At 70.1% G+C, this 110,207-nt stretch carries 105 protein-coding genes and 4 pseudogenes; 62 read left to right on the top strand and 47 right to left on the bottom strand.

The window, feature by feature from the left end; all coding sequences use genetic code 11:
* The first annotated feature begins 180 nt into the window (after positions 1-180).
* The 3 genes from ABTY98_RS32445 (at position 181) to ABTY98_RS32435 (ending at position 2,299) form a co-directional block, all read left to right on the top strand.
* Positions 181-1,119 carry a PAC2 family protein gene (locus ABTY98_RS32445; protein ID WP_352224629.1) on the top strand — a complete coding sequence of 313 codons (939 nt, stop codon included), beginning with the start codon at positions 181-183 and terminating at the stop codon, positions 1,117-1,119.
* A 109-nt stretch (positions 1,120-1,228) separates the two neighbouring features.
* The gene (gene coaE / locus ABTY98_RS32440) at positions 1,229-1,840 is read left to right on the top strand and encodes a dephospho-CoA kinase (RefSeq protein WP_352224628.1); all 612 of its coding nucleotides are present in this window, start codon (positions 1,229-1,231) and stop codon (positions 1,838-1,840) included.
* Between the two features lie 72 nt (positions 1,841-1,912).
* A complete protein-coding gene (locus ABTY98_RS32435; RefSeq protein ID WP_352224627.1) occupies positions 1,913-2,299 on the top strand; it encodes a tetratricopeptide repeat protein in 387 nt (128 codons plus the stop codon).
* Positions 2,300-2,311: 12 nt separating this feature from the next.
* Here ABTY98_RS32435 and ABTY98_RS32430 read toward each other — a convergent pair whose 3' ends face one another.
* Entirely contained in the window at positions 2,312-2,611 is a 300-nt protein-coding gene (locus tag ABTY98_RS32430; protein WP_352224626.1) for a DUF6343 family protein, read from the bottom strand.
* A gap of 66 nt (positions 2,612-2,677) precedes the next feature.
* Here ABTY98_RS32430 and ABTY98_RS32425 point away from each other — a divergent pair, with 66 nt between their 5' ends.
* The 3 genes from ABTY98_RS32425 (at position 2,678) to ABTY98_RS32415 (ending at position 5,090) form a co-directional block, all read left to right on the top strand.
* Complete coding sequence (locus ABTY98_RS32425) at positions 2,678-3,661, top strand: acyltransferase domain-containing protein (RefSeq protein ID WP_352224625.1); 984 nt, start codon at positions 2,678-2,680, stop codon at positions 3,659-3,661.
* A 163-nt stretch (positions 3,662-3,824) separates the two neighbouring features.
* Complete coding sequence (locus ABTY98_RS32420; protein WP_352224636.1) at positions 3,825-4,505, top strand: class I SAM-dependent methyltransferase; 681 nt, start codon at positions 3,825-3,827, stop codon at positions 4,503-4,505.
* A 111-nt stretch (positions 4,506-4,616) separates the two neighbouring features.
* The gene (locus ABTY98_RS32415; RefSeq protein ID WP_352224624.1) at positions 4,617-5,090 is read left to right on the top strand and encodes a DoxX family protein; all 474 of its coding nucleotides are present in this window, start codon (positions 4,617-4,619) and stop codon (positions 5,088-5,090) included.
* An 82-nt stretch (positions 5,091-5,172) separates the two neighbouring features.
* Here ABTY98_RS32415 and ABTY98_RS32410 read toward each other — a convergent pair whose 3' ends face one another.
* Positions 5,173-5,802, bottom strand: a complete 630-nt coding sequence (locus ABTY98_RS32410; RefSeq protein WP_352224623.1) for an RNA-binding S4 domain-containing protein — start codon at positions 5,800-5,802, stop codon at positions 5,173-5,175.
* Positions 5,803-5,945: 143 nt separating this feature from the next.
* Here ABTY98_RS32410 and ABTY98_RS32405 point away from each other — a divergent pair, with 143 nt between their 5' ends.
* Entirely contained in the window at positions 5,946-6,656 is a 711-nt protein-coding gene (locus ABTY98_RS32405) for a uracil-DNA glycosylase (RefSeq protein WP_352224622.1), read from the top strand.
* 11 nt (positions 6,657-6,667) lie between these two features.
* Here the strand turns inward: ABTY98_RS32405 and ABTY98_RS32400 are convergent, their stop codons facing one another.
* Both ABTY98_RS32400 and ABTY98_RS32395 read right to left on the bottom strand, forming a co-directional pair.
* On the bottom strand, positions 6,668-8,140 hold the full coding sequence (locus tag ABTY98_RS32400; protein WP_352224621.1) for a LamG domain-containing protein: 1,473 nt from the start codon (positions 8,138-8,140) through the stop codon (positions 6,668-6,670).
* Between the two features lie 113 nt (positions 8,141-8,253).
* The gene (locus ABTY98_RS32395; protein ID WP_352224620.1) at positions 8,254-8,928 is read right to left on the bottom strand and encodes a GntR family transcriptional regulator; all 675 of its coding nucleotides are present in this window, start codon (positions 8,926-8,928) and stop codon (positions 8,254-8,256) included.
* 167 nt (positions 8,929-9,095) lie between these two features.
* Between ABTY98_RS32395 and ABTY98_RS32390 the strand changes: the two genes are divergently transcribed.
* On the top strand, positions 9,096-10,553 hold the full coding sequence (locus ABTY98_RS32390) for an NCS1 family nucleobase:cation symporter-1 (protein ID WP_352224619.1): 1,458 nt from the start codon (positions 9,096-9,098) through the stop codon (positions 10,551-10,553).
* A gap of 5 nt (positions 10,554-10,558) precedes the next feature.
* Complete coding sequence (locus ABTY98_RS32385; RefSeq protein ID WP_352224618.1) at positions 10,559-11,281, top strand: aspartate/glutamate racemase family protein; 723 nt, start codon at positions 10,559-10,561, stop codon at positions 11,279-11,281.
* A 168-nt stretch (positions 11,282-11,449) separates the two neighbouring features.
* On the opposite strand, the gene ABTY98_RS32380 is transcribed toward ABTY98_RS32385, so the two are convergent.
* Together ABTY98_RS32380 and ABTY98_RS32375 are read right to left on the bottom strand one after the other, a co-directional pair.
* Complete coding sequence (locus tag ABTY98_RS32380) at positions 11,450-11,908, bottom strand: GNAT family N-acetyltransferase (protein WP_352224617.1); 459 nt, start codon at positions 11,906-11,908, stop codon at positions 11,450-11,452.
* Positions 11,905-12,318 (bottom strand): RidA family protein, encoded by a 414-nt coding sequence (locus ABTY98_RS32375; RefSeq protein WP_352224616.1) that lies wholly within the window; start codon positions 12,316-12,318, stop codon positions 11,905-11,907. The genes ABTY98_RS32380 and ABTY98_RS32375 overlap by 4 nt, the downstream gene beginning before the upstream one ends.
* Before the next feature lie 1,099 nt (positions 12,319-13,417).
* On the opposite strand from ABTY98_RS32375, the gene ABTY98_RS32370 reads away from it, so the two are divergent.
* A complete protein-coding gene (locus tag ABTY98_RS32370; RefSeq protein WP_352224615.1) occupies positions 13,418-15,274 on the top strand; it encodes an FUSC family protein in 1,857 nt (618 codons plus the stop codon).
* A gap of 24 nt (positions 15,275-15,298) precedes the next feature.
* Here the strand turns inward: ABTY98_RS32370 and ABTY98_RS32365 are convergent.
* Positions 15,299-15,640: pseudogene (locus tag ABTY98_RS32365) on the bottom strand (endonuclease/exonuclease/phosphatase family protein); the annotation flags it as partial.
* A gap of 34 nt (positions 15,641-15,674) precedes the next feature.
* Between ABTY98_RS32365 and ABTY98_RS32360 the strand changes: the two are divergent.
* The 3 genes and pseudogenes from ABTY98_RS32360 to ABTY98_RS32350 all read left to right on the top strand — a co-directional run.
* Positions 15,675-15,889 (top strand): annotated as a pseudogene (locus ABTY98_RS32360) (amidohydrolase); the annotation flags it as partial.
* A 167-nt stretch (positions 15,890-16,056) separates the two neighbouring features.
* A complete protein-coding gene (locus ABTY98_RS32355; RefSeq protein ID WP_352224614.1) occupies positions 16,057-16,701 on the top strand; it encodes a DUF899 domain-containing protein in 645 nt (214 codons plus the stop codon).
* A gap of 154 nt (positions 16,702-16,855) precedes the next feature.
* On the top strand, positions 16,856-17,035 hold the full coding sequence (locus ABTY98_RS32350) for a DUF8839 family protein (RefSeq protein ID WP_352224613.1): 180 nt from the start codon (positions 16,856-16,858) through the stop codon (positions 17,033-17,035).
* A gap of 19 nt (positions 17,036-17,054) precedes the next feature.
* Here the strand turns inward: ABTY98_RS32350 and ABTY98_RS32345 are convergent, their stop codons facing one another.
* From ABTY98_RS32345 to ABTY98_RS32335, 3 genes are all read right to left on the bottom strand, one after another.
* On the bottom strand, positions 17,055-18,917 hold the full coding sequence (locus ABTY98_RS32345) for an ABC transporter ATP-binding protein (RefSeq protein WP_352224635.1): 1,863 nt from the start codon (positions 18,915-18,917) through the stop codon (positions 17,055-17,057).
* 885 nt (positions 18,918-19,802) lie between these two features.
* Positions 19,803-20,237: a hypothetical protein gene (locus ABTY98_RS32340; protein WP_352224612.1), complete on the bottom strand. Its 435-nt coding sequence runs from the start codon at positions 20,235-20,237 to the stop codon at positions 19,803-19,805.
* Complete coding sequence (locus ABTY98_RS32335) at positions 20,234-20,959, bottom strand: ATP-binding protein (RefSeq protein ID WP_352224611.1); 726 nt, start codon at positions 20,957-20,959, stop codon at positions 20,234-20,236. The genes ABTY98_RS32340 and ABTY98_RS32335 overlap by 4 nt, the downstream gene beginning before the upstream one ends.
* Positions 20,960-21,299: 340 nt before the next feature.
* On the opposite strand from ABTY98_RS32335, the gene ABTY98_RS32330 reads away from it, so the two are divergent.
* The 3 genes from ABTY98_RS32330 (at position 21,300) to ABTY98_RS32320 (ending at position 23,350) form a co-directional block, all read left to right on the top strand.
* Positions 21,300-22,160, top strand: coding sequence for a Sco1979 family transcriptional regulator (locus ABTY98_RS32330; RefSeq protein ID WP_352224610.1), 861 nt, complete (start codon positions 21,300-21,302; stop codon positions 22,158-22,160).
* Positions 22,161-22,436 carry a DUF397 domain-containing protein gene (locus tag ABTY98_RS32325; RefSeq protein ID WP_089100964.1) on the top strand — a complete coding sequence of 92 codons (276 nt, stop codon included), beginning with the start codon at positions 22,161-22,163 and terminating at the stop codon, positions 22,434-22,436.
* A 110-nt stretch (positions 22,437-22,546) separates the two neighbouring features.
* Positions 22,547-23,350 carry an SAM-dependent methyltransferase gene (locus ABTY98_RS32320; RefSeq protein WP_352224609.1) on the top strand — a complete coding sequence of 268 codons (804 nt, stop codon included), beginning with the start codon at positions 22,547-22,549 and terminating at the stop codon, positions 23,348-23,350.
* A gap of 165 nt (positions 23,351-23,515) precedes the next feature.
* Here ABTY98_RS32320 and ABTY98_RS32315 read toward each other — a convergent pair whose 3' ends face one another.
* From ABTY98_RS32315 to ABTY98_RS32300, 4 genes are all read right to left on the bottom strand, one after another.
* Positions 23,516-25,003, bottom strand: coding sequence for a glutamate synthase subunit beta (locus tag ABTY98_RS32315; protein ID WP_352224608.1), 1,488 nt, complete (start codon positions 25,001-25,003; stop codon positions 23,516-23,518).
* Between the two features lie 190 nt (positions 25,004-25,193).
* Complete coding sequence (locus tag ABTY98_RS32310; protein ID WP_352224634.1) at positions 25,194-25,673, bottom strand: anthrone oxygenase family protein; 480 nt, start codon at positions 25,671-25,673, stop codon at positions 25,194-25,196.
* Positions 25,674-25,866: 193 nt separating this feature from the next.
* Positions 25,867-26,568, bottom strand: coding sequence for a DUF2293 domain-containing protein (locus ABTY98_RS32305; protein ID WP_352224607.1), 702 nt, complete (start codon positions 26,566-26,568; stop codon positions 25,867-25,869).
* 41 nt (positions 26,569-26,609) lie between these two features.
* Positions 26,610-26,741, bottom strand: coding sequence for a hypothetical protein (locus ABTY98_RS32300; protein ID WP_352224606.1), 132 nt, complete (start codon positions 26,739-26,741; stop codon positions 26,610-26,612).
* A gap of 314 nt (positions 26,742-27,055) precedes the next feature.
* Between ABTY98_RS32300 and ABTY98_RS32295 the strand changes: the two genes are divergently transcribed.
* Positions 27,056-27,688 (top strand): nucleoside/nucleotide kinase family protein, encoded by a 633-nt coding sequence (locus tag ABTY98_RS32295; RefSeq protein WP_352224605.1) that lies wholly within the window; start codon positions 27,056-27,058, stop codon positions 27,686-27,688.
* Between the two features lie 87 nt (positions 27,689-27,775).
* Positions 27,776-28,189, top strand: coding sequence for a PPOX class F420-dependent oxidoreductase (locus ABTY98_RS32290; RefSeq protein ID WP_352224604.1), 414 nt, complete (start codon positions 27,776-27,778; stop codon positions 28,187-28,189).
* Positions 28,190-28,231: 42 nt separating this feature from the next.
* On the opposite strand, the gene corA is transcribed toward ABTY98_RS32290, so the two are convergent.
* Positions 28,232-29,359 carry a magnesium/cobalt transporter CorA gene (gene corA / locus ABTY98_RS32285; RefSeq protein ID WP_352224603.1) on the bottom strand — a complete coding sequence of 376 codons (1,128 nt, stop codon included), beginning with the start codon at positions 29,357-29,359 and terminating at the stop codon, positions 28,232-28,234.
* Between the two features lie 175 nt (positions 29,360-29,534).
* Between corA and ABTY98_RS32280 the strand changes: the two genes are divergently transcribed.
* Positions 29,535-30,329 carry a methyltransferase domain-containing protein gene (locus ABTY98_RS32280; protein WP_352224602.1) on the top strand — a complete coding sequence of 265 codons (795 nt, stop codon included), beginning with the start codon at positions 29,535-29,537 and terminating at the stop codon, positions 30,327-30,329.
* A gap of 66 nt (positions 30,330-30,395) precedes the next feature.
* On the opposite strand, the gene ABTY98_RS32275 is transcribed toward ABTY98_RS32280, so the two are convergent.
* Both ABTY98_RS32275 and ABTY98_RS32270 read right to left on the bottom strand, forming a co-directional pair.
* Positions 30,396-31,310 (bottom strand): carbohydrate kinase family protein, encoded by a 915-nt coding sequence (locus ABTY98_RS32275; protein ID WP_352224601.1) that lies wholly within the window; start codon positions 31,308-31,310, stop codon positions 30,396-30,398.
* A complete protein-coding gene (locus ABTY98_RS32270) occupies positions 31,307-32,212 on the bottom strand; it encodes a pseudouridine-5'-phosphate glycosidase (RefSeq protein ID WP_352224633.1) in 906 nt (301 codons plus the stop codon). Before ABTY98_RS32270 ends, ABTY98_RS32275 begins: the two co-directional genes overlap by 4 nt.
* Before the next feature lie 102 nt (positions 32,213-32,314).
* Here ABTY98_RS32270 and ABTY98_RS32265 point away from each other — a divergent pair, with 102 nt between their 5' ends.
* Entirely contained in the window at positions 32,315-32,743 is a 429-nt protein-coding gene (locus tag ABTY98_RS32265) for a VOC family protein (protein WP_352224600.1), read from the top strand.
* Between the two features lie 22 nt (positions 32,744-32,765).
* On the opposite strand, the gene ABTY98_RS32260 is transcribed toward ABTY98_RS32265, so the two are convergent.
* Positions 32,766-33,320: a methylated-DNA--[protein]-cysteine S-methyltransferase gene (locus ABTY98_RS32260; RefSeq protein WP_352224599.1), complete on the bottom strand. Its 555-nt coding sequence runs from the start codon at positions 33,318-33,320 to the stop codon at positions 32,766-32,768.
* A 39-nt stretch (positions 33,321-33,359) separates the two neighbouring features.
* Positions 33,360-34,229 carry a glycerophosphodiester phosphodiesterase gene (locus ABTY98_RS32255; protein ID WP_352224598.1) on the bottom strand — a complete coding sequence of 290 codons (870 nt, stop codon included), beginning with the start codon at positions 34,227-34,229 and terminating at the stop codon, positions 33,360-33,362.
* Between the two features lie 277 nt (positions 34,230-34,506).
* Between ABTY98_RS32255 and ABTY98_RS32250 the strand changes: the two genes are divergently transcribed.
* The 6 genes from ABTY98_RS32250 (at position 34,507) to ABTY98_RS32225 (ending at position 43,228) form a co-directional block, all read left to right on the top strand.
* The gene (locus ABTY98_RS32250; RefSeq protein ID WP_352224597.1) at positions 34,507-35,337 is read left to right on the top strand and encodes an MHYT domain-containing protein; all 831 of its coding nucleotides are present in this window, start codon (positions 34,507-34,509) and stop codon (positions 35,335-35,337) included.
* 76 nt (positions 35,338-35,413) lie between these two features.
* The gene (uvrB, locus tag ABTY98_RS32245) at positions 35,414-37,561 is read left to right on the top strand and encodes an excinuclease ABC subunit UvrB (RefSeq protein WP_352224596.1); all 2,148 of its coding nucleotides are present in this window, start codon (positions 35,414-35,416) and stop codon (positions 37,559-37,561) included.
* A gap of 158 nt (positions 37,562-37,719) precedes the next feature.
* On the top strand, positions 37,720-38,298 hold the full coding sequence (locus ABTY98_RS32240; protein WP_352224595.1) for a TerD family protein: 579 nt from the start codon (positions 37,720-37,722) through the stop codon (positions 38,296-38,298).
* 49 nt (positions 38,299-38,347) lie between these two features.
* Complete coding sequence (locus ABTY98_RS32235) at positions 38,348-40,366, top strand: TerD family protein (protein WP_352224594.1); 2,019 nt, start codon at positions 38,348-38,350, stop codon at positions 40,364-40,366.
* 221 nt (positions 40,367-40,587) lie between these two features.
* Positions 40,588-41,589, top strand: a complete 1,002-nt coding sequence (locus ABTY98_RS32230; RefSeq protein WP_352224593.1) for a TerC family protein — start codon at positions 40,588-40,590, stop codon at positions 41,587-41,589.
* A gap of 538 nt (positions 41,590-42,127) precedes the next feature.
* Positions 42,128-43,228, top strand: a complete 1,101-nt coding sequence (locus ABTY98_RS32225; protein ID WP_352224632.1) for a calcium:cation antiporter — start codon at positions 42,128-42,130, stop codon at positions 43,226-43,228.
* Between the two features lie 7 nt (positions 43,229-43,235).
* On the opposite strand, the gene ABTY98_RS32220 is transcribed toward ABTY98_RS32225, so the two are convergent.
* Complete coding sequence (locus ABTY98_RS32220; RefSeq protein ID WP_352224592.1) at positions 43,236-44,507, bottom strand: MFS transporter; 1,272 nt, start codon at positions 44,505-44,507, stop codon at positions 43,236-43,238.
* Positions 44,508-44,679: 172 nt separating this feature from the next.
* Between ABTY98_RS32220 and aroQ the strand changes: the two genes are divergently transcribed.
* Positions 44,680-45,153, top strand: coding sequence for a type II 3-dehydroquinate dehydratase (gene aroQ, locus ABTY98_RS32215; protein ID WP_352224591.1), 474 nt, complete (start codon positions 44,680-44,682; stop codon positions 45,151-45,153).
* A gap of 4 nt (positions 45,154-45,157) precedes the next feature.
* Here the strand turns inward: aroQ and ABTY98_RS32210 are convergent, their stop codons facing one another.
* The 4 genes and pseudogenes from ABTY98_RS32210 to ABTY98_RS32195 form a co-directional block, all read right to left on the bottom strand.
* Entirely contained in the window at positions 45,158-45,910 is a 753-nt protein-coding gene (locus tag ABTY98_RS32210) for an amino acid ABC transporter ATP-binding protein (RefSeq protein ID WP_352224590.1), read from the bottom strand.
* Positions 45,907-46,827 (bottom strand): amino acid ABC transporter permease, encoded by a 921-nt coding sequence (locus ABTY98_RS32205; RefSeq protein WP_352224589.1) that lies wholly within the window; start codon positions 46,825-46,827, stop codon positions 45,907-45,909. The genes ABTY98_RS32210 and ABTY98_RS32205 overlap by 4 nt, the downstream gene beginning before the upstream one ends.
* On the bottom strand, positions 46,824-47,708 hold the full coding sequence (locus ABTY98_RS32200; RefSeq protein WP_352224588.1) for an ABC transporter substrate-binding protein: 885 nt from the start codon (positions 47,706-47,708) through the stop codon (positions 46,824-46,826). Before ABTY98_RS32200 ends, ABTY98_RS32205 begins: the two co-directional genes overlap by 4 nt.
* Before the next feature lie 425 nt (positions 47,709-48,133).
* A pseudogene (locus ABTY98_RS32195) lies at positions 48,134-48,325 on the bottom strand (MBL fold metallo-hydrolase); the annotation flags it as partial.
* A gap of 16 nt (positions 48,326-48,341) precedes the next feature.
* Between ABTY98_RS32195 and ABTY98_RS32190 the strand changes: the two are divergent.
* Complete coding sequence (locus tag ABTY98_RS32190) at positions 48,342-48,896, top strand: site-specific integrase (RefSeq protein ID WP_352224587.1); 555 nt, start codon at positions 48,342-48,344, stop codon at positions 48,894-48,896.
* A 68-nt stretch (positions 48,897-48,964) separates the two neighbouring features.
* On the opposite strand, the gene ABTY98_RS32185 is transcribed toward ABTY98_RS32190, so the two are convergent.
* From ABTY98_RS32185 to ABTY98_RS32175, 3 genes are all read right to left on the bottom strand, one after another.
* A complete protein-coding gene (locus ABTY98_RS32185; RefSeq protein WP_352224586.1) occupies positions 48,965-50,092 on the bottom strand; it encodes a catalase family protein in 1,128 nt (375 codons plus the stop codon).
* 56 nt (positions 50,093-50,148) lie between these two features.
* Positions 50,149-51,501 carry a Dyp-type peroxidase gene (locus ABTY98_RS32180; RefSeq protein WP_352224585.1) on the bottom strand — a complete coding sequence of 451 codons (1,353 nt, stop codon included), beginning with the start codon at positions 51,499-51,501 and terminating at the stop codon, positions 50,149-50,151.
* A 117-nt stretch (positions 51,502-51,618) separates the two neighbouring features.
* A complete protein-coding gene (locus tag ABTY98_RS32175; RefSeq protein WP_352224584.1) occupies positions 51,619-52,206 on the bottom strand; it encodes a hypothetical protein in 588 nt (195 codons plus the stop codon).
* A gap of 323 nt (positions 52,207-52,529) precedes the next feature.
* On the opposite strand from ABTY98_RS32175, the gene ABTY98_RS32170 reads away from it, so the two are divergent.
* The gene (locus ABTY98_RS32170) at positions 52,530-53,207 is read left to right on the top strand and encodes a GAP family protein (protein ID WP_352224583.1); all 678 of its coding nucleotides are present in this window, start codon (positions 52,530-52,532) and stop codon (positions 53,205-53,207) included.
* Between the two features lie 454 nt (positions 53,208-53,661).
* Here the strand turns inward: ABTY98_RS32170 and ABTY98_RS32165 are convergent, their stop codons facing one another.
* Together ABTY98_RS32165 and ABTY98_RS32160 are read right to left on the bottom strand one after the other, a co-directional pair.
* Positions 53,662-54,315: an MBL fold metallo-hydrolase gene (locus tag ABTY98_RS32165; protein ID WP_352224582.1), complete on the bottom strand. Its 654-nt coding sequence runs from the start codon at positions 54,313-54,315 to the stop codon at positions 53,662-53,664.
* A 44-nt stretch (positions 54,316-54,359) separates the two neighbouring features.
* Entirely contained in the window at positions 54,360-55,046 is a 687-nt protein-coding gene (locus ABTY98_RS32160) for a maleylpyruvate isomerase family mycothiol-dependent enzyme (protein ID WP_352224581.1), read from the bottom strand.
* Positions 55,047-55,270: 224 nt separating this feature from the next.
* On the opposite strand from ABTY98_RS32160, the gene uvrA reads away from it, so the two are divergent.
* Positions 55,271-58,303, top strand: coding sequence for an excinuclease ABC subunit UvrA (gene uvrA, locus ABTY98_RS32155; protein WP_352224580.1), 3,033 nt, complete (start codon positions 55,271-55,273; stop codon positions 58,301-58,303).
* A gap of 205 nt (positions 58,304-58,508) precedes the next feature.
* On the opposite strand, the gene ABTY98_RS32150 is transcribed toward uvrA, so the two are convergent.
* On the bottom strand, positions 58,509-59,420 hold the full coding sequence (locus ABTY98_RS32150) for a carbohydrate kinase family protein (RefSeq protein ID WP_352224579.1): 912 nt from the start codon (positions 59,418-59,420) through the stop codon (positions 58,509-58,511).
* On the bottom strand, positions 59,417-60,610 hold the full coding sequence (locus tag ABTY98_RS32145) for a LacI family DNA-binding transcriptional regulator (RefSeq protein ID WP_352224578.1): 1,194 nt from the start codon (positions 60,608-60,610) through the stop codon (positions 59,417-59,419). Before ABTY98_RS32145 ends, ABTY98_RS32150 begins: the two co-directional genes overlap by 4 nt.
* Positions 60,611-60,930: 320 nt before the next feature.
* Here ABTY98_RS32145 and ABTY98_RS32140 point away from each other — a divergent pair, with 320 nt between their 5' ends.
* Entirely contained in the window at positions 60,931-61,359 is a 429-nt protein-coding gene (locus ABTY98_RS32140) for a Rieske (2Fe-2S) protein (RefSeq protein WP_352224577.1), read from the top strand.
* Positions 61,360-61,384: 25 nt separating this feature from the next.
* Here ABTY98_RS32140 and ABTY98_RS32135 read toward each other — a convergent pair whose 3' ends face one another.
* On the bottom strand, positions 61,385-62,332 hold the full coding sequence (locus ABTY98_RS32135) for a hypothetical protein (protein ID WP_352224576.1): 948 nt from the start codon (positions 62,330-62,332) through the stop codon (positions 61,385-61,387).
* A 1,315-nt stretch (positions 62,333-63,647) separates the two neighbouring features.
* On the opposite strand from ABTY98_RS32135, the gene uvrC reads away from it, so the two are divergent.
* From uvrC to pgi, 12 genes are all read left to right on the top strand, one after another.
* The gene (uvrC, locus tag ABTY98_RS32130; protein WP_352224575.1) at positions 63,648-65,912 is read left to right on the top strand and encodes an excinuclease ABC subunit UvrC; all 2,265 of its coding nucleotides are present in this window, start codon (positions 63,648-63,650) and stop codon (positions 65,910-65,912) included.
* A complete protein-coding gene (gene rapZ / locus ABTY98_RS32125) occupies positions 65,909-66,949 on the top strand; it encodes an RNase adapter RapZ (protein ID WP_352224574.1) in 1,041 nt (346 codons plus the stop codon). Before uvrC ends, rapZ begins: the two co-directional genes overlap by 4 nt.
* Positions 66,946-68,013: a gluconeogenesis factor YvcK family protein gene (locus tag ABTY98_RS32120; protein ID WP_352224573.1), complete on the top strand. Its 1,068-nt coding sequence runs from the start codon at positions 66,946-66,948 to the stop codon at positions 68,011-68,013. Before rapZ ends, ABTY98_RS32120 begins: the two co-directional genes overlap by 4 nt.
* Positions 68,004-68,993 (top strand): DNA-binding protein WhiA, encoded by a 990-nt coding sequence (gene whiA, locus ABTY98_RS32115; RefSeq protein WP_352224572.1) that lies wholly within the window; start codon positions 68,004-68,006, stop codon positions 68,991-68,993. The genes ABTY98_RS32120 and whiA overlap by 10 nt, the downstream gene beginning before the upstream one ends.
* A 169-nt stretch (positions 68,994-69,162) precedes the next feature.
* Complete coding sequence (locus tag ABTY98_RS32110) at positions 69,163-72,117, top strand: M14 family metallopeptidase (RefSeq protein WP_352224571.1); 2,955 nt, start codon at positions 69,163-69,165, stop codon at positions 72,115-72,117.
* A 274-nt stretch (positions 72,118-72,391) separates the two neighbouring features.
* Positions 72,392-73,402: a type I glyceraldehyde-3-phosphate dehydrogenase gene (gene gap / locus ABTY98_RS32105; protein WP_352224570.1), complete on the top strand. Its 1,011-nt coding sequence runs from the start codon at positions 72,392-72,394 to the stop codon at positions 73,400-73,402.
* Between the two features lie 150 nt (positions 73,403-73,552).
* Positions 73,553-74,764, top strand: coding sequence for a phosphoglycerate kinase (locus ABTY98_RS32100; protein WP_352224569.1), 1,212 nt, complete (start codon positions 73,553-73,555; stop codon positions 74,762-74,764).
* Between the two features lie 5 nt (positions 74,765-74,769).
* Positions 74,770-75,546, top strand: coding sequence for a triose-phosphate isomerase (tpiA, locus tag ABTY98_RS32095; protein ID WP_352224568.1), 777 nt, complete (start codon positions 74,770-74,772; stop codon positions 75,544-75,546).
* A 142-nt stretch (positions 75,547-75,688) separates the two neighbouring features.
* A complete protein-coding gene (gene secG / locus ABTY98_RS32090) occupies positions 75,689-75,919 on the top strand; it encodes a preprotein translocase subunit SecG (protein WP_352224631.1) in 231 nt (76 codons plus the stop codon).
* A gap of 206 nt (positions 75,920-76,125) precedes the next feature.
* Complete coding sequence (locus ABTY98_RS32085; RefSeq protein WP_003976875.1) at positions 76,126-76,461, top strand: RNA polymerase-binding protein RbpA; 336 nt, start codon at positions 76,126-76,128, stop codon at positions 76,459-76,461.
* Between the two features lie 118 nt (positions 76,462-76,579).
* A complete protein-coding gene (locus ABTY98_RS32080) occupies positions 76,580-77,839 on the top strand; it encodes an MFS transporter (RefSeq protein WP_352224567.1) in 1,260 nt (419 codons plus the stop codon).
* Positions 77,840-77,911: 72 nt separating this feature from the next.
* A complete protein-coding gene (gene pgi / locus ABTY98_RS32075; protein ID WP_352224566.1) occupies positions 77,912-79,564 on the top strand; it encodes a glucose-6-phosphate isomerase in 1,653 nt (550 codons plus the stop codon).
* 89 nt (positions 79,565-79,653) lie between these two features.
* Here pgi and pgl read toward each other — a convergent pair whose 3' ends face one another.
* Genes pgl through tkt form a run of 5 tightly spaced genes read right to left on the bottom strand, consistent with a single transcriptional unit; the run spans position 79,654 to position 86,294 of the window.
* Positions 79,654-80,436 carry a 6-phosphogluconolactonase gene (pgl, locus tag ABTY98_RS32070; RefSeq protein ID WP_352224565.1) on the bottom strand — a complete coding sequence of 261 codons (783 nt, stop codon included), beginning with the start codon at positions 80,434-80,436 and terminating at the stop codon, positions 79,654-79,656.
* A complete protein-coding gene (gene opcA / locus ABTY98_RS32065; protein WP_352224564.1) occupies positions 80,433-81,533 on the bottom strand; it encodes a glucose-6-phosphate dehydrogenase assembly protein OpcA in 1,101 nt (366 codons plus the stop codon). Before opcA ends, pgl begins: the two co-directional genes overlap by 4 nt.
* Positions 81,530-83,053, bottom strand: coding sequence for a glucose-6-phosphate dehydrogenase (gene zwf, locus ABTY98_RS32060; RefSeq protein ID WP_352224563.1), 1,524 nt, complete (start codon positions 83,051-83,053; stop codon positions 81,530-81,532). Before zwf ends, opcA begins: the two co-directional genes overlap by 4 nt.
* Position 83,054: 1 nt before the next feature.
* The gene (tal, locus tag ABTY98_RS32055; protein WP_352224562.1) at positions 83,055-84,173 is read right to left on the bottom strand and encodes a transaldolase; all 1,119 of its coding nucleotides are present in this window, start codon (positions 84,171-84,173) and stop codon (positions 83,055-83,057) included.
* Between the two features lie 33 nt (positions 84,174-84,206).
* The gene (gene tkt, locus ABTY98_RS32050) at positions 84,207-86,294 is read right to left on the bottom strand and encodes a transketolase (protein ID WP_352224561.1); all 2,088 of its coding nucleotides are present in this window, start codon (positions 86,292-86,294) and stop codon (positions 84,207-84,209) included.
* A gap of 389 nt (positions 86,295-86,683) precedes the next feature.
* Between tkt and ABTY98_RS32045 the strand changes: the two genes are divergently transcribed.
* From ABTY98_RS32045 to ABTY98_RS32030, 4 genes are all read left to right on the top strand, one after another.
* Complete coding sequence (locus ABTY98_RS32045; protein WP_352224630.1) at positions 86,684-87,637, top strand: heme o synthase; 954 nt, start codon at positions 86,684-86,686, stop codon at positions 87,635-87,637.
* 70 nt (positions 87,638-87,707) lie between these two features.
* Positions 87,708-88,028 (top strand): hypothetical protein, encoded by a 321-nt coding sequence (locus ABTY98_RS32040; protein ID WP_352224560.1) that lies wholly within the window; start codon positions 87,708-87,710, stop codon positions 88,026-88,028.
* Positions 88,029-88,176: 148 nt separating this feature from the next.
* Positions 88,177-89,283, top strand: coding sequence for an amidohydrolase family protein (locus tag ABTY98_RS32035; protein WP_352224559.1), 1,107 nt, complete (start codon positions 88,177-88,179; stop codon positions 89,281-89,283).
* An 18-nt stretch (positions 89,284-89,301) separates the two neighbouring features.
* Complete coding sequence (locus ABTY98_RS32030; RefSeq protein WP_352224558.1) at positions 89,302-90,039, top strand: nucleotidyltransferase domain-containing protein; 738 nt, start codon at positions 89,302-89,304, stop codon at positions 90,037-90,039.
* Here the strand turns inward: ABTY98_RS32030 and ABTY98_RS32025 are convergent.
* The 4 genes from ABTY98_RS32025 to ABTY98_RS32010 form a co-directional block, all read right to left on the bottom strand.
* On the bottom strand, positions 89,994-91,016 hold the full coding sequence (locus ABTY98_RS32025; protein WP_352224557.1) for a COX15/CtaA family protein: 1,023 nt from the start codon (positions 91,014-91,016) through the stop codon (positions 89,994-89,996). The genes ABTY98_RS32030 and ABTY98_RS32025 overlap by 46 nt on opposite strands.
* Before the next feature lie 104 nt (positions 91,017-91,120).
* On the bottom strand, positions 91,121-91,894 hold the full coding sequence (locus ABTY98_RS32020; protein ID WP_352224556.1) for an ABC transporter permease: 774 nt from the start codon (positions 91,892-91,894) through the stop codon (positions 91,121-91,123).
* A complete protein-coding gene (locus ABTY98_RS32015) occupies positions 91,891-92,814 on the bottom strand; it encodes an ABC transporter ATP-binding protein (protein WP_352224555.1) in 924 nt (307 codons plus the stop codon). Before ABTY98_RS32015 ends, ABTY98_RS32020 begins: the two co-directional genes overlap by 4 nt.
* A 46-nt stretch (positions 92,815-92,860) precedes the next feature.
* On the bottom strand, positions 92,861-93,664 hold the full coding sequence (locus ABTY98_RS32010) for an AAC(3) family N-acetyltransferase (protein WP_352224554.1): 804 nt from the start codon (positions 93,662-93,664) through the stop codon (positions 92,861-92,863).
* Positions 93,665-93,836: 172 nt separating this feature from the next.
* Here ABTY98_RS32010 and ABTY98_RS32005 point away from each other — a divergent pair, with 172 nt between their 5' ends.
* Genes ABTY98_RS32005 through ABTY98_RS31970 form a run of 8 tightly spaced genes read left to right on the top strand, consistent with a single transcriptional unit; the run spans position 93,837 to position 100,449 of the window.
* On the top strand, positions 93,837-94,571 hold the full coding sequence (locus ABTY98_RS32005) for a helix-turn-helix transcriptional regulator (RefSeq protein ID WP_352224553.1): 735 nt from the start codon (positions 93,837-93,839) through the stop codon (positions 94,569-94,571).
* Positions 94,568-95,989, top strand: coding sequence for a Fe-S cluster assembly protein SufB (gene sufB / locus ABTY98_RS32000; protein WP_352224552.1), 1,422 nt, complete (start codon positions 94,568-94,570; stop codon positions 95,987-95,989). The genes ABTY98_RS32005 and sufB overlap by 4 nt, the downstream gene beginning before the upstream one ends.
* A gap of 58 nt (positions 95,990-96,047) precedes the next feature.
* The gene (gene sufD / locus ABTY98_RS31995; protein ID WP_352224551.1) at positions 96,048-97,268 is read left to right on the top strand and encodes a Fe-S cluster assembly protein SufD; all 1,221 of its coding nucleotides are present in this window, start codon (positions 96,048-96,050) and stop codon (positions 97,266-97,268) included.
* On the top strand, positions 97,265-97,585 hold the full coding sequence (locus ABTY98_RS31990; protein WP_352224550.1) for a bifunctional 3-phenylpropionate/cinnamic acid dioxygenase ferredoxin subunit: 321 nt from the start codon (positions 97,265-97,267) through the stop codon (positions 97,583-97,585). Before sufD ends, ABTY98_RS31990 begins: the two co-directional genes overlap by 4 nt.
* A gap of 7 nt (positions 97,586-97,592) precedes the next feature.
* On the top strand, positions 97,593-98,378 hold the full coding sequence (gene sufC, locus ABTY98_RS31985) for a Fe-S cluster assembly ATPase SufC (RefSeq protein ID WP_352224549.1): 786 nt from the start codon (positions 97,593-97,595) through the stop codon (positions 98,376-98,378).
* On the top strand, positions 98,375-99,631 hold the full coding sequence (locus ABTY98_RS31980; protein ID WP_352224548.1) for a cysteine desulfurase: 1,257 nt from the start codon (positions 98,375-98,377) through the stop codon (positions 99,629-99,631). Before sufC ends, ABTY98_RS31980 begins: the two co-directional genes overlap by 4 nt.
* An 18-nt stretch (positions 99,632-99,649) precedes the next feature.
* The gene (gene sufU, locus ABTY98_RS31975; RefSeq protein WP_352224547.1) at positions 99,650-100,120 is read left to right on the top strand and encodes a Fe-S cluster assembly sulfur transfer protein SufU; all 471 of its coding nucleotides are present in this window, start codon (positions 99,650-99,652) and stop codon (positions 100,118-100,120) included.
* The gene (locus tag ABTY98_RS31970) at positions 100,117-100,449 is read left to right on the top strand and encodes a metal-sulfur cluster assembly factor (protein WP_037668505.1); all 333 of its coding nucleotides are present in this window, start codon (positions 100,117-100,119) and stop codon (positions 100,447-100,449) included. The genes sufU and ABTY98_RS31970 overlap by 4 nt, the downstream gene beginning before the upstream one ends.
* A 55-nt stretch (positions 100,450-100,504) precedes the next feature.
* Here the strand turns inward: ABTY98_RS31970 and ABTY98_RS31965 are convergent, their stop codons facing one another.
* Both ABTY98_RS31965 and ABTY98_RS31960 read right to left on the bottom strand, forming a co-directional pair.
* Entirely contained in the window at positions 100,505-101,371 is an 867-nt protein-coding gene (locus tag ABTY98_RS31965; RefSeq protein ID WP_352224546.1) for an AbfB domain-containing protein, read from the bottom strand.
* Between the two features lie 153 nt (positions 101,372-101,524).
* Positions 101,525-101,821 (bottom strand): hypothetical protein, encoded by a 297-nt coding sequence (locus ABTY98_RS31960; RefSeq protein WP_352224545.1) that lies wholly within the window; start codon positions 101,819-101,821, stop codon positions 101,525-101,527.
* A 101-nt stretch (positions 101,822-101,922) separates the two neighbouring features.
* On the opposite strand from ABTY98_RS31960, the gene ABTY98_RS31955 reads away from it, so the two are divergent.
* The 5 genes from ABTY98_RS31955 to dapD all read left to right on the top strand — a co-directional run bounded on the left by ABTY98_RS31955 (position 101,923) and on the right by dapD (position 105,601).
* Entirely contained in the window at positions 101,923-102,243 is a 321-nt protein-coding gene (locus ABTY98_RS31955; protein WP_352224544.1) for a DMT family transporter, read from the top strand.
* The gene (locus ABTY98_RS31950; protein ID WP_352224543.1) at positions 102,243-102,779 is read left to right on the top strand and encodes a TetR/AcrR family transcriptional regulator; all 537 of its coding nucleotides are present in this window, start codon (positions 102,243-102,245) and stop codon (positions 102,777-102,779) included. Before ABTY98_RS31955 ends, ABTY98_RS31950 begins: the two co-directional genes overlap by 1 nt.
* 118 nt (positions 102,780-102,897) lie before the next feature.
* On the top strand, positions 102,898-103,503 hold the full coding sequence (locus tag ABTY98_RS31945) for an RNA polymerase sigma factor (RefSeq protein ID WP_352224542.1): 606 nt from the start codon (positions 102,898-102,900) through the stop codon (positions 103,501-103,503).
* A gap of 2 nt (positions 103,504-103,505) precedes the next feature.
* The gene (locus ABTY98_RS31940; protein ID WP_352224541.1) at positions 103,506-104,480 is read left to right on the top strand and encodes a CU044_5270 family protein; all 975 of its coding nucleotides are present in this window, start codon (positions 103,506-103,508) and stop codon (positions 104,478-104,480) included.
* Positions 104,481-104,611: 131 nt separating this feature from the next.
* Positions 104,612-105,601, top strand: coding sequence for a 2,3,4,5-tetrahydropyridine-2,6-dicarboxylate N-succinyltransferase (gene dapD / locus ABTY98_RS31935; RefSeq protein WP_352224540.1), 990 nt, complete (start codon positions 104,612-104,614; stop codon positions 105,599-105,601).
* A 231-nt stretch (positions 105,602-105,832) separates the two neighbouring features.
* Here dapD and ABTY98_RS31930 read toward each other — a convergent pair whose 3' ends face one another.
* Positions 105,833-106,588, bottom strand: coding sequence for a GntR family transcriptional regulator (locus ABTY98_RS31930; protein ID WP_352224539.1), 756 nt, complete (start codon positions 106,586-106,588; stop codon positions 105,833-105,835).
* Positions 106,589-106,666: 78 nt separating this feature from the next.
* Between ABTY98_RS31930 and ABTY98_RS31925 the strand changes: the two genes are divergently transcribed.
* Both ABTY98_RS31925 and ABTY98_RS31920 read left to right on the top strand, forming a co-directional pair.
* Positions 106,667-106,945 (top strand): hypothetical protein, encoded by a 279-nt coding sequence (locus ABTY98_RS31925; RefSeq protein WP_352224538.1) that lies wholly within the window; start codon positions 106,667-106,669, stop codon positions 106,943-106,945.
* Positions 106,946-107,538: 593 nt separating this feature from the next.
* The gene (locus ABTY98_RS31920; RefSeq protein WP_352224537.1) at positions 107,539-107,853 is read left to right on the top strand and encodes a hypothetical protein; all 315 of its coding nucleotides are present in this window, start codon (positions 107,539-107,541) and stop codon (positions 107,851-107,853) included.
* Positions 107,854-108,121: 268 nt separating this feature from the next.
* Here the strand turns inward: ABTY98_RS31920 and ABTY98_RS31915 are convergent, their stop codons facing one another.
* The 3 genes and pseudogenes from ABTY98_RS31915 to ABTY98_RS31905 form a co-directional block, all read right to left on the bottom strand.
* A complete protein-coding gene (locus ABTY98_RS31915; protein ID WP_352224536.1) occupies positions 108,122-108,655 on the bottom strand; it encodes a hypothetical protein in 534 nt (177 codons plus the stop codon).
* A gap of 234 nt (positions 108,656-108,889) precedes the next feature.
* A pseudogene (locus ABTY98_RS31910) lies at positions 108,890-109,371 on the bottom strand (IS701 family transposase); the annotation flags it as partial.
* Positions 109,372-109,510: 139 nt separating this feature from the next.
* Positions 109,511-110,011, bottom strand: a complete 501-nt coding sequence (locus tag ABTY98_RS31905) for a GNAT family N-acetyltransferase (protein WP_352224535.1) — start codon at positions 110,009-110,011, stop codon at positions 109,511-109,513.
* Between the last annotated feature and the right edge of the window lie 196 nt (positions 110,012-110,207).

Raw genomic sequence — 110,207 nt, 5'->3', positions numbered from 1 at the left:
AAGGGCGCCTCGCGGGTGATCGGCTCGGCCGGCTCCGACGAGAAGGTCAAGCTGCTGGTCGCGCGCGTGCCCGCACACCGGCATGAGAAGGCGGTGAGTGGCGGTCGATCGGAGCGGTGGCGGGAATGCCCGCGGCCCTTGCCACGTTGTCCCGTACGAACACGAGGAGGAGCGGTCACAGTGCTTGATCCGCAGGGTTTGTACGCATGGGAGCCGAAGGGCCTGGCCGTCGTAGACATGGCGCTGGCCCAGGAGTCGGCCGGCCTTGTCATGCTCTACCACTTCGACGGATACATCGACGCGGGCGAGACCGGCGACCAGATCGTCGACCGGCTCCTCGACTCGCTGCCCCACCAGGTCGTCGCCCGTTTCGACCACGACCGGCTCGTGGACTACCGGGCCCGCCGCCCGCTGCTGACCTTCAAGCGGGACCGCTGGACCGAGTACGAGGAGCCCAGCATCGAGGTCCGGCTGGTGCAGGACGCCACAGGTGCGCCGTTCCTGCTGCTGTCGGGGCCCGAGCCGGACGTCGAGTGGGAGCGCTTCGCCGCGGCCGTACGGCAGGTCGTGGAGCGGCTCGGAGTCCGGCTGTCCGTGAACTTCCACGGCATCCCGATGGGCGTCCCGCACACCCGCCCCGTCGGTCTCACGCCGCACGGCAACCGTACCGACCTCGTCCCGGGGCACAGCAGCCCCTTCGATGAGGCCCAGGTGCCCGGCAGCGCCGAGGCACTGCTCGAATACCGCCTCATGGAGTCGGGTCACGACGTCCTGGGCGTCGCCGCGCACGTCCCGCACTACATCGCCCGCTCCGCCTATCCCGACGCCGCCCTGACCGTCCTGGAGGCCGTCACGGGCGCCACCGGCCTGGTGCTCCCGGGCATCGCGCACGGCCTGCGCACGGACGCGCACCGTACGCAGACGGAGATCGACCGCCAGATCCAGGAGGGCGACGAGGAACTCACCGCCCTGGTTCAGGGCCTTGAGCACCAGTACGACGCCGCCGCGGGGGCCGAGACCCGGGGCAACATGCTCGCCGAACCGGTGGAGATCCCTTCGGCGGACGAGATCGGCCTGGAGTTCGAGCGTTTCCTCGCGGAGCGTGAGGGCGACAACTGAGGCCCGCGCGGGCCCGGAACCCAGCCCTCGGGCCTGCATCAGGGGCTGTCCGGGCCGGAACCGGGGCCTGTCCGGGCCGTTGTCGGTGGCGGGGCCTAAGCTTCGGGGCATGCTGAAAGTGGGCCTCACCGGCGGGATCGGCGCCGGGAAGAGCGAGGTGTCGCGGCTGCTCGTCGGGCACGGCGCGGTACTGATCGACGCCGACCGCATCGCGCGTGAGGTCGTCGAGCCGGGGACCCCCGGCCTGGCGGCCGTCGTCGAGGCCTTCGGGCCGGACGTGCTCGCCGCCGACGGCAGCCTGGACCGGCCGAAGCTGGGCTCGATCGTCTTCGCCGACCCGGAGAAGCTCGCCGTACTGAACTCGATCGTGCACCCCCTGGTCGGGGCCCGCTCCCGCGAGCTGGAGAGCGCGGCCGCCGCCGACGCGGTGGTGGTCAACGACGTCCCGCTCCTCGCGGAGAACGGCCTCGCGCCGTTCTACGACCTCGTGCTCGTCGTGGACGTCGCCCCCGAGACCCAGCTCGACCGGCTGACACGGCTGCGGGGAATGGCCGAGGAGGACGCACGCGCGCGCATGGCCGCGCAGGCGACGCGCGAGAAGCGCCTGGAGATTGCCGACATCGTGATCGACAACGACGTGCCCCTGGACGCGCTGGAACAGCGCGTCGCCGAGGTGTGGGCCGACCTCGTGCGCCGGGCGCGGGCGTCCGGTTCGAGTTAGCGGTCATGCGTCTTCGAAATAGCGGGTACCCGTCCGGGCGTTGAACCGCTTCAGTGAGGGAAGGACTTTGCCGTGCCCGAGACCAGCGGTTCGACCGGACGTACTCCGGAGACGCACGTCATCGACTTCCGTGCCGCCGAGCAACTGCTCAGCGCACGGGACCCGCGGGGTGCGGTGAAACTGCTCGACGGAGTGATCGCCGCGCACCCCGAGAACACCGCCGCCCGGCTGCTACGCGCGCGTGCCTTCTTCGCGGCCGCGCAACTACGCCCCGCCGAGCTGGAGTTCACCATCGTCCTGGAGCGCGAGCCGGACAACGCGTTCGCGCACTTCGCGCTCGCCCGGACCTACCAACGCCAGGGCCGCGCCGACCTAGCGATACGCCACTTCCGGCTGGCGGCCGCCCTGGACCCGAACCCGGAGTACCTGAAGGCGGCCCGCTTCGACGACGGCGCGTGAGCGGACGTCTGCTCACGGGTGACCGTGCTGCGGCGGGTGCCGCAGTCGCCGCGGGCGGTCTTCCGGCGGCCGGTACGGCGGCACATCGGGGCCGGGCTGATAGTGCGGGCCCTGCCTGATGTGCCTGAGGATGATGGCCATGTCGATGGTCGCCACCAGCCACAGCACCCCACAGGCCGCCGCCCAGCCGGGACGGCCGACCAGCGCGAACACCGCCGTGCCGAAGATCGCCCAGGCCACGCCCCACACACTCAGCCACAAGCGCGCCCGCAGCGCACTGCGCGCGGTCGCCGGTTCACTGCCCGTACGCATCACGGATCACCACTCCTCCTTGCAACGTACTCTTCGACCAGGACGTTCACCAAGGGGGACCCCGCCGTGCTGCCGGACGCCGACGACCTGCCCGAACTGCTCCTCGACCTCGCCGTGCCGCACGAGGACATCAACCAGGTGGTGGCCCTGCGGAAGACCGTGACCGCCGATCCCGGAGTTCAGCGGCTGCTCGCCGAGTGCGCCGACGAGGTCACCGGCGCCACGGCCACCAAGGCGGGGGCCGGTGACCCATCCGGGCTCGGTGAGCTCGCCGCCACCGCTCCGGCCGCACTGGACGGGTACTTCCTGGTGTACGTCTTCCTCGCCGCGGTGCCCCACGCCCGTGCGTACCACCACGCGCGGGGTGTCCCCGCCGACGTGTCCCGGCGCACGCTGGCCGACCTGGGGCGCGGTATGACGCTGCACCGCAGGCGCTACGGCAGGGGAGGACTGGCGCCCCTTCAGGCGTCCTGGCTCACCCGCCACTTCCGCGGGGAGCTGTACCAGCTGGGCCGGCTGCAGTACGAGCGGGCGCGGCTGGGCGAACACACGGCGCGAGCGATCACGGCAACGGACACGGACACGGGCACGGGCACGAACACGGACACGGGCACGGACACGGGCACGGGCCACGCCGTGTCCGTGGCTCCGGGGCAGCCCTGCCTGAACCTGCACATCCCCGACTACTGCGGGCCGCTGACCCCCACCGCCTGCGACCGCTCGCTGGCCCTGGCACGGGAGTTCTTTCCTCAGCACTTCCCGGAGGAGCAGTATCCGGTCGCGACCTGCCACTCCTGGCTGCTCGACCCGCAGCTGAGGCGGTACCTGCCGGCGGACTCGAACATCGTCCGCTTCCAGGACCGATTCCGACCCGGGTACGTGGACCCGGAACCGGCCGACACGACGGCCGTCCGGTTCGTCTTCGGCGCCCCGGACCTGCCGGTACGGGACCTGCCCCGGCGTACGTCGGTGGAGCGGGCGGTGGGTGACCATCTGCGGGCGGGCGGCCACTGGTATCTCGGGCACGGGTGGATTCCGTGGGAGCGGTGAGGTCACCGGGGCACGGTGACCTCGCCCGTCCTCTGATGCTCCGTCAACCCCCCCCGCATGGAGGAAAGTTCCCGCCGGACCGTGGGCTACTCGAACGAGTGAACCGTGAGCGTGTGGGAACGGCCGTGCGGCCGTGGGCCGTTGTTCGGGCATGACGGTTGAAATGCGTGAGGGGCACGAGGGAACAGGTCCCGGTGCGATCACCCCCGACGGCTGCGCGGTGGAGCTCTACTCCCGGCTGGCCGTGGGGGACGCGCCGGACATCATCGAGGCGGCGGTCCCGGCCGGCGCCCACATCCTGGAGCTGGGCAGTGGCGTGGGGCGGATGACCCACCCGCTCCTGGACCGCGGGTTCACGGTCACGGCGGTGGACGAGTCGGCGGAGATGCTGGAGCGCGTCCGCGGGGCACGCACGATACGCAGCACCATCGAGGGGCTCGACCTGGGCGAGAAGTTCGACGTGGTGATGCTCGCGTCGTTCCTGGTGAACACCGGTGACGTGGAAGTGCGACGGGGCATGCTGCGCACCTGCGCGGCGCATGTGGCGGACGGCGGCTGTGTGCTCATCCAGCGGGAGGGCGCGGACTACCACTCGGACGTGCCGAGGGAACGGGTCGACCCCAGCGGCTACACGGTGCGGATCGTGTCCGTGGAGCCGGTCGGGGACGGGGTGAACTCGGTGCGCGCGGAGTACGAGTTCCCGGACGCGAGCTGGGCACAGACGTTCCTGGCCCGGCCGCTCACCGAGAAACAGTTCGAGGAGGCGCTCGCGGAAGCAGGACTGGAGGTGACCGAGTATCTGACCGAGGACGGGGTGTGGGTGAGGGCGGTACCGGCGACATAGCGAGAGACGGCGGGTAGCCGGGAAATCCTGGCGGCAGCCGATGAGTTCTCCGTCGGCGCCGGGTCTACCTCTGTGACAGCAACAGAGACCGCAACCCCCAGGAGAACCCCCATGTCCAAGCCCACCGCTTCTGTCGCCCTCGCCGCTTCTGCCACTTCCACCGCGTCCGCGCCGGTCGTCGCCGAGTCCGCCACCGCCCGCGGCCGCCGTGCCCGCCTGGCCCTGCGCGCGGTGCAGGTGCTGCTCGCCCTGTTCTACGGCATCGCGAGCGCGCTGCCCAAGCTGATCGCGCACCCGTCGGCCGTCGAGTCCTTCGACAGGATCGGCTGGGGCAGCGCGGGCATGTACACCATCGGCGCGCTCGAACTGGCCGGGGCGGTCGCCCTGTTGATACCAGTGCTGCAGTCGGTGGCGGCGATGGCGCTGAGTGCGCTCATGGTGGGCGCGTTCATCGTCCAGCTCACCGTCTTCGACGGCCAGTACGCGGCGACCCCGCTGATCCTGATCGTGCCGCTGGCCCTGATCGCCTGGGCCCGGCGCGGACAGAACGCACGGCTGTGGGGACTGATGCAGCCCCGTGCGTGACGCGCCGCTCCCGCCGAGCGCGGGAGGAGTAAGGAGCCGGGCGCGGCCTGGCCGAACTCCGGGGAACCAGGCGGACGGTGGATCACCGTCCGCCGGTGCGCCCACCGTCCGGCCGGCCCATCCCGCCAACCCCGCCCACGCCTCCCGTCCCGCCCATTCCTCCCATCCCACCGAGGCCGCGCAGTCGTTCCAGTTCGCGGCGGTCGCGCTTGGTGGGGCGGCCGGTGCCGCGATCGCGCAGACCGATGGGGACGAAGGCCTCACGGGGCGGGGGCGGCGGGGAGTTGTCGAGGTAGCACTGGGCGGCCACCGGGGCGCCGACCCGCTTGCGGATCAGACGCTTCACGATGACGACCCGCTCCCGCCCCTCGTGGCGCAGCCGCACCTCGTCACCGACGCGCACGGAATGGGCGGGCTTGACCCGCTCGCCGTTCACCTGGACGTGCCCGCCCCGGCAGGCGGTGGCTCCCATGGAGCGGGTCTTGATCAGGCGTACGGCCCAGATCCAGCTGTCGATCCGCACGTTCTCGCCGGGAGCGGGCCCAGCGGCCTCGGCGGCGGCGATGGCCGCTGCCACGGCAGCGGGGTCTGCGTCGGGGGCCTGGGCGGCAGGCGCCGGGGGGCCTTCGGCGGGCTCGGCCGAGGCGGGGGCGGGAGCTTTGGTCCCACCGCTCTCGCGCTCCCTGCTCTCACCCGCGTCCTCAGAAGCCATGCCCCGACCTTAGCCCCCCGAGCCGAGAGAGACGGACCGGATTTCCCGGGCGCTCACGCACCCCACTCGCACCGACGCACCCCACTCGCACCGACCGAATCGATGCGGCACGGCCGGGTCTGCCCGGCTTTACCGTGGACCTTGTGCATCGCGCTCCTCTCACACCCCTCGACCCCCTCGCCCGACTCGACCAGCGCGTCAGCGCCTGCCGTGCCTGCCCGCGCCTGGTCGCCTGGCGGGAGGACGTGGCGCGTACCAAGCGTGCCGCGTTCGCCGACTGGACTTACTGGGGCCGGCCCGTCCCCGGCTTCGGGCCGCCCGACGCCCGGCTGCTGATCATCGGCCTCGCCCCGGCCGCGCACGGCGGTAACCGCACCGGCCGGATGTTCACCGGCGACCGCTCCGGCGATGTGCTGTACCAGGCGCTGTACGACGTCGGGCTCGCCTCGCAGCCGACGTCGGTGCGCGCCGACGACGGTCTGGGGCTGTACGGCGTACGGATCACCGCGCCCGTGCACTGTGCCCCGCCCGCCAACAAGCCGACCCCAGAGGAGCGCGACACCTGCCGCCCCTGGTTGGTGGAGGAGCTGGGGCTGCTGCGGCCGACGCTGCGTGCCGCCGTCGTGCTCGGCGCCTTCGGCTGGCAGGCCGCGCTGCCCGCGTTGGCCGAGGCCGGTTGGAGCGTGCCCCGGCCCCGTCCGGCCTTCGCCCACGGCACCCGGGTCGACCTCGATGGCCTGGACCTCTTCGGCTGCTTCCACGTCAGCCAGCGCAACACCTTCACCGGCCGCCTCACCCCCGAGATGCTCCGCGATGTGCTGCGGACGGCGGCGGAGGCGGCCGGGCTGCGGTGACGACGGCGGGCTCAGACGATATGGGCCGCCGCCAACGGACGGTCGGCGACCGTGTGGGTCCCGGTGGACGCGGACGAGTTGACGCTCCAGCGGTAGCGGGAGAACGCGCCGGTGGCGTTGGAGGCGTAGAACATCATGTGGCCGATGCCGACGCCCTGGAAGCTCTCGCCGTCCACGTTGCTGACCATGCGGGTGTCGGGGTACTGCGGGTAGTTGCTCAGGCCGTACACCCCGTGCGGGTCGGAGGTGCAGTCGATGATCTCGATGGCGTACTGGGTCTCGTTCGGGAAGTCGGCGACCCCGCTGAAGACCCCATTGACCTCGCGGACCATCACGATGTGCCCGGTGTTCTCGGTGTCCTGCCCGTTGTAGTCGACCGCGATCAGGTCGCCCGGCCGTAGGTCGGTGACCTTGCGGACGGGGCGGAAGCGCGGACCTCCAGTGTTCTTCAGGAAGGCCGAGCAGTAGTCGGCGGCCTCCGGGCCCTTCTCCTGGAAGTACTGGAGGAAGTAGGCGTCGGTCGCCCAGCCGTAGGTGTGCTTGAGCAGCGCCGTGACGAAGGACGAGCAGCGGGCCCGGGCCACCCAGCTCGCGAGGTCGTCCGGGCGGCCCCAGGTGACGGTCGCCGTCGTGTTCATCAGATAGACGTTGTTGGCGCGTGCCGTAGCGCCGCTGATCAGGGCGATCTCGGCGGCGGTCAGGGCGCGGCCGTAGGCGCGGACGTCGTCGATCGCGCCCTTGAAGCGGTTGACGTAGCCGCCGTCCCAGCGGGCCCGGCCGATGCTGAAGCCCTGGGTGGCGGCCCAGGACAGGGCGGTGTCGGCGCTGCCTTCCAGTACGCCGTTCACATACAGCTGGACGCGCGTGCCATCCCAGACACCCGTGAGATGGGTCCAGACGCCGGTCTTGGTGACGGGCGTGGTGCCGAGCGCGGAGATCTCGGCGGTCTGGTCCTCGCTGCGCACCTTGAAGGCCCAGGTACCGGCCGTGTCGTCGTACTGGAGCAGGAAGCGGCTGGCGCTGCCACCGTCCTGACTCACGGCCGTGTACATGTTCGTCAGCAAGGCGTCGTCGGCCAGCCGGACCCAGGCCGCGACCGTGAACGGGGCGGTGGTGTCCAGGACGGAGTCGGTGGCCGCGTAGGCCCCGGAGGTGCCGTCGAAGCTCAGCTCACCACCTGCCCGCAGACTGGTCCAGCTCGCTCCGGAGCCCAGGGTGACGGGATGCTCCAGGCCGGACCGGTCGCTGCCGGAGCCGTCCAGCGGCCAGTGCCCGGCCAGTCCCGTCGGCAGAAGGCCGGCCGCCAGCATGCGCTGGTACTGCACCAGTTGCTCGGCCTCGGCCAGATGCGGTGCGGCGACCGGGGTGAACGGTGTGTCCAGCGGGGTGTCGGCCGCGGCGGTCCCCGTGCCCGCCGCCATGCCGACCACCGTGCCCATCCCCATGAGCGCGGCTCCGCCCAGCAGTCCCCGTCTGCTCACCATGGTCGTGCCCTCCCCGCGCGGTCCGATCGGATCCGTTCCGATCTTCACTGATGAGGAGAACTCTAGGAGATTCCTGTGCGAACTGATGTTCCTGTGGACAACTCCGTGCGAGGTCAGAGCCGCCGCTCGGGCTCCTCACCGAAGAGGTGCCGTACCGTCGAGCGGTAGTTGGCCTGGACGTGGGCGAGTGCGCGGGCGCGGGCGCGGTCCGGGTCGCCGGAGGCGATCGCCTCGTACAGCTCGCGGTGTTCGGTGAGGAGCTGCGGCCACTCCTCGTTCCGCCGGGTGAGCCAGCGCAGCCGACCGTCGACCGGTTCCATCACCGAGATGAGCAGGCTGTTGCCGGCCAGAGCCAGGATGCGGTCGTGGAAACGGGTGTTGATGTCCGTGATCGTCTCGGCGTCCCCGGCCCACGTCGCCGTGGCGGCCCGGTCGAGCAGGTCCCGCAGTTCGGCCAGCGCCTGCGGGGTCGCCCGTGCCGCCGCCAGCCCGGCCGCGTACACCTCCAGCGCCTCGCGCAGCTCGAAGAGCTCCTTGACGTCGATGGGGGTCAGTCGGCGTACGACGGTCCGGCGGGCCGACTCGAAGAGGACGAAACCCTCGGCGACCAGGGCCCGGATCGCCTCCCGAACCGGCACCCGGGACACCCCGAACCGCTCGGCCAGCTCACGCTCGACCAGCCGGTCGCCCGGGCCCAGACGCCCCGCGATGATGTCCTGCCGCAGGGTCGCGAGGACGCGCTCGCGCACCGCGCCCAGGGGTTCGATCTTCGCCGTGGGGGATCCCATGGGGCCATCTTCGCCGACCTGAGGGGGCTTTTACGGAGCCGTAACGGGACGGACATCGGTCAGAACGCTTGACGGGAGGACGATGACCGCAGTTTGGTATACCAAACGCGCGCAGTATCCGGCAGTAGTCCTCCGCTCTCCCCGTCCCCGTAGTCCCTGGAGGCCCCGTGTCCCTGGCCGACCGTGCCGAAGCCACCGGCGCACCCGCGTTCGTCCCCGACCCCCGGCTCACCAACGAAGACCTCGCCCCCGCCGCGAAGCGGAACTGGAAGGTCTTCGACCTCTTCGCCATGTGGATGTCCGACGTCCACAACCTCGGCAACTACACCTTCGCCGCCGGCCTGCTGGTCCTCGGCATGAACGTCTGGCAGGTCTTCACCTCCCTTCTCGTCGGCTTTGTGCTCATCTACGTCGGCATGAACCGCATGGGGCGGATCGGGCAGCGCCACGGCGTGCCGTTCCCCGTGGTCAGCCGCATCAGCTTCGGCGTCTGGGGCGCCAACATCCCGGCCCTCATCCGGGCCGTGATCGCCATCATGTGGTACGGCATCCAGACCTATCTGGCGTCCGTCGCCGTCAACGTGATGCTGCTGGCGGCCTGGCCCGGCCTGGAGTCCTGGACGCACCACTCCTTCCTGGGCCTGGACGCGCTCGGCTGGATCTCCTTCGTCGCCCTCTGGCTGGTCCAGGCGGCGATCATCAGCCGGGGCATGGAGACGATCCGCAAGTTCCAGGACTTCTGCGGCCCCGCGATCTGGCTGGTCATGATCGCGCTCGCCGTCTGGATCCTGGCCAAGGCCCACTGGACGATCTCGCTCACCTCCACCCCGCATCCGGTCTCGGCCGGCGAGCAGTGGCGGCAGTGGTTCGGCGCGATCGGCCTGATCCTCGCCACCTACGGCACGCTGATGCTCAACTTCTGCGACTTCTCCCGCTTCGCCCCGGACTACCGCACCGTCCGTCGCGGCAACTTCTGGGGACTGCCCATCAACTCCACGGCCTTCGTGGTCGTCTCCGTGATCGTCACGGCCGGCTCGCTCGAGGTCTTCGGCGAGGCCATCACCGACCCCGCCGAACTGGTCGCCAAGGTCGGCAACACCTGGGTCCTGGTCGTGGCGGCCCTGACCTTCGCGGTCGCCACCATGGGCGTCAACATCGTCGCCAACTTCGTCTCACCGGCGTACGACCTGGCCAACGTCTGGCCGCAGAAGATCAGCTTCAGGGTCGGCGGCATGATCAGCACGGTCGCCGCGCTGGTCGTCACCCCCTGGAACCTCTTCTCCAACCCCACCGTCGTCAACTACTTCCTCGGCGGCCTCGGCGCCTTCCTGGGCCCGCTGTTCGGCGTGATCATGGTCGACTACTACTGGGTCAAGCGTGGTGCGGTGGACGTCGAGAAGCTGTTCGACGCGACGTCGGGATCGCCCTACCACTACCGCAAGGGCGTCAACCCCAAGGCGCTGTGGGCGTTCCTGCCCTCGGCGGCGGTCGCGGCGGTGCTCGCGCTGGTGAAGACGTTCAGCGAGGTGGCGCCGTACTCCTGGTTCATCGGCACGGCGCTGGCCGCCGGACTGTACGGGGCGCTGTGCCGCGCTGACCGCGCCGTCGCGTCCCGGGAGGTCTGACGACCGTGCGGATCGTCGTCACCAACTGCAACACCACGCAGGAGATGACCGAGGAGATCGTACGAGGTGCCCGGGCCGCCGCAGGCCCGGGCACCACCGTGACCGGCCTGACCCCCGACTGGGGCCCCGAGTCGGCGGAGGGCTGGCTCGACAGCTACCTCTCGGCGGCGGCGGTGCTCGACGCGCTGCGGACGTACGACGGTCCGCCGTACGACGCGGTGGTCATGGCCGGTTTCGGTGAGCACGGGCGCGAGGGCGTAAGGGAACTGGTGGATGTACCGGTCGTGGACATCACCGAGGCCGCCGCGCATCTGGCGTGTCTGCTGGGGCGCCGGTACGGCGTCGTCACGACCCTGGAGCGGTCGCGCGGGCAGATCGAGGACAGCCTGGAGACGGCGGGGGTGGCCCGCAACTGCGTGGCGGTGGCCGGCACGGGACTGGGCGTCCTCGACCTCGCCGGTGACCCCGGGCGCACGGAGTCCGCGTTCCTCGCGGCGGCCGAACGGGTCCGGGACGCCGGCGCCGAGGTCCTGGTCCTGGGCTGTGCCGGGATGACGGGACTGCAGCGGGTGGTGGGGGAGAAGCTCGGGCTTCCGGTCGTCGACGGGGTCGGCGCGGGGGTGAAGCTCGCGGAGTCGCTGGTGGCGCTTGGGCTCACGACCAGCCGGGCGGGCAGCTATGCGAAGCCGCTGGCGAAGAGGCGGATGTGGGGTACGGGATCCGCGTAGTGGTGGACGCGCCGGGAGCCTGGGCCCTCTGGGACGCGCGGTGCGGCTGTGTCTTCGGGGGCCTCGAACGGTCTCACGCCCACCACCCGCGCCCGCACCGAGGCCGTCGCGGCGGCCCGTTCGCCGGGGCCGTCGCATGACCAACACCGCGGGCGGCGACACGTAGGGTCAGGGCCGCCAGACGTACCGCACATCAGGCTCCCGCTCCTCGTTCCCGCTCCCGTCCGTGTACTCGACGGGGACGAAGCCGTGCCGCTCGTAGAACCGGTGGGCGGGCTTGTTGACCTGGAACGTCCAGAGCGTGAGTCCCGTGGGGTTGCGCTCCTTCGCCAGAGCGACGAACCGGTCACCGATGCTCCGCCCCCGCCACTCGGGGTCCAGGTACAACTGGGACAACAGATCCCCCGCGAGCACCATCACACCCACGACGCGACCGGCCACCTCCGCGAGCCAGGTCTCCCGCTCCGGCACCACGACCTCCCGGAAGTACGCGCGCACCTCGTCGTCGGAGCGCGCCCGGACGACGCTGGGCAGGGCGGCGGAGTACGACCGCAGCCAGACGTCGGCGACGGCGGCGGCGTCCGGCCCGGCCGCCCGGCGCAGCACGACCCTGTCACCGGCGCTCATGGACGCGCCTCCTCGGGCACGACGGCCGTGGCCGTGATCTCCACCAGCTGCCCGGTGTACCCGAGGCAGGCCACACCGACCAGCGTCGACGAATGCGGCCCGGCACGGAGCCCGGAGGCCTCGACGACCTCCCAGACGGCGGACAGCACGGCCGGATCACTGCTGACGACGTACACGTCGGTGGCCAGGACATGGGCCAGGTCGCTGCCGACCGCACGCAGTTGCTCCGCGAGATTCACCAGCACCTGCCCGGCCTGCCGTACGGGATCGCCCTCACCGACCAACTGTCCGTCGGTGTCGAGCGGGACGGACCCGGCGAGGAACGCGAGTCTCGTACCGGCCTCAATGAGGGAGACGTGCGAGTAGCCGGGCGGAGGGAAGAGGGCGGGGGCGATGACACGGCGGATCACGGCGGCTCCTCGGACAGACGACTGGCGGCGTCCCGATCATCCGGACTGCAGCGCCATGACCGCATCCGAATATCCGTCATGCCCCGCTGCCAGGGCCGCCGCCACGTTCGCAGGACCATTCCGCCTCGGCCCACGCATCCCCTCCGCGTACCGACGACCCTCCCTCCCCGCACGGCGAGATGGAGCGCCAGCGTCGACAGCGCGTACAACCGCACTGCATCGCGCCGTTCGGACAGCCCCTGGTACGCCGCGGGCGAGGTAGTAGCGGACGGAATCCTGCAAATACCGCTCGCACTCGCGTTCAAGATGCGGGTACGCCTCGACGACGGCCTCGTACACCCGTCGCCGCAGCATTCCTCGGCGGCGCCGCGTCCGGTGCTGCCGTGCAGCCCGGCCAGAAGTCCGTCGTACCGAGTCAGCCGATGCAGCAGAGAGCCGACCTTCCAGCGGTCGGGCTCCCCGCGCTGGTAAGCCCGCTCCTCGTCCCACCGGTCGCGGTGTTCGACGGCGAGCGCCGCCAGTCTGTGCGGAGCCAGCCGCGGCACGTCGATCGGCTCCGCCGCGATCCGCGCCAGCACCTCCCGCCGCCTGCGCTGCGCGGCCGCCCTCGCCGCCGCGGACCGCCGCGGACCGCCGCGCCGCAGCCGCTACCACGGCGCTGAACTCCGCACTCCGCTCGGCGGCCTCGACCCGGTCGACGCGAAAGAGCCGGATCTGCGGGCCCACCTCGCGGAAGCGCGGATGAACCCGGAGCGGATCGGGCCTCGGGCGGAGCGAAACTCAATCAGATCATCGCGGTCGAGAAGGGCATCAAGTCCAAGGCTCATCACGCCTGACCCGGGTTCTCAAGCGTGCCGGCGTGTGATGATGGGCGGCACTCCAGGGCCCGGGGGCAGGCTACGCCCTCGGGCCCGCTCACGTTCATCGTGAAATTGCGTTCATAAAGAACACGGCCCTTCGCCCCGCTTGTCACACCTCGGAAATACATACGCACCTTTCCGTACGGGAACACGATCTACGGTGGAGACACCCAGACCGGAAGCCACGGCCGCCGTCGCCCGAAGGCATACCCCGCCCTCGTCCGCCGTACAGGAGCCCCGTGTCCCGTCGTGTCGCCCTGCCGCCCTGGCTCGCCCACGCCCTGCGCGCCCAGCGCGGGCCCGTGCCCTGGAGCGCCGTGACGAGAGGGGCGCTGGCCGCCGGGCCGCTGCTGCTCACCGCGGTCGTGGTCGGCCACACCTCTCTCGGTGTCGTCGCCGCCATCGCCGCGATGCTCGCCGGGGTCAACGACCGGCCGGGCAGCAGGCGGGCCTCCGTACGGCGGCTCGGGGCGCCCGCGGGGGCCGGGGCCGTGGGGCTGCTCGTCGGGACGTACGGCGGTGAGCACCTCACCGCCGTACCCCTGACCCTGCTGCTCACCGGCCTCGGGCTGGTCGGCGGCGGGATGAGTGCCGTCGGGCCCGTCGCCTCCGGGGCCGGGACGCAGTTACTGGTCGCCGCCGCCATCGGCGCCGGGATGCCGGTCGCCGAGGCGGGCTGGCAGCGGGCCCTCGCCTTCCTCGCCGGAGCCGGGTGGCTGCTGGTTCTGCGGCTCGCCCTGCCCACCCCCGCCGCGCTCACCGGCGACTACCGCTTCGACGGCGAACGGGACGCCGTCGCCGCCGTGTACGACGCCATCGCCGACCTGCTCGACGCCGTGGGCAGCGAGGCCGCCCTCGGGCGGCGCAAGGCGCTGAGCACCGCGCTCGACCATGCCCAGGACGCGCTCACCGGGCCCCGGTTGCGGCGGTACGCCAGTTCCGCCGCCGAGCGCCGGCTGCACGCGCAGTACGCCGCCGCGCTGCCCCTCGGCGAGGCGGCGACCGCCCTCGCCTGGGCGGGGGAGCCGATATCCGAGCGGGTGGCCGAGGGGCCCCGGCGGCTCGCCGTCGCCGTCCGGGGGAACGGCGGCACCGGACCGCTGCCCGCGCCGTCCCGGTCGGCGCCCGCCCTGCGCGCCCTGGACGACGCCCTGCTGCACGCCGCCGAGGCCTTCGACCGGGCCGGAGGCGCGGAGCACCGGCCGCCCGCCCGGCGCCGCAGCCCGAAGGAGGTGCTGCGGGCCGCACTCGGCAGCGGCGGGCGGGAGTACGGGCTGCGGGTCGCCCTCTGCTTCGGAGCCAGCGCCGCCATCGCCCAGGCGCTGCACCAGACCCGCTGGTACGGCGAGCACCAGCACTGGTACTGGCTGCCCGCCACCGCAGTCTTCCTCGTCAAACCCGACCTCGGGCCGCTCGCCTCCCGGGTGCTGTGCCGGGCCGCCGGGACCGTGCTCGGCGCCCTCGTCTTCGCGGGCTTCGCCGCCGTACTGCCCCGGCCCGAAGGGCTCATCGCGCTGGTCGCCTTCTGCGGAGCGGTCATCCCCATGTCCACCCGGCACTTCGGCGCCCAGACCGCCGCCGTCACCGTCCTCGTGCTCGCCCTGGTCATGGTCGGCGGCGAACCGCAGGCCTCCCTCAGCCGCATCGGCGAGACCCTGCTGGCCTGCGCGATCGTGCTGATCGTGGGGCATCTGCCGATGGCCGGGAAGCGGGGCGGCGGAGTACGGGCCCGGCTCGCGACGGCCGGGCGGGCCGCACACGCCTATCTCGACCACGTACTGAGCGAGTCCGACGACCGCGGCGAACGCTGGGCCCTGCGCCGCGAGGCCTACCGCACCCTCGCCGAGGCCCGCACCGCCATCGCCCTCGCCGCCGCCGAACTCCCCGCCCTCGCCCGGCACACCGAGGGCACGGACGCGGTGGCCGCCGTACTCGAACGGCTCGTGGACACGACCACCGCGTGCGCCGTGCACCTCGACGAGACAGGCCGGCTCACCGCCCGGCACACCCGGCAACTCGAAGACCTGGCGGCCGAGTTGGAGAACGGCGGACGGCGGCTCGGGCTCGCGGTGCCGCGGATGCCGGTCGCGGCGTAGGGAACCAGGGCGGCGCCGTACGCCTCAGTCGCCGAACCGCGCCCACACCGGTGCGTGGTCCGACCCCGGTACCCCGCGGCGCTCCGCCGGGTCCTCGCCCACCGACGGGAGGGCCGGTGGGGTGGTGGTACCCGGGAGGCCCGCGCCCGCCTCTGTCAGACGGTGGACCAGGTGGTGGCTGAGGAGGATGTGGTCGATCAGTTCGCGGCGGCCGGAGTCGACGCGGGAGTAGCGCTGCTCGACCGGTATCCGTGGGGCTATGTCCCACAGCCGTACGGCGTCGCCCTTGTCGGCGTGGTCGTAGCCGGTGGTGCCGAGCTCGGAACCGGGTGGGCCGAGGAGGATCTGGGTGGTGGCCGCCTGTACCGCCCGCACATCTGGGTGGTGGCCGCCTGTACCGCCGCACACCCAGCCCGTCCACGACCTCGCCGCCACGCTCGTGCACAGCGCTCGCTCCGCCGACGTCCGCACGACGATCGTCGATGGCCGTGTCCTGATGCGCGACCGCGAACTGCTCACCCTCGACGTGCCCGGGGTGGTACGGGAGTTGGGGGAGCGGCTGCCCGCCCTCGTCGAGCGCCGGCAGGGTCGGCGCATCCGGAGTACGACACCTGAGGGGGCGCGTCCGGCGGTGGCGTGTCCGACGGTGGCGCTGCCGGCCGTGGCGTGTCCGACGGAGCCGCATCCGGCGGTGGCGCGGAAAAAAATCTTCGGCCGCGCCGATGAGTTCTCTTCCCTCCGGCGGTCACCACCCGGAACCGACCGTCGTAGAGGAGGGGCCCATGTCGCTTCCGGAGATCGTCTCGCGTGAGCGGTGGCGTGCCGCGCGTGAGGAGTTACTGCTCAAGGAAGAGGCGCTCACACGCGCGCGGGACGTACTCAACGCCGAGCGGCGCCGGCTGCCGATGGTCGAGGTGGACCCCGAGTACGTGTTCGAGGGCGGCGACGGCAAGGTCACCCTGCTCGACCTCTTCGAGGGACGGGCCCAACTGATCGTCTACCACTTCATGTTCGCCCCGGAGTGGGAGGCCGGCTGTCCCAACTGTTCTGCGTTCCTGGACCAGATCGGCCATCTCGCCCATCTGCGCGCGCGCGGCACCGCGTTCGCCGCGGTGTCCCGGGCGCCGTTCACCAGGATCCTGCCGTTCAAGGCGCGGATGGGCTGGACGCTGCCCTGGTACTCGTCGTACCACAGCGACTTCAACCGCGACTTCAGGGCGACCCTCGTGGTCGACGACGAACCGGTCGAACGGCCCGGAATCAGCTGCTTCCTGCGGGAGCACGACCGGGTCTTCCACACCTACTCCGCCCACGACCGCGGCCTCGACGGACTCGGCTCGACCAGCTCCCTGCTCGACCTCACGGCGCTCGGCCGGGTGCCCGCGGGCAGCGACCGGGTGCGCTACCACGACGAGTACGAGGACTGACACAAGCGGACACGAAAGTGACCGAAAGTCGGCGGACTCTCACCCTCCGCGCCGGTGACGTGTCGGCTATGTCTCAGTACCGTCACTGGGCGAGCCATTCGTGTTCTCCAGAGCGTTAACTCCTACAAGTACGACGCACTTCTGGAGGTGCAGGATGGTGAACGGGCGAACGGTGCTCGAGGGCTTTCCCGCAGGCGGACCGCGAGGATCATGGCCGGCGGAGGAGTTCGCGCACGCGCGGCGACTCGAAGGCATGCCCGCCGAGGTCGTGATGGACCTGGCGACCGACACGTTCCTGGTGATCGTGCGCGGCGGCGACGGAGCCGAGGGCTAGCCGAGCGCCGGCCAAAGGGCTACCCCACCTTCCGGACGGGCACCTTGGTCGTGAACTGGTCCGCCTGGAGTGCGTACAGCTCCGCGTAGACCCCGCCGCTCGCCAGGAGTTCGTCGGGGGTCCCGGACTCCACGACCTGGCCCTGGTCCAGGACGTGCACCAGATCGGCGTGGCGGACCGACGCCAGCCGGTGCGTGATCAGTACGACGGTCTGCCCGCTGCCCGCCAGCGCACGGATCTTCTCGAACACCTCCAGCTCGGCCCGGGCGTCCAGGGCGGCCGTCGGCTCGTCCACGATCAGGATGCGCCCGCGCCGGTAGGCGGCCCGCGCGATGCCCAGCCGCTGCCACTGACCGCCGGACAGCTCGTGCCCGCCGCTGAAGTTCCGGGCCAGCAGGGTCTCGAGGCCGCGTGGCAGGTCCTCGACCACCTCCTCTGCGCCGGCCTCCGAGACAGACCTGGTCAGCCGCTCCTCGGTGAGCGGCGCCGACGAGCGGCCGACGGCCACATTGACCTTGGCGGTGAAGGGCCAGCGCTTGAAGTCCTGGGCCAGCATCGCGACGCGCTCGGCGAGCCGGTGCCGGTCGGCCTTCGCCGCGTCGACCCCGTCCCACAGGATGCGGCCCCGGTCCGGCTGGTAGAGCCCGGCCAGCAGCTTGACCAGGGTGGTCTTGCCGGAGCCGTTCTCGCCGACCAGGGCGACGATCCGGCCGAGCGGGAGCGTCAGGGTGACGTCGTCGAGGGCGGGGCGGGTGGAATCACCCGGATAGGTGAACGTGACGTTCTCGAAGCGGATCTCCCGCGGATCCTCCGGGAGCGGGTCGCCGCCGATCGGGATCGCCCGTTCGGCGGCCTCGACGTACAGCCGCTCCAGGTCGCCGACGAACAGTGCCTCCTCGTGCAGCGTGTTGATCTCCAACACGAGCGTGTTGAGGCTCGCCGAGCCGGTGCGGATCGCGATCACCGCAGTACCGGCCACCGACAGGGCCATCGCCCCGCTCAGCAGCAGGGCGCCCAGTGTCGCGTAGGTGGCGACGGTCGCGAGACCGGTCCAGGCCGCCGCGATCAGGCCGGTGCGGGCGGCGAGCCGGGCCAGCCGGGCCTGCTCGGCCTCCGCCGTCTCCGACATCGCCCGGAAGTGCCGCAGCAGGAACGGGCCCACCCCGTGCACCCGGATCTCCGGCGCCGCCTCAGGCTCGGTGAGCAGGGCGCTGATCAGATGGCCGGCGCGGGCGTGCTGCACCCAGGTGTGGAACGACTCGTAGCGGCGCCGGGCGTTGGTCAGGGCTCCCCAGGCGCTGGGAATCGTCATCGTGATCAGCAGTGGCAGCAGGGCCGGGTGCAGCACGGTCAGTACACCGGCCGCGGCGATCAGCGAGATCATCGCGTTCACCACACGTGTGCCGTACATGATCATGCGGCGGGCGGAGGAGGCGCCGTACTGCGCGGTGTCCAGCAGTTTGTGGAAGGCGTGGTCCTCGATCGCGGCGAGTTCGACGGCCGCGGCGCGCTCCAGGTACATCTCGGTCGCCACCCGCTCGACCTTGGGTTCGAGGCGGCCCGTGGCGTAGGTGGAGGCGGCACGCAGCATGGCGGCCACGAACATCACGGTGGCCATGATCACCAGGGCGGGGGCGGCGCCGTGCAGCCGTTCCTCGATGGTGCCGGTGCCGATCAGCCGGCCCAGCACGCTGTTCACGGCCAGCAGGCTCACGGCCTGGGACACGCCGATGGCCACCTGCGCGGCCAGCACCACGCGCGCGGCGCCGGCGTCCGCCTGGCGGGCCAGCCGCAGGCTGGACGTGAGCATGCCGGGCAGACGGGTCAGCATCGCGCGGAGGTCCAGCTCCAGGAAGGCGTCCCGGTGCTGGTTCCAACCCATGTCGTAGCGGAGCGGCCCTCCGAACAGCAGCCGCTCCGACTCCGACACATCGCACGCCTCCGTGTCCCGCCTCTTCGTCACCGCGTTCCTCCCAGGGCCGTCGACGAACGGCCACTATCGCGGGCACGACGGCCCCCGGGCAGGGCGTGCGACGGGGCTCGCGGGGCGCGGGGGAGTGCGCTGGGAGTGCGGGGTGGGAGGGGGTGGAACGGGGGTGGGGTGGGCCGGGGATGGGGTGGATCGAGGGTGGGGTGGATCGAGGGTGGGGTGGAACGAGGGGGGCTGGGCCGGGGGCGGTCTGGGCCGAGGGTGGGCTGAACCAGCCGGGCGAGTTTTTGGGAGTTCGGTGCGGTGGTTGGGCGGGTCTTGGGTGTGGCGGCTGGGCGGGTCTTTGGTGCGGGTGGTTGGGCGGGTCTTGGGCGCGGCGGCTGGGCGGGTCTTCGGTGCCGATGGTCGGGCGAGTCTTCGTTGCGGGCGACCAGGCCGGTCAGCGATTCGCGCAGCCGATCCGGCCGCCGTCGGCTCGCAGCGCCGAACTGGTCCTCGGTCCGAAGGCAGCCGAGCCCGGTCCTCGGTTCGCACAGGCGAGTCGGGCCTCGGCTCGAACAGGCGATCCGGCCCTTGGCTCACGCAGCGAAGCTGATCCCCGGTTCGAAAGCAGACGATCCGGTCCTCGGTCCGGACAGCACCCGATCCGGTCCTCGGTCCGGACAGCACCCGATCCGGTCCTCGGTCCGGACAGCAGCCGAGATGGTCCTCGGTCCGGACGGCAGACGAGATGGTCCTCGGTTCGAACAGCAGCCCTGGCCCTCGGTCAGAACAGCCGAGCCGATCCCCGCCGCCCGGTCTCTCGCGCCGCCCCTGTCGGCTGAAGCCGCGCAGCGGTCACGCGCTCAGTGGGCGGGACCACTCCGGCGTCGTCCCCGTCACCCGGCACAGGGCGAGGTAGAGCGGTATCGGCGGGGTGTACGGCACCGTGCCGTCGGGGCGGTGGATCAGCCGGGCGGCGCCGGGCAGCGGGGCCCCCGGACTGTAGTGAGCCGGTGCGGGCCAGGTCAGGGCGTAGTCGGAGTCCGCCGGGACGATCCACCACCAGCGCGTGCCGTCGGCGTACACACAGCCCACCCGTGGCAGCCGGGGTACCACCAGCGGCCCGAGGCGCGCCGGTACGGCCACGGTGTCGCAGCCCAGTGGTGTTGTCATGCCCTCGGGCACCGGGAGCCGACGCACACCGCCCGCGGCCGCCGGTCGTTGCCCGCGCTGCAGCCGGACCAGGGTGTCGAGACCCAGCGACCGGCCGGAACCGGGGATGCCGTTCACGCCTGCCTCCGCCCGGGCACCGGGCGCAGCGCCGCCTCCGACTGCCCCTCTTCCCCGGAACCGGGCGAGGGACGGTGGACCGGGCTGTGCGCGGGCCCCTGCGACGGGTCGCGCGAGGGCCCGCGGGACGAGCCGCGCGACGGGCCCGGGTCGGGGCGGGCGCCCCACCCCAGGTCGTTGCGGGGTTCGGCGGTGTCCTGGGCGGCGTCGGTCTGGCGCGGCAGCTCCGCCCATACCAGCAGCCCAGGACCGTGTTCCTGAGCCCCCCAGGCCTGGCACAGCGCCTCGACGAGGAGCAACCCCCTCCCGTGCTCCTCCTCCGGACGCTGCGGGGACGGGTGGGGCTCATCCGGTGCACAGCCCTCGTCGTGCACGGCTATGCGCACCGTGTCGTCGTGGTCATGCAGCTCGCACACGACGCGACTGCTCGCGGTGTGCACGATCGCATTGGTGACCAACTCGGATATGACGAGCATGGCGGTGTCACAGGTGTCCGCGCACACCGACCAGCCGGTCAGCCGGGCACGCACCAGGCGTCTGGCCTGTGCGGGAGAACCCGGATGAGCGGCCAGCTCGAACCGGAACCGGCGCTCGGCAGTGCCCCTACCAGGGGCGACCACCGCGGCAGCGCCGAGACCGAAACGGTCTGCGGCGGCGTCTGTTCCTAAGGGCGCGGACGGAATCACGCTTGCCACTATCGCCCCGCCGTGAACACTTGGCAAGAGTCACTCTGAAAAATGCAGAGTGCTGTGTGACGCGGTGAGGGGCCGTGGCACACTGCTCGCAACAGCATGTCGAGCGGCGCCAGTTGGGATCAGTGAGGATTCGGCGGGCCGATCGGGCCAATGCGATTGATGTGACCGAACCGGAAGTTTCCGGTTGTTCCGGTCAATTCGGTCCTCTGCCCTGTCTGGTCATTCCGTCAGATCCTCGAATGAGCCTTCGAATGGCGCCGCTGGGCTGTCAGCATGCCGGTGACAGGTGACACCTGTAGGTGGCGGCCGCCGTGCCGCCGACCAACGCAAGTGGCCGCCCAGCCGGGGAACTTCGTGGAGGTGGAGCGTGAGCGAGCCGCGGTCCGCGCCGACTGTGGGTCAGGTGGTCCTCGGTCGGCGCCTCCTTGACCTGCGCGAACGCGCCGGGCTCAAGCGTGAGGAGGCCGCCCGTGTGCTCCGCGTGGCGCCCGCCACCGTCCGCCGTATGGAGATGGCCGAGGTCGCCCTCAAGATCCCGTACCTCCAACTGCTCCTGAAGGCCTACGGGGTGACCGACGACGAGGCCGACGTCTTCGTCCGGCTCGCCGAGGAGGCCAACCAGCCCGGCTGGTGGCAGCGGTTCCATGACATCCTGCCGAGCTGGTTCTCCATGTACGTCAGCCTGGAGGGCGCGGCGAGCCTGATCCGTTCCTACGAACCGCACTTCGTGCCCGGGCTGCTGCAGACCGAGGACTACGCACGCGGGGTGCTGAAGTCGGGCGCCGTCGGCCAGACCTGGCCGGAGGACATCGAGCGCCATGTCGCCCTGCGCATGCAGCGCCAGGGTCTGCTCACCCGTGATGACGCTCCCCGCTTCTGGGCCGTGATGGACGAGACCGCCCTGCGCCGCCCGGTCGGGGGCCTGGAGGTGATGCGCGCGCAGATCGACCGGCTGCTAGAGGTCACGAAGCTGCCCAATGTGACGCTCCAGGTCGCCCCGTTCGAGAGCGGGCCGCACCCGGGGACGTACGGGCCCTTCGTGCTGTTCCGATTCGCCATGCCCGAACTGCCGGACATGGTCTACAGCGAGTACCTGACCGGCGCCGTCTACCTGGACGCGCGCACCGAGGTGGCGACCCACCTCGAGGTCATGGACCGCATGGCGGCGCAGGCCGCTACGGCACAACGCACGAAGGAGATCCTCCGGGATCTCCGCAAGGAGCTGTGAATGGATCGCATCAAGCCCCAGTCCGGGCCGCGGAACCGCACCGAGCGGATCTACAATGGCATGCCCGCCCGGGAACTGGGCAGCGAGGGCTGGCACAAGCCGTGGAGCGGCGGCAACGGCGGCAACTGCCTGGAGGCGATGAAGCTGGCCGACGGCCGGATCGCCGTCCGCCAGTCGACCGACCCCGACGGACCGGCGCTGATCTACACCACGGACGAGATGACTGCCTTCATCGAGGGCGCCAAGGCGGGGGAGGCCGACTTCCTGCTCTCCTGACCCTGCTCTTCCCCTTGTTCAGCTTCTTCAGCACGCTCAGCTTCGATTCAACTCCCTTTTCCTGGTACTAAATTGATCATTGACCGCGTCGGACGCTTATGGAGTGCCTCATGACCGGGCAGGACCGCACCGTGATCGACACCAGCAAGCCGCATCCCGCGCGGATGTACGACTGGTATCTCGGCGGCAAGGACAACTACCCGGTCGACGAGGAGATGGGCAGGCAGATGCTCGCCCTCGACCCCCGGGTGCCGGTGATGGCGCGGGTCAACCGTGCCTTCATGCACCGCGCCACCCGGTGGCTGGCCGAGCAGGGCGTACGGCAGTTCCTGGACATCGGCACGGGCATCCCCACCGAGCCCAACCTGCACCAGATCGCCCAGGGCGTCGCGCCCGAGGCCCGGGTCGTCTACTGCGACAACGACCCGATCGTGCTGGCTCACGCGGCTGCCCTGCTGCGCAGCACACCCGAGGGTGCGACGGAGTATCTCCAGGCCGATGTGCGTGACCCGGCGGCGATCGTCGCCGGCGCACGCGAGATCCTGGACCTCGACCGTCCGGTCGCGCTGTCGCTCGTCGCCCTGCTCCACTTCGTCCCCGACGAGGACGGGGCGCACGAGCTGGTCGGCCGGCTGCTTGCCGAACTGCCGTCCGGCAGCTACCTGATGATGACCCACGCCACCGCCGACTTCACCCCGGAGGAGTCGGCGGCGGCCACCGCGAAGCTCAAAGCGGCCGGAGTCACCCTGGCGCTGCGCTCCCGGGAGGAGTGCGGCCGCTTCTTCGACGGCCTGGAACTCGTCGACCCCGGCGTCTCGGTGGTCCACCACTGGCATCCGGAGCTGGGTGAGCCGGTGCCGGGGCAGGACGACGGGGTGATTCCGGGGTACGGGGCGGTGGGGCGCAAGCCGTAACCGGGCGCCTCGGTGTTTGCGGGCGGCCGGGACCAGAGTCACGCCCACATGCGCCGGGGCATCCGCGACAACGTCCAGGAACCGCTGGACGAACGCCGACACCTCTGACCCGGCCCCGCCCGCCCTGCTCTTCCCAGCCACCCCGCCCCTCACGCACACGGTCACCTACACGGTCATCGGCCGGTCGTACGGCGATATAGGCGCCGGCAGCTGCGAACTCCCCGTCAGATAGCGGTCGACGGCCGCCGCCACCGCACGCCCCTCCGCGATCGCCCAGACGATGAGCGACTGCCCGCGCGCCGCGTCCCCGGCGGCGAACACACCAGGCACGTTCGTGGTGAACTCCGCGTCCCGGGCGATCGTCCCGCGCGGCTCCGTCACCACCCCCAGCTGGTCGATGAGCCCGTCCTCCCGGTCGGGCCCCGAGAAACCGAGTGCGAGCAGCACCATGTCGGTGGGCAGCGTCCGACCGGTCCCCTGCACCGGGCGCCGCGCCGCGTCCACCTCCGTCAGGTGCAGCGACCTCACATGCCCGTTCTCGTCGCCGGTGAAGCGGAGCGTCGACGCCGCGAACAACCGCGCGTCCGCGTGCGCCGCGGGTGCCGTCTCCAGATCCCGCGCCTCCTCGTGCGCCGCCGACAGCCGGTAGATCTTCGGATACGTCGGCCACGGCTCGACGTCCTCGTCCCGCTCCGCTCCCGGCTGCGCGTAGATGTCCAGCTGGGTCACCGACGCGGCCCGCTCCCGCACCGCCGTCCCCAGACAGTCCGCCCCCGTGTCACCCCCGCCCACGATCACCACATGCTTACCGGCCGCCGACAGCGGCGACCGCGCCAGATCCCCCTCGCACACCCGGTTGGACAGCGGCAGATACTCCATCGCCTGGTGTATTCCATCCAACTCCCGACCCGGCACCGGAAGTTCCCGCCACGCCGTCGCCCCGGTCGCGATCACCACCGCGTCGTACCGCCCCCGCAGCTCCGCCGCCCCGATGTCCCGCCCCACCGCCACCGACGTACGGAACTTCGTTCCCTCGGCACGCATCTGGCCCAGCCGTCGCTCCAGATGGTGTTTCTCCATCTTGAACGAGGGGATGCCGTACCGCATCAGCCCGCCGAGCCGGTCGTCCTTCTCGTACACGGCGACGGTGTGACCGGCCCGGGTCAGCTGCTGCGCCGCCGCGAGCCCGGTCGGACCGGAGCCGATCACCGCCACGGTCCGCCCGGACAGCCGTTCCGGCGGCCGTGGCGAGGCGAACCCCTCCGCCCAGGCCCGGTCGGCTATGGCGCACTCGACGTTCTTGATCGTGACGGCCGGCTGGTTGATCGCGAGCACGCACCCCGCCTCGCACGGTGCCGGACACAACCTCCCCGTGAACTCGGGGAAGTTGTTCGTCGCGTGCAGCCGGTCGCTCGCCGCCAGCCAGTCCTCCCGCGACACCAGGTCGTTCCACTCGGGGATCAGATTGCCCAGCGGACAGGCGTCGTGGCAGAACGGCACCCCGCAGTCCATGCAGCGGTCCGCCTGCTTGCTGATGATGGGCAGCAGCGCCCCGGGGACGTACACCTCGTCCCAGTCCCGGACCCGCTCCTCGACCGGCCGCCGCGGCCACTCCTCCCGCGGCGTGGTCATGAAACCCTTGGGGTCGGCCATGGTCGACTTCCTCGCGTGCGATTGCCCCAGGCCGTGCGTCATCGGGCGGCACTCTTTCGGCCACGATACGTCCGCTCGGTTACGCCCGCAGAGTGGCTGACAGCGCCTTCTGCCGGGGGCTTCCTCAGCCGGGAGCCAGCCGGAGGCCAGCCAGAGGCCAGTCCGGCGTCAGTTTTCTCCCATGCCTCCCTCAGAACAGGGCCAGTACATACAGGACCGCCGCCGTGGCCGCCGCGAGGGTGCGCACCTGGTTCCACTGCGTCCACTCACGCACATACGCCGGCCAGTAGGAGGCGGCCTCCGGCGTGCCCGGCTCCAGCTTGGCCAGCGCCTCGTTTCTGGGCACATTCTTCACCAAGGTCAGCCCGAACGAACCGAACAGATACAGCGCGCTGCCCAGCAGCAGCTCCGTCCTCCCCTCGTCCGGCCACACCACGAACGTCACCACCGCGATCATCGCGCACAGCACCGCCGACCCGGCGAACACCAGCATGAACGCCGGGGTCAGGGCCGCGCGGTTGATCGCGTTCATCGCGGCGACCCCCTGTGCCGACGGCAACGAGGCCAGCCCACGCATCACGAGGGCCGAGAACCCGCAGAACACCCCCGCCACCAGCCCGGTCCCCAGTACCCCCAGCAGGACCAGTACGTAATACGGCCCGTCGATCACGACCACCACACTCACTCTCGCCCCTCGCCTCCGACACCGCCGTCACTCAAGTCAATGCCCACGACTGACCGATTCCCATGGCTGTGAAGCATGTCCACATACACATCCGCCGAAATCCCTCCCGTCCCCGGCCCCGTCCCCGCTGCGCCGCCGTACCGGCATCCCGGCGATGCCTGCGCAGCGCTGCCCGGGGTCAGCCGGTCAAGCGGATCTCCACCCCGGCCTCCCACCCCCGCAGCACCGCCTCCACCGTCCTCGCGATCCGCCGCCGCGCCTCGTACCGTGGCACCCCGCTCATCAGCAGCTGGTCGTACGGCGTGTCCACATGCCGTACCCCCGCCACCACCGCCGAGACCACGGCGCTCTCAGTCAGCGCCCGCCCGGCCGCGGTCCGCCCCACCCGGCCGCTGCCCCGCAGCGACGCGTGCGCCGCGACCGCCAGGGCCCGCTCCACCGGACAGCCCGGGAACAAACGCAGGATCTCCGCCGCGAACGCCTCCGTGAACCGCACATCCTCCGCCGCCCGCCGCTTCGCGTCCCGCGCCCGGCGACGCCGCCGTGCCTCGGCGTCGGCCAGACACCGCGCCTCGGCCCGGGCCAGCGCGGCCTCCTCTACGAGGACGCCCTGCCGCTCGTACCGGCTCTTGCGCCGGTTGTACCGCACCACCACGGCCGACAGCGTGCTCTCCTCCCGCGACCGCCGGGTCAGAGCCGTGTCCCCACGCGGCAGGAACACCAGATGCCCGAGATCGGCACACTCCAGACATCGCGGCGCCCCGTCCTCCAGCACCAGCATCGACAACGGCCCGCGCCGACAGGCCGCACACCGCTTGTGCCGAAGGGGCTGCACAGCCAGAAGTCCGCCGTGGTGCGGGGGAGTTGCGAGGCGCGTCATATGCGGTTCTTTCCCCTGTCCACGGCTGGAACCCACGTCGGCTACGCCCTTTTGGCCTCCTCCCGGAAGTTGAACACCGACACCCGTGTACGGTGGCGCGCCGGTCTCTCGATCTCGTCGACCACGGCCACCGCGAGATCCGCGTACGACAGCCAGGGCTCGCCCTCGGGCACCAGCTCCCGCCGCCCACCCGGTAAAGCCCGGTCCGTTCCCCGCCGTGCTCCGGGAAGCCGGCCGGTGTGAGCATCACCCAGTCGACGGCCTCCTCTCCCCGTTCCCGGAAGCGCGCCAGCCCCGCGGTGTGCGCCAGCGCGAACGGCCGTATCTCCACCGGAAACACCGTCGGGTCGTCCATCACGGGCCGCCCGTCCATCCCGAGGCAATTCGCGCGCCCGTGACACCCACCGCCATCGCTGACGACCGTCGACGGACGCCGAAACCGCCCCGGCCTGCCCGGCGGCCCCGCCCCACACGGCATCATGACCCCGTGCGACTCGAAGCGATCACCTGGGACCGGCTCGCCGAGCGTCTCGCCGATCGGCTCCTCGAACTGAAGCCCGCCGACGGGGGTGCCTGGCCGCGCGTCGCTTTCGACGGCGCCCCGGCCGCCCGCCCCGGGGATCTCGCGGAGCGCGTCGCGGAGGCACTGCGCGTACGGGGCAGGCCTTCGCTCGTCGTGGGCACCGAGGGCTTCCTGCGCCCCGCCTCGCTGCGTCTGGAGTACGGCCGCCGTGACGCGGAGTCGTACTACGGCGGCTGGTTCGACACCAACGCCCTGTGGCGGGAGGTCTTCGGCCCCCTCGACCCCGGCGGGACCGGCCGCGTCCTGCCCGACCTGTGGGACCCGGCCACCGACCGAGCCACCCGCACCCCCTATGTCCACCTCCAGCCCGGTGGCTTCCTGCTGCTGCACGGACCGCTCCTGCTGCGGCACTGGTTCCCGTTCGACCTGACCGTTCACCTCCTCCTGTCACCCGGCGCCCTGCGCCGCCGAACGCCCGAGACCGACCAATGGACCCTCCCCGCCTTCGAACGCTACGAGGCCGAGACCGACCCTGCCGGCACGGCCGACGTCCTGGTCCGGGCCGACGACCCACGGCATCCGGCGTGGAGCGGCTGAGCGTTCCGCGGCGGGCCCGGCGATCTGCTCTCGGCGGCCGATTCGGCAAACCGCTTTTATGCGTGTGCATGTAACTGGTCTGGTCGGATGACGATCTCCACGAACACCTCCGTCACCTTCGACGACTCCGTGCGCGTCCTCCTCGACGGCAAGAATTTCGCCGCCGTCGCCACGCTCGGCCCCGACGGTGCCCCGCAGAACTCGGTGGTCCGGATCAAACGCGAGGGCGACACGGTGCTGTTCTCCTCCACCGACGGCCGCCAGAAAGTGCGCAACCTCCGCCGTGACCCCCGCGTCAGTCTCACCGTCTTCGACCTGGCCGACCCCTACCACTCGGCGGAGATCCGCGGCACCGCCGAGATTCTCCCGGACGAGGGCAAGCGGCTCCCGTGCGAGCTCTCCCACAAGTACCTCGGCATCGACCCGCCCGCGGAGAACGACGACGAGGTGCGCGTGATCATCAGGGTCGTCCCGCGCAGGGTCGTCGCCTTCTCGGCCTGAGGCGGCCTCGGGGGCCGTGGTCCTCGGAGCCGGTCGTGGAGCTCAGAGCCAGCCGTTGCGCCGAAAACCCCGGTACAGCACCAGACAGGCCACGGATATGACACCGATGACGAGCGGATAGCCGAACCGCCAGTGCAGCTCCGGCATGTGATCGAAGTTCATGCCGTACACCCCGCACACCATCGTCGGCACGGCGATCACCGCGGCCCAGGCCGTGATCTTCCGCATGTCCTCGTTCTGTGCGACCGTCACCTGCGCCAGATGCGCCTGGAGAATGGAGTTGAGCAGTTCGTCGAAGGACGCGATCTGCTCCTTGGCCCGCATCAGATGGTCGAGCACGTCCCGGAAGTAGGCCTGTATCTCCGGGGCGATCACCCGTATCGGCCGGGTGGTCAGCTCCTCCATCGGCCTGCCGAGCGGTACCACCGCCCGCTTCAGCTCAAGGAGTTCACGCTTCATCTGGTAGATCCGCCCCGGGTCGGCCCGCGCGCCGTTCTCCGCGAACACATCCGCCTCCACCTGGTCGATGTCGGCTTGCACCGCGTCCGTGACGTTCAGATAGTCGTCGACCACATGGTCCGCGATCGCGTGCAGCACCGCCGCAGGACCCTTGGCCAGCTGACCAGGCGTCGCCTCCAGCTCCTCACGCAGCGGCCCCAGCGAGCCGTGCCGGCCGTGCCGCACGGTGATCACGAACTCCTCGCCGACGAACACCATGATCTCGCCGGTGTTCACCACCTCGCTGGTCGCCGTCAGCGTCTCGTGCTCCACGTAGCAGACCGTCTTGAACACCGCGAACAGCGTCTCGCCGTACCGCTCCACCTTCGGGCGCTGATGGGCCTCGACCGCGTCCTCCACGGCCAGCGGGTGCAGGTCGAACAGGTCGGCGATGCCCGCGAACTCACTGTCCGTCGGCTCGTGCAGCCCCAGCCAGACGAACCCCTCGCCCTTCTTACGCACCCGCTCCACGGCGGAGTACAGATCGCTGCACTCCGGGACCCGCACCCCCTCCTCGTATGTGACGCAATTGACCACCGAGGAGCCCAACGGGGACCGTGCGTGATGGTTCAGGTCGACGCGGGGCCGCCGCCGGGCCAGCCGTGCCACCTTGCGCAGGCCGCCGGCCCTGCCAAGCCCTGTGACCTTCCGCAGATTCCCTGCCATCGTCATCCGGATCTCCTTGCATGGATCCCTCGCGCAACGCTTCCGCGCCCTGCCGGGCAAGTCTGCCAGCCCGGCGTGAGGCACGGGTAAGGCTGTGGGAGCAGCGGATTCCGGTTGGTTCCCGCCTGTGGACAACCCGGCTCCCCTCCCGGACAAGCCGGGCAACTGGGATGATCGCTTCATGACACAGGCCGACGGATATCTCCTCGACAACCGCAAGAGCGAGGCCGGACAGCGCTTCGACGCCTTCGCCACCCTCTTCGACCCCACCACCTTCCGGCACCTTGAGGCATTCGGTCTCGGACCGGGCCGGCGCTGCTGGGAGGTCGGGGCCGGCGGCACCTCCGTGGTGTCCTGGCTGGCGAAGAAGGTCGGACCGACCGGGCAGGTCGTCGCCACCGACATCAACACCTCGCTGCTCGCCACGGCCGCCCACCCACCGGTCGAGGTCCGCACCCACGACGTCGGGGCCGAGGAGCCGCCGGGGGAAGGCTTCGACCTGGTGCACGCCCGGCTCGTGCTGGTCCATGTCCCGGACCGGGAACGGGCGTTGCGCTCCATGATCAAGGCCCTGCGCTCCGGCGGACGGCTGCTGATCGAGGACGCCGACCCCGCCCTCCAGCCCCTGACCTGCCCCTACGAGTACGGCCCCGAGCAACAGCTCGCCAACCGCCTGCGCCAGGGCTTCCGCAAGCTCCTCGCCGAACGCGGCGCCGACCTGTCGTACGGCCGCAAACTCCCGCAACTGCTCCGCGAGGCCGGGCTGCACCACGTGGAGGCCGACGCCTACTTCCCTGTCGCCTCGCCCGCCTGCACCGCCCTGGAATCCGCCACGGTCCGGCAGATCCGCGACCAGCTCGTCACCGCGGGTCTGGCCACCGACGAGGAGATCGACCAGCACCTGGCCAACGTGGCGGCGGGCAGCATGGACCTCGCCACAGCCCCGATGATCTCGGCATGGGGCCGCAAGGAGTAGGTCCGCCGGGCAAGGCAGGCCTGCCGGACAAGGCGCCGGCCCGCCGCTTTGGGCCGCGGTGCCGTGTCAGCCGTGGACGGGCGGTCTGGCGCCCACGCGTTCCACCGCCCTCGCGCCCGCCCGGCAGCCCCGCGCCGCCGCTTCCCCGGGATCCGCGCCGGCGATCAGCGCGGCGAGGAACGCCCCGGTGAAGGCGTCACCTGCACCCGTGGTGTCCCTAGGCGTCGCCGGTTCGGCCGGAACCCGCGCGAGGACGTCGCCCGCCTCGGCGACCAGTGCGCCGTCCGCCCCCGCCTTGGCCACCACCAGCGGCACATGGCGGCTCAACTCTGCCGCCGCCTCTGCCGGATCGGGCAGCCCCGTGAGCAGACAGGCCTCGTCCCGGCTCGGCAGCAGGACGTCCACGCCCTTGACGAGCGCCAGGAAGCGGTCCACACCCAGCGCCACGAGGAACCCGGCCGACGCCGGGTCCAGGCTCACCGGCACGCCACGCGCGCGTGCCGACGCCAGTGCCACCGCCACCAGCGCCCGGCTCGGCCCGGAGAACAGCAGATAACCGGACAGATGCAGCCGGGCGACCCCGTCGAGCAGCGCGTCCGACCAGTCGGCGGGTTCCAGCCGCAGCGACGCCCCGCTGTCCGTGAGAAAGGTGCGCTCGGCCGAGGCGCCGTTGTCGACCAGGCAGATGACCGTCCCCGTCGCGGCCTCCGGGTCCACCACCAGCCTTGGCCGCACCCCGGCCGCGACCAGCTCCCGCTCGTGCCACTCGGCCGCGTCCGCGCCGACCCGCCCCAGCAGCCGTACGTCCGCACAGCCCGTACGGGCGGCCCAGCAGGCCACATTGGCACCTGCCCCGCCGGGCACGGTACGGATCACCGCGGCCGTGTCCGTGCCGGTCGCGAGCGGACCCCGGTGCCGCGCGACGACGTCGGTGACGACGTCCCCGACGACCAGCAGCGCGCCCTCTCCGGCTGTCGTCACCCCCTGGCCCACGCCGAGGCGATCCGCGCCGCCAGCCGTACGTTGCCCCGTACGGCCGCCAGGTTGGCCTCCAGCGAGGCGCCGTCCGTGTGCCGGACCAGATAGTCGAGCAGGAACGGCGTGACCGCCTGACCGGTGATCCCCTCCGCGTCGCACGCGTGCAGCGCGTCGGCGAGCACCCGCGCGTGCAGCGCGGGATCGAGCTGCTCCGCCTCCGGGACCGGATGGGCGACGATCAGCGCCGTATCCGCCGCGTCGAGCGCGTCCTGCGCCCGCATGACGTCCGCGACCTGCACCGGGGTCTCCAGCGTCCAGTCGACCGGATACCCGGAGTCGGACAGATAGAAGCCGGGGAAGCGGGCCGTGCCGTAGCCGGCCACCGCCACACCCAGGGTCTCCAGACGCTGCAGGGTCGCCGGCACGTCCAGGATCGACTTCACGCCCGCACACACCACCGTGATCCGGGTGCGCGCCAGCAGTCCCAGGTCGGCGGACTCGTCCTGGGTCACCGTCCACTCCCGGTGGACCCCGCCGAGACCGCCCGTCGCGAACACCCGGATGCCGGCCAGCGAAGCCAGCTGCGCCGTCGCCGACACGGTGGTCGCCCCGCTCGCCCTCGCCGCCACGGCGAGCGGCAGGTCGCGGTGGCCCAGCTTGCGGATCCCGTCCTCGTTGGCGACCCGCTCCAACTGGTCCTTGGCCAGGCCGACATGGGGCCGCCCGTCCAGCACCGCGATGGTCGCGGGCACGGCACCCTCGCGCCGTACCGCCTCTTCCAGCTCCAGCGCCACCTGAAGGTTGCGCGGGCGCGGCAGCCCATGCGCGATGATCGTGGACTCCAGGGCCACCACTGCCCGGCCCGCGCCGAGTGCCTCACGGACCTCTTCCGACACCACCAGCACCACGCGCCTGCCTCCTGTCCGTCGGTCTTCCCTCATCTCTGGCGGGCGGCACGCCCGGCTAAACGCTTGCGGCCCGTGCGGGACGCCACCAGCCTGGGCAGCATGACGAATCACACGGCACGTCTGGACCATGTCGTCCTCTGGGTCGCCGATCCGGTCGCCGCGGCCGGCTTCTACGAGCGGATGCTCGGCCTGGAGCCCCTGCGGGTCGCCGAGTTCACTGCGGGAGAGGTGTCCTTCCCCTCCGTACGCGTCAACGAGGAGACGATCCTCGACCTCGCGCCGCACACCCTCGCCGAGCGCATGCCGGCGCTCCCCGGCTCCGCGGACAGTGCGGGCCACCCGGTGCACCACATCTGTCTGTCCCTGCCGTCCGACGCTTTCGACGCCCTGCGCGCCCGCCTCGCCGAGCACGCCGTCCCCATGACCGAGGTCGGCCACGACTCCTTCGGCGCCCGCGGGAAGGCCCCGCGCAACTTCTACTTCCGCGACCCGGACGGCAACGTCGTCGAGGCGCGGCACTACGGCTGACCGTCGCTCCCGCCGGGGCGCCTCAGAACAGCGGCTCGGGCAGAACGCCCTCCAGGGCGAGCAGCTTCCGCTTGGTCTCCAGACCGCCGCCGAACCCGCCGATGCCGCCGTGGCTCTCCACCACCCGGTGACACGGCACGACGACCGGCAGCGGATTGGCGCCCATCGCCGCCCCCACCGCCTGCGCCCCGCCGGGCTGCCCCACCCGTCCGGCCAGATCGCCGTATCCGACCACGGTGCCGTATGGGACACCGGCGGCCAGCTCGCGCAGCACCTGCCGGTTGAAGCCGGAGATCAGCGACCAGTCCAGCGGCAGGTCGAAGTCCTGGCGCTCGCCCTCGAAGTACGCCCGCAGCTGGCGTATCGCCTCGGCCAGCACCGGAGCCGCGGCGTCCTCGACGGGCTCGGCGCCCAGCCGGGCCGCCAGCCGCTCCAGAGTCCGCTCCCGCACCGTGTCCGTGGCGTGGAACACCACGGTGACCAGGCCCTCGCGGGTCGCCGCCAGCAGCAGTGGACCGATGTCGGTGCCCACGACCGCCCACACCACCCGCTGCTCGTACTGCCCTTCGCTGTCCATGCGACCCACCGTACGACCCGCCACTGACAACGGCCGCGCTCAGCTCGCGCGCAGCGCGGCCCGCACCACGTCCGGCTTGTTGGTGATGATCCCGTCGACGCCGTAGCGGACGGCCTTCCACGTGGTGGCCGCGTCGTTCACCGTCCACGTGAAGACGCGCAGCGGCTTGCCGTGCGGGCCGTCGAACGAGTGCACGAAGGTGACGTAACCGGCGGAGATCGAACCCACGGACGGGTTGATCAGGTCGGTGAAGCCCGCGTACCGGTGCAGGGACGCCACGGGCGGTGTGCCGAGGTAGCCGGTTGTCACGGCGGGCCTGAGACCGTGCACGATGCGCAGGCTGTCCGCGCTGAAGCTCTGCACGACGATCCGGCCGAGGTGCCGGCCGTCCAGCCAGCCCTCGTTGCCCAGCAGCTCGAGGATCTGCCGCTCGATGCCCGGGTACAGCTCCGGGTTCTTGATCTCCAGGAGCAGCTTCTCGTGGTTGTGCTCGACCCTGCGCATGTATTGCGCCAGAGTCGGCACGCGCGTGCCCGTGTACGCGGCGGAGAACCAGCTGCCCGCGTCCAGCCTGGCGATCTCGGCGGCGGTGAAGTCCTTCACCTTCCAGGGTGCCCGGCCGGGGAAGACCTGTTCGACGTTCGTGGTGCGCTCGAGGCTGTCGTCGTGGAGGACGACCAGTCGGCCGTCCTTGGTGCGCTGGACGTCGTTCTCGACCCAGGCGAAGCCCAGCGCCGCCGCCTTGTCGACGGCGGCCAGCGTGTTTTCGGGTGCGTAGGCGGAGGCACCCCGGTGTGCCAGCACCGTGGGCTCGCGTGCGTCGCCCGCCCGGGCGGCGGGCACCGGGCTCAGCAGAGCGGCCGTTCCAAGCAGCGCGGTGGTGGTGGCGGCTACGGCACGCGCGCGCATGCGTACTCCTCACGTGTGGCGAATACGGACAGCACAAGACTGACAGCAAGGAGTCAACAGCGGCCGGGCGCGGGATGGCCACAGATCGAATGGAGTCACCCAAGTCCGCTCACTGATGCCGCACAACTGAGGCAAGGCCGTGTTTCTTTGCCGGAAAATCGTTCGACCGTTCCGGTGCGGGTCATACTCTCTGCGTCAACCTTGACCGTTCGGGCGGTCCTGGGACGGGGGCGCATATCAAATATTCCGGGACGCAAAGCGTGAAGGGCAGCCACGTATGCAGGGCACGGTCGACGGATTCAGCTACGGGGTGGTCACGCCGCTGGTGGGCTATGTGATGGCCTGCCTCGGCGGTGCTCTCGGGCTGCGCTGCACGACCCGGGCGATGCTGGTGGCCCGGTCCTGGCGGCCCGCCTGGCTGGCCCTGGGGGCGGCGGCGATCGGCTCCGGCATATGGACGATGCACTTCGTCGCCATGATGGGCTTCAGCGTCAAGGGGACGCCGATCCACTACGACAAATCGATCACCTTTGCGAGCCTCGGCCTCGCCATCGTCATGGTGGGCGTCGGGATCTTCATAGTCGGCTACCGGGGCGCCACCGGAACGGCGCTCTTCACGGGCGGTACGGTCACCGGCCTGGGCATCGCCTCGATGCACTACCTCGGCATGGCCGGCCTGCGCCTCAACGGGACCCTGGAGTACAACACGGCCACCGTGGTCGCGTCGGTCCTGATAGGGGTCGTGGCCGCCACCTCGGCTCTGTGGGCGGCCGGGCAGATCCGCGGTTTCCTGTGGAGCGTCGGGGCGAGCCTGGTCATGGGACTCGCCGTCAGCGGTATGCACTACACCGGCATGGCCGCCATGAGCGTCCACCTCCACAACACCGGTGGGACGCCCCCGGGCGAATCGCCCGCCGCTCTGCTCGCCCCCATGCTGATCGGCCCGCTGGCCTTCCTCTGCCTCGCCGCCGTCGTCGTGATGTTCGACCCCATGATGATCATCGGTAGGCCCGACCGGCTCCGGGTGGAGCACAAGCCGGGTGTCCCGGCCGACGAGGTCACCCACCACCCGAGCCGCCGCCCGCAGCTCCGCATCGGCCGCCAGTAGAGCCACCACAGCCCGCGCACTCCGCAAAATCGCTGATCAGAGCCGGTTGTCAGTGCGGGGTCGTACGGTGGATGCCATGCGGCCCGTTTCCCACATCGAACGCACGGTGGCGCCCTTCGAGGTCGTCAGCCCGTACCAGCCCAGCGGCGACCAGCCGGCGGCCATCGCCGAGCTGGCCAAGCGCGTCGAGGCCGGTGAGAAGGACGTCGTCCTCCTCGGCGCGACCGGCACCGGCAAGTCCGCCACCACCGCGTGGATGATCGAGAAGCTCCAGCGCCCCACCCTGGTGATGGCGCCGAACAAGACGTTGGCCGCCCAGCTGGCCAACGAGTTTCGCGAGCTCCTCCCGAACAACGCGGTCGAGTACTTCGTCTCGTACTACGACTACTACCAGCCCGAGGCGTACGTCCCGCAGTCGGACACCTACATCGAGAAGGACTCCTCGATCAACGAGGAGGTCGAGCGACTGCGCCACTCCGCGACCAACTCGCTGCTCACCCGCCGCGACGTCATCGTGGTCGCCTCCGTGTCCTGCATCTACGGCCTCGGTACACCGCAGGAGTACGTCGACCGAATGGTCCCGCTGCGGGTCGGCGACGAGATCGACCGCGACGAGCTGCTGCGTCGCTTCGTCGACATCCAGTACACCCGCAACGACATGGCGTTCACCCGCGGCACCTTCCGCGTCCGTGGCGACACCATCGAGATCTTCCCGGTCTACGAGGAGCTCGCCGTCCGCATCGAGATGTTCGGCGACGAGATCGAGGCGCTGTCCACGCTGCACCCGCTCACCGGCGAGATCATCAGCGACGACCAGCAGCTGTACGTCTTCCCGGCCTCTCACTACATCGCGGGTCCCGAGCGCCTGGAGCGCGCCGTCAACGACATAGAGAAGGAGCTGGCGGAGCGCCTCGCGGAGCTGGAGAAGCAGGGCAAGCTCCTGGAGGCCCAGCGGCTGCGCATGCGCACCACGTACGACATCGAGATGCTCCGCCAGATCGGCAGCTGCTCCGGCGTGGAGAACTACTCGATGCACTTCGACGGCCGCTTGCCCGGCTCTCCGCCCAACACCCTGCTCGACTACTTCCCGGACGACTTCCTCCTGGTCATCGACGAGTCGCATGTCACCGTGCCGCAGATCGGTGCCATGTACGAGGGCGACGCCTCCCGCAAGCGCACCCTCGTGGAGCACGGCTTCCGGCTGCCCTCCGCCCTGGACAACCGCCCCCTGAAGTGGGAGGAGTTCCAGGAGCGGATCGGGCAGGCCGTCTATCTGTCGGCGACCCCCGGCACGTACGAGCTGTCCCGCGGGGACGGCTTCGTCGAGCAGATCATCCGCCCCACCGGCCTTGTCGACCCGGAGGTCGTCGTCAAGCCGACCGAGGGCCAGATCGACGACCTGGTGCACGAGATCCGCAAGCGCACGGAGAAGGACGAACGCGTCCTGGTCACCACGCTCACCAAGAAGATGGCCGAGGACCTCACCGACTACTTCCTGGAGCTCGGCATCCAGGTGCGCTATCTGCACAGCGACGTCGACACCCTGCGCCGCGTCGAACTGCTGCGCGAGCTGCGCGCCGGCGAGTACGACGTCCTGGTCGGCATCAACCTGCTGCGTGAGGGCCTCGACCTGCCCGAGGTGTCCCTGGTGGCGATCCTCGACGCCGACAAGGAGGGCTTCCTGCGCTCCGGTACCTCGCTGATCCAGACCATCGGCCGCGCGGCGCGCAATGTCTCCGGCCAGGTCCATATGTACGCCGACAAGATCACCCCGGCGATGGAGCGGGCCATCGACGAGACCAACCGACGCCGGGAGAAGCAGATCGCCTACAACACGGCCAACGGCATCGACCCGCAGCCGCTGCGCAAGAAGATCAACGACATCGTCGCGCAGATCGCCCGCGAAGAGGTGGACACCGAACAGCTGCTCGGCTCCGGCTACCGCAAGCAGAAGGACGGCAAGGGAGCCAAGGCCCCTGTCCCGGCGCTGGGCGACAAGGCGGCCAAGGGTGCGAAGGCCGGCAAGGCGGCCAGGGGCAAGGCGAAGGAAGCGGTGCCGACCGATCGACCGGCGGCCGAACTCGCCGAGCAGATCGAGGAGATGACGGAGCGTATGCGTGCCGCCGCCGCGGATCTGCAGTTCGAGATCGCGGCCCGGCTGCGTGACGAGGTCTCCGAGATGAAGAAGGAACTGCGCCAGATGAGGGAGGCGGGCCTGGCCTGAACCCTGGGCCGCCGCCGGACCCCGGCATGTGCGCGAAGTGTTGCAACACCGACACAAACCGCGGGCCGGGGTTCGGCACTGTCAGCGGCGCTGCATAGGGTTTTGGACAACCGCGCACTTCGCGGCGACCGGGGACATCCGACGAGGGGACAGCAGCCGTGACCGTCAACATGACCAAGGGTCAGGCCATCAGCCTGGAGAAGAAGGACGGCGGCTCCCTGAGCGCGGTCCGCATGGGTCTTGGTTGGAAGGCGGCACCCAGGCGCGGGCTGTTCGGCTCGCGCACCCGTGAGATCGACCTGGACGCCTCGGCGGTGCTGTTCGCCGACAAGCAGCCCGTCGACGTCGTGTTCTTCCGCCATCTGGTGAGCGACGACGGCTCCGTCCGGCACACGGGCGACAACCTCGTCGGCGGCGCGGGGCAGGGCGGCGACGACGAGGCCATCCTCGTCGACCTCGCGCGCGTCCCGGTCCACATCGACCAGATCGTCTTCACCGTCAACTCCTTCACCGGCCAGACCTTCCAGGAAGTACAGAACGCCTTCTGCCGACTGGTCGACGAGACCAACGGCCAGGAACTCGCCCGCTACACGCTCGACGGCGGCGGCGAGTACACCGCCCAGATCATGGCGAAGGTGCACCGGTCCGGCTCGGGCTGGACGCTGACTGCCCTGGGCGTGCCGGCCAAGGGCCGCACCTTCCAGGACCTGGTGCCCACGATCCTGCCGGTCCTCTAGGAGAGGCCCCGCGGCGCACGACGACACGACACACAGGGGGTCATGGGCGATGGCGGCCGAGTTGGGGCGCGGGCAGAACCATCCGCTCTCGTGGAACCGCGTCGAGATCCGGATCTCGGCCGATGTGCCGGTCGTGGCCGGGGCCACCCTCGCCGACGACAGCGGCCGGGTGGGGGGCGCCGACCGGGTGGCCCATCCGGGCGCGCCCACCCTGCCCGGGATCGAGGTCTCCCGGCAGGCGGCCGCCGAACACCGGCTCGCCGTCGACCTCGACGCCCTGCCCGAGGCCGTGCACCGGGTCAGCATCCTGATCGCCCTGCCCGCCACGCCCGGCGCCCCGCTCCGCTTCGGCGCCCTCACCGCGCCGCGCGCCGCGGTCACCGGCCTCGACGGCGCCGAGGTCGTCGGCTACACCCTCGCCGGCCTGGACGCCGAATCGGCGGTCGTGGCCCTGGAGCTCTACCGCCGCCAGGGTGCCTGGAAGATCCGCGCGGTCGGCCAGGGCTACGCGGAGGGCCTCACCGCTCTCCTCGCCGACCAGGGCCTGACCGGGGCCGCCGAACTCGCCTGCGGGATCGAGGAGGCGGTGGCGCGCGGTGTGGCGCGGTCCGTCCCGGTGCGTACGGACACCAGCCGCTCCCGTCGTACGGCCGCCTCCGTCGCCCGCCCCGAGCTGTCCGGCACCGTCGCCGGGTCCCCGTACGATGTTCAGGCACCCGGGGAGGGCAGCGATGGGCCGATTCCTTCCGCCGGCCCCGGTGAACCGGGGCCGGCGTCCAGTGGCGGCCGGTCCCCGGCCTCCGAAGAACCCGCTGCCTTCGAGGAACCTGCTGTTGCCGAGGCCGCGACGCCCGCCGACGGCCCCATCGACTACACACATCCGAAGCGCCGCCAGGCGTCCCCGTCCACGGCCCCGGCGGCATCCGCCGACGGTCCCGCGCCGCCCGTCGCGGGCGATGCGGTCGGCTGGTCCATGGACGAGCGGCTGTACAACCAGGTCTGGGGCATGTTCGAGGACCTGGCCCGCTCCACCGCCGCGTACCGCAGTGCCGTAGATTTCGCCGAGTCGCGCATGGAGGAGGAACTCGACCATGTCCTCGCCGACCCCCGCAGCCGTCTGGGCTCGGCGGGCGACGCCGCACGTGAGGCGGCCCGCACCCGGCAGACCCAGCTGATCGACCAGGCCCAGGCGGTCCTCGACCGTGACCTTGCCCAGCTCGCCGCCGAGTCCGAGGTCGTCGAGCCCGCCCTCCCACCGGCGTACGCACGCTGGGACAACCCCGTCTGGCACGCCTACCGGGTACCGGCAGAGCCGCCGATGGCCGTACGACTGGGCGATCTGCACCTCGCCGAGAGCGAACCGCTGCGGATCCCAATGCTGGTCCGGCTGCCTCTGGAGCGCGGCCTGTGGATGGACAGCGGCCTCACCGCGACTCCTGACGGTGCCTTTCCCGACGCCGGTGAGCTGCGGCACCTCGCTCTGCAGACGGCGGTGGCGCTCGCGGCCCGGCTGCTCGCCGTGCATCCGGCAGGGGAGTTCGGTGTGCAGGTCATCGATCCGGCCGGTTCCGGTGCCTCCGCACTCGCCCCGCTGACGGGAGCCGGCGTACTGGCCGGGCCACCCGCGACAGGCGCGACCGGTGTGGCGGACGTGCTGGGGCGGCTGACCGAGCGCGTCGATCTGGTGCAGATGGCCGTACGCGGCGGCGCGGCCGACGCCCTGCCGCCCGGTCTGGACACCTCGCAGCACCTGCTGATCGTCAACGAATTCCCGCACGGTTTCGACGACCGGGCCGTCACCCAGCTGCGCTATCTCGCGGACGAGGGCCCGGATGTCGGTGTCCATCTCCTGCTGGTCGCCGACCGCGAGGACGCCGCCGCCTACGGACCGTTGCTCGATCCGCTGTGGCGTTCACTGATGCGACTCACACCGGTACCGGACGATCACCTGGCCGACCCGTGGGTGGGCCATGCATGGACGTATGAGCCCTGCCTCGTTCCTGCCGGCAGTCAGGTGCTCCAGCAGGTGCTCGACCAGGTCGCGATCGCTCACACCAAGCATATGTAAACACTCTGACCAGGTGTTTTGGTCTTTCTTTTGCCAATCACTTTACCTTCCTTTGGTGATTGGGGTACTGTTTTCCGTACGGAGGGGAGTACTCCCTGTCTGCTGCGGCGTACCCGTCAATACGGATCCCATCGGATCCCGGGGCGTCGGCCCGTCTCGGGTGGAAGAGACCTCCGGCAGCGACGACGCTGACTCTTTGCCGTTCACGAACCGGAGGCGCAGTGGATGTATCCGTGACCCTATGGGTCCTCACCATCGTGGGTCTGGCCGCCCTGATCGCGGTCGACTTCTTCATCGGCCGCAAGCCGCACGACGTATCCGTCAAGGAAGCCGGAATCTGGACCGTCGTCTGGATCGCCCTGGCCGGACTCTTCGGCCTCGGCCTGCTCGTCTTCTCCGGCGGTCAGCCCGCCGGCGAGTTCTTCGCGGGCTTCATCACCGAGAAGTCGCTGAGCGTCGACAACCTCTTCGTCTTCGTCCTGATCATGGCGAAGTTCGCCGTGCCCTCGCAGTACCAGCAGCGGGTGCTGCTTGTCGGCGTCCTCATAGCCCTGGTCCTGCGAGCCATGTTCATTGCCGCGGGCGCCGCGATCCTCGCCAACTTCTCGTGGGTGTTCTACCTCTTCGGAGCCTTCCTGATCTGGACCGCCTGGAAGCTGATCCAGGAGGCCCGGGCGGACGAGGAGGAAGAGGAGTTCGAGGAGAACAAGCTGCTCAAGGCCGCGGAGCGCAGGTTCGGCGTGGCCGACCGCTACCACGGCACCAAGCTGTGGATCCAGCAGAACGGCAAGCGGGTCATGACCCCGATGCTGGTCGTGATGCTCGCGATCGGTACGACCGACGTCCTGTTCGCGCTGGACTCCATCCCGGCGATCTTCGGCCTGACGCAGGACCCGTACATCGTCTTCACGGCCAACGCCTTCGCGCTGATGGGTCTACGGCAGCTGTACTTCCTCATCGGCGGACTGCTGAAGAAACTGGTCCACCTCTCCTACGGCCTGTCGATCATCCTGGGCTTCATCGGCGTCAAGCTGGTGCTGCACGCTCTGCACGAGTCCGGCGTCCATGTCCCGGAGATCAGCATCCCGGTCTCGCTCGGCGTCATCTGCGCGGTCCTGATCGTCACCACGATCACCAGCCTGCGGGCCACCAGGAAGCAGGCGGCGGCCGAGACGGCGCAGGCCAGGAGCGAAGGAGCTCCGAAGGACAGCATCGACGTCTGACGACGTCGGACGTAGGAACCACCACCCCGTCGAGCCGTGCGAAGCGCATTGCCGACCCACCGCTCCCGGTGCTTCGTTGGGTGGCGGAGCGTCCCCGGTCGGGGGCGCCGCCACCCGGTGGAGGCAACCGTGACATTCGTCCAGATCATCGACTTCGAGACCGACCGCATCGACGAGATGAAGGGCCCTGGCGGACGAGATGGGCAACGAACTCGCCGGCCATGAGGACGGCCCCACCCGCCGCCTGATCCTCAGGGACCGGAGCCGGCCCGGCCACTACCTGGGAGTGATCGAGTTCGACTCCTACGAGGAGGCCATGCGGAACAGCGAGGACTCCGAGACGAGCAAGTTCGCCGAGCAGATGGCCGCCCTGTGCACCCGCCCGCCGTCCTTCACCGACTGTGACGTCGTGGGCAGTAACCCTTCGACCGAGCACCCTCCTAGGACCGGGGGCTGTGCCGTGCCGTGCCGGCTGCAGGCCCCCGGAGTCCGAAAGGATTGGAATGCGAACCTCGTACACCTCTGCCACCATCGCTGCATGATCACTCGGCTCGGGTCGCTCACCACTCAGTGGACGTTCCTCGTGCCGGTGGTCGCGGTCGTCCTGCTCCTGTTCACCTGGGGCCGTGAGCTGCCCGGCGCGGTCGTCGCACTGGCGACCGTGGTCCTCGCCGGATCCGTCCTCGCCGCCGTCCACCACGCCGAGGTCGTCGCCCACCGGGTCGGCGAACCCTTCGGCTCCCTGGTCCTCGCCATCGCCGTGACGATCATCGAGGTCGCCCTGATCGTCACTCTCATGGTCGACGGCGGCGACAAGAGTTCCACCCTGGCCCGGGACACCGTCTTCGCCGCCGTGATGATCACCTGCAACGGCATCGTCGGCATCTGTCTCCTCGTCGCCTCCCTGCGCCACGGCACCGCGGTCTTCAACCCCGAGGGCACCGGCGCCGCCCTCGCGACCGTGGCCACCCTGGCCACGCTCAGCCTGGTCCTGCCGACCTTCACCACCAGCAGACCGGGCCCGGAGTTCTCCGGCGTCCAGCTGACCTTCGCGGCCCTGTCCTCACTGATCCTGTACGGCCTGTTCGTCGCCACCCAGACCGTGCGGCACCGCGACTACTTCCTGCCGATCACCCGGCAGGGCGAGGTGATCGACGGCGACGATCACGCCGAGGCACCCTCCGCGCGCGCCGCCTGGATCAGCGTCGGCCTGCTGGGCCTCGCCCTCGTCGGCGTCGTCGGACTGGCCAAGGGCGTGTCGCCCACGATCGAGTCCGGCGTGGAGGCGGCCGGCCTGCACCCCGCCGTCGTCGGTGTGATCATCGCCCTGCTGGTGCTGCTCCCCGAGACCATCGCCGCCCTGCGCTCCGCTCGCCGCGACCGCGTGCAGACCAGCCTCAACCTGGCGCTCGGCTCGGCCATGGCCAGCATCGGTCTGACCATCCCCGCCGTCGCCCTCGCCTCCATCTGGCTCTCCGGCCCCCTGGTCCTGGGCCTCGGCGCGACCCACATGCTGCTGCTCGCGCTCACCGTGGTGGTCAGCTCCCTCACGGTCGTGCCGGGCCGGGCCACACCGCTCCAGGGCGGCGTCCACCTGGTGCTGTTCGCCGCCTATCTGGAGCTGGCGATCAACCCCTAGGCTCCACTCATCCGGTGACCGGCTCGGCCGCCGCCACCGGCACCGGGCGCGTCTCCGGCAGCAGCGCGAAGCAGCCGAGGCTCAGCAGCGCGATGGCCGTCAGGTACGCCCCCACCGCCCACGGCACGCGCCCGCTGTGCTCCGCCAGGGCCGTCGCCGCGATCGGTGTGAGCGCGCCTCCGAAGACACCGCCGAGGTTGTAGCCGACGGCGGCGCCGGTGCAGCGCACCCGGGGTTCGTACAGCTCGGGCAGATAGGCGGCGATGACCGAGAACATGGTGATGAAGGAGACCAGCGCGCCCGTGAACCCGAGGAACATCAGCAGAGGCTCACCGGTCGCCAGCAGCGCGACCATCGGGAACATCCACAGCGCCGAGGCCGTACACCCCACCAGGCACAGCGACCGCCGTCCGTACCGGTCGCCGAGCAGGGCCATCACCGGAGTGAGCGAGCCCTTCACCACCACGGCGCCCATGATGCAGATCAGCATGACGGTACGGCTCACCCCGAGCCGGTCCGTCCCGTACGCCAGCGACCAGGTGGTCACCGCGTAGAACACCGCGTACCCGACCGCGAGCGCCCCCGCCGTCAGCAGCACCAGCCGCCAGTGATGTCGTACGACCTCGGCGATCGGCACACGCGCGTGGTCGTCGAGCTCCAGGAACCGGGGGCTCTCGGCGAGCGACGAACGCAGCCACAGCCCGCTCAGCGCCAGCGCTCCCGCCGCCCAGAACGGGACCCGCCATCCCCACTGCGCGAACTGCGCTTCCGACAGTGACGCCGACAGGGCCAGCATCACGCCGTTGGCGAGCAGAAAGCCGACGGCCGGGCCGATCTGCGGAAAGCTCGACCACAGGGCGCGCCGCCCGGGGGGCGCGTGCTCCGCGGTCAGCAGCACCGCCCCGCCCCACTCCCCGCCGAGCCCCAGCCCCTGCAGAAAGCGCAGCACGAGCAGCAGTACGGGCGCGGCGACGCCCATCGTGCCGTACGTCGGCAGACAGCCGACCGCGACCGTCGAGATGCCGGTCAGCAGCAGGGACGCGACGAGCACCGGACGTCGGCCACGCCGGTCGCCGATTTGCCCGAACAGCACCGAGCCCAGCGGCCGGGCAGCGAACCCGACGCCGAACGTTCCGAACGCCGCCAGCGTCCCGGCGAGCGGTGAGAACGTCGGGAAGAACAGCGGCCCCAGGACGAGCGCCGCGGCCGTGCTGTAGACGAAGAAGTCGTAGAACTCGATCGCGGTTCCGGCGAGCGAGGCGGCCGCCAGCCGCGGCATCGAGGAAACCTTTACGGTGCGTACATCGTGCATGTCGCGTCAACTACCCACCGTGACCGTCAGTTACGGGGGCGCACGGCGCCCTTCGCGGGCGCCTCGGCGCATCGTGATAAACCGGTCTGAGCCGCGGTCCACCCAGGGCCGCTCATCGTCCGAACGGACCGGAGGAAGCGTGCCCCGCACCCTGGCCAACGCCCCGATCATGATCCTCAACGGGCCCAACCTGAACCTGCTCGGCCAGCGCCAGCCCGAGATCTACGGCTCCGACACACTCGCCGACATCGAGGCTCTGTGCGTCAAGGCGGCGGCCGCGCACGGTGGCACCGTGGACTTCCGGCAGTCCAACCACGAGGGTGAACTGGTCGACTGGATCCACGAGGCACGCCTGAACCACTGCGGGATCGTCATCAACCCGGCCGCCTACTCGCACACCTCGGTCGCCATCCTGGATGCCCTCAACACCTGTGACGGGATGCCCGTGTTGGAGGTCCACATCTCCAACATCCACAAGCGCGAGTCGTTCCGGCACCACTCCTATGTCTCCCTGCGTGCCGACGGCGTGATCGCCGGCTGCGGTGTCCAGGGCTATGTGTTCGGCGTGGAGCGGGTGGCGGCGCTGGCCGGCGCCACGACCGCCGACGCGTGACGTCTCAGAGCCGTCCGGCCTCCACGACCCGCCGCAGGAAGCGCCGGGTGCGTTCCTGCTGCGGGTCTCCGAACACCTGCTCGGCAGTGCCGTGTTCGAGTACGACGCCGCCGTCGAGGAAGCACACCTGGTCGGCGACGTCCCGGGCGAAGCCCATCTCGTGCGTCGCCAGCACCATGGTCATGCCCTGGCCCTTCAGATCCCGGACCACGGTGAGCACCTCGCCGACCAGCTCCGGGTCGAGGGCGGCGGTGATCTCGTCGAGCAGCAGCAGCCGGGGCCGTACCGCGAGGGCGCGCACGATCGCCACCCGCTGCTGCTGACCGCCGCTCAGCCGGTCGGGGTAGGCGCCTGCCTTGCCGGCCAGCCCGAGGCGCTCCAGGAGCTCTCTGGCCCGTTCCTCGGCCTCCGCGCGGGAGACGCCGTGCACTCGCCGCGGCGCCAGGGTGATGTTGTCCAGCACGGTCATGTGCGGGAAGAGGTTGTACGCCTGGAAGACCACGCCGATACGGCGGCGCACCGCGTCCTGGTCCGCGCGCGGGTCGGTGATCTCCTCGCCGTCCAGCCAGATCGCGCCGTCGTCGATCTCCTCAAGGAGGTTGGCGCAGCGCAGCAGCGTCGACTTGCCGGAACCGGACGCGCCGATCAGCGCGGTCACCGTGTGCGGGGCGACCGCCAGGTCCACGTCCCGCAGGACCACCGAAGCGCCGAAGGTCTTGCGGACGGACTCCATGCGCAGAACAGGTGTGTCGCTCATATGGATCCTCCCTGGGCCCGCTGCCGGTCCATCCTGGCCGTCACCCAGTCCGTGAAGCGGGTCATCGGGATGGTCAGCGCCACGAAAACCAGCCCGGCGACGATGTACGGCGTGTAGTTGAGGCTGCGGCCCACGATGATGTCGGCCGCCCGTACGGCGTCGATCGCGCCGCCGATCGACACGAGACCGGTGTCCTTCTGGAGCGACACCAGGTCGTTGAGCAGCGGCGGCACCTGACGCCGTACCGCCTGCGGAAGCACGACATGGCGCAGGGCCTGCCGGTTGGTGAGGCCGAGGGAGCGGGCCGCAGCGCGCTGCGAGGGGTGGACGGACTCGATACCGGCCCGGAACACCTCGGCGACGTAGGCCGAATACGTCAGTGTGAGCGCGGTCCCGCCGAGGAGTACCGGGTCGACCGTCACACCCTGCAGACGCAGCGCCGGGACGCCCAGGACCACGATCATCAGGTTGATGATCAACGGTAGTCCGCGGAAGAAGTCGGTGTACGCCGCCGCGAGCGCCCGCAGCGGAAAGAACACCGGACCGCGCAGTGTGCGGGCGATGGCGATCAGCATGCCGAGGACCAGTACGGCGGCACCGCAGACGACCAGCAGCCGGACGTTCAGCCACAGCCCTTCGAGGACCTTCGGAAACGCCTCGCGCGCGTACTGCCCGTTGAAGAACGTCTCCTTGGTGCGCGGCCAGCCGGGCGCGTTCACGACGACCAGGTAGAGCACGGCCGCCGTGACCAGCGTCGAGAGCGCGGCGATCGCGGTGGCACGGCGGGCCCGGGCACGCTGGTAGCGCTCCCGCTCCAGTCGCCGTCCGGACGGGGCGTAGCCGTCGTCCCCGTGCGCGGGCATGCCACTCGTGCCGTCCGCGCCCTCCCGGCCTGACTCGTCCTTGATGACGGTCACTTGAGCACCGGGGCGTCGACGGCGTCGGAGAGCCACTGCTGCTCGATCTTCGCCAGCGTGCCGTCCTTGCGCAGCGTGTCGACGGCGTTCGTGACGCACGAGGTGAGCGCGCTGCCCTTGTCGAGCACCAGACCGAACTGCTCCGGCGTTCCGCCCTGGTTCTCGAACTGGCCCACGATCTTCGCGTTCGTCACCTCGGCCGAGGTGATGTAGAACGCGGTCGGGAGGTCGGTGACGATCGCGTCCACCTGGCCGTTCTTCAGCGCCGACTTGGCCTGGTCGTTCTTGGCGTACACGGCGGGCTGCTGCGACGGCTTCACCACGTCGGTGATGTAGTCGAGGCTGGTGGTGCCGACCTGGGCGCCCAGCTTCAGCCCCTTCAGACCTGCGATGCTGGTCGCCTTCGCGGCCTTGCTGTCCTTGAGCGCGATGACCGCCTGACGCACGTCGTAGTAGCCCGACGAGAAGTCGACGGCCTTCTTGCGCTCGGCGCTGATGGACACCTGGTTGATGTCGAAGTCGAAGGTCTTGACACCGGGCGCGAACGCCTTGTTAAAAGGCACGCTCTGCCAGACGACCGCGTTCTTGCCGTACCCCAGTTGCTTCGCCACGGCGTACGCGACCGCCGACTCGAAGCCGTCGCCGTTGGCCGGCTTGTCGTCCTTGAACCACGGCTCGTACGCCGGCTCGTCCGTCGCGATCGTCAGCTTGCCGGACGTCTGGGTGGCCAACTTGCCCTTGGCGCAGGTGGTTCCGGTCGACGAGGAGGACCCGCCGGAAGCCTTGTCGTCCGGCTGCGGAGCACAGCCGACAGCGGTGGCGAGCAGGGCTATGGTGGCGGCGGCGACAGCGTGGCGCAGTGCGCTCGGGGCAGGGTGCATGGCGGGAGAGTGACAGCGAACACCGCGTATGTCCAGGTCAAGAGGGTATTTGTCCGCATACTGGGAACCGGTGTTGCGGTCTTGTGAACGTTGCCGGCTGCTGGTTGCGAGGTGGACACGCCGGGGCCGCCGGTCGAGGGCGGGGAATGGTGACCGGCGGCCCGTACCGCTCAGGAGCCGTCATCCTGCGCGGGGCTGCTACCAGTTGACCCTGCGACGACGCACGCGGGGAGCGTGCGCCGTCCCCCGGCGCGTGCGAACTGTTCACACGGGGCGCGCGATCGGTCAGCGCGGGGCGTGCGGGGTTGCATGCGCGGGGCGCGGGCGAAGGGGCGTGCGCCGGGCGCGAGTTGAGAACCGTGCGCCGAGCGCGGTGACACCCGTGCGCCGGGCCTTGTACTCACACGCACGGCGTGCACGCGCGCTCACCACCCGCGCGCGTGCCACTCCGGCAGGTGCGGGCGCTCGGTGCCCAGGGTGGTGTCGTTGCCGTGCCCCGGGTACCCCCAGGTCTCGTCCGGCAGTACGTCGAAGATCTTCGTCTCGACGTCGTGGATCAGGCTGGCGAAGGCCTTCGCGTCCTTGCGCGTGTTGCCGACCCCGCCGGGAAAGGAGATCACCCCGGACAACACCGTGGACACCTACACGAAGTCGTGTCGGGTGTGGGGCAGGTTCTGCGCCTCCACCGGCCTGCCGGAGCTGGAGGGCTCCCGCGGCACCCTGGTGACGTTCGTGACCTGGATGCTGCGTGAGGGGCAGCAGAACGGCACGGGCTACGCCTCCACTTCGGCTTCCACGCATCTGGCGGCCGCCGTCGTTGGGCTGCGCCAGCGCGGCGTGCAGGTCTCCGGCGACGACCAGGGCGAGGCTCGCGCCGCGCTGGAGGGCCTGACGGTCAAACTCTTGCAGAACGGGGAACGGCGCGGCCGTGGACAGGCGGTCGGCGCCGACGGGCTGCGGGTCCTTGCCCGCACCTGCCCCGACACTCTCGCCGGAGCCCGGGACAAGGCGCTCATCCTGACCGGCTTCCACTATGCCTCGCGCGCCCAGGACCCCGCCGGCCTTCAGTCCGGCGATGTCGCCCTGACGCCGCGCGGCATGGTTGTGTCGGTGCTCACCGGCAAGACCAAGCACAGTGCCGTGACGCGAAGATCAACCGCCAGGATGACCCGGAGGTGTGTCCGGTAGAGGCGTGGACGGCGTACCCGGCTCGCCTCGCCGCCGACGTCTTCAAGCTGGCGGAAGCTTACTGAGGCTTATCGGGCGTCAAGCACCTCGTCGGCGCTGCGGGGCTCTTTGCGTGGCTGCTGGTTGAGTTTGTGGCGTTGGATGGAGGATTGTCGGTAGACCTCTTTGCGGGCCCGCATGATGTTGCCAAGTGGGGCGTGTTCGGCGGTGACGCGCCAGGGTGTGAAGGACAGTGAGTCCATCTTCGCCAGGTTCTCCGGACCGGAGATGTCCTGCTGGGGGAGCCGCAGCTTGGCCACGATGACGGACGGCGACAGTTGCTCGGGCCACTCCACGGTGGTGTCCTCCACCGGCATGCGTTCCAGGTCGGTGCAGAGCTGGACCTGGATGTCGAAGGCGTAGGGCCGCTCCTGCAACTCGGCCTGGAGGGCCGGTCGGAAGACCTCCTGCGCGGAGGACGGGTCGATGGTGCGCCGGACCACCGCGGCGGCACAGTCCGGGTCGGGTGTGATGCGCACCTTGGCGATGTAGTCGCCGTGTCTGACCGCGCCCATCGTCCAGTAGCTCGACAGGAGCAGGTTTGCCGGAGGGGTCTTCGACAGGCGGAGGAAGGCCAGGAACTCGTCCCATGCCCAGTTGTCCTGGTCCAGCGTTCCCTTGCCGGTCACGAACTCGGTGAAGAAGCGATGCGCGCCGGGCCGGCCCTGGGAGAAGTAGGCCGCTGCGTTCAGGAACAGTTCCTGGATGAAGAGGTAGTGCTCGACTGTGTTGCAGAAGAAGATCGGTCCGTTGATGTTGGCGTAGTCGAAGGTGCCCGTGTCCGGTTCGTCTTCCAGCAGGGTGGGGCCGGGGATGTCGAAGACCTTCAGCGCCAGTCCGGTGGCGGCACCCAGTCGCGCGTCGGCGCCGGCGTGCGGCGAGCCGTTGGAGAACCGGATGAGCGCATCGTGGGTTCCCGGCGTCGCGTAGATGCCCTGGGCGTACTCGGGGGGCAGCCCGTCCAGGATCTCCACTTCTCCACGGACCAGTCCGTAGCCTTTGGCGTGGGCGTCGCGCAGGGCCTGTCCGGTGCCCCCGGCCTGGACGGACTCGGCAATGTAGCTCTCTGTCTTCTCGATCACCGTCTGCACGTGCTGGTCGAAGTCCGGGTCCTGTACCTCGACGTCAGGCGTGTAGGGGACGAACTGTGCTGCCATGACTTCGACCTCTCCTCCGAGAAGCGAGATCGGGCCTCAGGGGTGGGGGTTTACCTTCAGTCCTCCAGTTCGGCGAGCCAGCGCAGGGCACGCAGCCCCGGTACGAAGCAGTACTCACCGCCGCGGGTGACCACGAAGCTGGGCAGGTTCCGCAGGCGGCGCCGGACCGGCTTGGCGGGGATGGTGACGCTGCTGGTTCCGTCGTGATGCCCGGCCACCGGGTCCTGCTCGCCGGGGTAGCCGATGAAGTTGCCGTCGTTGACCCACTCTGCCTTGATGAACTCGAACTGCCGCTCCAGGTGGGCCCCGATGAAGACGCCGACCAGGCCCCGGTCGGCACCGTCGTCTTCCAGGACGCCCTCGGGCAGCGGCGGGCCGTAGGTGGTGCCGCGGCGGATGATCCGATGCATCCGCGCGTCGCCGATGATGGTGGCGTCGCGGGGGTTGTTCCGGCGGATGTGTGCGCCGGCGGGGCATCGCAAGCCGCGATCGTCGTTGTCCCGGTACAGGAAGTTGTTGACGCGCTGCGGGTCCGCCGCCAGCTCCGGGTCATCGTGCTCCGGCGTCAGCGTCAGCGGCGCGCCACTCGGCCAGCGTCCGACCATTTTCGCCGCAAGGAGTGCTTCCTCCTCGGCGTTGGAGCTGTTGGCGCGCAGGTACCGGCGCCAGGCCGCCACGTTGGTGTGAATCTTGCGAACGGCCACGTAGGTTCCGTTGCGTCCCAGCACCTCGGGGCTGGGCATGGCCGGCAGATTGCCGGTTTCGTCGGGGTAGCCGAGGATGAACTCGCCGGCCTTGATGGGGGCTTCCTGTGGATTGGAGCCGGGCAGTCCGACACCTTCGATGTTCGGATGGCTGATGCCGTCCCGGAAGCCGAAGGTGGTGCGTCCGGTCGGAAGCTGGTGGACGTCCTGTTCCCAGATCACCTGGACACCGGGGGTTTCCTGGTAAGCGACTTGGGCCTGCTCCAGTTCCCGGTCGAGTTGCGCCGCATCTGAGGCCAGGGCGCTCAACGCGATATGGATGTCGCCCGTCCCGAACGGTTTCTCCCACTGAGCCGGGGCGTTCTCGCCCACATCACCGATCAATTCCGCCCGAGCGGCCATGCCCTCACGGAACGCCCGCGGAAAGCTGTCCAGCGATTCCTGGGGCACCCCAAGGGCCCTCAGTCCCTGATAGGTGAACGCCACAGCCACCCAGGCATCCCGGCTCCGGTCCACGCTCGGCAGGCCGCCCGAGGTCAGCGGGAGCAACCGCCGCAACAGGGCACGCCCGGCACGGCGGTCGTCGACGTGCAGGAAAGTGAACTTCCCCTCGTAGGGGACGGGCCGCGGGCGCAGCGCCCCGCTCTGGACGTCCTCGATCTCGACGCGTACACCGGCCCCGCTGCCGCTGTCTGCCGTGCTCATGATCTTTCTGGCCTCCGCATCGGTTCCTGTCCGGACAGCCCCGCAGAGGCTGGTTCGCGCCCACCGACGCGCTCCACCGAAGTCGGCACAGCTCTGCGGGACAGCTGCGCCCGGGTTCTAGGCTGAGGCTTCTTCCAGCAGCTTCTGGAAGGCAGGCGTGTTCACCAGCTCCACGTTGGCCGGGTTCTCAAGCGCCGCGCGGAACTCGGCGGTGTCCAGCACCTCTTCGAACGCCTCCTCCACGCGATGGTCCTTGTAGATCTGCTGAACGGTCAGATCGGGATAGGCGCTGACGAAGACGTTCGCGGGCGCCTGGCGGGCCACGAACCAGTCCTTCACCCCGGGATCCTTGACGCCGGGGAACCCCACGCTGTGGGAGAAGACCTTGTCGAAGCGCTCCCCGACCACCGTCTTGGCGAAGTCGTCGATGTAGGCGTCCCACGAGCCGTCGAAGACGCTGGCGAACATGAACCGGGTGTCGTTGTCGAAGATCACGTGCCGTGCGTCATGCAGGGTGCCGATCTGGCGCACCGCCGCATGAACCCTCTCCGACACGGCCGCGTCGGACATCGCGGCGAGATCCTTCCGCAGCCCGTCAGCATGGCCAGGCTTGATCTCGGTGAACACAGTGAACTCGCTGCAAACCCCATCCGACCTGCCCGGACGTTCGGGTTGAGCCGACTGACTCTGTGCCGTTGCAGTCATCGTGAGACTCCCCTGCCACGGATCGGGGTGAGGGTCACCAAGCGCCCGAACCCAGGGCACCATCGCCCTCACCAGTCCATGCTCACCACGGATGCACAGCCTCGCATCTCGGTCGCCGAGGAACGCGGCCCGAGTCGAAGCTGCCGAGGACAGATCGAGCCGGGGACAGGAAGATGGGACTGGGCCGTGCGTGCTGAGTACGGGGTTGTCACCCTCTCGGTCCGCCGTTTCCACGCGGCCGTGAAGCCGCGGCGCGACCTTTCGCTCAAGAACCCCTCGCGCCGGGCAGGCGGATCGCCCCCTGACCCCAGCTGGAGGCAGCCATGGGCGCAGTTCTCGGTGACGTGCTGGGTTTCGCGGCCGGCGTCGCGGTCAGCCCGCTTCCGATCATCGCCGTCATCCTCATCCTCGCCACGCCCCGAGGACGGCTCAACGGAATCCTCTTCACCGTCGGCTGGATCCTCGGGCTATCGGCCCTGGGCGCCGTGATGCTGGCGATCGCCTCCCCGGCGGGTGCCTCCGCGCACAAGCACCCGGCCACCTGGGTGGGGGCTCTCAAGCTCGCTCTCGGCCTGCTCCTCCTCTTCTTCGGCGCCCGGCAGTGGCGGCGGCGCCCAAAGGATCACTCGCAGGCAAAGCTGCCGAAGTGGATGGGCGCGATCGACCGCCTCACGCCGGTCAAGGTCTTCGGACTCGGAACGGCCCTGGCCGCGCTCAACGCCAAGAACGCCCCGCTGACCATCGCCGCCGGCGCCGCCATCGGCTCAGCCGGACTGCCGGTCGGGCAGCAGATCGCATCACTGGCGATCTTCGTCGTGATCGCCACACTCGGCCTGCTGGTCCCGCTCGGCGTCTTCCTCTTGGGCGGAGTCCGTGCCAAGACCACACTCGGCAACTGGAAAGACTGGGCGGCCCAGCACAACATCGCCGTGATGGCAGTCCTGTTCTTCGTCCTCGGGTTGAAACTGCTCGGAGACGGCATCTCCATCCTCACCTCCTGACAGAGCCACCACACGTTGCGGTGCGGTCCGATCACAGACGTAAACCCGCAGCAGTCCCGGGAGTCAGGCTGGCCAGGTAGGTGTCGAGGTCGGCGTCGGCCGGGTGGGCGATGGCCGGGGACGTGGATGCCGCAGCAACCGACAGGATCGGTAGAGGGATCTACGCCGTTTGCGCAGTACGGCCAGGAAGGCGCCCCGGGTATAGGGGGTCGGGGCGTGCTCATGGCGTGGCGGCTTCATGATGTGTCTAGTGTTGCGGGGAGTCACGGTCAAACCCACGGACTTGCCGTCCGGCCCCTTGGCCGGCCACTTGTGACCTCCTGCGCTGCCCACGGGTTCGCGCGGACAGGGGCGAACTGCACCAGGGCGTGGGTACGCCGCGAAGTCCTTGCCGCCCGGCCACGGCGCTGCGCGTGTGCGGCGTGGCCGTAAAGAACCAGTCGGCGTTGGGCGGTTACCAGCCTCGCGCGCGCCACTCCGCGAGGTGGGGCCGCTCAGTGCCGAGGGTGGTGTCGTTGCCGTGGCCGGGGTAGATCCACGTCTCGTCGGGCAGGACGTCGAATAGCTTGGTCTCCAGGCCGTCCATCAGGGAGTTGAACTCCCCCGGCTGTGTTGTCCGGCCAGGGCCGCCCGGGAAGAGACAGTCCCCCGTGAAGACATGTGGATGGCCGTGCGGGTCGTCGTAGACCAGGGCGATGGAGCCGGGGGTGTGGCCGACCAGGTGGCGGGCGGTCAGCTCGACCTGGCCGACCTGGATGACGTCGCCGTCGTCGACGGCGACGTCGGTGGGGACCGGGATGCCGGAGGCGTCCTCGCGGCCCGCGTACGTCCGGGCGCCCGTGGCGGCGACGACCTCGGCCAGCGCCTGCCAGTGGTCGCCGTGCTGGTGCGTGGTGACGACGGACGCGATGCCGTCGTCACCGATCATGCCCAGGAGCGTCTCCGCGTCGTTGGCCGCGTCGATCAGCAGTTGCTCGTCCGTGGCGCGGCAGCGCAGCAGATAGGCGTTGTTGTCCATCGGCCCGACCGCGATCTTGGTGATCATCAGGTCCTTGAGCTCGTGCACGTCCGCCGGCCCGCCGACCGTCACCTCTCCGCTGTACGTCATGGCGGTCAGCCTATAGCGGGGAGTGGCCGGCGAGGTGCCGTGCGCTACAGCGGAGGAAGCGCGGGCAGGGGCCCGCCGGACACCTCCAGGGCGGCTCCTGGACGGCGCCCGGCGAGCCAGCCGAGCAGGTCGGCAGGACGGCCGGTGACGGTGACCTCCGGCCGGGACGCCTGCCGTCCTGTGCTCCACGCGCGCGTGCCGTCTGTGATCCGAGTCGCCGGGACGTCGGAGTGCGCGAGGAAGCGGTCCGCCAGGAAGTCGATCTCCCGCTCCTTGAACTCCTCCGGAAGATCCTCCAGCTCGTAGCCGATGCCGAGGTCGACATGATGCAGCTCGACCTCGGCCCAGCGCCGGAACGGCACCCGTGCCGCCGCGTCGGTGACCCCGTTGCGCAGCTCCACCGTGCGCGTCCAGTCTGCCGGCTCTGCCGCTCTGGCCCGGAAGCGGGCTTCGCTCTCGCGCAGGTCGGCGAGCTGGGCGTCGAGTGGGCGCGGTGCGTCCCGCTCGATGTCGGCGTCCCGGGCCTCGCCGGAGACGTACATGGGACGTCCGCCGAGGACGTTCGTGAGCGCGTCCGCGTTGCGGGCGAGGTGGGCCAGGACGTGACCGACCGTCCAGCCGGGCAGCCGTGACGGTCGCGCTACGGAGGCGTTGTCCAGTTTGGCGACTGCGGTGAGGAGCCGGTCCGTCGCTTCCTGTACAGACGCCAGGTCATGAGCGTGATCAATCATGGGGCTGACAGTAGCCCTGCCACCCCTTCGGGTGAAGGTTTCGCACGGGCTCCGTTAATCGAATGGGCGTGCTATATCGTCGGTAGCGGCGTCGGGCATGCTGGATGGTCCGGGATTGTTTACGCATCCAGGAATCCGACCGGCGTTGTCAGTGGCTCCCCCTAGTCTGAAGAAGCACGGGGCCCTGCCCCTGTCACTTCTCTCAAGAAAGGTGCGGACCGGCTGTGGCCGACCGTCTCATCGTCCGTGGCGCGCGCGAGCACAATCTGAAGAATGTCTCGCTCGACCTGCCTCGTGACTCGCTCATCGTCTTCACGGGGCTGTCCGGGTCGGGCAAGTCCTCCCTGGCCTTCGACACGATCTTCGCCGAGGGCCAGCGTCGCTATGTGGAGTCGCTCTCCTCGTACGCCCGCCAGTTCCTCGGGCAGATGGACAAGCCGGACGTGGACTTCATCGAGGGCCTGTCCCCGGCGGTGTCCATCGACCAGAAGTCCACCTCGCGCAACCCGCGCTCGACGGTCGGCACCATCACCGAGGTCTACGACTACCTGCGTCTGCTCTTCGCACGCATCGGCAAGCCGCACTGCCCCGAGTGCGGCCGCCCGATCTCCCGCCAGTCGCCGCAGGCCATCGTCGACAAGGTCCTGGAGCTGCCGGAGGGGAGCCGCTTCCAGGTGCTCTCGCCGCTGGTGCGCGAGCGCAAGGGCGAGTTCGTCGACCTCTTCGCCGATCTCCAGACCAAGGGCTACTCCCGCGCGCGTGTCGACGGTGAGACCGTTCAGCTCTCCGAACCGCCGACCCTGAAGAAGCAGGAGAAGCACACCATCGAGGTGGTCGTCGACCGTCTCACGGTGAAGGACACCGCCAAGCGCCGCCTCACGGACTCCGTGGAGACCGCGCTCGGCCTGTCCGGCGGCATGGTCGTGCTCGACTTCGTCGACCTCGCCGAGGACGACCCCGAGCGCGAGCGCATGTACTCGGAGCACCTGTACTGCCCGTACGACGACCTGTCCTTCGAGGAGCTGGAGCCCCGCTCCTTCTCCTTCAACTCGCCCTTCGGTGCCTGCCCCGAGTGCACCGGCATCGGCACGCGCATGGAGGTCGACCCGGAGCTGATCGTCCCGGACGAGGACAAGTCCCTCGACGAGGGCGCCATCCACCCCTGGTCGCACGGGCACACCAAGGACTACTTCGGCCGTCTGATCGGGGCCCTCGCGGACGCGCTGGGATTCCGCACCGACATCCCCTTCGCCGGCCTGCCGCAGCGCGCCCGGAAGGCCCTGCTCTACGGCCACAAGACACAGATCGAGGTCCGTTACCGCAACCGGTACGGCCGCGAACGCGTGTACACCACGCCCTTCGAAGGTGCGGTGCCGTTCGTCAAGCGCCGGCACAGCGAGGCCGAGAGCGACGCCAGCCGTGAGCGCTTCGAGGGCTACATGCGCGAGGTGCCCTGCCCGACCTGTCAGGGCACGCGCCTGAAGCCGATCGTCCTCGCCGTCACGATCATGGACAAGTCGATCGCTGAGGTCTCGGCGATGTCCATCAGCGACTGCGCGGAGTTCCTGGGCGAACTCAAGCTCAACGCCCGCGACAAGAAGATCGCGGAGCGCGTCCTGAAGGAGGTCAACGAGCGGCTGCGGTTCCTGGTCGACGTCGGCCTGGACTACCTCTCGCTGAACCGCGCGGCCGGCACGCTCTCCGGCGGCGAGGCCCAGCGCATCCGCCTGGCCACCCAGATCGGCTCCGGTCTCGTCGGTGTCCTGTACGTCCTGGACGAGCCGTCGATCGGCCTGCACCAGCGCGACAACCACCGGCTGATCGAGACCCTGGTCCGGCTCCGCGACATGGGTAACACGCTCATCGTCGTCGAGCACGACGAGGACACCATCAAGGTCGCCGACTGGGTCGTCGACATCGGCCCCGGCGCCGGCGAGCACGGCGGCAAGGTCGTGCACAGCGGCTCCCTCAAGGAACTGCTCGCCAACGAGGAGTCGCAGACCGGTCAGTACCTGTCCGGCAAGAAGGCGATCCCGCTGCCCGACATCCGCCGCCCGCAGGACCCGTCCCGCCGGCTCACGGTGCACGGCGCCCGCGAGAACAACCTCCAGGACATCGACGTGTCCTTCCCGCTGGGCGTGTTCACGGCCGTCACGGGTGTGTCCGGCTCCGGCAAGTCGACGCTGGTCAACGACATCCTGTACACGCACCTGGCGCGCGAGCTGAACGGTGCGCGGAACGTCCCCGGCAGACACACCCGGGTGGACGGCGACGACCTCGTCGACAAGGTCGTGCACGTGGACCAGTCGCCCATCGGCCGCACCCCGCGATCGAACCCGGCGACGTACACCGGCGTCTTCGACCACGTCCGCAGGCTGTTCGCCGAGACCACCGAGGCGAAGGTCCGCGGCTACCTGCCCGGCCGCTTCTCCTTCAACGTAAAGGGCGGCCGCTGCGAGAACTGTGCGGGCGACGGCACCATCAAGATCGAGATGAACTTCCTCCCGGACGTCTACGTCCCGTGCGAGGTCTGCCACGGAGCCCGGTACAACCGGGAGACGCTGGAGGTCCACTACAAGGGCAAGTCCATCTCCGAGGTCCTGAACATGCCCATCGAAGAAGCGATGCACTTCTTCGAGGCCGTCCCGGCGATCAACCGTCACCTCACTACGCTGAACGACGTCGGTCTCGGCTACGTCCGCCTCGGCCAGTCCGCGACCACCCTGTCCGGCGGTGAGGCGCAGCGGGTGAAGCTCGCCAGCGAGCTGCAGAAGCGCTCCACCGGGCGCACGGTCTACGTCCTGGACGAGCCGACCACCGGTCTGCACTTCGAGGACATCAGCAAGCTGCTGAAGGTCCTCGCCGGCCTCGTGGACAAGGGCAACACGGTCATCGTGATCGAGCACAACCTCGATGTGATCAAGACCGCGGACTGGGTCGTCGACATGGGTCCGGAAGGCGGTGCCGGTGGCGGACTCGTCGTCGCGGAGGGCACCCCCGAGGAGGTTGCCGCCGTCCCGGCCAGCCACACCGGCAAGTTCCTGCGCGAGGTCCTCGGCGCGGATCGCATCAGCGACGCCAGCTCGGTGAAGGCCCCGCGCAAGGCAGCGGCGAAGAAGACGGTCGCGGCCAAGTCGGCGGCGAAGAGGACGACGACCGCCACGACCGCCAACAACACGGCCACGAAGAAGGCGGCCGGGGCCACGAGGAAGACGGCGACCGCGAAGAAGACGACGACGCGGGCCCGCAAGGCCTGAGCCCCCGGGTAACCGGCTCGGACAAATCCAGAAAAGTGCGGCGCCCCCCGGGAACTTCCCGGGGGGCGCCGCACGTTGCACAATCAGCCGCCCGATCTCCGCGGCTACGACGAACCTTGACTCATCAATAGCGGAATCAGCGGCGCCGTGAAACGGGTGAAACCGGTGAAACGGGTGGATCGGCGACGGAGAGGCCGAACATCCCTTACAGCCCCCCGAGTTCCGAGGCGTACGGCGGCTCCGCGCCCGCCCGGGAGCAGGTGATCGCGGCTGCCCGCGCCGCGAATCGCAGCAGCCTTGTCCAGCCGTCGGCGCCCAGTCCCGCGAGCGCCCCGGCGGACAGGGCGTCCTGGGCGGCCAGTCCGTGCAGCAGAGCCGCGTTCACGGTGTCGCCGGCGCCGATCGTGTCCACGACGGCGACCTCCTCCCCGGGGATGGCGTACACGGTGCCGTCGGGGGTGAAGGCGCTGAGACCGTCACCGCCGTGAGTGATCACCACTGCAGAGGGTCCCGACGCCAGCCATTCGCGCGGGGTGCCGCCCAGCCACAGCGCGTCCTCCTCCGAGAGCTTGAGGAGAGTCACCGAGGGCAGCCAGCTCTTGAAGCGCGCCCGGTACGCGTCCGGGTCCGTGATGAGACCTGCCCGGATGTTCGGGTCGAGGGCGGTGAACAGACCCTGCCCGGCCGCACTGCGCATCAGCTCCTCGTAGGCGCTCGCTCCCGGTTCCAGGACGAGCGAGAGTGTGCCGAAGGAGATGGCGCGGGTCGTGGCGGGGAGGCCGGCGGGGGCGGTGAACAGGCGGTCGGCTGTGCCGTCGACGTAGAAGGAGTAGGAGGCGGAGCCCTGCGCGTCGATCGTGGCGGCCGCGAGGGTGGTCGGTTCCGTGCCGCGCTCCACGAGGGAGAGATCGACACCCGCGCGCCGCAGCCCGTCCAGCAGGGCCTCGCCGAAGGCGTCGTAGGAAGTGCGGGAGCAGAACGCGGTGGGGGAGCCGAGGCGACCGAGGGCCACGGCCGTGTTGTACGGACCCCCGCCGAGCGCCGGCTGCAGGGCCGCGAGGGCGCCCGTGCCCTGCGGTACCAGGTCGATCAGTGCTTCACCGGCGACGACGATCACGAGAGGGTTCCTTCCTCGGGGTGCTCGAGGTACTCGGGGTGCCGGGGAGGGCCGGCCTGCCCGGACTGCGGGACTTGCTCGGAGCGTGCAGACAGCTGACTCGACCGCGCCGACTGGGCCGAGCGGCCTGACCAGGCCGACCGTGCCCACGCGATCCTCTCCGTCCCGCCATCCTCCTCCTGGCAGCCGCACGACGTCCGGTGCACGAAGGTGCACGGAAGTCGTACGGTCCTGGCGGGCCGGTCCGGTGCGGCCAGCCGTTCGAGGAGCACCCGGACCGCTTCGGCACCGATCTCTCTGCTGGGCTGGGCGACGGCGGTGAGCCGGGGCGAGAACAGGTCGGCCCAGGCGAAGTCGTCGAAGCAGCACAGGGCGATGTCGTCCGGCACCGCGAGGCCGTGTGTGAGCAGGGCACGCAGGGCACCGATGGTCATCGCGTTGTTGGCGGTGACGAGCGCCGTCGGCGGCATGGCAAGCGATAGCAGAGCGGCGGCGGCCCGCTCGGCTCCGGCGGACTCGGAGTTGCCGGGGACCACCAGGCCTTCGTCACGGGGCAGCCCGGCGGTGGCGAGCCCCTGCCGGTAGCCGGTGATCCGTTCGCTGGTGGTGCTGAGCCCCGGCAGCCCCGCGACCAGGCCGATCCGGCGGTGCCCGAGACCGGCGAGGTGGGCGACGAGCCGGGCCATCGGCTCGGTGTTCTCGGCGCAGACCTGGTCGAAGCGCGGGACGCTGTCCGCGTGCTCGTCGAGCACGCGATCGAGGAGGACGGTCGGTACGGCGTGTCGGCCGAGGTAGGCAAGAAGTTCGCGCGGGTCGGCCGAGGGCGCGACGATCAAGCCGTCGACGCGGCGCTCGTGCAGAAGCTGGACCATTTTGCGTTCGTGCCCGGGGTCGTCGTGCGGATCGGCGATGAGCAGGCTGTAGCCGTGCTTCAGGGCGGCGGCCTCGACGCCCTGAAGGATCTCCGTGAAGTAGGGGTTGCTGATCGCCGACACCGCGAGCCCGATGGAGCGGGTGCGTGAGGTCACCAGGGAGCGGGCGAGGGTGTTGGGTGTGTAGCCCAGTTCCTCGATGGCGTCGAGAACCGCCTGACGGGTGTGGGGGAGCACCGGTCGCGTCTCGTTCAGCACATGGGAGACGGTCGCCACCGATACACCGGCACTACGGGCGACATCGGCCATGGTGGGCATGGGGCTCCCCTCCTTCGCTTCCCGCCCTTGGGTAAGGCCGCCGTTTCCCCCGGGTTGCCGCGCACCTCGGCCGGGAAGCTACCCCATCCGGACCCCTCTCGTAAACGCTTACGTAAGCGTTTACGTCCGATCGGGTGGAAACTCTCACCAGGCATGTTCACGCCTCCCTCAGCGCCCACCAGCGTCCACCTCGGCCCCGGGCGCCATCAGGCCTCGCCCCCATAACCCGACCCACCCCGAAGCGGGGCGATCCGCCCAGGTATCGTCGCTCTGCCTCGCCACGGCCCCGGCCTCGCGCCTCACCCCCTCTGGAGTCCCTCATGCCCGTTCGACCCTCCGCGAGCCGCCGTACCGTCCTGCGCGGGGCGGCGGTCACACCGGTCGTCGGGCTAGGGCTGACCGCCTGCTCGGCTCCCGGTGGCGGAGCCTCGGCGGACGCGACGCCGACCGCCCCGGTCGACCTCGGAGCCGAGAGCGACATCGCCAAGGGCGGCGCGAAGCTCTACCGGGAGCACAACGTCGTCGTCAGCCGGTCCACCGACGGCGCCCTGAAGGCGTACAGCACGATCTGCACGCACGCAGGGTGCCCGATCAACAAGCTTCAGGGCACGACGCTGGTCTGCCCGTGCCACGGCAGTGAGTTCGACGCGGTCACCGGGAAGGTGGTGCGGTCGCCGGCCACCGAGCCGTTGAACGAGCTGCCGGTCAAGGCCGCGAACGGCCGGCTCGTGGCGGGGCCGGGCGCCTGATCCCCGGGGCCGGTTCAACGCCGGTTCATTCCCAGTCCCAGCCGATTCCAAGAAGGCCCGGCCGCGCCCGGGGCTCGACCAGGTGGACGGAGCGGTGCAGCCCGCTCAGCGGCAGCGCCTGCCGGCCGCTGCGCGGGGCCGCCGCGGAGTGCTGGGCAAACCGGTGGCAGCGAATCGGCAGTGCGTCGGCGGCGAAACGCACCTGGAGGGTGTACTGGCCGCCGGGAAAGCCGAAGTCGCGGACGTACTCGCGGGAGACACCGGCCGTGCCGTCCTCCACGGCGTAGCGGAAGAGAAAGGTGTCGCCGGAGCGCAGGCGGGCGCCGAAGAGGAGTTCGGCGACGAGCAGGCCGGTCTCCGGGTCCGAACGGACGCGTCCGATGCGGCAGTTCTCCAGGGCGCGCACGGTCATGTGCTGCGGGGCGCAGCCGGGGTCGCCGTGGTGGACGGCCACGAAGCGGTCGACGCCGTCCCGGTGGGCGCGCACGATGTGCTGCGATTCACGGGCGGCCAGTTCGCGGTGGGCGCCGATCCGTACGCGCTCGTGGTGTCCGAGGGTGTGCAGACCGCCGTCGAGTGACCAGCCGAGCTCGGCCTGCAGCCGGTCCAGGACGTCGGATGCCTCGATCAGGGAGCGGTAGGAGCGGGCGGCGGGGCGGCGTACGGAGGGGCCCTGGTCGGTATCGGCGAGCAGCCGGATCAGGGACTCGTCCGGGAGCTGGAGTATCTCCTCCAGCGCGCGGACGGCCCGCAGCGACTCCGGGCGCTGGGGTCGGCGGGCCCCCTGCTGCCAGTAACTCAGGCTGGTGACGCCTACTTTGACCCCGTAGCGCGACAGATGGTGCTGCACGCGCTGGAGCGGCAGTCCGCGGGCGGCGATCGCGGCGCGCAGGGCCACATGGAAGGGGCCGCCGCGCAGGGCCGAGTCCAGTTCCGCGGTGGCGACGTCCGCGTGCTGTGTGCCGTGCCGCATGCAGAGGGGCCTTTCTCTTGGGGGGTTCACCACGGCTGGTCAGGCCGTTGGCGCGGGTCCGGGGCCACCCCGTCGGCGTCGGGGCGGCCGCACCTGGGTACGCCGCGTCCGCAGGCCGCCGCTCACGGCCCCGAGTTCCCCCGCATTGAAGCGTGTTGACCAATCCCCGACAACACCTTCGGCCGGCCGAGGGCCCCCACCTGGCCGAGGCGTGACCCCGTCGCCGGTAGGACCGTGCGGGGGAGAGGGCGCCATCGTTGTCCGGGAGACCGAGCGCCCTTCGCACACAGGGCGCCGATTTCGGGAGGAAGCCGTGCAAGGTACGTTGCGATCGGCTCGGCGGTTCGGCGCCGGTCACGGACCGGGCAGGCGCGGGCGGGGTGCCGGGACGGCTCGCGATGCCACCGAGGTGGCCGATTCCGAGATCTACTTCGGAGGCGCGAGGCGGCGAGCCGCACCACGAGGGGCCTACGCACGACGGGCCTGCGCTGCCGCGTCAGGGCAGATGCCGCCGCCGGTCCCGCGTCTCCGGGACCCCGGCCGGTGTGCCGCCTCCGGACAGCCCGGAGCCCCTCCTTTCAGCCCACCGTCACCGGATGCTCCGAGGGCTCTCTGCCCCGTCAGCCCGGCGTCCCCGCTCACGCCGGGAGGCCGGCTTCGCCGAGCGCGCCGGAGGCCGCCTCGCCCGGCGTCCCGGTCACGCCGAGCCCGCTTCGCCGAGCGCCCCGGAGCCCACCTCTCCCGGCGACCCCGGACACGCCGGGAGCCCGCTTTGCGAGCGCCCCGGAGCCCGCCTGTTCCGGAGTCCCCGTGACGCCGGGAGCCGCATCGCCCAGTGCCCCCGGCGCCGTCTCGCCCGGCGTCTTCGGATACCGCAGAAGCCCTCCTTGCCCCAGCGTCCCCGACGCCCCAGGCCCCCCCCTGATCCCCGCAGCCCGCCGTTGCCCGAGTCGGCCGTCGCCCGACCCCCTGCGCCCGACCCCCTGCGCCCGAGCCCCCTGCGCCCGAGCCCCCTGCGCCCGAGCCCCCTGCGCCCGAGCCCCCTGCGCCCGAGCCCCCGGCCGCCCGAGCCCCCGCCGCCCGAGCTCCCGCGGCCGAGCCCCCGCCGCCTGAGCCCCCGGCCGCCCGAGCCCCCGCGGCCGAGTCCCCGCCGCCTGAGCCCCCTCCGCCCGGGCCCCCTGCACGCCTGGCGCCCTTTCTGTCCCTCCCGTTCCGCATTCCCGACGTTCGCCGGTCCCGCCGGTCCCCTCCGGCCTCGTCGAGGGTTGTCCACAGGCCCGTCGCGGTGTCGGCGGGCGCCAGTAGGGTGTGAGACATGGCCGACCCCTCCAGCTACCGCCCCAAGCCGGGACAGATCCCGGACACTCCCGGGGTGTACAGGTTCCGTGACGAGCACCGCCGGGTGATCTACGTCGGAAAGGCGAAGAGCCTGCGCCAGCGCCTGGCGAACTACTTCCAGGACCTGGCGAGCCTGCACCCCCGCACCCGGACGATGGTCACCACGGCCGCGTCCGTGGAGTGGACCGTGGTGTCCACAGAGGTCGAGGCGCTCCAGCTGGAGTACTCCTGGATCAAGGAGTACGACCCCCGGTTCAACGTCAAGTACCGCGACGACAAGAGCTACCCGTACCTCGCGGTGACGATGAATGAGGAGTTTCCGCGTGTCCAGGTGATGCGCGGTCACAAGAAGAAGGGCGTCCGCTACTTCGGGCCGTACGGCCACGCATGGGCGATCCGGGACACGGTCGACCTGCTGTTGCGCGTGTTCCCGGTGCGAACCTGCTCCGCCGGGGTGTTCAAGAACGCCACCCGCACCGGCCGCCCCTGTCTGCTCGGCTACATCGGCAAGTGTTCGGCCCCCTGCGTCGACCGGATCTCCCCGGAGGACCACCGCGAACTCGCTGATGAGTTCTGCGACTTCATGGCCGGCCGCACCGGCACCTACCTCCGCCGGCTGGAGAAGCAGATGATGGAGGCGGCCGAGGAGATGGAGTACGAGCGGGCCGCCCGCCTGCGCGACGACATCGAGGCCTTGAAGAAGGCCATGGAGAAGAACGCGGTCGTGCTCGCCGACGCGACCGACGCCGACCTGATCGCCGTCGCGGAGGACGAGCTGGAGGCGGCCGTCCAGATCTTCCATGTGCGCGGCGGTCGAGTGCGCGGTCAGCGCGGCTGGGTGACGGACAAGGTGGAGGACGTCACCACCGGGGCGCTCGTCGAGCACGCCCTCCAGCAGCTCTACGGTGAGGAGACCGGGGACGCCGTCCCCAAGGAGGTGCTGGTTCCGGCCCTGCCCGAGCCGGTCGAGCCGGTCCAGGAATGGCTCGCCGTCCGCCGTGGGTCGAACGTCTCGCTGCGCATCCCGCAGCGCGGCGACAAGAAGGCCCTGATGGAGACCGTGCAGCGCAACGCCCAGCAGGCGCTCGCCCTCCACAAGACCAAGCGCGCCTCCGACCTCACCACCCGCTCCCGGGCCCTGGAGGAGATCGCCGACGCCCTGGACCTGGACAGCGCCCCGCTGCGCATCGAGTGCTACGACATCTCGCACCTCCAGGGTGACGACGTCGTGGCCTCCATGGTCGTCTTCGAGGACGGCCTGCAGCGCAAGAGCGAGTACCGCCGCTTCCAGATCAAGGGCTTCGCCGGCCAGGACGACGTGCGCTCCATGCACGAGGTGATCACCCGCCGCTTCCGCCGCTACCTCGCCGAGAAGGAGAGGACCGGCGAGTGGGTGGAGGACGACACGCCAAGCACCCTCACGGACACCAGTGCACCCGCGGACACCAGTGCGCTCACGGACGCCGGTGAACCCACCAACGCCGGTGCACCCACGGACACGGACACCGCTGCACACATGGGCAACGGCGCGCCCGCAGACAGCGGCGCGCCCGCAGACAACGGCGCGCCCGCAGACGTCGGCGCATCCACAGGCGCCGAGACCGACGGCGACGGCCGCCCGATCAACGGCTTCAAGGACGACGACGGCCGCCCCAGGAAGTTCGCCTACCCACCCCAGCTCGTGGTCGTCGACGGCGGCCGTCCCCAGGTCGCGGCGGCCAAGCGGGCGCTCGACGAGCTGGGCATCGACGACATCGCAGTCTGCGGCCTCGCCAAGCGCCTCGAAGAGGTCTGGCTGCCCGAGGACGACGACCCCGTGGTCCTGCCCCGCACCAGCGAAGGCCTCTACCTGCTCCAGCGCGTCCGCGACGAGGCGCACCGCTTCGCCATCACCTACCAGCGCACCAAGCGGGCCAAGCGCTTCCGCTCCGGCCCGCTGGACGACGTACCGGGTCTCGGCGAGACCCGCAAACAGGCGTTGATCAAGCATTTCGGCTCGGTGAAGAAGCTGCGGTCCGCCACAATCGAGCAGATCCAGGAGGTGCCCGGGATAGGCCGCAAGACGGCCGAGACCATCGCCGCGGCCCTCGCCCAGGCGGCCCCGGCCGCGCCTGCCGTGAACACGGCGACCGGAGAGATCATGGATGACAGGGAAGACGAGGCGCCCGAGACGACGGCGGACGCCTCGGGGGAGCCCGTACCCGCGGGCGCCCCGGACGATCGACGGGGGCAGGAGAGATGACCGAGCACGAGGCACAGCACACAGCCCAGCGAGATCCGGCGTTCAGCGAATCCCAGGGTCCGCCCAAGGAAACGCACAACGAGGTGGGCCAGGATCAGCCGCAGGAAGCGGAAGCGGTCCAGGAAAACGGAGCAGAAGTGAGTACGGATGCCACTCCGGCCGGAGCGCCCGAGGCGGCCATCCCCGAGCTGGTGATCATCTCCGGCATGTCGGGAGCGGGCCGCTCGACGGCGGCGAAGTGCCTGGAGGACCTCGGCTGGTTCGTCGTGGACAACCTCCCGCCGGCCCTCATCCCCACCATGGTGGAGCTGGGCGCCCGCTCCCAGGGCAACGTGGCGCGGATCGCGGTCGTCGTCGACGTTCGCGGCCGGCGCTTCTTCGACAACCTGCGCGAGTCCCTCGCCGACCTCGACAGCCGGAGCGTCACCCGCCGGATCGTCTTCCTGGAGTCCTCGGACGACGCCCTGGTCCGTCGCTTCGAGTCGGTGCGCCGCCCGCACCCGCTGCAGGGCGACGGCCGGATCGTGGACGGCATCGCCGCCGAGCGCGAGCTGCTGCGCGAGCTGCGCGGCGACGCCGACCTGGTGATCGACACCTCCAGCCTCAACGTGCACGAGCTGCGCGCCAAGATGGACGCCCAGTTCGCCGGCGAGGAGGAGCCCGAGCTGCGGGCCACCGTGATGTCGTTCGGCTTCAAGTACGGCCTGCCGGTCGACGCCGACCTGGTCGCCGACATGCGGTTCCTGCCCAACCCGCACTGGGTGCCGGAGCTGCGCCCGTACACCGGCCTCAACGAGGAGGTGTCGGCGTACGTCTTCAACCAGCCGGGCGCCAAGGAGTTCCTCGACCGGTACGCCGAGCTGCTGCGGCTGATCGCGACCGGTTACCGGCGCGAGGGCAAGCGCTATGTGACCATCGCCATCGGCTGCACGGGCGGCAAGCATCGCTCGGTCGCCGTGTCCGAGAAGCTCGCTGCCCGTCTGGCCGCCGAGGGAGTGGAGACCGTAGTCGTGCACAGGGACATGGGGCGCGAGTGACCGGACGTACTCCACGGCTGAGCAGGCTGCGCCGGGTCGTGCCCGAGTCCCGCGCGGGCCGCCCAGTCGAGGCCCGTGGCGCCCGGCCGCGCCGCCGTGGTGCCCAGCCCAAGGTGGTCGCGCTGGGCGGTGGCATGGGCCTGTCCGCCTCGCTCGCCGCGCTGCGCCGGATCACCGGCGACCTCACCGCCGTCGTCACCGTGGCCGACGACGGCGGCTCCAGCGGGCGCCTCCGCGACGAACTCGGTGTGCTTCCTCCGGGTGATCTGCGCAAGGCCCTCGCAGCGCTGTGCGGTGACGACGACTGGGGCCAGACCTGGGCCCGGGTCATCCAGCACCGCTTCCAGTCCAAGGGCGAGCTGCACGAGCACGCGGTCGGCAATCTGCTGATCGTCGCCCTGTGGGAACAGCTCGGCGACCACGTCCAGGCCCTGGACCTGGTCGGCAAGCTGCTCGGCGCGCACGGGCGGGTGCTGCCCATGTCCGCCGTTCCGCTGGAGCTGCAGGCCCTGGTCAAGGGGCACGACCCGGAGCGGCCGGAGGAGGTGGACATCGTCCGGGGGCAGGCCACGGTGGCGCTGACGCCCGGCGAGGTGCAGTCCGTGCACCTGGTGCCGCACGACCCGCCGGCCGTGCCGGAGGCAGTCGAGGCGGTCCTCGACGCGGACTGGGTGGTGCTGGGCCCGGGGTCCTGGTTCTCCTCGGTGATCCCGCACCTGCTCGTCCCCGATCTCCTCGACGCGCTCACCGAGACCAAGGCCCGGAAGGTCCTGTCGTTGAACCTCGCACCGCAGCCGGGTGAAACCGAAGGCTTCTCACCGCAGCGTCATTTGGAGGTTTTGGGCCGACACGCCCCTAAACTCGCCCTGGACGTGGTGCTGGCCGACGAGGCCGCCGTGCCCGACCGCGACTCGCTCACCGAAGCCGCCAAGCGGCTGGGAGCCGCGGTCGAGCTGGGCCCCGTGGCCCGGACCGACGGATCACCCCGGCATGATCCGGAGCTGTTGGCCGCCGCGTACGACCGTATTTTTCGGATGCATGGAAGGATCGGCCCATGGCGATGACGGCAGCGGTGAAGGACGAGATCTCCCGGCTACCCGTCACCCGGACCTGCTGCCGGAAGGCGGAGGTCTCCGCCATTCTGCGGTTCGCGGGCGGCCTCCACCTGGTGAGCGGGCGCATTGTGATCGAGGCGGAGCTGGACACCGCGATGGCGGCCCGGCGCCTCAAGCGGGACATCCTGGAGATTTTCGGACACAGCTCCGAGCTGATCGTGATGGCACCCGGCGGACTGCGCCGGGGCTCGCGCTATGTGGTGCGGGTGGTCGCGGGCGGTGACCAGCTGGCCCGCCAGACCGGGCTCGTGGACGGCCGGGGCCGCCCCATCCGGGGCCTGCCCCCGCAGGTCGTCTCCGGGGCGACCTGCGACGCGGAGGCGGCCTGGCGCGGCGCCTTCCTGGCGCACGGCTCGCTGACCGAGCCCGGCCGCTCGTCCTCCCTTGAGGTGACCTGCCCCGGCCCGGAGGCCGCGCTCGCGCTGGTCGGTGCCGCCCGTCGGCTGTCCATCGCCGCGAAGGCCCGCGAGGTGCGTGGAGTGGACCGGGTGGTCGTCCGGGACGGTGACGCCATCGGCGCCCTGCTGACCCGCCTCGGCGCGCACGAGTCCGTGCTGGCCTGGGAGGAACGCCGGATGCGCCGCGAGGTCCGGGCCACCGCGAACCGCCTCGCCAACTTCGACGACGCCAATCTGCGCCGCTCCGCCCGCGCGGCCGTCGCCGCCGGAGCCAGGGTCCAGCGCGCCCTGGAGATCCTCGGCGACGAGGTCCCCGAGCACCTCGCCGCGGCCGGCCGGCTGCGCATGGAGCACAAGCAGGCATCCCTGGAGGAGCTGGGCGCGCTCGCCGACCCGCCGCTCACCAAGGACGCCGTCGCGGGCCGGATCCGCCGTCTGCTGGCGATGGCCGACAAGCGCGCGTCCGACATGGGCATCCCGGGCACCGAGGCCAACCTCAGCGAGGAACTGGCCGACAACCTCGCAGTCTGAGGCACCGTCAGCGCACCGGTGCCGACGGCCCAAAGCGGTCGCCGGCACCGGGATTTGCATCCCTTTTAGGCCACCGTGAACTGTCTATGAGGTGCCCTTGACTCGATCATGGAGTGTCATGAGCCTGGCAGGGGTCCGTCGCCGTGGCGGACCACTGCTAGGGGGGTTCATGAGACACAGAGCGAGATCGATCCTCGCTGTCGGCGCGCTCCTGATCGGCGGAGCCGCACTCGCGCCCATGGCCCAGGCGCACACCGGGGGTTCGGCGAAGCCCGGCCCCGACGAGGTCAAGGTCTACCGCGCCGACGTCACCAAGAAGCAGATTCCCCTGCTGCTCAAGGCCGGCCAGGACGGCCATGAACTCGGCGACCAGGTCACCGCATCCGGCAAGACGGAAGTCGAGCTCTATCTCACCGACGGGCAGGCCCGGACCCTGGAGAAGCAGGGCGTCGACCTCACCGAGCACACGCTGTCGGCCAAGGCGGAGACACGTGTCGCGAACGCCTCCCAGGGCGTGTTCCGCCCGTACAGCGGCAGCGGCGGGCTCGAGGAGGAGATCCTGCGGACCGCGCAGGCCAACCCCGGCCTCACCAAGGTCGAGTCCATCGGCAGGACGGTCGACGGCCAGGACATCCTCGCGCTGAAACTGACCAAGGGTGCGAAGAGCTCGAAGGACGGCTCCAAGCCGTCCGTGCTGTATGTGTCCAACCAGCACGCGCGCGAGTGGATCACGCCGGAGATGACCCGCCGGCTGATGCACTACTACCTGGACAACTACACGGCCGACAAACGCATCAAGAAGATCCTCGACTCGACCGAGCTGTGGTTCGTGCTGTCCGCCAACCCCGACGGCTACGACTACACCTTCCAGGACTCCGGCACCCGCCTGTGGCGCAAGAACCTGCGGGACGTCAACGGTGACGGCGTCATCAGCGCAGGGGACGGCGTCGACCTCAACCGCAACTTCGGCTACAAGTGGGGCTACGACGACGAGGGGTCGTCCCCCAACCCCACCAGCGAGACATACCGCGGCGCGAGTCCCGAGTCCGAGCCCGAGACCAGGGCGCTCGACGACTTCGAGAAGCGTGTCGGGTTCACGTACGGCATCAACTACCACTCCGCCGCCGAGCTGCTCCTCTACGGCGTCGGCTGGCAGGTGGCCACCCCGACCCCGGACGACGTCCTCTACAAGGCGCTCGCCGGCACCCCGGACAACCCGGCCGTCCCCGGCTACCGCTCGCAGGTCTCCTCGGAGCTGTACACCACCAACGGCGAGGCGGACGGCCACGCGTCGAACGTCAACGGCATGGCGATGTTCACCCCCGAGATGTCGACCTGCCAGACGGCCTCGAACATCGACCCGAACGACGCCTGGAACGCCGCCGACTGCCAGTCGGTCTTCAACTTCCCGGACGACGAGAAGCTGATCCAGGACGAGTTCGCGAAGAACGTCCCGTTCGCGCTCTCCGTCGCCGAGACCGCCGCCCACCCCGACCAGCCGGTCTCCTCGGTCGGCCTGAGCGCCGCCGACTTCACCCCGGCCACGTTCTCCACGTCGTACTCGCGCGGCGCCGACCAGGAGGTCTCCGCCGTCGTCCGCAAGGCGATCCGCGACAAGGAGCTGAAGTACCGCGTCAACGGCGGCCGTACGCTGGACATGGCGCTCAAGCCCTGGCAGGGCGGTGAGACCTACGGCGGTGAGGACAACCTCTACTTCGACGAGTACCGGGCCAAGGTGAAGGACGGCGTACCGGGCGACAAGGTCGAGGTGTGGTTCACCGGGGAGACGAAGAGCGGCAGGAAGGTCTCCAGCGCACACTTCACGTACACCGTCGCCGCGCGCCCCAAGGCGGACACCCTGGTGGTCGCCGAGGAAGGCGCCAAAGCCACCCAGGCGCAGACCTATGTCGACGCGCTGAAGGCGGCCGGGCACAAGGCGGCCGTCTGGGACGTCGCCACCCAGGGCACGCCCGACGCGCTCGGCGTGCTGAAGCACTTCAGGACCGTCGTGCACTACTCGGGCACGACCGGCCCCGGCAACGACACCCAGCTCCAGCTGCGCGCCTATCTCAACGAGGGCGGCAAGCTGATCGAGGCGGGCGAACTGGCCGGCGGCAGCGTCGACCTCGGCGACGGCACCCCGTCCAACGACTTCAGCCAGTACTACCTGGGCGCCTACTCCCGCACCTCGACCCCCGGGGCCACCGGCTTCACCGGCTCCGGCGCGCTGACCGGCTTCAGCGGAGCCCTGAGCGGTACCTCCGCCAACCCGCTCGACAAGGCCGGGACCTACGCCGTCACCTCAGACGAACTCTCCGCCGACACCTACCCCCAGTTCGCCAGCGCGGGCGCGGGCCAGTTCGCGGGGACCGCCAACCCGTACGGGCCGTACTCGGGGTCGTACATGGCGGCGGCCGTCCACACCGACGACGCCTACAAGCGCCTCACCCGCACCATCGACCTCACCGGCGTCAGCGCGGCCGACCAGCCGGCTCTGAGCGCCAAGCTGCTCTGGGACACCGAGCCCGGTTACGACCACGCGGTGGTCGAGGCGCACATCGTGGGCGCCGACGACTGGACGACCCTGCCCGAGGCGGGCGGCGCCACCAGCGACGCCGTGCCGAGCGAGTGCGGGGCCGGCTTCCTGATCGCCGAGCACCCGTGGCTCAAGCACTACCTGACCATCGCCGACAACCAGTGCGCCCCGAGCGGCACCACCGGCTCCTGGCACAGCCTCACCGGCGGCTCCGCGGGCTGGCAGGCCGTGAAGTTCGACCTGAGCGCCTACGCCGGGAAGACCGTCGAGATCTCCCTCGGCTACATCACCGACCCGAGCAGCGGCGGGCACGGCGTCCTCGTCGACGACGCCTCGCTCGTGATTGGCGGCAGGGCCACCGAGACCGACGGCTTCGAAACCTCGCTGGGCCCCTGGAGCGTCACAGGACCGCCGGCGGGCAGCCCGGCCGTCCTCAAGGACTGGGCGCGCACCGGAGCCCTGTTCAAGACGTACGGGTCCGTCACCACCGGACGCACCGTGCTGCTCGGTTTCGGCCTGGAACAGGTCACTTCGGCCGCCGAGCGTGCCGCTCTGGTGAAGAAGGCGTTGACGGCACTCGGCAGATGACCTGAAAGGCACTCGACAAGTGAGCCGACCCGCTCACGAACGAGTGACATCGCGCCGAAAGACGGTCGGCATTCCGTGACAAAACGGGGTGATACCGCCCCCGATCCGAGGTGGTCCGTACCCCTACTGGCGGGTACGGACCGCCTCGCCGTGTATGGGGCATCTGGATGTCACCTCGGGAGCCTCAGGGAGGTAGGGTCGTGGGTGGTCGGGGACATCCCAAATACAGCTCGCCGGCACCGCATGGCCGGCGTACCAACGAGGAGATCGGTTCGTGACGATCCGCGTAGGCATCAACGGCTTCGGCCGCATTGGTCGCAACTACTTCCGCGCGCTGCTGGAGCAGGGTGCTGACATCGAGATCGTGGCTGTCAACGACCTGGGTGACACCGCGACCACCGCGCACCTGCTGAAGTACGACACGATCCTCGGGCGCCTCAAGGCCGAGGTGTCGCACACCGCCGACACCATCACGGTCGACGGGCACACCATCAAGGTCCTGTCCGAGCGCAACCCCTCCGACATCCCGTGGGGCGAGCTGGGCGTCGACATCGTCATCGAGTCGACCGGCATCTTCACCAAGAAGGAAGACGCCGCCAAGCACATCGCCGGTGGTGCGAAGAAGGTCCTCATCTCGGCTCCGGCCAAGGACGAGGACATCACCATCGTGATGGGCGTCAACCAGGACAAGTACGAGCCGGCGAACCACCACGTCATCTCCAACGCCTCCTGCACCACCAACTGTGTGGCGCCGATGGCGAAGGTCCTCGACGAGAACTTCGGCATCGTCAAGGGCCTGATGACGACGGTGCACGCGTACACGAACGACCAGCGGATCCTGGACTTCCCGCACAAGGACCTGCGTCGCGCGCGCGCCGCCGCCGAGAACATCATCCCGACCACCACCGGTGCCGCGAAGGCCACCGCCCTGGTCCTGCCGCAGCTCAAGGGCAAGCTGGACGGCATCGCGATGCGCGTCCCGGTCCCGACCGGCTCGGCCACCGACCTGGTCGTGACGCTTCAGCGCGAGGTCACCAAGGACGAGGTCAACGCCGCGTTCAAGAAGGCCTCCGAGGACGGCGACCTGAGCGGCTACCTGGCGTACACCGAGGACCAGATCGTCTCCTCGGACATCGTCGGCGACCCGGCCTCCTGCACCTTCGACTCCTCCCTGACCATGGTCCAGGACGGCAACACGGTGAAGATCCTCGGCTGGTACGACAACGAGTGGGGCTACTCCAACCGCCTCGTCGACCTCACGGTCTTCGTCGGCAACCAGCTCTGATCGGCCAAGCAGGCACCTCGATGCGGTAGCAGGGCTCGGGCAGCGCACGGTCGCGCCGCCCGAGCCCTGACGCACGTAAGGATCGACCCTGCGTCTACGGTTCGATCAGCCCTCGTACGACCAAGAGCCCTCCTGTAGGAGTCCCCAACCATGAAGACGATCGACGAACTCCTCGCCGAAGGGGTCGACGGCAAGCGGGTCTTCGTCCGCGCCGACCTCAACGTGCCGATGTCCGACGGCCTCATCACCGACGACGGCCGCATCCGTGCCGTCCTACCCACCGTCAAGGCCCTCGCCGACGCAGGCGCCAAGGTGGTCGTCGCCTCCCACCTGGGCCGCCCCAAGGGTGCCCCGGACCCGAAGTTCTCCCTGCTCCAGGCCGCCGAGCGGCTCGCCGAACTCCTCGGCGCCCCGGTCGCCTTCGCCCAGGACACCGTCGGCCCCGCCGCCCACGACGCCGTGAACGGGCTGCAGCCCGGCCAGGTCGCCGTCATCGAGAACCTGCGCTTCAACGCCGGCGAGACCTCGAAGGACGACACCGAGCGCGGCGAGTTCGCCGACCAGCTGGCCGCCCTCGCGGACGTCTACGTCGGCGACGGCTTCGGCGCCGTGCACCGCAAGCACGCCTCCGTCTACGACCTCCCGGCCCGGCTGCCGCACTACGCCGGCTACCTGATCGCCACCGAGGTCGGCGTCCTGAAGAAGCTCACCGAGGACGTCGAGCGCCCCTACGTCGTCGCGCTCGGCGGCTCCAAGGTCTCCGACAAGCTCGCCGTCATCGACCAGCTGCTCGGCAAGGCCGACCGCCTTCTCATCGGCGGCGGCATGGCCTTCACCTTTCTCAAGGCCAAGGGCTACGAGGTCGGCGCCTCCCTGCTCCAGGAGGACCAGATCCCGGCCGTCACCGAGTACATGGAGCGCGCCGAGAAGCAGGGCGTCGAGCTGGTGCTCCCCATCGACGTCGTGGTCGCCCCCGGATTCCCGGACCTGAAGGCCAAGACGCCCACCGAGCACACCGTGGTCGACGCGGACCGGATGCCCGAGGGGCAGCTGGGCCTGGACATCGGCCCGAAGACCGGTGCCCTCTACGCAGCCAAGCTCGCCGACGCCGCGACCGTGTTCTGGAACGGCCCGATGGGAGTCTTCGAGCACCCCGACTACGCCGAGGGCACCCGGGCGGTCGCCCAGGCTCTCGTCGAGTCCAAGGGCTTCACCGTCGTCGGCGGCGGAGACTCCGCAGCCGCCGTGCGCATCCTCGGCTTCGACGAGAACGCGTTCGGACACATCTCGACCGGTGGCGGCGCCTCCCTCGAATACCTCGAGGGCAAGACGCTCCCCGGCCTCGCCGCACTGGAGGACTGACCTACATGAGCACGCGCACGCCGATCATGGCGGGCAACTGGAAGATGAACCTCAACCACCTCGAGGCCATCGCGCACGTCCAGAAGCTCGCCTTCGCCCTGGCCGACAAGGACTACGAGGCCGTCGAGGTCGCCGTCCTGCCGCCCTACACCGACCTGCGTTCCGTGCAGACCCTGGTCGACGGCGACAAGCTCAAGATCAAGTACGGCGCCCAGGACGTGTCGGCGCACGACTCCGGCGCCTACACCGGCGAGATCTCCGGTCCGATGCTGGCCAAACTGAAGTGCACATACGTGGTCATCGGCCACTCCGAGCGCCGGCAGTACCACCACGAGACCGACGAGCTCGTGAACGCCAAGGTCAAGGCCGCCTACAAGCACGGCCTGACCCCGATCCTGTGCGTCGGTGAGGAACTGCACGTCCGCGAGGCGGGCGACCACGTCTCCCACACCCTCGCCCAGGTCGAGGGCGGCCTCAAGGACGTCCCGGCCGAGCAGGCCGAGTCGATCGTGATCGCCTACGAGCCCGTGTGGGCCATCGGCACCGGCAAGGTCTGCGGCGCCGGGGACGCGCAGGAGGTCTGCGGCGCGATCCGCGCCAAGCTCGCCGAGCTGTACAGCCAGGAGCTGGCCGACCAGGTCCGCATCCAGTACGGCGGCTCCGTCAAGGCCGGCAACGTGGCCGAGATCATGGCGCAGGCCGACATCGACGGCGCGCTGGTCGGCGGCGCCTCGCTGGACGCCGACGAATTCGTCAAGATCGTGCGCTTCCGCGACCAGTGAGCAGACCTGCGAGTAGGCGGTAGCGACGATCCGTCGTACCCTTGCGGGGCCGAAACTGTTATGAGGAGCGTGTTCCGAGCTTCCGTCGTGGTTTCGGCCCCGCATTCCATCCGTATCCGAGGAAGTTGGTCCAGCCGTGGTTTTGGGGTTCTCGATCGCCCTGATCGTCTTCAGCCTGCTGCTGATGCTGCTGGTGCTGATGCACAAGGGCAAGGGCGGCGGCCTCTCCGACATGTTCGGTGGCGGCATGCAGTCCTCCGTCGGCGGCTCCTCGGTCGCCGAGCGGAACCTGGACCGGATCACCCTGGTGATCGGTCTGCTGTGGTTCGCGTGCATCATCGTCCTCGGCATGCTGATGAAGACGAACAGCTGATCCGCGACTCGCACACACGCACAATCCGCACGTAAGGCCCCATGTTCGGTACGCGCACCTGAGCGCGGCCTATCATGGGGCTCGCGTCTAGGTGCGGGGTAACTCCCAACACTGGACGCGCGTTGGGCCTTACGTAGACTGAGGCGCTCGCAACGAAGCGACACGCCGACTCGCTTCGCGGCACCATCACGCAGGGAGTTACGACCGTGGCAAGTGGCAACGCGATCCGAGGTAGCCGGGTCGGGGCGGGGCCGATGGGCGAGGCCGAGCGCGGCGAGTCCGCGCCGCGTCTGCGCATCTCCTTCTGGTGCTCCAACGGGCACGAGACGCAGCCCAGCTTCGCCAGCGACGCGCAGGTGCCCGAGACCTGGGACTGCCCGCGCTGTGGCTTCCCGGCCGGTCAGGACCGGGACAACCCGCCGGACCCGCCGCGCACCGAGCCGTACAAGACGCACCTCGCGTATGTACGGGAGCGGCGCAGCGACGCGGACGGCGAGGCGATCCTCGCCGAGGCGCTCGCCAAACTGCGAGGCGAGATCTAGGAGTTGGGAACCGGCCGGGCGCCTGAGGGCGCCTGGCCGGAGCTGTCTCCGCGGCCGGCCCCGGCCGTTGTCAGTGGTGCCCTCTACGGTTTGTGCATCGGCGAATCGTGAGGGGGCGATGATGACGGTGAAGGAGCGGGCGCCCACGTGGCGCGGGGGATTCGGGCGGCTGTGGACGGCCGCCGCGGTCTCCCGGTTCGGGGACGCGTTACGGACGTCCGCGCTGCCCCTGCTGGCCGCGCGACTGACCGACGACCCCCTCGCCATCGCCTCGGTGACCGCCTGCGGCTATGTGCCGTGGCTGCTGTTCGGACTGCTCGGCGGCGCCGTCGCGGACCGGGTGGACCAGCGGCGCGCGATGTGGGCCGCGGACACGGTACGAGGGCTGCTCGTCGCCGCCTTCGCGCTCGCCGTGGGGCTCGGTCACGCCTCGATCCCGCTGCTGCTTCTGCTCGCCTTCGCGCTGACCACGCTCCAGACGCTCTTCGACAACGCGTCCACGGCCCTGCTGCCCTCCCTGGTCGACCGGCAGGCGCTGGGCGGGGCCAACGCCCGGCTGATGACCGGACAGCAGATCGCGGGCGGTCTGCTCGGCGCCCCGCTGGTCCCGCTTCTGCTAACGGCGGGCGCGTTCATGCCCTTCGCCGCCGACGCGACCACCTATCTGGCGGCCGCCGCCCTGGTCGCCTCCCTGCGGACACGTCCGCCTGAGCGGGCGCCGCGCCCGGCCGGCAGCACCCTGCGCACCGAGATCGGCGAGGGGCTGCGCGCCCTGTGGCAGGACCGCGCCCTGCGGGCGGTCTGCGTGGCCACACTGTTGTGCAACATCGGCATGGGCGCCCTGATCGCCACCCTTGTGCTGCATGTGACGCGCTGGCTGCACGCGGGCAGCGCGGGATACGCGGCGGCCATGACCGCGTACTCGGCCGGCAGCATCACCGGCGGCTTCCTCGCCCAGCGCATAGCCCGCCGCACCGGGCGGGTGCGCGCCCTGCTGGTCGCCGGGGCCGTCCAGACGGCGTCGCTGGTCCTCATCGGCTCCGTCCGCCACCTCGGCGCCCTCGTCGCCGGCATGCTGCTGCTCGGCGCGATGAACATGGTGTGGAACGTCAACCAGGTCACGCTGATGCAGCAACGCGCACCCGAGTCGATGACCGGCCGGATCGCCTCCGCCTTCCGTACCTCCTCGACGTCGGGAGCGCCGCTCGGTGCCCTCCTCGGCGGAGCCGTCGCCGGGGCGTACGGCCTGAACGGGCCCGCGCTGCTCGCCGCCGGCCTGTTCGGTCTGGCCGTCACCTCGTTGATACCGGTGCGCAAGCCGGACGTACCTGTTGTTGCGCCGCGGGACAGCGTGACAGCAGGCCGCGTCCCGCGCTGATCAATTAGGTTGGAACGGCAGCGGGGCAGGCACGCAACAGAACAGGTGCAAGGAAGAAGGCTGAAGTCGCACATGAACGCAGACGGCCGTACCAGGCTCAACCAGACGCCCGAGTGGACCGCGCTCGCCAAGCACCGGGAGGAACTCGCCGACACCCACCTGCGGGACCTGTTCGCCGCCGACCCGGCGCGCGGCACGGGCTACACCCTCCAGGTCGGTGACCTCCACGTCGACTACTCGAAGCACCTGGTCAACGATGAGACGCTGCGGCTGCTGCGCGAGCTGGCCGCCGCCACCGACGTCTTCGGCCTGCGGGACGCCATGTTCCGCGGCGAGAAGATCAACGTCACCGAGGACCGCGCGGTGCTGCACACGGCGCTGCGTGCCCCGCGTGACGCGGTGATCGAGGTCGACGGCGAGAACGTCGTACCGCAGGTGCACGCGGTCCTCGACAGGATGGGCGACTTCGCCGACCGCGTCCGTTCCGGCGCCTGGACCGGGCACACCGGCAAGCGCATCAAGAACGTGATCAACATCGGCATCGGTGGCTCGGACCTCGGCCCCGCGATGGCCTACGAGGTGCTGCGCAGCTTCACCGACCGCGACCTCACGGTCCGCTTCGTGTCCAACGTCGACGGCGCCGACCTGCACGAGGCCACCCGCGACCTGGACGCGGCCGAGACCCTGTTCATCATCGCCTCGAAGACGTTCACCACGATCGAGACGATCACCAACGCCACCTCGGCCCGCAACTGGCTGCTCGGCGAGCTGAAGGCCGGTCAGGAAGCGGTCGCCAAGCACTTCGTGGCCCTGTCGACCAACTCCGAGAAGGTCGCCGACTTCGGTATCGACACGGCCAACATGTTCGAGTTCTGGGACTGGGTCGGCGGCCGCTACTCGTACGACTCCGCGATCGGCCTCTCGCTGATGATCGCCATCGGCCCGGACCGCTTCCGTGAGATGCTCGACGGCTTCCACCTGGTCGACGAGCACTTCCGCACCGCCCCCGCCGAGTCCAACGTCCCGCTCCTGCTGGGCCTGCTGGGCATCTGGTACAACAACTTCCACGACGCCCAGTCGCACGCGGTGCTGCCGTACAGCCACTACCTGTCCAGGTTCACGGCGTACCTCCAGCAGCTGGACATGGAGTCCAACGGCAAGTACGTGGCGCGGGACGGCAAGGATGTCGAGTGGACCACCGGCCCGATCGTCTGGGGCACGCCGGGCACCAACGGGCAGCACGCCTACTACCAGTTGATCCACCAGGGCACCAAGCTGATCCCGGCGGACTTCATCGGCTTCGCCGAGCCGGTCGCCGAGCTGAGCGGTGAACTCAAGGCGCAGCACGACCTGTTGATGGCGAACTTCTTCGCCCAGACCCAGGCGCTGGCGTTCGGCAAGACGGCGGAGGAGGTCCGCGCGGAGGGTGTCGCCGAGGAGCTGGTCCCGCACAAGACCTTCAAGGGCAACCGCCCGACGACCACCATCCTCGCCCGCGAACTGACCCCGTCGGTCCTCGGCCAGCTCGTCGCCCTCTACGAGCACAAGGTGTTCACCCAGGGCGCCGTCTGGAACATCGACTCCTTCGACCAGTGGGGCGTGGAACTCGGCAAGGTCCTCGCCAAGCGCGTGGAGCCGGCGCTGACGGAGGGCGCGGAGGTGCCCGGCCTGGACGCGTCGACGAAGGCTCTGGTGGCCAAGTACCGGGAGCTGCGCGGGCGTTAGGCCAGGACAGCCCCGGTCGGCCCGGCCATGAAAGAACCCGTACGGCCGCCGGGCCGTACGGGTTCCCTTCCGGTCTTTTCAGGGCTTCGTCACGCCGAAGCCGGCGGGTACAGCGAGCGGGGCAGCTGGGCCGCCGCTGCCGCGTCCAGGAGCCACAGGGTGCGCTGGCGGCCCCGGGCACCCGCTGCCGGGGCCTGGATCTCGCCCGCGCCCGAGAGGGCGATGGCGACGGCCTCGGCCTTGTCCTCGCCCGCCGCCAGCAGCCAGACCTCTCGGGCCGAGCGGATGGCGGGGAGGGTGAGGGAGACCCGGGTCGGCGGCGGCTTGGGGGCGCCGTGGACGCCCACCACCGTGCGCTCGGTCTCCCGGACCGCGGGCAGCTCCGGGAAGAGCGAGGCCACGTGCGTGTCCGGGCCGACACCCAGCATCAGGACGTCGAAGGTCGGCACCGAGCCGTGGTTCTCGGGACCGGCCGCGCGGGCCAGTTCCGCCGCGTAGGACTCGGCCGCCGCGTCCACGTCCGCGCCCCAGGGGCCGTCCGACGCGGGCATGGCGTGCACGCGCTTCGGGTCCACCGGGACGTGGTCGAGCAGGGCCTGCCGGGCCTGGGTGACATTGCGCTCCGGGTCGCCCTCGGGGAGGAACCGTTCGTCGCCCCACCACAGGTCGAGCCGGCCCCAGTCGATGGCGTCCCGGGCCGGTGCCGCTGCGAGTGCCGCGAGCAGGCCGTTGCCGTTGCGGCCGCCCGTGAGGACCACGGACGCCTCGCCCCGGGAGGCCTGGGCGTCCACGATCTTCGTGATCAGGCGGGCCGCGGCAGCCTGTGCCATCAGCTCCTTGTCGCGGTGCACGACCAGCTGGGGAGTGCTCATGACGATGTCGCCCTCTTCTTCAGCGGTGCCTTCGCCGCCGCCTCGGGTGCGGGAGCTTCCGGGGCAGCGGCTTCGACGGCCGGTTCTCCTTTGGGCGACGCCTCCGGCGCCGGAGCGGCTGGCGCCGGAGCGGCCGGAGCCGCCGGTACCGGTTCCGCGGCCGGTGAGGCCGACGCGTTCAGCCGTTCCACACCGAACCGCAGCGCCGACGCGTAGGTGTCGTCCGGGTCGAGCCGCCGCAGCTCCTCGGCGATCAGCTCGGCCGTCTCCCGGCGCTTGAGTGCCACCGCGCGGTCCGGTTGGCCGTCGATGGACAGCGTTGCCAGGGAGCCGTTCGCGCGGTCCAGCGCGATCGCTCCCTCGCTGGTCTCCATCCGGACCGCGGTGAGGCCGGGGCCCGAGGACAGGGAGCGCTTGACGGGGACGTCCAGCCGGTCCGCGAGCCACATCGCCAGCAGCTCACAGCTCGGGTTGAACTCCTCGCCCTCCACCTCGACGGCCTTGACCTCGCAGACCACCTGGTCCAGGGCCGCCGCCAGCATCGAGCGCCAGGGCGTGATCCGGGTCCAGGACAGGTCCGTGTCGCCGGGGGTGTAGGCGTCCGCGCGGGCGGTCAGCTCCCGTACCGGCTGTTCGGAGGAGTAGGTGTCGGTGACCCGGCGCTGGGCGAGGGCGCCCAGCGGGTCCTTCGCCGGGTCGAGCGGGGCGTTCACCGGCCACCAGACGACGACCGGCGCGTCCGGCAGCAGCAGCGGCAGTACGACCGAGTCGGCGTGGTCGGCGACCTCGCCGTACAGCCGCAGCACCACCGTCTCGCCGGAGCCCGCGTCCACGCCCACCCGGACCTCCGCGTCCAGACGGGACGTCGTACGGTCGCGAGGGGAGCGGGAGACGCGCTTGATGACGACCAGGGTGCGCGAGGGGTGCTCGTGCGAGGCGTCGCCGGCGGCCTTCAGGGCGTCGTACGCGTTCTCCTCGTCGGTGACGATGACGAGGGTGAGCACCATGCCCACGGCAGGCGTCCCGATGGCCCGGCGGCCCTGCACCAGCGCCTTGTTGACCTTGCCGGCCGTGGTGTCCGTGAGGTCTATCTTCATGGCCGGCGCCAGCTCCGTCCGTCTTGTGCGAGCATCTCGTCGGCCTCGACGGGACCCCAGGTGCCCGACGGGTACTGGGCGGGCCTGCCGTGCTGGTCCCAGTAGTCCTCGATCGGGTCGAGGATCTTCCAGGACAGCTCGACCTCCTCCGTGCGCGGGAAGAGGTTGGCGTCGCCGAGCAGCACGTCCAGGATCAGCCGCTCGTAGGCCTCCGGCGAGGACTCGGTGAAGGACTCGCCGTAGGCGAAGTCCATCGACACGTCCCGGATCTCCATCGAGGTGCCCGGTACCTTGGAGCCGAAGCGGACCGTGATGCCCTCGTCGGGCTGGACGCGGATGACGACCGCGTTCTGCCCGAGTTCCTCGGTGGCGGTGTGGTCGAAGGGGGAGTGCGGGGCCCGCTGGAAGACCACCGCGATCTCGGTGACCCGGCGGCCCAGCCGCTTGCCGGTGCGCAGGTAGAACGGCACGCCGGCCCAGCGGCGGTTGTCGATCTCCAGCTTGACCGCCGCGTACGTGTCGGTCTTCGACTTGCCGTCGATGCCGTCCTCTTCGAGGTAGCCGATGACCTTCTCGCCGCCCTGCCAGCCGGCCGCGTACTGGCCGCGCACGGTGTGCCTGCCCAGGTCGTCCGGCAGCCGTACCGCGCCGAGCACCTTCTCCTTCTCGGCGGCCAGCGCGTCCGCGTCGAAGGAGGCGGGCTCCTCCATCGCGGTCAGCGCCATCAGCTGGAGCAGATGGTTCTGGATGACGTCACGGGCCGCGCCGATGCCGTCGTAGTAGCCGGCGCGGCCGCCGATGCCGATGTCCTCGGCCATGGTGATCTGGACGTGGTCCACGAAGGACCGGTTCCAGACCGGCTCGAACATGGTGTTGGCGAAGCGCAGCGCCAGTATGTTCTGGACGGTCTCCTTGCCCAGGTAGTGGTCGATCCGGAAGACCTGGTCCGGTTCGAACACCTCGTGCACGACCTTGTTGAGCTCCTCGGCCGACTTCAGGTCGTGGCCGAAGGGCTTCTCGATGACCGCGCGCCGCCAGGAGCCGCCGGCCTGGTCCGCCAGGCCGTGCTTCTTCAGCTGCTGGATGACGACCGGGAAGGAGCGTGGCGGGACGGAGAGGTAGAAGGCGAAGTTGCCGCCGGTGCCCTGCGCCTTGTCGAGCTCCTCGATGGTGGAGCGGAGCCGTTCGAACGCGTCGTCGTCGTCGAAGGTGCCCTGGACGAAGCGCATCCCCTGGATGAGCTGCTGCCAGACCTCCTCGCGGAACGGCGTGCGGGCGTGTTCCTTGACGGCGTCGTGGACCTCGGCGGCGAAGTCCTCGTTGGCCCACTCACGGCGGGCGAAGCCGACCAGGGAGAAGCCCGGCGGCAGCAGACCCCGGTTGGCGAGGTCGTAGACCGCGGGCATGAGCTTCTTGCGGGAGAGGTCGCCCGTGACGCCGAAGATGACCAGACCCGACGGCCCCGCGATACGCGGGAGCCGTCGGTCTGCGGGGTCACGCAGCGGGTTGCTGCTCGACAATTTAGCCCTCCGAGGGGGCCAGGCGCTCCAGCTCCGCCTGGGTCGACTTGAGCAGGTCGTTCCAGGACGCCTCGAACTTCTCGACGCCCTCGTCCTCCAGAACCTGGACCACGTCGTCGTACGAGATGCCGAGCCGCTCGATGGCGTCGAGGTCGGCGCGGGCCTGCTCGTAGGTGCCGGCGATGGTGTTGCCAGTGATGTCGCCGTGGTCCTCGACCGCGAAGAGGGTGGCCTCCGGCATGGTGTTCACCGTGTTCGGCGCGACCAGGTCGTCGACGTACATGGTGTCCTTGTACGCCGGGTCCTTCACACCGGTCGACGCCCACAGCGGACGCTGCTTGTTGGCGCCCGCGCTCTCCAGCGCGGTCCAGCGGGAGGTCGAGAAGACCTCCTCGTACGCCTGGTAGGCGAGGCGGGCGTTGGCGACGGCGGCCTTGCCGCGCAGCGCCTTGGACTCGTCGGTGCCCAGCTCGTCCAGGCGCCGGTCGATCTCGGTGTCCACGCGGGACACGAAGAACGACGCCACCGAACGGATGAGCGACAGGTCGAGGCCGCGCTCCTTGGCCTTCTCCAGACCGGCCAGGTAGGCGTCCATCACCTTGCGGTAGCGCTCGAGCGAGAAGATAAGCGTGACGTTGACGCTGATGCCGAGGCCGATGACCTCGGTGATCGCCGGCAGACCCGCCTCGGTGGCCGGGATCTTGATGAGCGTGTTGGGGCGGTCCACCAGCCAGGCCAGCTGCTTGGCCTCGGCGACCGTCGCCTTGGTGTTGTGCGCCAGGCGCGGGTCGACCTCGATCGACACCCGGCCGTCCTGGCCGTCGGTCGCGTCGAACACCGGGTGCAGGATGTCGGCGGCGTCGCGGACGTCCGCCGTGGTGATCATGCGGACGGCCTCTTCGACCGTCACCTTGCGGGCGGCGAGGTCCGAGAGCTGCTGGTCGTAGCCGTCGCCCTGCGAGATCGCCTTCTGGAAGATCGTCGGGTTGGTGGTGACGCCCACGACGTGCTGCTGGTCGATCAGCTCGGCGAGGTTGCCGGACGTGATCCGCTTGCGCGACAGGTCGTCCAGCCAGATCGCGACGCCTTCCTCGGAGAGGCGCTTGAGTGCGTCTGTCATGGAATTACATCTCCTACGTGTCGTATATGAGCGTCAGCGCTGGGCGGCGGCGATGGATTCCCGGGCCTTGGCGGCCACGTTCTCGGCAGTGAAGCCGAACTCGCGGAAGAGCACCTTGCCGTCGGCGGAAGCACCGAAGTGCTCCAGGGAAACGATGCGGCCAGCGTCTCCGACGTACTTGTGCCACGTCAGACCGATGCCCGCCTCGACCGACACACGCGCCTTCACGGTGGGCGGCAGGACGCTGTCCCGGTACCCCTGGTCCTGCTCCTCGAACCACTCCACGCACGGCATGGAGACGACCCGGGTCGGTACGCCGTCGGCCTCCAGCTGCTCGCGCGCCTCGACGGCGACGTGCACCTCGGAGCCGGTGGCGATGAGGATGACCTCCGGCGTCCCGTTCGAGGCCTCGAACAGCACATACCCGCCGCGCACCGTGTCCTCGTTGGACTCGTACACCGGCACGCCCTGACGGGTGAGCGCCAGGCCGTGCGGGGCGCCCTTGCCGAAGACCTTGGTGTAGCGCCTGAGGATCTCGCGCCAGGCGATCGCGGTCTCGTTGGCATCCGCCGGGCGGACCACGTTCAGGCCCGGGATGGCACGCAGCGAGGCGAGGTGCTCGACCGGCTGGTGCGTCGGGCCGTCCTCGCCGAGACCGATGGAGTCGTGCGTCCACACGTACGTCACCGGCAGGTGCATCAGCGCCGAGAGACGGACGGCGTTGCGCATGTAGTCGGAGAAGACGAGGAACGTACCGCCGTAGACACGGGTGTTGCCGTGCAGGGTGATGCCGTTCATCTCCGCGGCCATGGAGTGCTCGCGGATACCGAAGTGGATGGTGCGGCCGTAGGGGTTCGCGCCCGGCAGCGGGTTGTCCGCCGGCAGGAACGAGCTGTCCTTGTCGATGGTCGTGTTGTTCGACCCGGCGAGGTCGGCGGAGCCGCCCCACAGTTCGGGGATGACCGCGCCCAGGGCCTGGAGCACCTTGCCGGAGGCGGCACGGGTGGCGACGCCCTTGCCGGGCTCGAAGACCGGGATCTTCTCCTCCCAGCCGGTGGGCAGCTCGCACGCGGCGACACGGTCGAACTCGGCGGCCCGCTCGGCGTTGTTGTCACGCCACAGCTGGAACGACTTCTCCCACTCGGCCTTCGCGGCGGCACCGCGCTCCAGGGCCCGGCGGGTGTGGGCGAGGACCTCGTCGGCGACGTAGAAGCTCTTCTCCGGGTCGAAGCCGAGGACACGCTTGGTGGCCGCGACCTCGTCCTCGCCGAGCGCCGAGCCGTGGGCGGCCTCGGTGTTCTGCGCGTGCGGGGCGGGCCAGGCGATGATCGAGCGCATCGCGATGAAGGACGGCTTGTCCGTCACCTTCTTAGCGGCCTCGATCGCGTTGTAGATGGCGTGCGGGTCCAGGTCGCCGTCCGGCTTCGGGGCGACGCGCTGGACGTGCCAGCCGTATGCCTCGTACCGCTTGACGGTGTCCTCGGAGACGGCCGTCTCGGTGTCGCCCTCGATCGAGATGTGGTTGTCGTCCCACAGCAGGACCAGGTTGCCGAGCTTCTGGTGGCCGGCCATCGAGGACGCCTCGGCGGAGATGCCCTCCTGGAGGCAGCCGTCACCGGCGATGCAGTAGACGAAGTGGTCGAAGGGGGACTCGCCCTGCGGTGCGTCCGGGTCGAACAGTCCGCGCTCGTAGCGGGAGGCCATGGCCATGCCCACCGCGTTGGCGACACCCTGGCCGAGGGGGCCCGTGGTGGTCTCCACGCCCTTGGTGTGGCCGTACTCCGGGTGGCCCGGGGTCTTCGAGCCCCAGGTCCGGAAGGACTCCAGGTCTTCCAGCTCCAGGCCGAAGCCGGCCAGGTAGAGCTGCGTGTACAGGGTCAGCGACGAGTGGCCGGCGGACAGCACGAAACGGTCGCGGCCCACCCAGTCGGGGTCGGACGGGTCGTGTCGCATCACCTTCTGGAAGAGGGTGTACGCGGCCGGCGCCAGGCTCATCGCCGTACCCGGATGGCCGTTGCCGACCTTCTGTACGGCGTCGGCGGCCAGGACACGGGCGGTATCGACGGCCCGCTGGTCCAACTCGGTCCAGTCGAGGTCTGTGGTGGTCGGCTTGGTGCTCACCCTGGGTCAGGGCTCCTCTCCACATGTTCGGTTACCGGCCCACGGGCACACGCCCGCACCGGCTGCCGGTGCACTGGGTGCCCACCGGCCGCTGTCGAGCCTACCCCCGTAAGGACGTGCAATTTTTCGAGTGTTTCCAGACTGCCGGGCCTTGCGGGGATCCGCCTCCCGACTGGCCGGGAAGGCATGTCGGCACATGAATGCACATGAATACGGAGCCGCTCATACGACTGCTCAACCGAGCCCCTCCCGGCTCTCCCGAGACGCCCGCCAACACGACCCCACCCCCGCGAAGGCCGAGGTATGGGCAACGTCTAAAGTGGCGTGGTACGCGCGAGCCTTTACCGCTACTTCACACGGGGAGGCTTGCTGGGATGTCTCTGTCAGGGGTGTGCGTGACGGCCGTCGAATCCCGTCCAGCGGGGGTACTCGGTGCGAGCGAGAGCCCGAGTCACCGGCCGTTCGGGGCCCGTGTCAAAGCTTTCGTGGCGCTGACCAAGCCGCGGATCATCGAGCTGCTGCTCATCACCACCGTTCCGGTGATGTTCCTGGCGCAGCAGGGCGTGCCCGACCTGACGCTGGTGCTGCTGACGTGCGTCGGCGGTTATCTCTCCGCGGGCGGCGCCAACGCGCTCAACATGTACATCGACCGGGACATCGACGCGCTGATGGACCGCACTTCGCAGCGGCCACTGGTGACCGGCATGGTCAGCCCGCGTGAGTGCCTCGTCTTCGGCATCACCCTGGCGGTCGTCTCCACCCTGTTGTTCGGATTCACCGTCAACTGGCTGAGCGCCTGGCTGTCACTCGGAGCGCTCCTCTTCTACGTCGTCGTCTACACGATGATCCTCAAGCGCCGTACCTCGCAGAACATCGTGTGGGGCGGCATCGCGGGCTGCCTCCCGGTGCTGATCGGCTGGTCGGCCGTCACGGACTCCATGTCGTGGGCGCCGATCATCCTCTTCCTCGTCATGTTCTTCTGGACGCCGCCGCACTACTGGCCCCTGTCCATGAAGGTCAAGGACGACTACGCGCGCGTGGGCGTCCCGATGCTGCCGGTCGTCGCCTCCAACAAGGTGGTCGCCAAGCAGATCGTCATCTACAGCTGGGTGATGGTCGCCGTCTCCCTGCTCCTGACCCCCCTCGGCTACACCGGCTGGTTCTACATGCTGGTCGCCCTGGTGGCGGGCGGCTGGTGGCTCTGGGAGGCGCACGCCCTGCAGAACCGCGCCAAGTCGGAGGTGACGGGCGGGAAGCTCAAGGAGATGCGCCTGTTCCACTGGTCCATCACCTATGTGTCGCTGCTGTTCGTGGCAGTGGCCGTGGACCCCTTCCTCCGCTGACCCCTGCGTCGGCCCACATCACACCGCCCTGCCCTCGCCAGTCGATCTACTCGTGAGTAGCATCCTGCTCATGGCAGACACGCAGCAGGTTGACCAGAAGGCCGAGCGCAAGGTCGCGCGCCTCGCCAAGCAGATCAGCACCTTCGCCAAGGCCCACGGCGGCGCCGAGGGCCAGGTCGCCTACATCGGCGAACGCGGCGCCCGCATCGTCCTCGTCGGCGAGGACGGCGGCTGGGGCGACCTGGTGGCCCCGAGCACCGAGATCGCCCGGCAGGCGGTGGAGAAGGCGGGTATCACCGTCCACGAGTCCTTCGACGGTGAGTTCGCCGCGAAGGTGACGACGGGCCCGTACGAGTGGAAGCGCATGGCGGGCCTCCAGATCGGCGGCTGAGCAGCTGTTTTCAGGGGCGCCGGGAACGGCGCGAGCAACCACCCGCAAGCGGTGGCCGACGAACCACCCGTACCCCTGAGCTGAACCGCGACCTCCGTCCCCGTTCACCCGTTAAGACGGTCAAGCAGCCGTCCACGGGGGAGCCCGGATGATCGAAACGCCGTCCCTGGTGGACCAGTACTGCCACGGAGTGCTCCGCACCGAGCTGGGCCTGGGCACCTTCGAGGCCCAGCTCGCCCGCACCGAAGGCCCCCCGGCCCCTGGCACCACCCTCTTCGACACGCAGACCGGTTTCGCGGTACGACGCTGGTGCCCCCCGCTCCTCGGCCTGGAACCCCACTGCCCGCCCGCCCGCTATCTCGCCCGGCGCCGCGAGCTCGGCGTCCTGGAGGCGGGCCGCCGCCTGCTGCGGGGCAGCGGCATCACCACCTACCTCGTCGACACCGGCCTCCCCGGCGACCTCACCGGCCCCGCGGAGCTGGCCTCCACCGGCGCCGCCGAGGCGAGGGAGATCGTCCGCCTGGAACTCCTCGCGGAGCAGGTCGCCGACACCTCCGGCACCGTCGAGTCCTTCCTCGCCAACCTCGCCGAGTCGGTGCACGGCGCGGCGGCGAACGCGGTCGCCTTCACCTCCGTCGCCGGACTGCGGCACGGCCTCGCCCTGGCCCCCGAGCCGCCCGGACCCGGCGAGGTGAGAGGCGCCGCCGGCCGCTGGCTGGCGGCCCGCCGGGTCGGTGGTGAGCTGACCGACCCGGTCCTGCTACGGCACCTGCTGTGGATCGCCGTGGCCTCCGGTCTCCCGCTCCAGCTGCATGCGGGCCTCGGCGAGCCCGGCGCCCGGATCGACCGCACCGACCCGGTCCTGCTGACCGACTTCGTCCGGGCCACCGCGGGCCTCGGCACCGACCTGGTCCTGCTGCACGGCTACCCGTACCACCGCCACGCCGCCCACCTCGCCGGCGTCTTCTCGCACGTGTACGCCGACTCGGGCGCGGCCCTGGTCCGCACCGGAGCCCGGGCCGCGACGATCCTCGCCGAGATCCTGGAACTGGCCCCCTTCGGCAAGATCCTCTTCTCCAGCGGCGCCCACGGCCTGCCCGAACTGCACGTCGTCGGCGCCCGCCTCTTCCGCGAGTCCCTCGCCCGCGTCCTCGGCACCTGGGTGGCCGAGGACGCCTGGTCACTCGGCGACGCACAACGCGTGGCCAAGCTGATCGCGGCGGGGAACGCGAGGCGGGTGTACGGGCTGGAGTGAGCCGCACAGACTGAGCGCATGCGGACCGAGACGTTACTGACCAGCTTCTGCCACGAACTGACACCCCTGGACCCCGTCGCCGTCTGGGCGCATGGCTCGCTCGCCGGTGGCGACTACCAGGAGGGCCGTAGCGACCTGGACCTCGTCGCGGTGCTGCCGGGCCCGGTGACCCCGGCCGTCGTATGGAGGATCGCCGTAGCGCACGCCCGGCTGCGTGCGGTGCCGCTCGCAGCCGGGCTGCACTGCACCTACCTGACCCCTTCGACCGCGGACGACGCCGCGCGCCGCCATCTGACCTGGGCGCACGAGCAGCTGTTCAGACGGCCGGTCACCCCGGTGACCCGGCGTGAGCTGCACGCCTTCGGGCGGGTGCTGCACGGACGACCGCCGACGGAGCTGCTGCCGGCCGTGCCGGACCAGGAACTCCGTGACTTCGTCGTACGCGACCAGCGGGACTTCTGGAGGGCCGCCGTCGACAACGCCCCGCTCTGGAGGCAGGACATCTGGGTCGACCTGGGCCTGATCACCTTCGCCCGCGCAACCGTCACCGCACGCGAGGGCCGGCTGATCTCCAAACGGGAGTCGCTCGACCTGCTGCCGGGCCTCGGGGCGCCCGTCGAGGTCGTCGAGGACATCCGCAGCCGTCGCTATGACGACCCCGCGCCGCCCACCGAGGAGTGGACGGCGCGCAGGGCCCGGCTGGCCCGGAACTACTTGGGGGCGGCCATCGACGCGCTCACCGCGTCGTACGACTGAGCGGGCAGGTCGGCGGCCGGGACGTCGGCGCGTTCCCGCAGGGAGAGCAGGACCCGCAGTACGCCGATCCACACCAGGCAGGAGCCGAACATGTGGAAACCCACCAGGACCGTGGGCAGGTGCGTGAAGTACTGGACGTAACCGATCACGCCCTGGCCGAGCAGGATCAGGAAGAGGTCACGGGTGCGGTCGCGCGGTCCTTGGGGAGCGTTGATGCCCCTCAGGAAGAACCAGAGCGCGAAGGTCAGCGACACCACGATCCAGGCCAGCACCGCGTGCAGCTCGGCGACGCCTGCCCAGCTGACGTGGATGCGCTCCACCTCGCCGGAGTCGCCCGGGTGCGGGCCGGCGCCGGTCACCACCGTGCCCACCGCGATGAGCAGCAGCGACACGGTCACCAGGGCCCACACCAGCTGCTGCACGGCCTTGCCGACCAACGGGCGCGGCTCCCCGTCGCCCTCGCGGGTGCGCTGCCACATCAGGGCGGCGACCGTGATGAGGGCGGTCGCCAGCAGGAAGTGGGCGGCGACGGTGTACGGGTTGAGGCCGACGAGCACCACGACGCCGCCGAGGATCGCGTTGCTCATCACGAGCCAGAACTGCGCCCAGCCCAGCCGCGTCAGGCTGCGCCGGTACGGCTTCTGGGACCGGGCGGCGATGATCGCCCAGCCGACCGCCGCGCACAGCACATAGGTCAGCATGCGGTTCGTGAACTCGATGGCGCTGTGGTAGCTCAGCGCGGTCGTCGGGGTCAGCGAGCCGTCGGTGCACTCGGGCCAGGTCGGGCAGCCGAGGCCGGAGCCGGTGAGCCGGACCGCACCGCCGGTGACCACGATGACCACCGACATGACGAGTGCGGCGAGGGCCGCGCGCCGGACGGTCCGGGGATCCGGGGTCCAGCGGTCGGCGATGAAGGCGAGCGGGTTGCGCACGGCCGCTACGGCGTCGGCGGGGGTCAGCTTTGGCACGCGCACCATCGTAGGGGGCCGCTTGTGCATGCGTTCACGAGGGTCGGGGATGTGAGCGGCACGTCGGCGCGTCTCGGCGACATGCGGCATCGGGCGCTCTCTGCCGATCTGGTCTACTCCCAGCGGAAGAAGCGCCCGGCGGCAGCCAGCCCCACCACCGCCCACACCGCCAGGATCCCCAGGTCGCCCCACGGCATCCCGGCGCCGTGCTGGAGGACGTCGCGCAGGCCGTCCGACAGTGCGGAGATGGGCAGCAGGCCCAGTACGTCCTGGCCCGTCGAGCCGAACTTGTCCAGCGGGACGATGACCCCGCCGCCCACGAGCAGCAGCAGGAACACCAGGTTGGCGGCCGCCAGTGTCGCCTCCGCCTTGAGGGTGCCCGCCATCAGCAGGCCGAGGCCGGAGAACGCGGCCGTGCCGAGGACCAGCAGGAGCAGGACGGCGAGGGGGTTGCCGTGCGGGGACCAGCCGAGCGCGAAGGCGATCACCGTCAGCAGGATCACCTGGAGGATCTCGGTGACCAGGACCGACGCCGTCTTCGCCGTCATCAGCCCCCAGCGGGGCAGCGGGGAGGAGGCGAGCCGCTTCAGGACGCCGTACCGGCGTTCGAAGCCGGTCGCGATGGCCTGGCCCGTGAAGGCCGTGGACATGACGGCGAGGGCGAGGATGCCCGGGGCCAGGAAGTCGACCGACTTGCCGGCCCCCGTGTCCACGACGTCCACCGAGCTGAACAGGACCAGGAGCAGCGTCGGGATCACCACCGTCAGCAGCAGCTGCTCGCCGTTGCGCAGCAGCATCTTCGTCTCCAGGGCCGCCTGCGCCGCGATCATGCGGGGGAGCGGGGCGGCACCCGGCTTCGGGGTGTGGGTGCCCGTGGCGGTGGTCATGAGCGCAGCTCCTTGCCGGTCAGCTCCAGGAAGACGTCCTCCAGCGTGTGGCGTTCGACCGAGATGCGGTCCGGCATCACCCCGTGCTGGGCGCACCACGAGGTCACCGTCGCCAGCAACTGCGGGTTGACCTTGCCCATGACCCGGTAGGAACCCGGCGTCAGCTCGGCGGCCGAGGAGTCGGCGGGGAGCGCCTTGAGCAGGGAGGCGACGTCGAGGCCGGGGCGGCCGGTGAACCGCAGGGTGTTCTCGGCGCCGCCCTTGCACAGTTCCTCGGGGGAGCCCTGGGCGATCACCCGGCCGGCGTCGATGACGGCGACGTCGTCGGCGAGTTGCTCGGCCTCCTCCATGTAGTGGGTGGTGAGGATGACCGAAACGCCGTCGGTGCGCAGGTCCCGCACCAGGTCCCAGGTGGCCCGGCGGGCCTGCGGGTCGAGTCCGGCGGTCGGCTCGTCGAGGAAGACCAGTTCCGGACGGCCCACGACGGCCATGGCGAGCGCCAGCCGCTGCTGCTGGCCGCCGGAGAGCCGGCGGTACGCCGTACGGCCGCAGCCGCCAAGGCCCAGCCGCTCGATCAACGCGTCCACGTCCAGCGGCTGCGCGTGCAGCTTCGCCACGTGCCGCAGCATCTCGTCCGCGCGGGCGCCGGAGTAGACCCCGCCGGACTGGAGCATCACGCCCACTCTGGGGCGCAGCTCGGCGGACTGCCGTACGGGATCGAGGCCCAGGACGCGCACCGAGCCGGAGTCCGGCCTGCGGTACCCCTCGCAGGTCTCGATCGTCGTCGTCTTTCCCGCGCCGTTGGGTCCGAGTACGGCGGTCACACCCGGCCGGGCCACCAGGTCGAGGCCGTCCACGGCGGGTTTCGTGCCGTACCGCTTCACCAGGTTCCGCACCTGGACCACGGGCTCACTTCGCATGGTGACAGAGTCTAGGGACGGCTGCCGTCACCCGGACGGCCGGGTGCTAGATCTCCTCCTCACGGGGTCGGTGTACGGCCAGCCATCGCTCGGCATAGGCCACCGCCTCACGTACGGGGAAGAGCCGGGCCTCGGCCGCGCCGACCGTTCCGCGTACGACGACGGGCCGGTCGCGTTCGAAGTCGCAGCCCAGTTCGTCGAAGCGGTCGGAGGTGATCGACACCTCGGTCACCACCTCCCAGCCGCCGCCCGGGGCGGGCCGGCCGACCCGGACGCGGGGCGACGGTATGCGGTATTCGGCCAGGTGGAAGCTGGTGCAGGTGGCGTAACCGGTGCCGAGCATGAGCACGCGCGCGTCCAGCTTCTCCAGGCGGCCCAGCGGGCTCCGCTCGCCGAGTCGGCAGTCGGTGGCGTGGCCCTCGACGATCTCGGCCGCGCGGGGACCGATCGCGGCGAACGAGGTCTGCGGGTGCGCGCTGCGCAGGGCGCCCGGCCAGGTCCGCACGGTCTCCGGGATCACGCCGACCCCGCGCGCGGGGGTGACCCGGGGGTCGTACGACGGCATGGTGGCCCGGATGGTCTCCCACCACTCCTGCGGTACCGGAGGATTCCGCCACACCGCCGGGTCCGAGAGGTCGCCGGTCTGGGTGGGGACCACCAGGGTGCCGTTCGGCCCAAGGGCGTCGAGAAGACTTTGGGCGACCGCCACGGCTCCGCCGTTGACCCAGCCGAGGGAACTGAGCGAGGTGTGCGCGAGGAGGGTTTCGCCGGTCTTCACACCGAGCAGCCGAAGCTGCTTCGCGAGGGTGTCCCGGGTGACAAGAGGGCCGGTCGGAGCAGGTGTGGGCATGGTTCCGGAGTGTTCCGGACTGGGCCGCCGGACGCCACCGTTTTGCGTGCGGGATGATCGATCAAAGATCGTTTGCGCAGGTCGGTTTAGGTAATCCTAAGTGACGCAGGGCACCGTCCGGCGGTCCGGGCGCCGCTTGCCTGGCTCTGAGGAATTACGCAACAATGGCGTTGTGAAAAACGTCGGCGAGGCTCGGGAGACCCCCACGGGGACCCCCCAGGAGGAACTCGCGACCGGTGAGCGTTCGACGCGCAACCGGGTCGCGCGGTCGATCCTGGACCACGGCCCGTCGACCGTCACCGAGCTGGCCGGACGCCTGTGCCTGACCCCGGCGGCCGTACGCCGACACCTGGACGCCCTGGTCGCCGACGACGTCGTGGAGCCACGCGAGCAGCGGGTGTACGGCGCGCGGACGCGCGGCCGTCCCGCCAAGGTCTTCGCCCTCACCGACTGCGGCCGCGACGCCTTCGACCAGTCGTACGACGCCCTCGCCGCCGACGCGCTGCGCTGGATCGCCGAGCAGGGGGGCGGCCAGGAGGCGGTCGCCGCCTTCGCGCGGGCCCGGATCGCCGCGCAGGCGAGCGCCTACCGCAGGGCGATCGAGGCCGTGAGCCCCGACGACCGCACGGAAGCGCTGGCCAAGGCCCTGAGCAGGGACGGGTACGCTGCAACGGCGCGCAGCGCACCGGTCGGCGAACAGCTGTGCCAGCACCACTGCCCGGTCGCCCATGTCGCGGAGCAGTTCCCCCAGCTGTGCGAGGCGGAGACGGAGATCTTCGCCGAGCTGCTCGGAACGCACGTCCAGCGGCTGGCGACCATCGCGCACGGCGACGGCGTCTGCACGACGTTCATCCCCAAGATTTCCACTGACGCATCTGCTAGTACGGCCGGGAGGAACCCCGCATGACTCTCCCCACGGAGACTGCCCACCCCGAACTCGAGGGCCTGGGCAAGTACGAATACGGCTGGGCCGACTCCGACACGGCCGGCGCCTCTGCCAAGCGCGGCATCAACGAGGACGTCGTCCGGGACATCTCCGGCAAGAAGAGCGAGCCGGAGTGGATGACCAAGCTCCGTCTCAAGGGCCTGCGCCTCTTCGAGAAGAAGCCGATGCCGAACTGGGGATCGGACCTGTCGGGCATCGACTTCGACAACATCAAGTACTTCGTGCGCTCCACGGAGAAGCAGGCGGAGTCCTGGGAGGACCTGCCCGAGGACATCAAGAACACCTACGACAAGCTGGGCATCCCGGAGGCGGAGAAGCAGCGCCTGGTCGCCGGTGTCGCCGCCCAGTACGAGTCGGAGGTCGTCTACCACCAGATCCGCGAGGACCTGGAGGAGCAGGGCGTCATCTTCCTGGACACCGACACCGCGCTGAAGGAGCACCCGGACCTCTTCAAGGAGTACTTCGGGACCGTCATCCCGGTCGGTGACAACAAGTTCGCGTCGCTGAACACGGCCGTGTGGTCCGGCGGCTCCTTCATCTACGTGCCGAAGGGCGTGCACGTGGAGATCCCGCTCCAGGCCTACTTCCGTATCAACACGGAGAACATGGGCCAGTTCGAGCGGACCCTGATCATCGTCGACGAGGGTGCCTACGTGCACTACGTCGAGGGCTGCACCGCCCCGATCTACAAGTCGGACTCGCTGCACTCCGCGGTCGTCGAGATCATCGTCAAGAAGAACGCCCGCTGCCGCTACACGACCATCCAGAACTGGTCGAACAACGTCTACAACCTGGTCACCAAGCGCGCCGTCGCCTACGAGGGCGCCACCATGGAGTGGATCGACGGCAACATCGGCTCCAAGGTGACGATGAAGTACCCGGCCGTCTACCTGATGGGCGAGCACGCCAGGGGCGAGACCCTGTCCATCGCCTTCGCGGGCGAGGGCCAGCACCAGGACGCCGGCTCCAAGATGGTCCACATGGCGCCGAACACGTCGTCCAACATCGTCTCGAAGTCGGTCGCGCGCGGTGGCGGTCGTACCTCCTACCGCGGCCTGGTCGAGATCGGCGAGGGCGCGGCCGGATCCAAGTCGAACGTGCTGTGCGACGCGCTGCTCGTCGACACCATCTCCCGCTCGGACACGTACCCGTACGTCGACGTCCGCGAGGACGACGTGTCCATGGGCCACGAGGCGACCGTCTCCAAGGTCTCCGAGGACCAGCTCTTCTACCTGATGAGCCGCGGTCTCTCCGAGTTCGAGGCGATGGCGATGATCGTGCGCGGCTTCGTCGAGCCCATCGCGAAGGAGCTGCCGATGGAGTACGCGCTGGAGCTCAACCGGCTGATCGAGCTGCAGATGGAAGGCGCGGTCGGCTAACCCCACCGCCCCTCCCGGCAAGCCACTTACGGAACGGAAAGCGAGCACTACGACAGCCATGGCTGAGGCTCAGAACTCCCCCACTCTCGGCTCCGCTCGAGCGGGGGGACCCCCACCGGTGGGCTCCACCACCGCCGGCGCCATCGCGGTGGCCGCCGAGTCGACCGTCGCGACACGCATGAGCGCGCCCCCGTCCTTCGACGTCGCGGACTTCGCGGTCCCGCACGGCCGCGAGGAGGAGTGGCGGTTCACCCCGCTGGAACGGCTGCGCGGACTGCACGACGGCACCGCCGTCGCCACCGGCGAGGGCGTGAAGGTCGTCGTCGAGGCCCCCGAGGGCGTCACCGTCGAGACCGTGGACCGCGACGACCCGCGGCTCGGCAGGGCCGGCACCCCGGTGGACCGGGTCGCCGCCCAGGCGTACTCGGCGTTCGAGAAGGCCGGCGTGGTCAGCGTCCCCAAGGAGACGGCGCTCACCGAGCCGATCCGGATCGCCGTGCACGGCGAGGGCGGCACCGCCTTCGCCCACCAGGTGATCGAGCTGGGCGCCTTCGCCGAGGCCGTCGTCGTCATCGACCACACCGGTGACGCGGTGCTCGCCGCCAACGTCGACTACCTGCTCGGCGACGGCGCCAAGCTGACCGTCGTCTCCGTCCAGGACTGGGACGAGAAGGCCGTGCACGTGGCCCAGCACAACGCCCTCGTCGGCCGGGACGCCTCCTTCAAGTCGGTCGTCGTCACCTTCGGCGGCGATGTCGTACGGCTGCACCCGCGCGTCTCCTACGCGGGCACCGGTGGCGAGGCCGAGCTGTACGGCCTCTACTTCACGGACGCCGGGCAGCACCAGGAGCACCGGCTGTTCGTCGACCACAACACCCCGCACTGCAAGTCGAACGTGGCCTACAAGGGCGCCCTCCAGGGCGAGCAGGCGCACGCGGTCTGGATCGGCGACGTCCTCATCGAGGCCAGGGCCGAGGGCACCGACACCTACGAGATGAACCGCAACCTGGTCCTCACGGACGGCGCGCGGGTCGACTCGGTGCCGAACCTGGAGATCGAGACCGGCGAGATCGTCGGCGCCGGCCACGCCTCCGCCACCGGCCGCTTCGACGACGAGCAGCTCTTCTATCTGATGGCCCGCGGCATCCCGGAGTACGAGGCCCGCCGTCTGGTGGTCCGCGGCTTCTTCGCCGAGCTGGTCCAGCAGATCGGTGTCGCCGACATCGAGGAGCGGCTGCTCGCCAAGATCGAGGAGGAGCTGGAGGCCGCGGTCGCATGACCACGTTCGTACGCGCCTGCGGCCTGAGCGAGCTGGAGGACGGCACCCCGAAACGGGTGGAACTCGACGGCACGCCCATCTCGGTCGTCCGCACCGAGGGAGAGGTGTTCGCGATCTACGACATCTGCTCCCACGCCAACGTCTCGCTCTCCGAGGGCGAGGTGGAGGACTGCCAGATCGAGTGCTGGCTGCACGGCTCCAGCTTCGACCTGCGCACCGGCAAGCCCTCCGGCCTCCCGGCCACCCGCCCCGTCCCCGTATACCCCGTAAAGATCGAAGGGGACGACGTGCTCGTCTCCCTCACCCAGGAGTCCTGAGGCACCCATGGCAACGCTTGAAATCCGAGACCTGCACGTCACCGTCGAGGCCGACAACGCCACGAAGGAGATCCTCAAGGGCGTCGACCTCACCGTGAAGCAGGGCGAGACGCACGCCATCATGGGCCCCAACGGCTCCGGCAAGTCGACCCTCGCCTACTCGCTCGCGGGCCACCCGAAGTACACGATCACCGAGGGCACCGTGCTGCTCGACGGCGAGGACGTCCTGGAGATGTCCGTCGACGAGCGCGCCCGCGCGGGCCTGTTCCTGGCGATGCAGTACCCGGTCGAGGTCCCGGGTGTGTCCGTGTCGAACTTCCTGCGGACCTCCGCCACCGCCATCCGCGGCGAGGCCCCCAAGCTGCGCACCTGGGTGAAGGAGGTCAAGGAGGCCATGGAGCGCCTCCACATGGACCAGTCCTTCGCCGAGCGCAACGTCAACGAAGGCTTCTCCGGCGGTGAGAAGAAGCGCCACGAGATCCTCCAGCTCGAACTGCTCAAGCCGAAGATCGCGATCCTTGACGAGACCGACTCCGGCCTGGACGTGGACGCCCTTCGCATCGTCTCCGAGGGCGTCAACCGCGTCCGCGAGACCGGCGAGGTCGGCACCATGCTGATCACGCACTACACGCGCATCCTGCGCTACATCAAGCCCGACTACGTCCACGTCTTCTCCGCCGGCCGCATCGTCGAGTCCGGCGGCGCCGAGCTCGCCGACAAGCTGGAGGACGAGGGCTACGAGGCATATGCGAAGCTCGACGGAGCCGACACGAAGGGTGGCGCATCCGCGTGACACAGCTGCCGGGCCTCCTCGACACCGAGGCGATCCGCAAGGACTTCCCCATCCTGGACCGGCTGGTCCATGACGACCGGAAGCTCGTGTACCTGGACAACGCGGCGACCTCGCAGAAGCCCCGCCAGGTACTGGACGCCCTGAGCGAGTACTACGAGCGCTACAACGCCAACGTCCACCGCGGTGTGCATGTGCTCGCCGAGGAGGCCACGGCGCTGTACGAGGGTGCGCGCGACAAGGTCGCCGAGTTCATCAACGCGCCCAGCCGCGACGAGGTGATCTTCACCAAGAACGCCTCCGAGTCGCTGAACCTCGTGGCGAACATGCTCGGCTGGGCCGACGAGCCCTACCGGGTGGACCACGAGACCGAGATCGTCATCACGGAGATGGAGCACCACTCCAACATCGTGCCGTGGCAGCTGCTGGCGCAGCGCACCGGCGCGAAGCTGAAGTGGTTCGGCCTCACCGACGACGGCCGCCTCGACCTGTCCAACATCAACGAGATCATCACCGAGAAGACGAAGATCGTCTCCTTTGTGCTGGTGTCGAACATCCTGGGCACGGTCAACCCGGTCGAGGCGATAGTCCGCCGCGCCCAGGAGGTCGGCGCGCTGGTCTGCATCGACGCCTCCCAGGCGGCGCCGCACATGCCGCTGGACGTCCAGGCCCTCCAGGCCGACTTCGTCGCCTTCACCGGCCACAAGATGTGCGGCCCGACCGGCATCGGCGTCCTGTGGGGCCGCCAGGAACTCCTGGAGGACCTGCCCCCGTTCCTCGGCGGCGGCGAGATGATCGAGACGGTGTCGATGCACTCCTCGACCTACGCCCCGGCGCCCCACAAGTTCGAGGCGGGCACCCCGCCGATCGCGCAGGCGGTCGGTCTCGGCGCGGCGATCGACTATCTGAACGCCATCGGCATGGACAAGATCCTCGCCCATGAGCACGCGCTGACGGATTACGCGGTACGGCGTCTCACCCAGGTACCCGATCTGAGGATCATCGGCCCCACCACGGCCGAGGACCGGGGCGCGGCGATCTCCTTCACCCTCGGGGACATCCACCCGCACGACGTGGGCCAGGTTCTCGACGAGCAGGGCATCGCGGTCCGGGTCGGCCACCACTGCGCCCGGCCGGTCTGCCTGCGGTACGGAATTCCTGCGACCACGCGAGCGTCGTTCTATCTGTACTCCACGCCGGCCGAGATCGACGCTCTGGTCGCGGGCCTGGAGCACGTACGGAACTTCTTCGGCTGAAGGGCGTGAACTGAGACCGTGAAGCTGGACTCGATGTACCAGGAAGTCATCCTGGACCACTACAAACACCCGCACGGGCGTGGTCTCAGGGATGGCGACGCCGAGGTGCACCATGTGAACCCGACGTGCGGCGACGAGATCACCCTCCGAGTGAAGTACGACGGCACGACGATCGAGGACGTCTCGTACGAGGGCCAGGGCTGCTCGATCAGCCAGGCGAGCGCCTCCGTACTGAACGACCTCCTGGTCGGCAAGGAGCTGGCCGACGCGCAGAAGATCCAGGAGACCTTCCTGGAGCTGATGCAGTCCAAGGGCAAGCTCGAACCCGATGACGCGATGGAGGAGGTGCTGGAGGACGCGGTCGCGTTCGCCGGTGTCTCCAAGTACCCGGCCCGGGTCAAGTGCGCCCTCCTGAGCTGGATGGCATGGAAGGACGCGACGGCTCAGGCGCTGGGTGGCGCGGCCGACGCCGAAAGGAAGACGGCATGACCGACACCGTTGAGATGAAGCCCGCCTCGGAGGAGGAACTCCGCGAGGCCCTGATGGACGTGGTCGACCCCGAGCTCGGCATCGATGTCGTCAACCTCGGCCTGATCTACGGCATCCACGTCGACGACGCGAACATCGCCACCGTCGACATGACCCTGACCTCGGCGGCCTGCCCGCTGACGGACGTCATCGAGGACCAGGCCAAGTCCGCCACGGACGGTCTCGTCAACGAACTGCGCATCAACTGGGTCTGGATGCCCCCGTGGGGCCCCGACAAGATCACCGACGACGGCCGCGAGCAGCTCCGGGCGCTCGGGTTCAACGTCTGACGTTCGCGTACCTTGAAAGCGGCGGCACCGGGCAGGTGCCGCCGCTTTCGCGTGCTCAGGCCAGGGGATCCACCAGGCGGAATGCCGAGTCCGCGCGGTAGAGGTCGCTGTTCTGGTAGGTGTCCAGTTTCAGCTGGAAGTTCTGGTGGCGCAGAAAGCGGCCGGGGTAGTTCACCGACTCCAGCATGACCGCGCCGGAGTAGGCCGAGGCGCGGGCGCAGAAGGTGGCGTCCTGGTGGAAGAGGGGCGAGCCGTCGCTCTGATCGGCGCGCAGCAGGAAGTTGCGGTGGCGCAGGTACTTCCCGTCGGACGTCCGGAACGAGTAGCAGGAGCTGTTCGCGAGGCCCTTGACGACGGTGAACGTGGAGTCCTCGCGGGACTCCGAGCCGCGCACCGGGTCGAGCTTCACGTAACCGTCGCTCACATGCCAGTAGCGGTCCGGGTAGTTGACCGAGCGGACCGACCGGGCGGTGGACTGCTGTGTGGAGCCGCCGCCCGATCCGCCCGAACCGCCTTTGGGCGGCGAGGACTTGGAGGGTTTCGCGCCGGAGGGCGAGGTCTTCGGGGTGGCGGCGGGTGCTGTGGCCGACGCCGTGGCGGAGGGGGACGAGGTCGGCGAAGTCGTCAGCATGCCCGACTTGTCCTTGCCGGGGGTGGCCGGTCCCGTCGATGTCGGTGAGGCGAAGGAGAGCAGGCCGGGGCCGTGGTCGAGGGCCGCGTCGGTCGGCGATGGAGGCGCCGCTGACGCCCGGTCAGGGGTGCTGCGGCTGACGGCTATCGCGGTGACGCAGGCGACGACCGTGGCGATCGCCAGCGTGCCGGCCAGCCAGAGTCTTCGGGTTCCGGGAGCCCGGGAGGCGTCGGGGACCCAGCCGTTCTCCCAGGCGGGATGCGGCGGGGGTTGGGGGGTGGTTTCTGGCATGCGCTTTTCCTCCAGCGGCGCCAAGGCAGCGGCGGCCGGGGGTGTGAGGGGGAGGTGGGTGAAGTGTGAAGCAATGGTGGATCACAGAGGTGCACACACTAGTGGAGTCACGCGGCTACGGGGAGGTGTTTCAGCTAGCGGTTTCTATGAGGATTAAACAACTTCATGCGACGCACGGGAGTTCAAACGCCGATCTGTGTCCACCAGGCCGCCCACGCCCAGTTGGCGGGCGCGATCCGGCCCGGGCTGTACGTCAGCTGCGCCACCTGCGGTGGCGCTGCCGCGCGAAGTGAAGCCCACGCGCGAGGAGTTGCAGAGGAACAACTGGCGAATGTTACCGCCGGTCTCCCCGCCGTCGGCGACGTTCGCCGGGTTGATCTGCGTGTACGAGTACCCCGGACCGCCTGCCGCCGGGATCGCGGAGATCGGCGTGGAGAGGGTGGTGCTCACGGAGAGTGCCGTTGCCCGTCGCGCGGTTGTTGTTCCGGACCTCCTCCTGTGCGGAGGCCTCTTGTGTACGACCGTACACAGCGTTGCGTACAATCGTACACATGGGATACCTGACGCTCGCCGGCGCCATAGCCGCCGAGGTCGCCGCCACGACGGCGATGAAGTACAGCGAGGGTTTCAGCAGGCTCTGGCCCTCGCTTGTGACGGCACTGGGGTACGTGCTGTCGTTCCTGCTCCTGGCCGCGACCCTGAAGACCGTGTCGATCGGCACGGCGTACGCGATCTGGTCCGGAGTCGGCACCGCGGCCATCGCCGTGCTCGGCCTGCTGCTGTTCGGCGAGGGGCTCAGCCTGGTCAAGGTCGCCGGGATCGTGCTCATCGTCGGCGGAGTGGTGGTCCTGAACCTGGGAGGCGCGCACTGATGCCACGCCGTTACGACCCCGAACGCAGGCAGCGGATCATCGAGGCGGCGATCCGCGTGGTGGGGGAGAAAGGGCTCGCCGGGCTCTCCCATCGCTCGGTCGCCGCCGAGGCGGACGTACCGCTCGGCTCGACGACGTACCACTTCAAGACCCTCGACGAGCTGATGGTCGCCGCGCTGCGGCAGGCCAACGAGGGCTTCGCCAAGGTGGTCGCCTCGTACGGCGGCCTGGACGACTCAACGGCCGACCTCGCCACCGCCCTCGCACGGATCCTCGGCGACTGGCTGAGCGGGGACCGTACCGCCGTGGAGCTGGAGTACGAGCTCTACCTCGCCGCCCTGCGCCGCCCGGCCCTGCGCCCCGTCGCCGCCGAGTGGGCCGACGACCTCGCCGAACGGCTCGCCCACCGCACCGACCCGGTCACGGCGCGGGCGCTGGTCGCGCTGATGGACGGGATCTGCCTCCAGGTGCTGCTGACGGGGACGCCGTACGACGAGGGGTACGCGCGAGACGTCCTGGGGCGCGTGATTCCCTGAGCGGAACGCGTCCGCCACTGCCCTCCCCGCCGCCCCGGCCGGATCACCGTGAACCCTCCGGCGGACATCGGGGAACAGGGGGTGACACGCAAGCACCGACGAACCAGGGAGAGCCCTCGTGAGCGGACCGCCGCCGGCCACGGCACAGGCGGGGGACGACGCGGAGACCGTCGCCCAGTCACTGGAACAACCGGAGCTCTTCGCCCGGCTCTACGACCGCTACGCGCCCGACATCCACCGGTACGCGGCGCGCAGGCTCGGCGACACAGCCGCCGACGACATCACCGCGGACACCTTCCTCGTCGCCTTCCGGATCCGCTCCCGCTACGACCTCGCACGCCCCAACGCGCGCCCGTGGCTGTACGGCATCGCGGGCAACCTGATCGGCAAGCAACGCCGGGCCGAGGTACGGGCGCTCAGGGCGCTGGCCCGCACCGGGCACGACCCGGTCGCCGCGTCCTGGAGCGAGTCCTGGGTCGAGGACACCGACAGCCGGATCGACGCCCAGGGCCCGCTCGCCGGCGCCCTCGCCGCACTGACGGCGGGCGACCGGCACGTCCTGCTGCTCGTCGCCTGGGCCGACCTCACCTACCAGGAGGTCGCCGAGGCGCTGGACATTCCCGTCGGCACGGTCCGCTCCCGGCTCAACCGGGCGCGGCGCAAGGTGCGTACGGCGCTGGGCGCCGATCCGGCATTCTCGGGCGACACCGCGGAGGTGGTATAGCGATGGACGAGATGACCGAGGTGCGCGCGCTGCGCGCCGACGCACCGGTGCCGGACCGGGCACGACTGGCGGCGGGCCGCGCCCGTCTCACCAACGCGGTACGGGCCGGGGAGCGGCGCCGGGCCGGGTGGTGGCGCCGGGAGTTCGTGATTGTCGCGGTCGTGGCCGCCGTGACCGCCGTCGCCGTCACCGTCGCCCTGCTGGCAGGCGGGGTCGGCAGGGGACGCAGGGTGCAGCCCGCGACGCCGGACCTCGACCTGAAGGGGATGAGCGCGCACGACTTCCTGGAACGGGCGGCCGACACGCTGGACAAGCAGCCGACGGGCACCGAACCCACGGCGAAGCAGTGGATCTACACGAGGAAGACGACGAGTTCGGCCCCCGAGGAACAGCCGATCGAGTTCTGGAGTCGGTACGACGGCGGACTGGTGGCCTATCTCCCGGTGGCCGGCGATCCCAAGGTCACCGTCGTGCCGACCACGAGGAGCCAGGAGTCAAAGGACTTCCGCTCCCCGCGTGACGTGTACCGGTTCGTGGCCGCACTGCCGGCCGACGGTGCGGGGACGCTGCAGGCGCTCCGCGCGAGGAACGCCGTCCGGGACACCGAGGGGGCTCCCCAGGCGTGGGACGACTACGCCGAGATCAACACCCTCCTTGTCAAGTACAACCTCATGCCGCCCCACGGGCTGGCCTCGCTGTACCGCGCCCTCGCACTCCTACCCGCCGTGAAGATCACCGACCACCTGGTCGACACGCCCACCGGTCGCAAGGCCGTCGCCCTGGCCTACGACGTCACCACCCTGCCCGACGAACTCACCGCGGACGACAAGGGCAAGGGCGGGGTGGTCACGCAGGTCCTGATCTACCCGCGGACCTACCGGTTCATCGGCTCGCGCATGGTCTTGGACGGCAAGGCCAGCGCTTTCGGTGAGCTGCTCACGACGGCGGTGGTGGACAAGGCCGGCGAGCGCCCCTGACCTGCCCCCGGACCCGGTCGGCCCGCACCACGGGGGAGTGCGGGCCGACCGGCGCATCTTCGGGGCCCGTCCCCTGAGACGCCCCGCACGCTGGTTCGCCTCGCAGGCCCCCAGCCGGTTAGGTTGCCCTCATGACCGACACGACTGCTCCTCGTCCCACCGGTGCCGCCGCCGCCGGCCTCGCCACGATCGCCGCCGACGGCACCGTTCTCGACACCTGGTTCCCCGCTCCCGAGCTGGTCGCCGAGCCCGGCCCGGCCGGCACCGAGACGCTGTCCGCCGAGCAGGCCGTGGAACTCCTCGGCGAGGGTGCGGCCCAAGCGATCGGCCCGGACGTCCGCCGCAATGTCGAGGTCGTCGCGGTCCGCACGGTCATCGCCTCGCTCGACGACAAGCCGCTCGACACGCACGACACCTACCTGCGTCTGCACCTGCTCTCGCACCGCCTGGTGAAGCCGCACGGCCAGAGCCTGGACGGTATCTTCGGCCTCCTCGCCAACGTCGCCTGGACCTCCCTCGGCCCGGTCGCCGTCGACGAGATCGAGAAGGTCCGGCTGAACGCCCGCGCCGAGGGCCTGCACCTCCAGGTGACCTCGATCGACAAGTTCCCGCGGATGACGGACTACGTCGTCCCCAAGGGCGTGCGCATCGCCGACGCCGACCGGGTCCGCCTCGGCGCGCACCTCTCCGAGGGCACGACCGTCATGCACGAGGGCTTCGTCAACTTCAACGCCGGCACGCTCGGCACCTCGATGGTCGAGGGCCGTATCTCGGCCGGTGTCGTGGTCGGCAACGGCTCGGACATCGGCGGCGGCGCCTCCACCATGGGGACCCTGTCCGGCGGCGGCAACGTGATCATCGCCATCGGCGAGCGCTGCCTGATCGGTGCCGAGGCGGGCGTCGGGATCGCCCTCGGCGACGAGTGCGTGGTCGAGGCCGGCCTGTACGTCACCGCGGGCACCCGGGTCACCATGCCGGACGGCCAGATCGTCAAGGCCCGCGAGCTGAACGGCGCCTCCAACATCCTCTTCCGCCGCAACTCGGTCACCGGCGCCGTCGAGGCCCGCCCGAACAACGCGGTCTGGGGCGGCCTGAACGAGATCCTGCACAGCCACAACTGACCATCGGGGGTCGTGACCTGCGGCCGCTTAATCGATCACCGCTCTGACCTGCTGCTGAGCTGTCGGCAGTTGTCGACGTTGGTCACTGCTGAGCGCCCTTCCACGGCCCGAGGACGGCCCGGGGGAGGGCGCTCACGTGCTTTCTCCGGCGGGACATCGGCCTGTCCCCCCGAGGCCCATCAGCATCCACGGGAGCAGCAGCGAACCCGTCGGCTGCGGCAGGGCTATGGACTATCGATTGATGGGGATCTCGTAGACGATCTCGCAGTGGGCGGCGGGCACGATGATGTCCGCGGTCTCCACGGGGCGTCCCTGGTCGCTGTAGTAGGTCCGCCGGATGTGGGTGACGAGAGCGGCCTTCTGGATGCCGAGGAGTGAGGCTTCTTCGGCGGTGGCTTGCCGGGGCTCAGGCTGCTCCACGGCGTGGCTGACGGTGATCCCGATGGCGGCCATGCGGTTCACAACGCCGGTCCCGGCGTGCGGGCCTCCCTCGGGGAGGACGACGAGGGTGCCGGCGGTGAGGTCGTAGGGCTCCCAGCTCGTGGAGAGCTGGACGGGCCTGCCGTCGGCCAGGAACTCGTACGCGGTCCGTACGCACAGGTCGCCTCCGGCGATGCCCAGCCGCGCGGCGATGTCGTCAGGGGCGGCCACCTTGGCGTCGGTCCGGCTCTCCCAATCCCCCTGCTTGCCGAGGGCCTTCATGTCCGCGCGGAACGGCGACCCCTGCGGCTGCTCACGCGCCGAGGAGCGGACGACCCGCACGCGTTGCCGGGGCTCGGCGACGTAGGTGCCCGATCCGGCTCGCCCCTCCAGCACGCCCTGTGAGATCAGCAGTTCCTGCGCTCGGCGGACGACGTTCTCGCCCACGCCGCACTCGTGGCCGATCTGCGCGCGGGAGGGGAGACGGTCCCCCGGCTCCCACACGTGCTCCGCGATCCGTCGCCGGAGTTCGTCGGCGATGCGGAGGTAAGGCGGCTGCTCAGACATGTAGAAAATCTAGTCCACTAGCTCTAATCTAGTTAACTAGCTTCACTGAAAGTGATCGCTGGTGACGGAGGCTGTCCTGTGCCCGCTTCGGGAGTTAGCGCGGCGGCCATCGCCGCCCGGCTGTCATCGGCCGGGCTCCCCACGCGCGTGGCGGAACACACCGACTTCACATCGGTCGAAGCGGAGTTACCGGAATCGCTCTCCGCTGAGTCGTGGAGGGAGGTCCTGGAGGTGGTGGCCGAGGCCGACCGGTTCGGGCTCCATGCCACCAGCTTGAGCGGCCGCACCCTCTGGGCGGTCGTACGCAAAGCGGTCCCCACGGCGGGCAATGCCGGGGGACCGAGCCATCAGCGATAGGGGCTGATTCAGCGTGCTCAACCGTATCCGCCGCGCCGTCGCCCGCACCAGGGCGCGGTACGTCTCCAAGGGCAGGCACCGCCGCCGCTTAGCGCCGTCCCGGCCCTTGGGTGGCCCTGCCTCCTCTTCACCCGTTGACAGGCCGACGGTCGCTCTCGGACTGGTCCGCCGCTGGACGAGTCACCACTACCTCCTCAGAGGCGAGGACGTGGCGCTCGTACGCCCGTACGTGCTGGTCGGGGAGAAGCGAGTGGGGCGCCATCCGATGGATGTTGCGGTCCCCAACACGTCGGCTGACACCCGGCCGGTCTTTCTGGGAGTTGGCTGATGGTTCCTCGAAAGCAACTGCACGGCCCTGACGCCTCGACCGTCCGCTACCGCTCCACTGCCTGCCGTGTCGGCACCCACCGCGAGTGCGCGGAGTCTTCTCCGGCTTTGGCGCCGATCGACGTTCCGCTGATCTATGAGGCGTGTGACTGCTCGTGCCACTCGGTGCCGTACCTAGGCTCCCAGGGAGTTGAAGCGGTGAGCGACCTGGGGGCCGAAGGTTCGTCGGCATCCGACATCGACGATCGAAAGGCCAGCGCGCAGACATGACCGCACACAACGGGCTGAGGCTTCTCCCCTGGGCGGGGCCTGAGGGAAAGCCGTGCTACCTGAGCACCGATGACGCGGACGGCTTTATGTCCCGCCTGGCGGACCATATCGAGGCGATACAGCTCGGCATGGCGTCCGAACTCCTGGAGCAAGCGGCTCCGGTGCTCGATGACGAGACAGCGAACGGGGAGGAGTTGAGCCTTCTCGCCGCTCAGTTAGCCGGCGCATTGCGAGACGTACTGCGTGTGGCCACCAGCCGCGGAAACCGTCATACGGACGGTTCGGCCGTGGACGCGGAATTCGGCTTATAACGCCGCAGTGCAGAAGTCCTTGCGTCGACTGCGCAAATGGAACTGATTACAGGGTGGGACGAGCCGCAAGAGGCCGGGGCGTCCCACCCTGTACACCTTCTGATCCGTAGCTCTACAGAGATCGGACAGCGATGGTCATAGAGGTCGCCAGGCGACGCCTGGGAGTTGCTGGCGGGCATGGCAGGTTGCTGAGGTTACGGTACTTCTTTGCTGTACAAGTGAGGGCTGCCCCCAACCTGACGCCGCTCAGCACCCCGGAACGCCTCGACTACTGACGAACCTTCGCCAAGGCAAGCTGAACAAGGCGCAACGCCGTCTGGACTGCCGCGTCATCGCGCAGCGGGCAATTGACGACGTACTGATGACCGGCACGGACATTGCGGAAGCTGATGTGCGGCTCGATGACGTCAGCCACGTCCTCTCTGGTCAAGCGCAGAGTAAGCCCACCGTTGGTCGCCTTGACGTAGGCCACAGCACCGTATCGGCGGACGCCGGCGTCTCGAACCATGACGTAGTCGGTACGACCATCGCGGGTCCGCTCTGACTCGCCCGGACCGATTTCGACGTTGCCGAGCGCCACAGCGCCATGCAGAAAGTCATGCACGCGCTTGGCAATCTCCGGGCTGCGGGCACGGCCATTCACCAACTCCGTGATCTGCGCCCAATCCAGTGCTCCACCCACGCTCTCACTGGGGGCATCGGGGTCAACCTCGCTCGGTGCCCCGGCGTCCGCGTCCTCCTCCCCCTCGGTGAGCCGCAAGAACTCGGCGATCTCCTGCGGCGTGCCGTCGATCAGTCGCATAGCCCCTCCTAGTCGTGAACTTCTACGTCAACGCGACGACTTGAATGTACTCACGTTCACTCATGACTGCAACTCGTCACTCACGCATGAGTATTCGCGTGCGAGTGAAGCAAGCAAGCATGATGACTGTTCTGGGACGACTACCTCGGAGCTCTCAGCTTGGGATGCTCGGTTCTTCTGGGGGTTGTTACTGCGCTGACCTGCGGCGAGGGCGGTGTCGAGGCGCGACCTTTGCGGCTTGGTCGCGAAGCTGGCTTGGTCCGGGACGGCGGCCTGTGCCCGGCGTTCTTCGCTGTCGGTCCAGGACATGGGCAGGTAGAGGGCACGGTCGATGCCTGCGTGCCCGTGCCGGGAGGTGTAGGTGAGGTAGACGGCGACCTGAGCGTTCTCGACTCTGCCCGCGGTGCCGGTGTACTGACGCTGCACGCCCACGGTCCGGGTGCCCTTCTTCAGGTCGCCGGTCTCGTCGACCATGAGTATGGCTTGATCGTCCGCGAGGTGTTCCAGCACGTATTCACGCAGGTCGTCCCGGACCAGATCGGCGTCCCACTTCGCGCGCCCGAGCAGGTGCTGCAGTCCGTCCGGTGTGCGTCCCCGGTGTGCTCGGCGATCGTCCAGCAGTTTTTGCGTGGCAGGTCCGCCAGCAGCCCGAGCACCAACTGCCGTGTCCGACGCCGGGGTTCAACCCGGGCGAACCGGGCAGCAATCCGGCCCATCAGGCCCTCGAAGATGGTCTGCCAGTGCGCAGGCACTACGTTGCTCCCCGCGGCCACCGCGTGGTCTTCAGCCTTCACACACCGATGATCAACGGTGGCCGCAGCCATCCCGCAGCCGGTCCACCGGCAAGATCGCGGTCTACGGCTGGAGTGCCAGGTCGCGCTGATACCAGGTGCCCGGCTTACCGCCGAGGTCGGCCGGGTCTGCCGGGCTGACCGGGACGAACCCGGCCTTGGTCAGCACCCTCTGGGACGCGGCATTGGCGTGGGAGGTGGCTGCGCGCAGTGTGCGCAGCCCGTGCCGTGCCGCCGCCAGCTGGCACAACTCCCGGACGGTCTCGGTCGCAACGCCGCGGCCGGCGACGTGCTGCGCGACCCTGTAGCCGACGTTGGCAGTGCCGTCCTTGACGTCGTACAGGTTGAACCGGCCCAGAACCGAGCCGTCCGCGGCGACCAGCACATAGAAGGCGCAGCCGCCGGCCTCTTGCTCAGCCAGCAAGGCACTGTGCCGGTCGGCGAACTGGTCGTAGAACTCGTCGCCCCGGTCGGAGATCGAGGCAGCGAAGTAGGCACGGTTCGCCAGCTCGAAGGCCAGGACCGCCGGGGCATGGCCAGCATCCAGCTGCTTCAGCTCGGGCACGGCGCGACTCTACCCGGACCGCCCGCCGATGCCACCTGAGTTTCCATCAGCGGCAGACAGCCCCAAGCCCATGGCACACATCACGATCTACAGCTGGAGTACTAGTACTCCAGCAGTACTTCGTGGCTTGACCTGGGGAAACGTCGAGCGGTGGGAGTATAGCGGGCAGGAAGTCGTCACGGACGGCTTCTGCCCG

Source organism: Streptomyces sp. NPDC096040, assembly GCF_040303265.1.
Taxonomy (GTDB): domain Bacteria; phylum Actinomycetota; class Actinomycetes; order Streptomycetales; family Streptomycetaceae; genus Streptomyces.
The sequence above is the reverse complement of the archived record's forward strand: the minus strand, read 5'-3'. Positions and strand labels throughout refer to the sequence as shown.

Bases quoted from the DNA above. Each gene is read 5' to 3' on its own strand.
- ABTY98_RS31970 (WP_037668505.1), top strand. From the start codon at position 100,117: ATGACCGACACCGTTGAGATGAAGCCCGCCTCGGAGGAGGAACTCCGC.
- ABTY98_RS32355 (WP_352224614.1), top strand. From the start codon at position 16,057: ATGTCGCTTCCGGAGATCGTCTCGCGTGAGCGGTGGCGTGCCGCGCGT.
- ABTY98_RS32290 (WP_352224604.1), top strand. From the start codon at position 27,776: ATGACGATCTCCACGAACACCTCCGTCACCTTCGACGACTCCGTGCGC.
- uvrC (WP_352224575.1), top strand. From the start codon at position 63,648: ATGGCCGACCCCTCCAGCTACCGCCCCAAGCCGGGACAGATCCCGGAC.
- ABTY98_RS32345 (WP_352224635.1), bottom strand. From the start codon at position 18,917: ATGGGTTGGAACCAGCACCGGGACGCCTTCCTGGAGCTGGACCTCCGC.
- pgl (WP_352224565.1), bottom strand. From the start codon at position 80,436: ATGAGCACTCCCCAGCTGGTCGTGCACCGCGACAAGGAGCTGATGGCA.
- ABTY98_RS32210 (WP_352224590.1), bottom strand. From the start codon at position 45,910: ATGAGCGACACACCTGTTCTGCGCATGGAGTCCGTCCGCAAGACCTTC.
- ABTY98_RS32415 (WP_352224624.1), top strand. From the start codon at position 4,617: ATGTCCAAGCCCACCGCTTCTGTCGCCCTCGCCGCTTCTGCCACTTCC.
- ABTY98_RS32015 (WP_352224555.1), bottom strand. From the start codon at position 92,814: ATGCGAAGTGAGCCCGTGGTCCAGGTGCGGAACCTGGTGAAGCGGTAC.
- pgi (WP_352224566.1), top strand. From the start codon at position 77,912: ATGAACGCAGACGGCCGTACCAGGCTCAACCAGACGCCCGAGTGGACC.
- ABTY98_RS32040 (WP_352224560.1), top strand. From the start codon at position 87,708: ATGGCAGACACGCAGCAGGTTGACCAGAAGGCCGAGCGCAAGGTCGCG.
- ABTY98_RS32305 (WP_352224607.1), bottom strand. From the start codon at position 26,568: ATGACGCGCCTCGCAACTCCCCCGCACCACGGCGGACTTCTGGCTGTG.
- ABTY98_RS32410 (WP_352224623.1), bottom strand. From the start codon at position 5,802: ATGGCTTCTGAGGACGCGGGTGAGAGCAGGGAGCGCGAGAGCGGTGGG.
- rapZ (WP_352224574.1), top strand. From the start codon at position 65,909: ATGACCGAGCACGAGGCACAGCACACAGCCCAGCGAGATCCGGCGTTC.
- ABTY98_RS32165 (WP_352224582.1), bottom strand. From the start codon at position 54,315: ATGACGTACAGCGGAGAGGTGACGGTCGGCGGGCCGGCGGACGTGCAC.
- ABTY98_RS32180 (WP_352224585.1), bottom strand. From the start codon at position 51,501: ATGAGCACGGCAGACAGCGGCAGCGGGGCCGGTGTACGCGTCGAGATC.
- sufB (WP_352224552.1), top strand. From the start codon at position 94,568: ATGACTCTCCCCACGGAGACTGCCCACCCCGAACTCGAGGGCCTGGGC.
- ABTY98_RS32185 (WP_352224586.1), bottom strand. From the start codon at position 50,092: ATGGCAGCACAGTTCGTCCCCTACACGCCTGACGTCGAGGTACAGGAC.
- ABTY98_RS32250 (WP_352224597.1), top strand. From the start codon at position 34,507: ATGCAGGGCACGGTCGACGGATTCAGCTACGGGGTGGTCACGCCGCTG.
- ABTY98_RS32255 (WP_352224598.1), bottom strand. From the start codon at position 34,229: ATGCGCGCGCGTGCCGTAGCCGCCACCACCACCGCGCTGCTTGGAACG.
- ABTY98_RS32200 (WP_352224588.1), bottom strand. From the start codon at position 47,708: ATGCACCCTGCCCCGAGCGCACTGCGCCACGCTGTCGCCGCCGCCACC.
- dapD (WP_352224540.1), top strand. From the start codon at position 104,612: ATGACCGACACGACTGCTCCTCGTCCCACCGGTGCCGCCGCCGCCGGC.
- coaE (WP_352224628.1), top strand. From the start codon at position 1,229: ATGCTGAAAGTGGGCCTCACCGGCGGGATCGGCGCCGGGAAGAGCGAG.
- ABTY98_RS32135 (WP_352224576.1), bottom strand. From the start codon at position 62,332: ATGCGGCACGGCACACAGCACGCGGACGTCGCCACCGCGGAACTGGAC.
- ABTY98_RS32160 (WP_352224581.1), bottom strand. From the start codon at position 55,046: ATGATTGATCACGCTCATGACCTGGCGTCTGTACAGGAAGCGACGGAC.
- ABTY98_RS31990 (WP_352224550.1), top strand. From the start codon at position 97,265: ATGACCACGTTCGTACGCGCCTGCGGCCTGAGCGAGCTGGAGGACGGC.
- ABTY98_RS32325 (WP_089100964.1), top strand. From the start codon at position 22,161: ATGGATCGCATCAAGCCCCAGTCCGGGCCGCGGAACCGCACCGAGCGG.
- ABTY98_RS32030 (WP_352224558.1), top strand. From the start codon at position 89,302: ATGCGGACCGAGACGTTACTGACCAGCTTCTGCCACGAACTGACACCC.
- ABTY98_RS31915 (WP_352224536.1), bottom strand. From the start codon at position 108,655: ATGCGACTGATCGACGGCACGCCGCAGGAGATCGCCGAGTTCTTGCGG.
- tal (WP_352224562.1), bottom strand. From the start codon at position 84,173: ATGACAGACGCACTCAAGCGCCTCTCCGAGGAAGGCGTCGCGATCTGG.
- corA (WP_352224603.1), bottom strand. From the start codon at position 29,359: ATGACGATGGCAGGGAATCTGCGGAAGGTCACAGGGCTTGGCAGGGCC.
- ABTY98_RS32400 (WP_352224621.1), bottom strand. From the start codon at position 8,140: ATGGTGAGCAGACGGGGACTGCTGGGCGGAGCCGCGCTCATGGGGATG.
- ABTY98_RS32025 (WP_352224557.1), bottom strand. From the start codon at position 91,016: ATGGTGCGCGTGCCAAAGCTGACCCCCGCCGACGCCGTAGCGGCCGTG.
- ABTY98_RS32035 (WP_352224559.1), top strand. From the start codon at position 88,177: ATGATCGAAACGCCGTCCCTGGTGGACCAGTACTGCCACGGAGTGCTC.
- ABTY98_RS32315 (WP_352224608.1), bottom strand. From the start codon at position 25,003: ATGGCCGACCCCAAGGGTTTCATGACCACGCCGCGGGAGGAGTGGCCG.
- ABTY98_RS32010 (WP_352224554.1), bottom strand. From the start codon at position 93,664: ATGCCCACACCTGCTCCGACCGGCCCTCTTGTCACCCGGGACACCCTC.
- ABTY98_RS32020 (WP_352224556.1), bottom strand. From the start codon at position 91,894: ATGACCACCGCCACGGGCACCCACACCCCGAAGCCGGGTGCCGCCCCG.
- ABTY98_RS31955 (WP_352224544.1), top strand. From the start codon at position 101,923: ATGGGATACCTGACGCTCGCCGGCGCCATAGCCGCCGAGGTCGCCGCC.
- ABTY98_RS32420 (WP_352224636.1), top strand. From the start codon at position 3,825: ATGCGTGAGGGGCACGAGGGAACAGGTCCCGGTGCGATCACCCCCGAC.
- ABTY98_RS32350 (WP_352224613.1), top strand. From the start codon at position 16,856: ATGGTGAACGGGCGAACGGTGCTCGAGGGCTTTCCCGCAGGCGGACCG.
- ABTY98_RS32110 (WP_352224571.1), top strand. From the start codon at position 69,163: ATGAGACACAGAGCGAGATCGATCCTCGCTGTCGGCGCGCTCCTGATC.
- whiA (WP_352224572.1), top strand. From the start codon at position 68,004: ATGGCGATGACGGCAGCGGTGAAGGACGAGATCTCCCGGCTACCCGTC.
- ABTY98_RS32175 (WP_352224584.1), bottom strand. From the start codon at position 52,206: ATGACTGCAACGGCACAGAGTCAGTCGGCTCAACCCGAACGTCCGGGC.
- ABTY98_RS32235 (WP_352224594.1), top strand. From the start codon at position 38,348: ATGGCGGCCGAGTTGGGGCGCGGGCAGAACCATCCGCTCTCGTGGAAC.
- ABTY98_RS32430 (WP_352224626.1), bottom strand. From the start codon at position 2,611: ATGCGTACGGGCAGTGAACCGGCGACCGCGCGCAGTGCGCTGCGGGCG.
- ABTY98_RS31930 (WP_352224539.1), bottom strand. From the start codon at position 106,588: ATGTCTGAGCAGCCGCCTTACCTCCGCATCGCCGACGAACTCCGGCGA.
- ABTY98_RS31940 (WP_352224541.1), top strand. From the start codon at position 103,506: ATGGACGAGATGACCGAGGTGCGCGCGCTGCGCGCCGACGCACCGGTG.
- tpiA (WP_352224568.1), top strand. From the start codon at position 74,770: ATGAGCACGCGCACGCCGATCATGGCGGGCAACTGGAAGATGAACCTC.
- ABTY98_RS32170 (WP_352224583.1), top strand. From the start codon at position 52,530: ATGGGCGCAGTTCTCGGTGACGTGCTGGGTTTCGCGGCCGGCGTCGCG.
- ABTY98_RS32100 (WP_352224569.1), top strand. From the start codon at position 73,553: ATGAAGACGATCGACGAACTCCTCGCCGAAGGGGTCGACGGCAAGCGG.
- uvrB (WP_352224596.1), top strand. From the start codon at position 35,414: ATGCGGCCCGTTTCCCACATCGAACGCACGGTGGCGCCCTTCGAGGTC.
- opcA (WP_352224564.1), bottom strand. From the start codon at position 81,533: ATGAAGATAGACCTCACGGACACCACGGCCGGCAAGGTCAACAAGGCG.
- sufC (WP_352224549.1), top strand. From the start codon at position 97,593: ATGGCAACGCTTGAAATCCGAGACCTGCACGTCACCGTCGAGGCCGAC.
- ABTY98_RS32140 (WP_352224577.1), top strand. From the start codon at position 60,931: ATGCCCGTTCGACCCTCCGCGAGCCGCCGTACCGTCCTGCGCGGGGCG.
- ABTY98_RS32145 (WP_352224578.1), bottom strand. From the start codon at position 60,610: ATGCCCACCATGGCCGATGTCGCCCGTAGTGCCGGTGTATCGGTGGCG.
- ABTY98_RS31950 (WP_352224543.1), top strand. From the start codon at position 102,243: ATGCCACGCCGTTACGACCCCGAACGCAGGCAGCGGATCATCGAGGCG.
- ABTY98_RS32080 (WP_352224567.1), top strand. From the start codon at position 76,580: ATGATGACGGTGAAGGAGCGGGCGCCCACGTGGCGCGGGGGATTCGGG.
- sufD (WP_352224551.1), top strand. From the start codon at position 96,048: ATGGCTGAGGCTCAGAACTCCCCCACTCTCGGCTCCGCTCGAGCGGGG.
- ABTY98_RS32260 (WP_352224599.1), bottom strand. From the start codon at position 33,320: ATGGACAGCGAAGGGCAGTACGAGCAGCGGGTGGTGTGGGCGGTCGTG.
- ABTY98_RS32225 (WP_352224632.1), top strand. From the start codon at position 42,128: ATGATCACTCGGCTCGGGTCGCTCACCACTCAGTGGACGTTCCTCGTG.
- ABTY98_RS32265 (WP_352224600.1), top strand. From the start codon at position 32,315: ATGACGAATCACACGGCACGTCTGGACCATGTCGTCCTCTGGGTCGCC.
- ABTY98_RS31920 (WP_352224537.1), top strand. From the start codon at position 107,539: ATGACCGCACACAACGGGCTGAGGCTTCTCCCCTGGGCGGGGCCTGAG.
- ABTY98_RS31965 (WP_352224546.1), bottom strand. From the start codon at position 101,371: ATGCCAGAAACCACCCCCCAACCCCCGCCGCATCCCGCCTGGGAGAAC.
- ABTY98_RS32380 (WP_352224617.1), bottom strand. From the start codon at position 11,908: ATGAGCGCCGGTGACAGGGTCGTGCTGCGCCGGGCGGCCGGGCCGGAC.
- ABTY98_RS32320 (WP_352224609.1), top strand. From the start codon at position 22,547: ATGACCGGGCAGGACCGCACCGTGATCGACACCAGCAAGCCGCATCCC.
- ABTY98_RS32280 (WP_352224602.1), top strand. From the start codon at position 29,535: ATGACACAGGCCGACGGATATCTCCTCGACAACCGCAAGAGCGAGGCC.
- ABTY98_RS32220 (WP_352224592.1), bottom strand. From the start codon at position 44,507: ATGCCGCGGCTGGCGGCCGCCTCGCTCGCCGGAACCGCGATCGAGTTC.
- ABTY98_RS32395 (WP_352224620.1), bottom strand. From the start codon at position 8,928: ATGGGATCCCCCACGGCGAAGATCGAACCCCTGGGCGCGGTGCGCGAG.